At 38.0% G+C, this 97,731-nt stretch carries 91 protein-coding genes, 2 pseudogenes, 2 riboswitches and 1 other annotated feature (1 of these 96 running past the window's edge); of the genes and pseudogenes, 75 read left to right on the top strand and 18 right to left on the bottom strand.

The window, feature by feature from the left end; genetic code table 11:
• Nucleotides 1-158: 158 nt before the first annotated feature.
• Both G4Z05_RS04690 and G4Z05_RS04685 read right to left on the bottom strand, forming a co-directional pair.
• Nucleotides 159-671, bottom strand: coding sequence for a DUF3231 family protein (locus tag G4Z05_RS04690; protein ID WP_163250691.1), 513 nt, complete (start codon nt 669-671; stop codon nt 159-161).
• Between the two features lie 180 nt (nt 672-851).
• The gene (locus G4Z05_RS04685; RefSeq protein WP_163250690.1) at nt 852-1,124 is read right to left on the bottom strand and encodes a YqhV family protein; all 273 of its coding nucleotides are present in this window, start codon (nt 1,122-1,124) and stop codon (nt 852-854) included.
• A gap of 166 nt (nt 1,125-1,290) precedes the next feature.
• Here G4Z05_RS04685 and G4Z05_RS04680 point away from each other — a divergent pair, with 166 nt between their 5' ends.
• The 4 genes from G4Z05_RS04680 to G4Z05_RS04665 are packed head-to-tail and all read left to right on the top strand — an operon-like array spanning nt 1,291 to nt 5,324.
• Nucleotides 1,291-2,850 carry a spore germination protein gene (locus G4Z05_RS04680; protein ID WP_163250689.1) on the top strand — a complete coding sequence of 520 codons (1,560 nt, stop codon included), beginning with the start codon at nt 1,291-1,293 and terminating at the stop codon, nt 2,848-2,850.
• 11 nt (nt 2,851-2,861) lie between these two features.
• On the top strand, nt 2,862-3,998 hold the full coding sequence (locus G4Z05_RS04675) for a Ger(x)C family spore germination protein (RefSeq protein ID WP_163250688.1): 1,137 nt from the start codon (nt 2,862-2,864) through the stop codon (nt 3,996-3,998).
• A gap of 4 nt (nt 3,999-4,002) precedes the next feature.
• Nucleotides 4,003-4,227 carry a hypothetical protein gene (locus G4Z05_RS04670; protein WP_163250687.1) on the top strand — a complete coding sequence of 75 codons (225 nt, stop codon included), beginning with the start codon at nt 4,003-4,005 and terminating at the stop codon, nt 4,225-4,227.
• A complete protein-coding gene (locus G4Z05_RS04665) occupies nt 4,224-5,324 on the top strand; it encodes a GerAB/ArcD/ProY family transporter (protein WP_163250686.1) in 1,101 nt (366 codons plus the stop codon). Before G4Z05_RS04670 ends, G4Z05_RS04665 begins: the two co-directional genes overlap by 4 nt.
• Nucleotides 5,325-5,420: 96 nt before the next feature.
• On the opposite strand, the gene G4Z05_RS04660 is transcribed toward G4Z05_RS04665, so the two are convergent.
• The 3 genes from G4Z05_RS04660 to G4Z05_RS04650 all read right to left on the bottom strand — a co-directional run bounded on the left by G4Z05_RS04660 (nt 5,421) and on the right by G4Z05_RS04650 (nt 7,889).
• Entirely contained in the window at nt 5,421-6,185 is a 765-nt protein-coding gene (locus tag G4Z05_RS04660) for a sulfite exporter TauE/SafE family protein (RefSeq protein ID WP_163250685.1), read from the bottom strand.
• Nucleotides 6,186-6,323: 138 nt separating this feature from the next.
• Nucleotides 6,324-6,611 carry a hypothetical protein gene (locus G4Z05_RS04655; RefSeq protein WP_163250684.1) on the bottom strand — a complete coding sequence of 96 codons (288 nt, stop codon included), beginning with the start codon at nt 6,609-6,611 and terminating at the stop codon, nt 6,324-6,326.
• 51 nt (nt 6,612-6,662) lie between these two features.
• Complete coding sequence (locus tag G4Z05_RS04650; protein WP_205597440.1) at nt 6,663-7,889, bottom strand: MFS transporter; 1,227 nt, start codon at nt 7,887-7,889, stop codon at nt 6,663-6,665.
• A gap of 185 nt (nt 7,890-8,074) precedes the next feature.
• Here G4Z05_RS04650 and G4Z05_RS04645 point away from each other — a divergent pair, with 185 nt between their 5' ends.
• The 5 genes from G4Z05_RS04645 to cysC (G4Z05_RS04625) are packed head-to-tail and all read left to right on the top strand — an operon-like array spanning nt 8,075 to nt 11,883.
• Nucleotides 8,075-8,842: a phosphosulfolactate synthase gene (locus tag G4Z05_RS04645; protein ID WP_163250682.1), complete on the top strand. Its 768-nt coding sequence runs from the start codon at nt 8,075-8,077 to the stop codon at nt 8,840-8,842.
• Nucleotides 8,827-9,363 (top strand): histidine phosphatase family protein, encoded by a 537-nt coding sequence (locus G4Z05_RS04640; protein WP_163250681.1) that lies wholly within the window; start codon nt 8,827-8,829, stop codon nt 9,361-9,363. The genes G4Z05_RS04645 and G4Z05_RS04640 overlap by 16 nt, the downstream gene beginning before the upstream one ends.
• Before the next feature lie 15 nt (nt 9,364-9,378).
• Entirely contained in the window at nt 9,379-10,089 is a 711-nt protein-coding gene (locus G4Z05_RS04635) for a phosphoadenylyl-sulfate reductase (RefSeq protein ID WP_163250680.1), read from the top strand.
• Nucleotides 10,090-10,121: 32 nt separating this feature from the next.
• Nucleotides 10,122-11,270, top strand: coding sequence for a sulfate adenylyltransferase (gene sat / locus G4Z05_RS04630; protein ID WP_163250679.1), 1,149 nt, complete (start codon nt 10,122-10,124; stop codon nt 11,268-11,270).
• A 10-nt stretch (nt 11,271-11,280) separates the two neighbouring features.
• On the top strand, nt 11,281-11,883 hold the full coding sequence (gene cysC / locus G4Z05_RS04625; protein WP_163250678.1) for an adenylyl-sulfate kinase: 603 nt from the start codon (nt 11,281-11,283) through the stop codon (nt 11,881-11,883).
• A 9-nt stretch (nt 11,884-11,892) separates the two neighbouring features.
• On the opposite strand, the gene G4Z05_RS04620 is transcribed toward cysC (G4Z05_RS04625), so the two are convergent.
• Nucleotides 11,893-12,510, bottom strand: a complete 618-nt coding sequence (locus tag G4Z05_RS04620) for a YitT family protein (protein ID WP_163250677.1) — start codon at nt 12,508-12,510, stop codon at nt 11,893-11,895.
• Nucleotides 12,511-12,813: 303 nt separating this feature from the next.
• On the opposite strand from G4Z05_RS04620, the gene G4Z05_RS04615 reads away from it, so the two are divergent.
• From G4Z05_RS04615 to G4Z05_RS04575, 9 genes are all read left to right on the top strand, one after another.
• Nucleotides 12,814-13,851, top strand: coding sequence for a PAS domain S-box protein (locus tag G4Z05_RS04615; protein WP_163250676.1), 1,038 nt, complete (start codon nt 12,814-12,816; stop codon nt 13,849-13,851).
• A gap of 217 nt (nt 13,852-14,068) precedes the next feature.
• Nucleotides 14,069-15,949, top strand: a complete 1,881-nt coding sequence (gene htpG, locus G4Z05_RS04610) for a molecular chaperone HtpG (RefSeq protein WP_163250675.1) — start codon at nt 14,069-14,071, stop codon at nt 15,947-15,949.
• 739 nt (nt 15,950-16,688) lie between these two features.
• Nucleotides 16,689-16,820 carry a YezD family protein gene (locus G4Z05_RS04605; RefSeq protein ID WP_374717610.1) on the top strand — a complete coding sequence of 44 codons (132 nt, stop codon included), beginning with the start codon at nt 16,689-16,691 and terminating at the stop codon, nt 16,818-16,820.
• A 73-nt stretch (nt 16,821-16,893) separates the two neighbouring features.
• Nucleotides 16,894-17,607: a phosphoadenylyl-sulfate reductase gene (locus tag G4Z05_RS04600; protein WP_163250674.1), complete on the top strand. Its 714-nt coding sequence runs from the start codon at nt 16,894-16,896 to the stop codon at nt 17,605-17,607.
• A gap of 69 nt (nt 17,608-17,676) precedes the next feature.
• On the top strand, nt 17,677-18,738 hold the full coding sequence (locus G4Z05_RS04595; RefSeq protein ID WP_205597438.1) for an inorganic phosphate transporter: 1,062 nt from the start codon (nt 17,677-17,679) through the stop codon (nt 18,736-18,738).
• 25 nt (nt 18,739-18,763) lie between these two features.
• A complete protein-coding gene (gene sat, locus G4Z05_RS04590; protein ID WP_163250672.1) occupies nt 18,764-19,912 on the top strand; it encodes a sulfate adenylyltransferase in 1,149 nt (382 codons plus the stop codon).
• 12 nt (nt 19,913-19,924) lie between these two features.
• On the top strand, nt 19,925-20,524 hold the full coding sequence (cysC, locus tag G4Z05_RS04585) for an adenylyl-sulfate kinase (protein ID WP_163250671.1): 600 nt from the start codon (nt 19,925-19,927) through the stop codon (nt 20,522-20,524).
• Nucleotides 20,525-20,550: 26 nt separating this feature from the next.
• Nucleotides 20,551-21,273 (top strand): sirohydrochlorin chelatase, encoded by a 723-nt coding sequence (locus G4Z05_RS04580; RefSeq protein WP_163250670.1) that lies wholly within the window; start codon nt 20,551-20,553, stop codon nt 21,271-21,273.
• Between the two features lie 137 nt (nt 21,274-21,410).
• Entirely contained in the window at nt 21,411-22,253 is an 843-nt protein-coding gene (locus G4Z05_RS04575) for an aldo/keto reductase (protein ID WP_163250669.1), read from the top strand.
• A 117-nt stretch (nt 22,254-22,370) separates the two neighbouring features.
• On the opposite strand, the gene G4Z05_RS04570 is transcribed toward G4Z05_RS04575, so the two are convergent.
• Entirely contained in the window at nt 22,371-22,712 is a 342-nt protein-coding gene (locus tag G4Z05_RS04570; protein ID WP_163250668.1) for a hypothetical protein, read from the bottom strand.
• A 640-nt stretch (nt 22,713-23,352) separates the two neighbouring features.
• Here G4Z05_RS04570 and G4Z05_RS04560 point away from each other — a divergent pair.
• Nucleotides 23,353-24,795 (top strand): amino acid permease, encoded by a 1,443-nt coding sequence (locus tag G4Z05_RS04560; RefSeq protein WP_163250666.1) that lies wholly within the window; start codon nt 23,353-23,355, stop codon nt 24,793-24,795.
• A gap of 331 nt (nt 24,796-25,126) precedes the next feature.
• On the opposite strand, the gene G4Z05_RS04555 is transcribed toward G4Z05_RS04560, so the two are convergent.
• Nucleotides 25,127-25,915: a TIGR00266 family protein gene (locus tag G4Z05_RS04555; RefSeq protein WP_163250665.1), complete on the bottom strand. Its 789-nt coding sequence runs from the start codon at nt 25,913-25,915 to the stop codon at nt 25,127-25,129.
• Nucleotides 25,916-26,352: 437 nt separating this feature from the next.
• Here G4Z05_RS04555 and G4Z05_RS04550 point away from each other — a divergent pair, with 437 nt between their 5' ends.
• The 14 genes from G4Z05_RS04550 to G4Z05_RS04485 all read left to right on the top strand — a co-directional run bounded on the left by G4Z05_RS04550 (nt 26,353) and on the right by G4Z05_RS04485 (nt 43,804).
• Nucleotides 26,353-26,553 (top strand): cold-shock protein, encoded by a 201-nt coding sequence (locus G4Z05_RS04550; protein ID WP_163250664.1) that lies wholly within the window; start codon nt 26,353-26,355, stop codon nt 26,551-26,553.
• Nucleotides 26,554-26,837: 284 nt separating this feature from the next.
• Nucleotides 26,838-27,983, top strand: a complete 1,146-nt coding sequence (locus G4Z05_RS04545; protein ID WP_163250663.1) for an exonuclease SbcCD subunit D — start codon at nt 26,838-26,840, stop codon at nt 27,981-27,983.
• The gene (locus G4Z05_RS04540) at nt 27,980-31,117 is read left to right on the top strand and encodes an AAA family ATPase (RefSeq protein WP_163250662.1); all 3,138 of its coding nucleotides are present in this window, start codon (nt 27,980-27,982) and stop codon (nt 31,115-31,117) included. Before G4Z05_RS04545 ends, G4Z05_RS04540 begins: the two co-directional genes overlap by 4 nt.
• A 134-nt stretch (nt 31,118-31,251) precedes the next feature.
• Nucleotides 31,252-33,156 (top strand): selenocysteine-specific translation elongation factor, encoded by a 1,905-nt coding sequence (gene selB / locus G4Z05_RS04535; protein WP_163250661.1) that lies wholly within the window; start codon nt 31,252-31,254, stop codon nt 33,154-33,156.
• Nucleotides 33,157-33,470: 314 nt separating this feature from the next.
• Nucleotides 33,471-34,295, top strand: coding sequence for a M55 family metallopeptidase (locus G4Z05_RS04530; RefSeq protein WP_163250660.1), 825 nt, complete (start codon nt 33,471-33,473; stop codon nt 34,293-34,295).
• Nucleotides 34,296-34,307: 12 nt separating this feature from the next.
• Entirely contained in the window at nt 34,308-35,240 is a 933-nt protein-coding gene (locus tag G4Z05_RS04525) for an ABC transporter permease (protein WP_163250659.1), read from the top strand.
• Nucleotides 35,240-36,193 carry an ABC transporter permease gene (locus tag G4Z05_RS04520; RefSeq protein ID WP_163250658.1) on the top strand — a complete coding sequence of 318 codons (954 nt, stop codon included), beginning with the start codon at nt 35,240-35,242 and terminating at the stop codon, nt 36,191-36,193. Before G4Z05_RS04525 ends, G4Z05_RS04520 begins: the two co-directional genes overlap by 1 nt.
• Before the next feature lie 4 nt (nt 36,194-36,197).
• Nucleotides 36,198-37,196 carry an ABC transporter ATP-binding protein gene (locus G4Z05_RS04515; RefSeq protein ID WP_163250657.1) on the top strand — a complete coding sequence of 333 codons (999 nt, stop codon included), beginning with the start codon at nt 36,198-36,200 and terminating at the stop codon, nt 37,194-37,196.
• Between the two features lie 27 nt (nt 37,197-37,223).
• Entirely contained in the window at nt 37,224-38,852 is a 1,629-nt protein-coding gene (locus G4Z05_RS04510) for a peptide ABC transporter substrate-binding protein (RefSeq protein ID WP_163250656.1), read from the top strand.
• A gap of 213 nt (nt 38,853-39,065) precedes the next feature.
• Nucleotides 39,066-39,989 (top strand): S66 peptidase family protein, encoded by a 924-nt coding sequence (locus G4Z05_RS04505; RefSeq protein ID WP_163250655.1) that lies wholly within the window; start codon nt 39,066-39,068, stop codon nt 39,987-39,989.
• A gap of 13 nt (nt 39,990-40,002) precedes the next feature.
• Nucleotides 40,003-41,103, top strand: a complete 1,101-nt coding sequence (locus G4Z05_RS04500; protein WP_163250654.1) for a dipeptide epimerase — start codon at nt 40,003-40,005, stop codon at nt 41,101-41,103.
• Nucleotides 41,096-42,004 (top strand): C40 family peptidase, encoded by a 909-nt coding sequence (locus G4Z05_RS04495; protein ID WP_163250653.1) that lies wholly within the window; start codon nt 41,096-41,098, stop codon nt 42,002-42,004. Before G4Z05_RS04500 ends, G4Z05_RS04495 begins: the two co-directional genes overlap by 8 nt.
• Before the next feature lies 1 nt (nt 42,005).
• Nucleotides 42,006-43,019, top strand: a complete 1,014-nt coding sequence (locus tag G4Z05_RS04490) for an ABC transporter ATP-binding protein (protein WP_163250652.1) — start codon at nt 42,006-42,008, stop codon at nt 43,017-43,019.
• 2 nt (nt 43,020-43,021) lie between these two features.
• Nucleotides 43,022-43,804 (top strand): serine hydrolase, encoded by a 783-nt coding sequence (locus G4Z05_RS04485; protein ID WP_163250651.1) that lies wholly within the window; start codon nt 43,022-43,024, stop codon nt 43,802-43,804.
• A gap of 258 nt (nt 43,805-44,062) precedes the next feature.
• Here G4Z05_RS04485 and G4Z05_RS04480 read toward each other — a convergent pair whose 3' ends face one another.
• From G4Z05_RS04480 to G4Z05_RS16600, 3 genes are all read right to left on the bottom strand, one after another.
• On the bottom strand, nt 44,063-47,212 hold the full coding sequence (locus G4Z05_RS04480; protein WP_163250650.1) for an MMPL family transporter: 3,150 nt from the start codon (nt 47,210-47,212) through the stop codon (nt 44,063-44,065).
• A gap of 4 nt (nt 47,213-47,216) precedes the next feature.
• Nucleotides 47,217-47,678 (bottom strand): MarR family winged helix-turn-helix transcriptional regulator, encoded by a 462-nt coding sequence (locus tag G4Z05_RS04475; RefSeq protein WP_163250649.1) that lies wholly within the window; start codon nt 47,676-47,678, stop codon nt 47,217-47,219.
• A 162-nt stretch (nt 47,679-47,840) separates the two neighbouring features.
• The gene (locus G4Z05_RS16600) at nt 47,841-47,969 is read right to left on the bottom strand and encodes a hypothetical protein (protein ID WP_276207625.1); all 129 of its coding nucleotides are present in this window, start codon (nt 47,967-47,969) and stop codon (nt 47,841-47,843) included.
• A 171-nt stretch (nt 47,970-48,140) separates the two neighbouring features.
• Nucleotides 48,141-48,359 (top strand) — a binding site (T-box leader).
• A gap of 85 nt (nt 48,360-48,444) precedes the next feature.
• Between G4Z05_RS16600 and proS the strand changes: the two genes are divergently transcribed.
• The 6 genes from proS (at nt 48,445) to ehuA (ending at nt 54,582) form a co-directional block, all read left to right on the top strand.
• Nucleotides 48,445-49,875, top strand: coding sequence for a proline--tRNA ligase (gene proS / locus G4Z05_RS04470; RefSeq protein WP_163250648.1), 1,431 nt, complete (start codon nt 48,445-48,447; stop codon nt 49,873-49,875).
• 355 nt (nt 49,876-50,230) lie between these two features.
• Nucleotides 50,231-50,752 carry a GNAT family N-acetyltransferase gene (locus tag G4Z05_RS04465; protein WP_163250647.1) on the top strand — a complete coding sequence of 174 codons (522 nt, stop codon included), beginning with the start codon at nt 50,231-50,233 and terminating at the stop codon, nt 50,750-50,752.
• Nucleotides 50,753-51,013: 261 nt separating this feature from the next.
• Complete coding sequence (gene hmpA, locus G4Z05_RS04460) at nt 51,014-52,225, top strand: NO-inducible flavohemoprotein (RefSeq protein WP_163250646.1); 1,212 nt, start codon at nt 51,014-51,016, stop codon at nt 52,223-52,225.
• A 176-nt stretch (nt 52,226-52,401) separates the two neighbouring features.
• Entirely contained in the window at nt 52,402-53,061 is a 660-nt protein-coding gene (ehuC, locus tag G4Z05_RS04455) for an ectoine/hydroxyectoine ABC transporter permease subunit EhuC (RefSeq protein WP_338036743.1), read from the top strand.
• A 7-nt stretch (nt 53,062-53,068) separates the two neighbouring features.
• Nucleotides 53,069-53,773, top strand: coding sequence for an ectoine/hydroxyectoine ABC transporter permease subunit EhuD (gene ehuD, locus G4Z05_RS04450; protein ID WP_163250702.1), 705 nt, complete (start codon nt 53,069-53,071; stop codon nt 53,771-53,773).
• Complete coding sequence (ehuA, locus tag G4Z05_RS04445) at nt 53,767-54,582, top strand: ectoine/hydroxyectoine ABC transporter ATP-binding protein EhuA (RefSeq protein WP_163250645.1); 816 nt, start codon at nt 53,767-53,769, stop codon at nt 54,580-54,582. The genes ehuD and ehuA overlap by 7 nt, the downstream gene beginning before the upstream one ends.
• A 77-nt stretch (nt 54,583-54,659) precedes the next feature.
• Here the strand turns inward: ehuA and ehuB are convergent, their stop codons facing one another.
• Nucleotides 54,660-55,544 carry an ectoine/hydroxyectoine ABC transporter substrate-binding protein EhuB gene (ehuB, locus tag G4Z05_RS04440; RefSeq protein WP_163250644.1) on the bottom strand — a complete coding sequence of 295 codons (885 nt, stop codon included), beginning with the start codon at nt 55,542-55,544 and terminating at the stop codon, nt 54,660-54,662.
• A gap of 345 nt (nt 55,545-55,889) precedes the next feature.
• Here ehuB and G4Z05_RS04435 point away from each other — a divergent pair, with 345 nt between their 5' ends.
• The 6 genes from G4Z05_RS04435 (at nt 55,890) to eutB (ending at nt 63,320) form a co-directional block, all read left to right on the top strand.
• A complete protein-coding gene (locus G4Z05_RS04435; RefSeq protein ID WP_163250643.1) occupies nt 55,890-57,572 on the top strand; it encodes a PucR family transcriptional regulator ligand-binding domain-containing protein in 1,683 nt (560 codons plus the stop codon).
• A gap of 306 nt (nt 57,573-57,878) precedes the next feature.
• Complete coding sequence (locus G4Z05_RS04430; RefSeq protein ID WP_163250642.1) at nt 57,879-59,105, top strand: NAD(P)/FAD-dependent oxidoreductase; 1,227 nt, start codon at nt 57,879-57,881, stop codon at nt 59,103-59,105.
• 34 nt (nt 59,106-59,139) lie between these two features.
• Complete coding sequence (locus tag G4Z05_RS04425) at nt 59,140-59,913, top strand: electron transfer flavoprotein subunit beta/FixA family protein (RefSeq protein ID WP_163250641.1); 774 nt, start codon at nt 59,140-59,142, stop codon at nt 59,911-59,913.
• A 15-nt stretch (nt 59,914-59,928) separates the two neighbouring features.
• Nucleotides 59,929-60,909 (top strand): electron transfer flavoprotein subunit alpha/FixB family protein, encoded by a 981-nt coding sequence (locus G4Z05_RS04420; protein WP_163250640.1) that lies wholly within the window; start codon nt 59,929-59,931, stop codon nt 60,907-60,909.
• Between the two features lie 92 nt (nt 60,910-61,001).
• Nucleotides 61,002-62,183, top strand: coding sequence for a M20 metallopeptidase family protein (locus tag G4Z05_RS04415; protein WP_240465308.1), 1,182 nt, complete (start codon nt 61,002-61,004; stop codon nt 62,181-62,183).
• 135 nt (nt 62,184-62,318) lie between these two features.
• The gene (gene eutB, locus G4Z05_RS04410) at nt 62,319-63,320 is read left to right on the top strand and encodes a hydroxyectoine utilization dehydratase EutB (protein WP_163250639.1); all 1,002 of its coding nucleotides are present in this window, start codon (nt 62,319-62,321) and stop codon (nt 63,318-63,320) included.
• Between the two features lie 56 nt (nt 63,321-63,376).
• On the opposite strand, the gene G4Z05_RS04405 is transcribed toward eutB, so the two are convergent.
• On the bottom strand, nt 63,377-64,552 hold the full coding sequence (locus G4Z05_RS04405; RefSeq protein WP_163250638.1) for a M24 family metallopeptidase: 1,176 nt from the start codon (nt 64,550-64,552) through the stop codon (nt 63,377-63,379).
• 214 nt (nt 64,553-64,766) lie between these two features.
• Between G4Z05_RS04405 and G4Z05_RS04400 the strand changes: the two genes are divergently transcribed.
• The 11 genes from G4Z05_RS04400 to G4Z05_RS16595 all read left to right on the top strand — a co-directional run bounded on the left by G4Z05_RS04400 (nt 64,767) and on the right by G4Z05_RS16595 (nt 77,294).
• Complete coding sequence (locus G4Z05_RS04400; protein WP_163250637.1) at nt 64,767-66,455, top strand: PucR family transcriptional regulator; 1,689 nt, start codon at nt 64,767-64,769, stop codon at nt 66,453-66,455.
• A 263-nt stretch (nt 66,456-66,718) separates the two neighbouring features.
• Nucleotides 66,719-67,723 (top strand): cyclodeaminase, encoded by a 1,005-nt coding sequence (locus G4Z05_RS04395; protein WP_163250636.1) that lies wholly within the window; start codon nt 66,719-66,721, stop codon nt 67,721-67,723.
• 17 nt (nt 67,724-67,740) lie between these two features.
• A complete protein-coding gene (locus tag G4Z05_RS04390; protein WP_163250635.1) occupies nt 67,741-68,937 on the top strand; it encodes a cystathionine gamma-synthase family protein in 1,197 nt (398 codons plus the stop codon).
• A gap of 34 nt (nt 68,938-68,971) precedes the next feature.
• Nucleotides 68,972-70,225 (top strand): M20 metallopeptidase family protein, encoded by a 1,254-nt coding sequence (locus G4Z05_RS04385; RefSeq protein ID WP_163250634.1) that lies wholly within the window; start codon nt 68,972-68,974, stop codon nt 70,223-70,225.
• Complete coding sequence (locus tag G4Z05_RS04380) at nt 70,215-71,270, top strand: homoserine dehydrogenase (RefSeq protein ID WP_163250633.1); 1,056 nt, start codon at nt 70,215-70,217, stop codon at nt 71,268-71,270. Before G4Z05_RS04385 ends, G4Z05_RS04380 begins: the two co-directional genes overlap by 11 nt.
• Before the next feature lie 21 nt (nt 71,271-71,291).
• Nucleotides 71,292-72,740 (top strand): aldehyde dehydrogenase family protein, encoded by a 1,449-nt coding sequence (locus G4Z05_RS04375; protein ID WP_163250632.1) that lies wholly within the window; start codon nt 71,292-71,294, stop codon nt 72,738-72,740.
• A 71-nt stretch (nt 72,741-72,811) separates the two neighbouring features.
• Nucleotides 72,812-73,987, top strand: a complete 1,176-nt coding sequence (locus tag G4Z05_RS04370) for a M24 family metallopeptidase (protein ID WP_163250631.1) — start codon at nt 72,812-72,814, stop codon at nt 73,985-73,987.
• Nucleotides 73,988-74,014: 27 nt separating this feature from the next.
• Nucleotides 74,015-75,313 (top strand): MFS transporter, encoded by a 1,299-nt coding sequence (locus G4Z05_RS04365; protein ID WP_163250630.1) that lies wholly within the window; start codon nt 74,015-74,017, stop codon nt 75,311-75,313.
• 366 nt (nt 75,314-75,679) lie between these two features.
• Nucleotides 75,680-75,892, top strand: coding sequence for a hypothetical protein (locus G4Z05_RS04360; protein ID WP_163250629.1), 213 nt, complete (start codon nt 75,680-75,682; stop codon nt 75,890-75,892).
• 400 nt (nt 75,893-76,292) lie between these two features.
• Nucleotides 76,293-76,874 (top strand): hypothetical protein, encoded by a 582-nt coding sequence (locus tag G4Z05_RS04355; protein WP_163250628.1) that lies wholly within the window; start codon nt 76,293-76,295, stop codon nt 76,872-76,874.
• Nucleotides 76,875-77,168: 294 nt separating this feature from the next.
• Nucleotides 77,169-77,294 (top strand): hypothetical protein, encoded by a 126-nt coding sequence (locus tag G4Z05_RS16595; protein ID WP_276207624.1) that lies wholly within the window; start codon nt 77,169-77,171, stop codon nt 77,292-77,294.
• Between the two features lie 64 nt (nt 77,295-77,358).
• Here the strand turns inward: G4Z05_RS16595 and tatA are convergent, their stop codons facing one another.
• From tatA to G4Z05_RS04340, 3 genes are all read right to left on the bottom strand, one after another.
• Nucleotides 77,359-77,562 carry a twin-arginine translocase TatA/TatE family subunit gene (gene tatA / locus G4Z05_RS04350; RefSeq protein ID WP_163250627.1) on the bottom strand — a complete coding sequence of 68 codons (204 nt, stop codon included), beginning with the start codon at nt 77,560-77,562 and terminating at the stop codon, nt 77,359-77,361.
• Nucleotides 77,563-77,697: 135 nt separating this feature from the next.
• Entirely contained in the window at nt 77,698-78,654 is a 957-nt protein-coding gene (corA, locus tag G4Z05_RS04345; protein ID WP_163250626.1) for a magnesium/cobalt transporter CorA, read from the bottom strand.
• A gap of 202 nt (nt 78,655-78,856) precedes the next feature.
• The gene (locus tag G4Z05_RS04340; protein WP_163250625.1) at nt 78,857-79,207 is read right to left on the bottom strand and encodes a hypothetical protein; all 351 of its coding nucleotides are present in this window, start codon (nt 79,205-79,207) and stop codon (nt 78,857-78,859) included.
• 600 nt (nt 79,208-79,807) lie between these two features.
• On the opposite strand from G4Z05_RS04340, the gene G4Z05_RS04335 reads away from it, so the two are divergent.
• From G4Z05_RS04335 to G4Z05_RS04325, 3 genes are all read left to right on the top strand, one after another.
• Nucleotides 79,808-80,590, top strand: a complete 783-nt coding sequence (locus G4Z05_RS04335) for a TerC family protein (RefSeq protein ID WP_163250624.1) — start codon at nt 79,808-79,810, stop codon at nt 80,588-80,590.
• A 221-nt stretch (nt 80,591-80,811) separates the two neighbouring features.
• Nucleotides 80,812-81,501, top strand: coding sequence for a CDP-diacylglycerol--serine O-phosphatidyltransferase (pssA, locus tag G4Z05_RS04330; protein WP_420872901.1), 690 nt, complete (start codon nt 80,812-80,814; stop codon nt 81,499-81,501).
• 253 nt (nt 81,502-81,754) lie between these two features.
• Entirely contained in the window at nt 81,755-82,045 is a 291-nt protein-coding gene (locus tag G4Z05_RS04325; RefSeq protein ID WP_163250623.1) for a hypothetical protein, read from the top strand.
• Nucleotides 82,046-82,056: 11 nt separating this feature from the next.
• Here the strand turns inward: G4Z05_RS04325 and G4Z05_RS04320 are convergent.
• Nucleotides 82,057-83,003, bottom strand: a pseudogene (locus tag G4Z05_RS04320) (IS1595 family transposase).
• Nucleotides 83,004-83,269: 266 nt separating this feature from the next.
• Here G4Z05_RS04320 and G4Z05_RS04315 point away from each other — a divergent pair.
• Nucleotides 83,270-84,988 carry an ABC transporter ATP-binding protein gene (locus G4Z05_RS04315; protein ID WP_163250622.1) on the top strand — a complete coding sequence of 573 codons (1,719 nt, stop codon included), beginning with the start codon at nt 83,270-83,272 and terminating at the stop codon, nt 84,986-84,988.
• A 352-nt stretch (nt 84,989-85,340) separates the two neighbouring features.
• Nucleotides 85,341-85,541 carry a cold-shock protein gene (locus G4Z05_RS04310; RefSeq protein ID WP_163250621.1) on the top strand — a complete coding sequence of 67 codons (201 nt, stop codon included), beginning with the start codon at nt 85,341-85,343 and terminating at the stop codon, nt 85,539-85,541.
• A gap of 56 nt (nt 85,542-85,597) precedes the next feature.
• Here G4Z05_RS04310 and G4Z05_RS04305 read toward each other — a convergent pair whose 3' ends face one another.
• On the bottom strand, nt 85,598-85,840 hold the full coding sequence (locus G4Z05_RS04305; RefSeq protein ID WP_163250620.1) for a hypothetical protein: 243 nt from the start codon (nt 85,838-85,840) through the stop codon (nt 85,598-85,600).
• A 318-nt stretch (nt 85,841-86,158) separates the two neighbouring features.
• On the opposite strand from G4Z05_RS04305, the gene G4Z05_RS04300 reads away from it, so the two are divergent.
• The 14 genes and pseudogenes from G4Z05_RS04300 to G4Z05_RS04235 form a co-directional block, all read left to right on the top strand.
• Nucleotides 86,159-86,626 (top strand): GyrI-like domain-containing protein, encoded by a 468-nt coding sequence (locus G4Z05_RS04300; protein WP_163250619.1) that lies wholly within the window; start codon nt 86,159-86,161, stop codon nt 86,624-86,626.
• 56 nt (nt 86,627-86,682) lie between these two features.
• A riboswitch (FMN riboswitch) is annotated at nt 86,683-86,830 on the top strand.
• A gap of 142 nt (nt 86,831-86,972) precedes the next feature.
• On the top strand, nt 86,973-87,632 hold the full coding sequence (gene ribE / locus G4Z05_RS04295; protein ID WP_163250618.1) for a riboflavin synthase: 660 nt from the start codon (nt 86,973-86,975) through the stop codon (nt 87,630-87,632).
• Between the two features lie 41 nt (nt 87,633-87,673).
• A pseudogene (gene ribB, locus G4Z05_RS04290) lies at nt 87,674-88,276 on the top strand (3,4-dihydroxy-2-butanone-4-phosphate synthase); the annotation flags it as partial.
• A 65-nt stretch (nt 88,277-88,341) separates the two neighbouring features.
• A complete protein-coding gene (gene ribH / locus G4Z05_RS04285) occupies nt 88,342-88,812 on the top strand; it encodes a 6,7-dimethyl-8-ribityllumazine synthase (RefSeq protein ID WP_163250616.1) in 471 nt (156 codons plus the stop codon).
• Between the two features lie 64 nt (nt 88,813-88,876).
• Nucleotides 88,877-89,075: riboswitch (cobalamin riboswitch) on the top strand.
• Between the two features lie 152 nt (nt 89,076-89,227).
• The gene (locus G4Z05_RS04280) at nt 89,228-90,187 is read left to right on the top strand and encodes an ABC transporter substrate-binding protein (RefSeq protein ID WP_163250615.1); all 960 of its coding nucleotides are present in this window, start codon (nt 89,228-89,230) and stop codon (nt 90,185-90,187) included.
• On the top strand, nt 90,153-91,211 hold the full coding sequence (locus G4Z05_RS04275; RefSeq protein WP_163250614.1) for a FecCD family ABC transporter permease: 1,059 nt from the start codon (nt 90,153-90,155) through the stop codon (nt 91,209-91,211). Before G4Z05_RS04280 ends, G4Z05_RS04275 begins: the two co-directional genes overlap by 35 nt.
• A 4-nt stretch (nt 91,212-91,215) precedes the next feature.
• The gene (locus tag G4Z05_RS04270) at nt 91,216-92,682 is read left to right on the top strand and encodes an adenosylcobinamide amidohydrolase (RefSeq protein WP_163250699.1); all 1,467 of its coding nucleotides are present in this window, start codon (nt 91,216-91,218) and stop codon (nt 92,680-92,682) included.
• Nucleotides 92,679-93,662: an adenosylcobinamide-phosphate synthase CbiB gene (cbiB, locus tag G4Z05_RS04265; RefSeq protein WP_163250613.1), complete on the top strand. Its 984-nt coding sequence runs from the start codon at nt 92,679-92,681 to the stop codon at nt 93,660-93,662. Before G4Z05_RS04270 ends, cbiB begins: the two co-directional genes overlap by 4 nt.
• The gene (gene cobD / locus G4Z05_RS04260) at nt 93,619-94,698 is read left to right on the top strand and encodes a threonine-phosphate decarboxylase CobD (protein ID WP_163250612.1); all 1,080 of its coding nucleotides are present in this window, start codon (nt 93,619-93,621) and stop codon (nt 94,696-94,698) included. Before cbiB ends, cobD begins: the two co-directional genes overlap by 44 nt.
• A complete protein-coding gene (locus tag G4Z05_RS04255) occupies nt 94,677-95,252 on the top strand; it encodes a bifunctional adenosylcobinamide kinase/adenosylcobinamide-phosphate guanylyltransferase (protein ID WP_163250611.1) in 576 nt (191 codons plus the stop codon). Before cobD ends, G4Z05_RS04255 begins: the two co-directional genes overlap by 22 nt.
• The gene (locus G4Z05_RS04250; protein ID WP_081905005.1) at nt 95,249-96,121 is read left to right on the top strand and encodes a cobyric acid synthase; all 873 of its coding nucleotides are present in this window, start codon (nt 95,249-95,251) and stop codon (nt 96,119-96,121) included. The genes G4Z05_RS04255 and G4Z05_RS04250 overlap by 4 nt, the downstream gene beginning before the upstream one ends.
• Nucleotides 96,118-96,906: an adenosylcobinamide-GDP ribazoletransferase gene (gene cobS / locus G4Z05_RS04245; protein ID WP_163250610.1), complete on the top strand. Its 789-nt coding sequence runs from the start codon at nt 96,118-96,120 to the stop codon at nt 96,904-96,906. The genes G4Z05_RS04250 and cobS overlap by 4 nt, the downstream gene beginning before the upstream one ends.
• Nucleotides 96,864-97,475 (top strand): histidine phosphatase family protein, encoded by a 612-nt coding sequence (locus tag G4Z05_RS04240; protein WP_038534908.1) that lies wholly within the window; start codon nt 96,864-96,866, stop codon nt 97,473-97,475. Before cobS ends, G4Z05_RS04240 begins: the two co-directional genes overlap by 43 nt.
• Nucleotides 97,427-97,731 carry the 5' portion of a bifunctional adenosylcobinamide kinase/adenosylcobinamide-phosphate guanylyltransferase gene (locus G4Z05_RS04235; protein WP_163250609.1) on the top strand. 130 nt of this gene lie beyond the right edge of the window, so only the first 305 of its 435 coding nucleotides appear in the window; it begins with the start codon at nt 97,427-97,429; its stop codon lies off the right edge, out of view. The genes G4Z05_RS04240 and G4Z05_RS04235 overlap by 49 nt, the downstream gene beginning before the upstream one ends.

The raw sequence follows: 97,731 nt of genomic DNA, 5'->3' as shown, positions 1-97,731 counted from the left end.
AAAAATGGTATAATAATTGACCCCGTAGGGGTCAAATTAAAGTTAATATAGACCAAAAATTGCTTAAAATTTGAAAAGGCATTTCGAATTAAGTTTATTCGGAATGCCTTTTGTCTACAATCTGAAACACGGTCCATAGACCGTGTTTTTGTTTATTGTTAACACTCATGATTTTTATGAAGATGGAGTGGCGGTGGAATGAGCCAACCTTTTTCTTTATTTAAGCGCAGCACTTTAGCGCCTAACTGTGCTTTTTGGATATGGAATTGTCCAAACATCATCGCAACGTCTTCTCGAATCGACGTTCCGATGATTTGGCTGCAAGTTACTAATCCTGCAGCAATATCCGCTGAGAGGGCAGCTGCAATCGCCGGGTCAGGGAATCTAGCTCCGACTGGAATTTCTTCCAAACATGCTTCTGGTGGTTCTGGGGATGCAGGGGGCAGTCCCACTCCATTTTCTTTTAATAATGTTTCGATTTCTTTCTTTTCTTGCTGTGCTAATTCAATGGCTTCTTTTAACAATTTTTTTAAATCCTCGTCCCCCGCATGGTTCAACATGGTTTGATAAGCGGCGATTTTACCGTTTCCAATTAAATCGGATGACCATATGTGAAAGACTTCTCCATAATGTAAAGGTTCTTCTTTAGGATTTCCACTTAAAATTCCCATCGTTAACCTCCTGACAGTGTTTGCAATTTTGTTCATCATTCGTGCCACCTTTCTTTTAAGCACAACGTTAGTTTTACCAAGACGATAAAAATTAACTATCCCTTTTAAAGGGAATACAACAAAACGCTCATCGCTTGAAAAAGCAATGAGCGTTTTGTGCTTTCCATTAGCAAATCAAAATCACCATTTGACCCCAATTAAAATGCAGCTAACTCCTAGAAAGATCCAAAAAATTTTCATTAAAGAAAGATCGCCAGACAAACCGAGAACACCAATGGTAGTTGTTATAACCAATACGGTGGGACCTACGAAGGCGAGGGAACTATTAATGATTAATGCTTTTTCCACTGTATGGAATTTAATCATTAAAAAGGCTGCAATAATTTCAATACACCCCGATAAAATTCGTAAAAAAGCCATACCTAATACCGCTTTTTCAATAAAAATAAACATTTGTACCTCCAAAAAAATCATTATTACACATTGTATGAGATGAAACATCATAGAAGGACAAGTTTTTTAAAGTTCCAACTTTCGTTTTGCTTCTACTTTCTTAAAAAGGAATAAATTTCAAATTGAGGGTTAAATTATAAAAAATATTCTTTCCGAGGTTGTTTCTATGAAAAAATTGTTGAGGAAGAAATCGGCTAAAAATCAGGCATTGGTCAGTGATGAAACAAATAAAAATGTTGATACCAATATTATGGAAAATATTGAAATTCTAAAAGCGTTATTTAAAGACTGTTCAGATATCGTCTTTCGACCTTTTCTTGCGGGGAGAAAGAAGGCCTATTTGCTGTTTGTGGATGGTTTTATCAATACATTAGCGGTTGAGTTAAATGGTCTTCGTCAATTATTAGATGAATTACAGGGCGAGCGGATCACAGCGGAAATACTTAAAGAAAAAATGATTTCCATTAGTTCAGTGAATGAAACAACCGAACTCGATGAAGTTGTCAGTAATGTGTTAAAAGGAAATACCGTTTTGTTAGTGGATGGGGTATCAAAGGCCATTATTTTTGATTCAAAGGGAGGAGACAGGAGAACGGTCTCTGAGCCGACAACGGAATCGGTCGTAAGAGGGCCGAGAGAAGGATTTACGGAAGTGATTAGAACCAATACGGCTTTAGTTCGTCACAAAATCCGTTCGAATCGCTTGAAAATTTTAGCAAGAGAGATTGGGGAAGAAACGAAAACACAAATCGCCATATTATATGTGGAAGGCCTTGCAGCTCCCGAATTAGTGAAAGAAGTATTATCAAGGCTAGATCGGATTAAAACGGACAGTATATTGGAAAGTGGATATATTGAGGAATTTATTGAGGATAGTCCTTGGAGTATGTTTCCGCAAATCCAAAATACCGAGCGCCCTGATACGGTTGCAGCCAACCTCCTTGAAGGAAGGGTAGCCATAATGGTTGATGGAACTCCCTTTGTCTTAATCATGCCGGCGACCTTTTGGCAGTTTTTTCAATCAAGTGAGGATTATTATGGGCGTTACCATATTTATGTTTTTTTAAGATTGCTTCGCGTATTTTTCTTATTTATTGCCCTTACCTTACCAGGTATTTACGTCGCAGTCACGACGTATCATCAGGAAATGATTCCTACTTCCTTGCTATTTAGCATAGCGGCAAGTAGGGAGGCCATTCCGTTTCCTATGTTTGTAGAGGCATTGATCATGGAAGTTTCGTTTGAAGCTTTACGCGAAGCGGGGGTTCGGCTTCCACAGGTAGTTGGACAGGCAGTGGGAATTCTTGGAGCTCTAGTCATTGGGACAGCAGCGGTGGAGGCCGGTATCGTTTCGGCACCAACCGTTATTATTGTATCTATCACGGGAATCGCCTCTTTTACGATCCCAAGATTTAATATGTCAATTTCCATTCGTATGTTACGTTTTCCCTTAATGATTTTAGGGGCAATGTTTGGATTTTATGGTGTTATATTGGGATTTCTTCTTATCTTAACACATTTATGTAAATTACGGTCATTTGGCATTCCGTATTTTTGGCCATTGGCACCTATATCATTTAAATCTTTAAAAGATGTCCTTATACGTGTACCTTGGTGGGCGATGAACCGAAGACCGGATCAATTTGTGAAAGAGGATCAAAAAAGACAAGTGGATCATTTAATGCCATCACCTCCAAAAATGGGGGAAGGAGGGGATCCATCATAAAGATCATACAAATGATTGCCGTATTTAGCCTAATTATATGTCTTACTGGGTGTTGGGATCGCACAGAAATTAATGATAATGCTTTTGTTGTAACTTCAGGTATGGATAAAGCGGGAAACGAAAAATATCGTTATACGGTACAAGTTCCTCTGCCAAGTTCCATGGGAGGAGCAGGATCTAGTGGCGGGGGCGGTGGAACCAGTGGAGAAGGCCCGGTGCTTATTGCACAAGGAACAGGAAAAAACATAAGAGAGAGTATGGAAGATGTCCAACTTCGATTATCAAGAAAATTATACTTTGCCCATCGAAGAGTTTTAGTCATTGGGGAGGATTTGGCCAAGGAAGGGATTTCAAAGTCATTGAGGGCTGTCGTTATTCAGCCGGAGTCTAGATTATCTACTTTGCTCCTTATTTCCAAAGGGGATTCCATTCAAGTATTAAAAGCACAACCAAGAATGGAACAGTACTCAGGGGAAGCTCTTCGTGAAATGGCAAAGGCAATGGCCAACAAAACAGTGAAGGATACTCTATTAGATTTGGACCGGCCTGGAAAGGATCCGGTCATCCCATTCGTGAATGTGACAGGATTAATAAAAGAGGATAAGAAAGGAAAAGAATTAGAAATAGAGAAATTTGCTGTTTTCAAGGGAGATAAATTGTCTTTCATCACGAATATCAAGGAAACCCAAGGAATTTTGTGGTTATTAGAAAAAATGAAAAAGAAATCTTTTACCTTTTCCGTGTCGAAAAATAATGAAATGACGATTAAAATTTTGGAAAATCAAGTGAAACCTCAGTACACGGGGAATGGTGCCAATCCTTCGTTCAAATTGAAAGTAAGAGTAACAGGGATCCTTATTGAAAATGAGGCCAATCTTCGAATTGAAGATCCGAAAACTTATCAATTAGTGAAAAGGAAAATGGAACAAGAAATCAAACAGAATATTCAGTCCGTAATTAAACACGCCCATTCAAAGGGAGCTGACATTGTTGGTTTGGGTTGGGAACTCTACAAGAAGCGCCACCAAAAATGGCAGAAACAATGGAAGAATGATTGGGAACAGACACTACCCCATGTCAATGTATTCATCGATGTCGATGCCGATATTCAAAGAATTACAAATTCGGGGGAATGGAAGAAGGAATGATGAAATGTCCATAGGTGTAATTTTCGTTTGGTTAGCACTAGCCATATATGCCATCATTATTTGGAAGGCCAAAATTATTGATAAAAAGGAACGAAAATGGGTCATTCTTGTTCTTGCTTTGGCCATTGCTGTATCTGTTCTAGCCATGCAAAATATGTTTTTAAATGGGATTACCTCTTTTTTGGGTAATACGTTTGGAAGAATAACGAGATTGGTTGTGAAAATATGACACAAAAAATTTCAAATTACCAATTGATTGTTTTAGTCGCTAATTTTATCCTAAGTAGCTCTGTTATCAGTTTGCCTCAGATCATTGTCCAAGTAGGAGAACAAAATGCATGGCTTGTTCCCATCATCCTATATCCTATTTTTTTACTAATGATTTTTTTGATTTTTGGTAAAACCTCAAAAGATGAATATAAGAATTTATTTGCTATTGGAAAACGAGGGAGCCTTTTGGAAAAAGGGTTTGTTTTCCTTTTTTTCCTATTTGTATTTCTTGTTCTTATTCGTGATTTACGAGCGATGATCGATTTTATCTCTTCCGTTTTATTACCCAACACCCCGCTTGATATATTGATGATTCTCTCCATTTTAGTGATTGTCTATATTGCGATGTCGGGGCTTGAAGTGATTGCAAGGATAAATGGGATCCACTTTTTTCTTTTAACGTTAGTGACCATAATCATCCCTTTTCTGTTAATAAATGAATCTGAATTGGATAATCTTTTACCACTTCCCAATGTCAGTATGATCAAGGCACTTTTTCAGTCTTCTTACGTCGGTTTTTCATGGTTGGGAGAATTTCTCTTATTTCTTCTTATTATTGGGAACGTCAATCCGATCAAAGCAGCACGAAAGGCCGTCATTCAAGGAACCACTCTTGGATTTTTCCTTTTTTTGATTGTTTTATTTTTTCAAATCATCGTACTAGGAACAAAAATTGTGACGGAAGCAACGTATCCTGCTTATATCCTTGTTCAACAAATCCATTTAACGGATTTTCTTGATCGTCTTGATTTATTTATAGTCGCTATTTGGCTTCCCACCATTATCACAAAAATTGCGTTTTTGTTTTATGCTTTCAATCATTGTTTAAGCATGTATTACAAATCGAACACGAATAAATTTATGTTCCCCATTTCCTTTATTCTTGGTTATCTTTCCATTCTTTTATTTAAAAATAGTATGGAACATCTCCATTTTTCATTTGAAGTTTGGTGTTCCCTTGGATTGATATTGGAATTAATGATTCTCATCCTGTTTATTATTGTAAAGAAGTCAGCAAAAAAGAAAGGATTATCCAATGAAAATGAATCAAATTAAAAAGAGGGTGTCCCTAAAAGTGATTCTTTAGGGACACCTTATCATGGATGAAGGGACCTTTATCATGGGGGGAGTTAAATGAAAAACACCTAGCGGTTAAATGAGTTTAATGCCACTAAATAAGATCATTAAGGCCATGACGGTTCTTAATGGTTTTGCTGGGAGTTTAGAAGATAGTGTACTTCCAAAAAGAACACCGGGAATAGATCCCAATAATAGGTTGATTGTTAATAAGTAATCCACATTTCCAATACCGGCATGCATCAAACCAGCAGCAGTTACAAGTAGAAAGGCATGAGCGATATCTGTTCCTACCAGCTGTGAAGGACTCATTCGGTAAAGATAAAGCATGACGAGGGCAAATAAGGAACCAGATCCAATGGAAGTTATTCCAACAATAAAGCCTAAGACAGCACCGATCGTAATCGTTAACATTCTTTTTTCTTTTAGAGGGATTAATTGCCATCTATTCCATTCCATTTTTTTCTTCATAAATGTTTTTATTAAGGTAGCAATAGCCACTAATATGAGCACGTAGCCGAGTGCATGTTTAATGATTTGCTCTTGGTTATGAAAATAGGTGTCAAAAAGATGGAGCATGCCAACAGCGAAAATGGCGCTTGGAATACTCCCAATCGCTAAATATTGGACTAACTTTAAATCAATGGTTTTTTGCCGGTAATGTTGGATGGAACCAAAAAGCTTTGTAATCGAGTTGTAAAAAAGATCTGTTCCTACTGCAATGGAAGGATTGATCCCCAATAAAATTAAAATAGGTGTAAGCATGGCTGCACCGCCAACACCTGTCAATCCAACCATAAACCCGATTAAGAGCCCCATAATGATGATGCCGATACTCATTAGGCACACACACCTCAGTTATTTTGATCTTTATATACATCACTACAATATGAAGTAGGTAAGTGCCTTGTTAGCCCATTTTCAAAAAGAATAAAAAAAGAGAGGGCCCTTCCATTTCATGAGCCGCTCTCGATTCCGTTATTTTTCTTCTTCTTCCTCATCATTTAGTTTGATTTTTTTACAGCCGATATATAAACACGAGAAAATTTCTACGTCCGGTTTGGCTTTTGCTAATCCTTTCACATATGGAGTGACTAAATCTTTAAAATCTGCCCCAACCCCTTCTTCTTCTAAAATCCCAAAAACAAATAACTTTTTTTCATCAAATAAAAAGGCCACATTTCCTACTGCTTTATTCTTGGAATCCACCACATTTAACACTTGAAATTGGGGGGTAATCACTTCTGGTGAGAAAAATATTTGCACTTTTGAACGCCTCCTTTCCGTTCAGATCCAGTTCATCCATAAGCCATTTTTTTAAGTAAATTGAAGCTTCTCAAATAAGGTATCCTTTTCTTTTTCCTTTGAAGATTCTTTTTTAGCCACTCGAATAAGAAACATGCAAAGGAGGGCGCAAATGAGTGTTAATCCTGCTGTTGTTAAAAACATCCCCGTGCGAGACCATTCCATTAATTTACTGAAAATGGGAGGCCCTATGGCAACTCCGAGAAATCGTACCGACCCATATAAGGATGTCACAAAGCCTCTTCTGTCCGTAGGTACTGAACCGGTAATAAAGCTATTGATACATGGCAACACAAGGCCGGTACCAATACTGCTTACTGCTAATACGGTAAAAAAGGGAACAAGCTTTTGAAAGAAAATCAAAGAGGCAAACGAAACCGTCATTAACAGTAGTCCCATAATGATAAGTGCTTTCATTCGCTTCATTTTTTTACCAATCTTCGCTCCTGTCATATAAGAAGTTGTGGTCATGAATAATAAAGGAATAGCTAAGATTCCACCTTTTAATACTCCATCGATCTGATATCGTTTTTCAAGGATATCAGAGATGTAAAACAAGATTCCAAATAAAGTAAAAAGACAAATTGCTCCTGTTAAATAAGCGACAAATAGCCACCGCCCCTCTGTTTTAAAAACAGAAGCCAATCCTTTTACATAGGTACCAAAGGAAGGGGGTTCTTTTTTTGTTTTCTTTTCTTTAATAAAAAAAATAGTCAATAAGACCGATAAGAAACAAAAGATCGGAAAGGCAAAAAAGGCGGCATACCAGAACAATAAGGCAAATAACGACCCAATAAGGGGGCTAATTACTTTTCCGATTCCATTGGATGCCTCGACCAAGCCTAACACTTTACTTTGCTCTCCGCCTTTAAATAAATCACCAGTTAATGCCATGGCAATGGGCGCAGTACCAGCAGCCCCAATTCCTTGCATCATTCTCCCCACCATTATCCATACATAAGCATTGGAAAACCAAGCCGCTGCTACACCTGCTAATAGTCCACCACTGCCATATAAAATCAGAGCAGGTATAATCACTGCTTTTCGAGAAAATCGGTCTGATAAATAACCAAGAATCGGTATTGAAATTGCCGCTGCAATGGAAAAAGCGGAAATCACCAAGCTGACTTTCAATTGGCTTATGTGAAGGACTGATTTCATTTTTGGCAAAATCGGTATGAGCATGGAATTGCCTAATACTAAAATGAGCGGAATCGAACTGATAGCAAAGATAGTCATGCCTATGTGTTTTTGCTTTGGCACTGATGACACCCCTAACTGAAAATATAAGCTATTTTATTGTTTGAATTGAATGATAGCTTTATACAAGGCAAACGCCTAATTTCGATGAAGAAGGCCTTTTTATCTACACATTCACCCATTCGTTGAATAATCTATCCTAGAAAAAAGGAGGTATTTTGCCTATGGATTTTTTAAGCTTGCCCAAAAGGACGACCGGAAATCGAGTATATGGCTTAACATGTATCGCTGATTTCGGAACTTCCATGGGAGAATTAAGGAATATATTAGCCGACTTTCATACCATGATAGATATCGCAAAAATCGGTATTGGTTCTGCTTATGTGACACCAAACCTCAGAACAAAAATAAACCTCTATAAAGAGCATGAGATAAAACCTTATTGCGGTGGAACGTTATTTGAAAAATGCTATTACCAAAATAAATTGAACGAATATATCCATTATTTGCATGATCTCGGGATTGAGTGGATTGAGGTTTCAAACGGTACATTAGATATTCCCTTACAAACAAGGATTGAATTGATTTCACAATTAAAAGAGTCATTTCATGTGATTGCTGAAGTAGGTTCAAAAGATTGTAGGAAAGAAATGAGGATTTCCGAATGGTTAGAAGAAATCCAGCTCTTGCTGGAAGCTGGCTCTGAGTATGTGATTACAGAAGGAAGAGATTCGGGAACATCCGGAATTTATGAAGAGTGCGGTACTGTTCGATGTGAGTTAATACATGAATTAATTAAAAATATTGATCCGAAGAAAATCATATTTGAAGCTCCAACACCTAAGCATCAAATGTACTTTATCAAGGAAATTGGTCCAAATGTCAATTTAGGAAATGTAAAAATAAACGATGTGTTAATGCTAGAGGCACAACGTTGTGGATTAAGAAGTGAGACCTTTTATTTGGAGGAGCATGAATGCAACTTACTATGATTCGGCACCTGCCCACAGTATGGAATAAAAATCAAATCCTTCAAGGGAGAAGGGATATCCCGATTGCTCCAATAACCGAGGAATGGAGAAAAGGAATGAATCGTAATTTGTCTATATTAAGACAGCAAATGCCATTTGATCTTGTATTAGCAAGCAGCTTGAAACGAACCCAACAGACGGCAAGACTGTACGGATTTGAACCAGAAATGGATCCCTTGTTAGATGAATTAGATTTTGGCCCCTTCGAAGGGAAACCTAAGGAGAAATTAATGGAAACTTATGGAGAAACATGGATTGAAAATCCAAAAGCACTCTTGCTTGGAGAGAGTATTTTACAACTGGAAGAAAGAATAGTTGCTTTTTTACAAAAGTATCGGAGTTATAAAAAGGTATTAATTTTTGGTCATGGTTCCTGGATTCGTGCCATGCTCTCTTATGCAGAACATGGTCATGTCAATTCTATGAACAAAGTGTTCGTCCAAAATAATACATGTATAATTTTGCCGGAAATAGACATTTGATCGGAGGGGTGAAACGTGAGTGACAAACTGACGTATGAGAATTGGAATGAAGAAAAGGCCGCTGAAATTTTAAAGGAACATCGGGATTATCTTGATATTTTAAAATGGGCCTATAAGGAATACAAGGATGATATTGTATATGCATGTAGTTTTGGAGCAGAAGGGATCGTGTTAATCGATCTCATTTATAAGATTAACAAAAAAGCCAAGATTATTTTCCTCGATACAGGTCTCCATTTTCCTGAAACATACGAATTAATTGAAAAAGTGAAAAAACGCTACCCTACTTTAGAGATTTCCCTCGTTAAACCAACCATGTCATTGGAGGAGCAAGCGAAAACATATGGGGAAAAGTTATGGCTTCGTGATCCGAATGTATGCTGTTATTTAAGAAAGGTCGTACCATTACAGCAAGCATTAAGGAATTCACTTGCCTGGATCTCCGGATTACGAAGGGAACAATCGCCTACCCGAAGGAATACCCAATATATCAATAAAGATGAGAAATTTCATAAGATCAAAATTTGTCCGCTGATCCATTGGACATGGGAGGATGTTTTAACCTATATAGAAATGAATCAACTTCCATACAATCCTTTGCATGATAACGGATATCCAAGTATTGGCTGTGCCCCTTGCACCTTACCTGTATCAGAGCCTGGAAACCAACGGGCCGGCAGATGGGCGGGCCATCAAAAGACCGAATGCGGGATCCATCTAACCTAGAGAATCGTTTTATTTTAGAGGAGGAGAAGCAAATGACAAGAAGTATCCCACACGGAGGAACATTGATTCATCGTATCAATGAAAATCTAAAGGTAGATCCCTCTTTGAATCATGTGGAATTAAGTCGATTAGAATGGAGTGATTTAGAATTAATCGCAAATGGAGCATACAGTCCTCTAGAAGGTTTTATGGGAGAAGCAGATTATGAATCCGTGTTATATCATATGAGGCTTACATCAGGTCTTCCATGGTCATTGCCGATAACTTTGGCCGTCCCCCATAGTAAAGCGAAAGAGCTAAAAATAGGGGAGACTATTCATCTTACTTATAAGCAAAAAGTCTATGGAGTTATGGAGGTAAAAGAAAAATTTTATCCAGATAAAAGGCTGGAAGCTGAAAAAGTTTATCAAACCACTGAACTCGAACATCCAGGGGTGAAAAAACTGTTTGAGCGGCCTGAAGTTTACATCGGGGGACCGATTACGCTGATCAACAGACCGGATAAAGGTATGTTAAATCCATATTTTCTAGACCCGAAAGAGACAAGAGAGACGTTTCAAAATTTAGGATGGAAAACGGTCGTTGGTTTTCAAACTCGAAATCCAGTCCATCGGGCACATGAATACATTCAAAAAACGGCATTAGAGACAGTTGATGGATTATTTTTACATCCATTAGTGGGGGAGACGAAATCTGATGATATTCCAAGTGAAATACGAATGAAAAGTTATCAAGTATTATTAGAACATTATTATCCGAAAAATAGAGTGTTCTTGTCCGTTTTCCCTGCAGCAATGCGTTACGCCGGCCCGAGGGAAGCCATTTTTCATGCACTCGTTAGGAAAAATTTTGGTTGCACTCATTTTATTGTAGGAAGGGATCACGCGGGAGTAGGGAATTATTATGGTACGTACGACGCTCAGAAAATTTTCTCCCACTTTAGTGAGGAGGAGTTAGGAATCAAACCGCTATTTTTTGAACATAGTTTTTACTGCAAAAAATGTGAAAATATGGCCTCTGAAAAAACGTGCCCCCATGATCCTCAATACCATGTTATTCTCTCTGGTACAAAGGTGAGAAGAATGTTATCGAACGGAGAGCAGCCACCGAAAGAATTTAGTCGTCCGGAGGTCGTGGAGATATTAATCCAAGGCATGAAGGAGATTTATTCCAAAAATTAGGGGGAGGAAAATGGTCAAAAAAAGCAACCATATTACTTGGCATCACTCTTCAGTGACGAAAGCAGATCGACATGTTTTAAACGGTCATAAAAGTTGTGTCCTATGGTTTACTGGTTTATCAGGATCAGGAAAGTCCACTTTGGCCAATGCTGTTGATCAAGCTTTATTTCAAAGAGGTATTCATAGTTATGTACTGGATGGAGATAATGTCCGTCATGGATTAAATCGAGATTTACAATTTAATAAAGAAGATCGAAGTGAAAATATCCGACGAATTGGGGAAGTAGCAAAACTCTTTGTTGACAGTGGCCAAATTGTTTCTGCTGCTTTTATTTCTCCCTATCTTGCCGATCGACAGTTAGTCCGAAACATGTTTGAACCTGGAGAGTTTATTGAAATTTACTTAAACTGTCCGATACAAGTATGTGAGGATCGTGATCCAAAAGGATTATATGAAAAGGCAAGAAAAGGAGAAATTCCGGAATTTACGGGAATTTCTTCTCCTTATGAAATCCCAAAACATCCAGAGATCATCATTGAATCCCATCGTGAGAGTATTGAGGAAGCGGTCCATAAAATCATCACCTATTTAGAAGATAGAAAGATCCTCTGACTGGATCTTCTATCTCCTTCGCCAATTCGCGGTCAGGAACATTAATTTTTCAAATCGTAAATGATAGATAAAATCAATAATATTCGTGGAGAAAAATTGGCAGATCACCGCAAAAAGGACAATTTTATAATCAATGACCATAGCGGTTAATAAAAAGATGAACAAATTAATCCCCATCATTACTTTACCAGGGCTCCAATTCTTATAGTTTGCAATCATCAAGGCAGGAATCACCATCCCCCCGCTAGAGGCACCTGCTCTGATTAATATCCCTACCCCGATTCCAAAAAACAGACTTCCAGCCATCAAGTCCAATATGATATGAGTATGTATATGTGGAATATGGGTAGAGAAAAAACTAACCGTCATAGAAGTGGTTGCCACGGAAAGGATTGTCCGAATTGTCCATGTAAACCCAAAATATTTTAAAGCAAATAGGAGAAAGACAATATTGGCCAACCATAAGGAAAAACCGAGTGAGAGATGAAACCAATGGTTCATTAATATGGCTAGTCCAGCCGCACCCCCAGAAGGAATGGAATGTGGGAATAAAAACAAGGACATGGCCATACCTTGTAGAGTAGCTCCAAATAACAAACAGCTATAAGTAATAATGAATCGTTTCATCCTATTGATATGGAACTTTAAGAATTTTTTGGATCATTGCCACGTTCATTCCCCCTGGACTAGCTTTGCTTGTCTATTTTATGTGAAAGCATGTTAAAATATGATTGTTGATAAAATATCCATTTCCTATTACTATAAGATAGTAGGATTAATAATGAGAATCATTGTTGATTGGAAATTGTAAGTATGTTGGACAGGAATACTTGATCTAAGACAAGAGCCAAATTAGAAGTCGTAAATTTGACTTTTTCTAATTTGGCTTTTTGCTAATTTTAATCATAAAGAAAGGAACTTTTAAGAGAAATGTCAAGTTCTATATCAAATATAAAGCGAAAAAAGAAAATCTTGCTGGAAAAGCATTTGTCAAAAGGGCTAAGCAGTTATGAATCCTTATTTGCTTGTGATTCTGATGCGATTTATGCAATGGATTTGGATGGATATTTCATTCCATTAAATCCAGCTTGTGAACAAATTTTTGGTTATGAAGCTTCTGAGCTATCCAAAATGTCGTATGTGAAAGTAGTCAAATTGGAGCATTTGGATCGAGCGATTTCCTTTTTTTATAAATCACTGGAAGGAAAACTTCAGAATTTCGATTGCCAAATCATCCATAAAAGTGGAAAACTCGTTGATATCAATATTACCATCTATCCGATTGTCATTTCAGAAGAAATTGTTGGGGTATATGCGATTGCGAAAGATATTACCGAAATAAAGGAAAGAAGAAGAAAACAGAATGAAGAACTTCGGCAAAGGGAAGAAGTTTATATGGCCATCGTGGAACATTCACCTGATGCAGTCGTCATTGCAAAGAAAGAGGAGATACTGTATGTAAACGACACGGCGGTCGCTTTAATTGGTGCTAAAGATAAAAGTGAATTGATCGGGAAAAGTGTATATGATTACTTGGATGATGCTTATTGCGACATTGTTAGGAAACGAGTGGAAGAAGTCGAGTCTGGAAAAACGGTTGAAATAATGGAAGAAAAACTGATTAGGAAAGACGGGGAATTTGTTTACGCAGAGATAAAATCGATTCCAGCGATCTACCAGAATCAACCTGTACGCCATATTATGATACGCGATATAACTGAAAAGAAAAAAAGGCAAGAAATGCTACTACAATCGGAAAAACTTTCAGCCGCTAGGCAGTTGGCAGCCGGTATTGTCCATGAAATGAATCACCCATTATCCTCAATAAAAGAGGTACTTATGCAAATGGAAGCAGAACAAAAAATGAATTCAACGTATATTGAAAGGATTCAAACAGAAGTGAATCGGATGGAATGGATCCTAAACGAATTACTACAAATGTCTAAACCTGAGGAACGTGACGAATAAGCCGTACGGAAGTTTTACTTAAAGGATAGATCTCCTTACATTGTCGATAGGGGGCGGAGGCAAGACATTTTGGTGCTTGGTGGAGTTCTATTGACGGAACCGGTATTTTATGTTATTTAATTATTGGATTAGCACTCTGATTGATAGAGTGCTAATTGTTTTTAAATATATAATCGATCGAATGTAAACATTACAAAATAAAGGAGAGAGGTCTTAAATGGAAACGAAGCAGTTTAAAGCGGAATCCAAACGGTTATTAGACATGATGATTAATTCCATTTACACCCATCGCGAGATCTTTTTAAGAGAGTTAATCTCCAATGCAAGCGATGCCATTGACAAAATATATTATAAAGCACTTACAGATGAATCATTAACTTTTGACAAAGACAATTACTATATAAAAATAGAAGCAGATAAAGAAAGCCGTACATTAAAAATCATTGATACAGGAATCGGAATGACGAAAGAAGAGCTTGAAAATAACCTTGGAACCATTGCAAAGAGCGGCTCTTTGGCATTTAAAACCGAAAATGAACTAAAAGATGGTTATGATATCATTGGCCAGTTCGGTGTTGGTTTCTATTCCGCCTTTATGGTCGCAGATGTGGTTACCGTTATTAGTAAAGCTTTAGGTAGTGATGAAGCTTATAAATGGGAATCAAGAGGGGCAGAAGGCTACACCATTGAACCTTGTGAAAAAGAATCCGTTGGAACAGAGATTATTTTAAAAGTGAAAGAAAACACAGAAGAAGAAAATTATGATGAGTATTTGGAAGAATACCGCTTAAAATCCATCATTAAAAAATACTCGGACTTCATCCGTTATCCAATTAAGATGGATGTGACAAAAAGCAGACTCAAAGAAGGTAGCGAGTCAGAATATGAGCAATACAAAGAAGAGGAAACCATTAACAGCATGGTTCCAATTTGGCGAAAAAATAAAAAAGAATTGACTGAGGAAGATTACAATAATTTCTATACAGAGAAACATTACGGATTTGATAAACCGCTTAAACACATCCATATTAATGTAGATGGTGCGGTACGTTATCAAGCCATTTTATACATTCCAGAAAAGATTCCATTCGATTATTATACAGCCGAATATGAAAAAGGCTTGGAGCTGTATTCAAGTGGCGTCTTGATTATGAATAAATGTGCGGATCTATTACCTGATTATTTCTCTTTTGTTAAGGGTATGGTAGATTCAGAAGATTTATCACTGAACATTTCAAGAGAAATGTTACAACATGATCGCCAATTAAAGCTAATTGCTAAAAATATTAACAAGAAAATTAAAAGTGAGTTATTAAACCTATTGAAAAATGACAGAGAGAAATATGAGAAATTTTATCAGTCATTTGGTAGACAACTGAAATTTGGCGTTTATAGTGACTTTGGGGCACATAAAGAGGAATTAAAAGATCTATTAATGTTCTATTCTTCTAAAGAAAAGAAACTTGTTACTTTAGATGAATATGTTTCTAGAATGCCTGAAGATCAAAAATATATTTACTATGCAACAGGCGAAACCAATGAACGTATTGAAAAACTACCTCAAACCGAGCTTGTCGCAGATAAAGGCTATGAGATTTTATACTTCACGGATGATATCGATGAATTCGCCATTCGTATGTTGATGTCTTATAAAGATAAGGAATTTAAATCCGTTTCAAGCGGGGATTTAGGTCTGGACGCAGATGACAAGAAAGAGGACAATGCAGCTGAGGAGAAAGAATATAAAGAACTATTTGACTTTATGAAAAAAGTCCTTGATGGAAAAGTCAAAGATGTTCGTATCTCCAAACGTCTGAAATCACATCCTGTCTGCTTGACCACCGGTGGCGCTGTTTCCATTGAAATGGAAAAGATTTTAAATGCGATGCCAAACAGTCAAAATGTTAAAGCAGATAAGGTATTAGAAATTAACGTTAACCATGAGGTATTCCAATCATTGAAAGATGCCTTTGAAAAAGATAAAGATCGATTAACACTATATACTGGATTATTATACAACCAAGCGCTTCTCATTGAAGGGCTTCCAATCGAAGATCCAGTAGAGTTTACGAATAATATCTGTAAAATTATGGTGTAATTTAGAACAACCCTAGCATTTTTGAAAAGGATTGCACGTTTAAAACGGCAATCCTTTTTTTGTTTACCAAAGTCTTGGGGGTAGTATTTAGGATGAAAGACCTAATCTTTGGAAGGAGGAGATACCGTTGCTTTATATGAATAGGTCCTTTGTAACTATGAATGAGAGTGAGGAAATGATTGGGATTTGGTGTGCCGCTTGTAAGAAGTGCTTGCAGCCCAATTCTACACAAATCCTTGATAACACCTACTAGAGTTGACGTGGCATAAAAATATATATGGTTCGTGATGAATTTTCTTCAACATGAGTAAATCATTCCCCTTCCATTCAAATAGATTGTATAAGCAAAGTTGAGTGGAAACTCTATGCCTTTTTCACTCTCCGTCTTACGACCGATTACCTTCCGATTAATTCTGACTTTTCATATTTTCTTTATTCCGATGAATCGGTAAAATAAATCGTATATTATTCAAATAATTTAAACAAAGGCAATTGACAAATACCTATAGGTATAGTAGGATTTATTTCATCAATTACCAATTTTTTAACCAGAGTGTCTTTAGGGTATGGCCCATTGATGCCCGGCAGCCTGTCAAAAAATGGTGCCCACTTCAGATAAAAAGTGCGACTTCAACGAGAGAGTTGGTGTGAAACAAACTAGACAGGCTTTAACCTAAAATGGAAAGGTGTTTTTTTAAAAAGGGGGGCGGATCATTTGGGGACATCAGAATGGCAAGTCGTGGCTGAACATCTTAAGAGAATGCTAGAATCGATAAAATTCGGTTCCATCACACTCGTGGTTCAGGATGGCAAAGTGATACAAATTGAGAAAAGCGAAAAGGTTCGTCTTCAATCGAATAAAACTCGCTGACTAGACAAACTAGAGGCGGTCTTAACCTATATGGGTGGAGACTGCCTTTTTTACAATGAACAGGAGGAAATATATGGGAAGTGCAGTAACGTATCAAAATTGGAGTCAAATTTCCGATTCATTTTCCATTGAAGATCAAACAAAAGGGGCTCGTGGAGTTTTAGAGTGGGCTTATTCCCATTATGATGAGGATCAAATTGTTTATGCTTCGAGCTTTGGGGCAGAAGCGATTGTACTCATTGATTTGATTTACCAAGTGAAACCAGATGCTCATATTGTCTTTTTAGACACTGGGTTACATTTTCTTGAAACCTATGAGGTGATTGAGAAAATGAAAAGTCGTTTCCCTTCATTAAAGATTGAATTAAAACAGCCTGCATTAAGTGTAGACGAACAGGCACAACAATATGGTTCAGCATTATGGAAACGAGACCCAAATCAATGTTGCCAGATTAGAAAAGTCATCCCACTAAGAGAGACTTTGACCACAAAGCTAGCTTGGATTTCAGGTCTCAGACGAGATCAGTCGCCGACAAGGAAGGATACACAATTCATTAACAAAGATGAAAAGTTTAAGAATATCAAAATTTGTCCATTAATTCATTGGACATGGGAAGAAGTTTGGTCTTACATCCGGGAGAAAGACTTGCCATATAACGAGCTACACGACCGGGGATATCCAAGTATCGGCTGTTTTCCTTGTACAACAGCAGTTGAATCAGGTGGAGATTCCCGTGCTGGACGCTGGGCAGGCAGTAGTAAGACAGAATGCGGTTTACACGCATAATGATCGTTTTTTAGATAAGTGAAGTGTTGATTGGATTTTTCGCATAAAGGAGGGATTTCCTTGGTTACAATGATCGCCATTACAATTGGGATATTTTTTGCAATCAATATTGGTGCCAGCGGGGCGGCTGCTTCCATGGGTATATCTTACGGATCGGGTGTAGTAAAAAAACAGCTAGCACTCGTCCTATGCGGCATTGCTGTATTCCTAGGTGCATGGCTTGGGGGAGGTGAAGTCGTAAAGACGATGGGGAGCGGGATCGTTCCGGAAAAAACCTTTACGAATGCGATTGCACTAATTGTTTTGGCTTCAGCTGCTTTATCCTTGTTCTTGGCCAATATCTTTGGAATCCCTCTTTCGACTAGTGAGGTGGCTGTCGGCGCCGTTGTTGGTGCCGGAATGGTGTTTCAATCTGTCTATGTTGGCAAACTTTTATGGATTATGATGTTTTGGCTGATAACACCTTTAGCGGCTTTTGTCATTGCTGTGTTAGCTACTAATCTATTAAAAATAAAGGCGTTTCAATCATTGCTTGGCAAGTCCAAGGCTACCTCCGTATTAGCCATTCTCGTGGTTTGTATGGGGCTGTTTGAGGCCTTTTCTGCAGGAATGAACAATGTGGCGAATGCCGTTGGTCCCCTTGTCGCAGCACAGCTGATGTCTAAGGGGGATGGAGTTCTTTGGGGAGGCCTGGCTGTAGCTTTTGGCGCCATTGTTTTAGGTCATCGAGTGATTGAAACCAATGGAAAAAAAATCACCACTCTTAAACTGGAAGAAGGTTGTATCATATCCGGAACGGGGGCAGGGATTGTGACTGTAGCTTCGATTTTTGGTATACCTGTCCCATTAACACAGATTACGACTTCTTCCATTATTGGGATTGGCTTTGTGAAAAACGGCAGAGCCGTACTAAAAAAGGAGATTGTCGTCCAGCTTTTGACCGTTTGGCTCGTTTCTCCTGTATTATCCATGGTTCTCTCTTATACCATAATACAACTGCTTATTGTAAAAAATGTATATCCTGTTGTTGTCATGGCTGGGGTACTCATTTCTGTTTTTGGCGTATTGTCTTTGATGAAAAAAACGTCATCCATGGGAACAACGGTTCATTCTCATATTGTAAAAGATTAATAAAGTGGAAGGTAGGTTGATTAAAATGTCCTTTTTACCAAAACCGCATGGAGGAAAACTTGTTCAAGCATATGATCCCAATTATGATATCTCTCATATTGAAAAAGAAATAAAAATGGATGCGATTGCTTTAAGTGATTTAGAACTAATTGGTGTAGGTTTATTTAGTCCTTTAACCGGATTTTTAGGAAAAGCGGACTATGAATCTGTTGTAACGCGCATGCGACTGGCAGATGATACCATATGGTCCATCCCTATTACACTCCCAGTTTCCTATGAAGTAGCGGATACACTCGTCGCGGGAGAAGAAGTGAAACTTTCGTATGAAAATGAAGTCTATGGTGTAATTAAAGTTTCAGAATGGTATGAGCCAGATTTGTCTTTAGAAGCTAGAGAAGTATATAAAACCGAAGAACTAGCCCATCCCGGTGTAAAACGACTTTTTGAAAGAGGACCGGTCTATGTGGCTGGTGAAATCGTTCTTGTGAAAAAGCCAGAAAAAGGAGTATTTGCAGATGTTTGGCTAGAGCCAAAAGAAACAAGAGCCTTATTTGAAGAAAAAGGTTGGAAAACAGTCGTTGGCTTCCAAACTAGAAACCCAATTCATCGTGCACATGAATATATTCAAAAAGCGGCATTAGAAACGGTTGATGGCCTATTTGTGAATCCGCTAGTCGGGGAAACCAAATCCGATGATGTTCCTGCAGAGGTTCGCTTAAAGAGTTATCGAGTTTTACTAGACAACTATTATCCAAAAGAACGAGTTCAATTGGGCGTTTATCCCGCAGCCATGCGCTATGCCGGCCCAAGGGAAGCGATTTTCCATGCGATTGCCCGCAAAAATTTCGGATGCACGCACTTCATTGTAGGTCGTGACCATGCAGGTGTAGGAAATTATTATGGAACGTATGATGCTCAACATATTTTCCGAAATTTCACAGAAGAAGAGCTTGGAATTAAGCCATTGTTCTTTGAACATAGCTTCTATTGCAAAAAATGTGATGGAATGGCTTCAGATAAAACTTGCCCGCATGGTAAAGAAGATCGCGTGATTCTATCTGGAACCAAAGTGAGAGAAATGCTTCGCGCAGGAATTCAACCTCCTTCCACTTTTAGTCGTAAAGAAGTTGTTGAAGTGCTGATTGAAGGTATGAGAGAAAAAACAACGGTATAAGGAGAAAAAAGGATGGGAAAATCAACGAATATTACATGGCATGAGACAACCATTACAAAAGCAGACCGACGAATTCAAAATGGTCATGGAAGCTGTGTTCTTTGGTTTACCGGGCTTTCAGGGTCAGGGAAATCAACGATCGCAAACGCGGTTTCCTATGAGCTATACCGTTTAGGTATTAATGAATATGTGCTAGATGGGGATAACATCCGACATGGTTTAAATAAGGATTTAGGGTTTTCGGAACAAGACCGTGCAGAAAATATCCGCCGCATTGGGGAAGTAGCCAAACTATTCGTAGATAGCGGTAAGGTCATTACAACTGCATTTATATCACCATTCCGTTCTGACCGCGATCAAGTACGCGCGATATTTGAAGAGGGAGAGTTTATAGAGGTTTATATCGATTGTCCTCTTGAAGAATGTGAACGCCGTGATCCAAAACAGCTATATGCAAAAGCCCGTCGCGGTGAAATCAAAGATTTTACGGGTATTGATTCCCCTTATGAAGCACCCGAAAATCCTGAGATTGTCATTCATTCGGACAAAGTAACAGTTGAAGAAGCAGTGGAACAAGTATTACATTATTTACGAGAGAAAAATATCATTTAATGTGGGTGAAAGGGGCAGCTACTAGCATGAAAGCGATTCTATACGTCGGCCATGGAACCAGATCAAAAAATGGAGCGGAGGAAGTACGGGAATTTATGGGAAGGATCATGGAACGAAGTGAGGTTCCCATTCAAGAACTCTGCTTCCTAGAGTTGACCGATCCCCCGATTGAAGAGGGATTTCGCCGATGTGTCGAAAGAGGTGCAACAGAAATCATCGTTGTACCACTCTTTCTGCTGGCTGCTGGTCACATAAAGGAAGACATTCCTAAAGAGCTGGCTTTATTAAAAGAGAAATATCCGGGAATAACAATAAAAATGAAGGATGCTTTTGGCGTCCAACACAAAATACTGGATGGGATGGCCGAACTGATTCGAAATACAGTCCCGGAATTATCAGCTGCTGATTCTGTATTAATTGTTGGAAGGGGAAGTAGTGACCCAGGGATTCATGTGGCGTTTTCTGAAATTGTATGTGGAATCCGTGACCGATTACCTGTGAATCATGTCTCTGTTTGTTATTTAGCTACTGCAAAACCGAGTTTTGATGAAGGTTTGGAGCAAATTTTACAAATGACGCAAGGTCAAGTGGTCGTACTACCTTATTTATTATTTTCCGGGCTATTGTTAAGTGAAGTTAACCATAAAGTTTTGAAACGACAAAAGCATGGCCAGCGTATCGTACATACGGGACCATTAAGCAAACATCGTGTCATAGAAGATCTTATCATTGATAAGGCATCAGAATGACATAAAAAAGCCTTCTAATAAGGAAGGCTTTTAGTTTTCCATTGCATGAAATTGGAAATATTCAACCTCATCAGGTAAAATGCAATTGTAGCTTTTTAAGGATAAAGCGAAATGTATGAATGAAGGGAGAAGTTAGCATGCCAACAAGTTTAAAATCAACAACACGATTACATAATGGAGTGGAAATGCCTTGGTTCGGCCTTGGGGTTTATAAGGTAAAAGAAGGTTCAGAAGTCATTGAATCTGTGAAAGCAGCTATAAAAAATGGCTACCGGAGCATTGATACGGCTGCGATTTACGAAAATGAAGAGGGAGTCGGGCAAGCGATCAGAGAATCAGGTGTTCCTCGAGAAGAATTGTTTATCACTTCCAAAGTATGGAACTCTGATCAAGGCTATGAATCCACACTTCAGGCATACGAAACTAGCCTTAAGAAGCTAGGTCTTGAATACTTGGATTTATACTTAATCCACTGGCCTGGAAAAGATAAATACAAAGAAACTTGGAAAGCACTTGAAAAACTATACAAAGAAGGTCGTGTCCGTGCTATTGGAGTGAGTAATTTCCATATCCACCATCTAGAAGAATTGTTAAAAGAGGCAGAAATCAAACCGATGGTTAACCAAGTGGAATACCACCCACATCTTCAACAAAAAGAACTTCTTGCTTTTTGCCAAAAAGAAGGAATCCAGCTTGAAGCATGGTCACCACTTAAACAAGGACAATTACTTCAAGATCCTACATTAACTGAAATCGCTGAAAAATATGGGAAAACAACAGCACAAGTCATTTTACGCTGGGATCTTCAAACAAAAGTAGTGACCATTCCAAAATCGATTAAAGAACAACGAATTATGGAAAATGCCGATATTTTCGATTTTGAATTATCCCAAGAAGATATGGAGAAAATTGCTGGATTAAATAAGGATGAACGTGTCGGTCCTAATCCGGATGAATTCATGGTAGGTTTTGAAGAATAAAAATAGGGAATCAAAAAAAGAGGGGATTCATGACTCCTTCAAGAGGGTCATTTCGAATCTGCCTCTTTTTTTATTAAACAGACCTTGTTTCATTGGTCGATTGATAAGTATCAGTTTTTATTTATCATTTTTTTTCTCACCGCTCGGTTGATCGTTAAGGGTACGATAAATTTGTGTATACATACTTCCTTCAACAATATGTTCAAGGAAAAATGGACCGATGAGTTCCAGATATTCCTCATTGTCAAACATCTTTTTGTTTTGCAGTTCCATTTCTGCCAATCCTTCATAAGTAGAAAGAAGGGCATACGTATGATCGTGACCTGAGACGGGTGTTAGGATTTCAACCTTATGATTGTAATTTTCCATTCTAAATTTTTTTATCGCTCTTAAATTTTCTATGGCTTCTTTAAAGTGTTCTTGTCGTATGACAAATGTCTGGTATACGATAACGGCCATTTGGCACACCCCCTAATAAACACAGGTAAACATGATTGGCTATTGTAATTGTTCCCAATCTGTATAATTGCCGCTTCCTTGACAACTTGGACATTCAAAAGAGTTATAATAGGAAAATTCGTTGTATGGATAGACGGTGAATCCTCGTCCGTAACAATCAGGGCATTTCCCCTGATTTCTCATTCTGGAGAGATGATGTTGGTATCGTGCTTCCCTCCATTGATGAAAAGCATTAAGCAATCCCATTATTTTCACCTCATTGTTTTTTTATAGTATGTATGTCAAATGGAAAAATTATGCTTTCAACTGCAAAGACCAACCTCTTAACTAAATATGGATTTATACAAATGTTATGAAATTTTGCGTTTTGCGTGCAAAATCTCTTAAAAAAGGCAAAAAAATTTTGCTTTCTAAATGGAATAATGGCCAAAAAAAAGAACTTGGGTACTTTGGCACAAAACTTGCATTATTTGAAAATGTGCAAATAGTTTAAACTGAGGAAAGATTATTTATTGCGTTTTTTTAGTAATTCATTTACTATTTCCTTAGACAAGGAATGAGAAAAATCAACAAATTTCTCATTCGTTAACTGATTGCATAAGAATGAAAGCGCATACGAAATGATGTTAGGGGGAAATTTATGCAATTACACGATAACCACAAATCTAATGAACTACGTAGGTCCATGAAGACCCGACATCTATTTATGATTTCACTTGGCGGTGTCATTGGTTCGGGACTGTTCTTAGGATCGGGTTATACAATTAGTGAGGCTGGCCCAACGGGAGCGATTATTTCCTATTTGGTTGGTGGAATGATCATGTTTTTCACGATGCTATGCCTCGGTGAATTGGCGGTAGCCATGCCTGTTTCTGGATCATTCCAAACGTACACAACCAAATTTATCGGTCCTGGTACTGGATTTGCATTAGGCTGGCTTTATTGGTTTGGCTGGTCTGTGACAGTCGCCTTAGAATTTTTAGCAGCGGGACAGCTGATGGGTAGATGGTTTCCAGATGTACCAACATGGATATGGAGTGCAATTTTTGCCGTTGTGCTATTTTCACTAAATGCACTTTCAGCCAAAGCTTTTGGGGAAGCAGAGTTTTGGTTTTCAAGTATTAAGGTAATGGCCATTCTTTTATTTATCGTGCTGGGCGGGGCAGCCATGTTTGGTCTCATTGATATGAAAGGCACCGAGGAAGCCCCAATGTTGTCAAACTTTTTTGAACATGGTTTATTGCCAAATGGACTTACTGCCTTAATTATCACGATGATAGCTGTTAACTTTTCATTCCAAGGAACGGAATTAATTGGTATCGCTGCAGGAGAGAGTGAAGAACCCGAAAAAACCATTCCAAGATCCATTAAACAAACGGTATGGCGTACACTAGTCTTTTTCGTGTTGGCGATTTTCGTGGTAGCCGGCTTAATTCCGATGGACAAGGCTGGTGTCATCGAGAGCCCATTTGTCGTAGTATTTGATAGTATTGGTATTCCATACGCAGCAGATATTATGAACTTTGTTATTTTAACGGCTTTATTATCTGTCGGAAACTCAGGACTTTATGCAGCAACACGTATGTTGTATGCCATGTCAAAAGAAAAAATGGCAAGTCAGGTTTTAACAAAAGTCAATAAACGTGGGGTTCCTATTAATGCCTTATTGATTACTCTGGGAATCTCGTTATTATCCTTATTATCTGGATTTTTTGCAGAGGAAACTGTATTTGTATGGCTTCTTTCAGTAGCGGGATTAGGTGCCCAAGTAGGGTGGATTGCGATCACTGCTTCACAAATTGCATTCCGAAGAAAGTTTATTCGAGAAGGCGGAAAAGTGGAGGACCTCAAGTTCAGAACGCCATTTTTCCCGGTATTGCCAATTATCGCCTTAACTTTAAACATTACGGTTTTAGTAAGTTTGGCATTTGATTCAGAACAGCGCCTAGCTTTATATTTGGGTGTACCATTTGTTCTTGTTTGCTATTTAATTTATCATTTAAGAATTAAAAAGACTCGTGAAAAAGAGGGAGTAGAACCACAAGAACTACAGCTTCAAGATAATAAGAGAATGATCATTTAATAGAATTCACACGTTTGGTGTATGTTCACCAAACGTTTTTTTATGAAACATATCTCATTTGGGAGAGAGTTAGGAATGGTTTCGGTTTGGTACAAAAGGAAGAACCGATAGTAAAGAAAAAGACAAGGAGAATAATTGTGTGAATGAAAAAAAGAGGATTATAAAGATCTTCCTATTTATTTACACGGAATGTTTTATCTGTTGATCTATGTTCCAGGCCCTTTACTTTCTATATGAATAGATAAAATTTCTAATCAAACTTTAGAGAAAAAGGCTGAGCCCAAAAAAGTCGTAAGGACCTTATGGACCAGCCTTCATTTCATTAGGAAGATTAATCCCCATTGAACATATCAAAAATTCCTCGTGCGATACTACCTTCATCTTTCGCCCCACCGCGATGTGGTGCAGCAGCAAATACGCGGCTAGCCAATCGACTGAATGGAAGCGACTGAATCCAAACGGAACCAGGACCTCTTAATGTTGCGAAAAATAAACCTTCCCCACCGAATAATGCGGTTTTAATTCCTTTCACAAACTCAATGCTATAATCGACATCTCGAGTCATAGCAACTAAACACCCAGTATCAACACGTAAAGTTTGCCCAGGAAGAAGATCTTTCTTCATAATGGTTCCTCCTGCATGGATGAAGGCCATTCCATCTCCTTCAAGTTTCTGCATGATAAAACCTTCGCCACCAAAGAAGCCTACACCAATTTTTCTTTGGAATTCAATACCAACCTGTACCCCTTTTGCTGCAGCCAGAAAAGCATCTTTCTGACAGATTATTTTTCCTCCAAGTTCACTTAAATCCATCGGAATGATTTTTCCAGGGTAGGGAGAGGCAAAGGACACATGTCTCTTGCTTGAACCTACATTCGTGAAGGTGGTCATAAATAAGCTTTCACCTGTAAGAACACGCTTTCCAGCTGAGAAAAGCTTTCCCATTAGACCTCCGCCACTATTCGAACCATCCCCAAAAATCGTTTCCATTTTAATATCATCTTCCATCATCATGAAACTTCCTGCTTCAGCAATAACGGTTTCGTTCGGGTCAAGCTCTACTTCAACGAATTGCATGTCATCGCCATAGATCTTATAATCAATTTCATGGTTATTCATAACAAACCCTCCACTATTTACAAAATAAACAATCAAATTCATTGTAAAGGATTTAAAGAAAAAGTGCTATTCTTTATGGTGTGTGAACTTATCCGTATATATCGAAAGAAATAAAAAAATTCGATAAAATTATACATGATTCATGAATAGGGAAAGGGACAATCGTGCATAGTCACAGGAAGGGAGTTAGTTTAAAAAAATTCCTGTATCGATGATGTAGAATGATGTCACATGATATTGTCTTAGCATTCCTTGACATTCTATTGTATTCATGTTACATTGGAATCAGCCGTTGCACGAGAATAGATTTATGAAAGAAGCTTGTCTAAAGTTTTAAACAAGGTTTGGATAAGGAAATGAAAGTAAAGCTATCTTCGATGTAATTTGGTGAATTTTACACATGGCTTGTATGCAAGCCAATAGGAGGATTTTTTTTTATGAAAAACGGTAAGGTAAAATGGTTTAACTCAGAAAAAGGTTTTGGATTCATCGAAGGAGAAGACGGAAACGACGTATTCGTTCATTACTCTGCAATCCAAGCTGAAGGTTTTAAAACTTTAGAAGAAGGTCAAGAAGTTTCTTTCGATGTTGTAGAAGGAGCTCGTGGACCTCAAGCTGCTAACGTAGTGAAGAAGTAATTCCTAATATGATGATAACAGTCCGGTATTTTTGCCGGACTGTTTTTAATTTGTTTGAAAAATGGATACTGTAAACAGACTGTAAATAGAGAAAATCTGGTGAGTCCAAGAGCCACTTTAGGATCCGAATAGGTACACGACGATTCCAAGAGAAACCCCAACTATTCAAAAACTATCCCCCTATCAAAGAGCAAAAACTGTCAACCAATCCAAGTCCAGAGCCAATAGTATTTTGCTATAATAGTAGTAATAAAAAACGCAGTACTTGAGAAGGAGTGCAGTAGATGAAATTTATCCATACGGCCGACTGGCACCTCGGAAAGTTAGTTCACGGTGTTTACATGACGGACAGCCAGCAGGAAGTACTTCATCAATTTGTTGATATCGTTGCAGAAGAGAAACCGGATGCTGTTATTATCGCAGGGGACCTTTATGATCGTTCTGTCCCGCCAACTGATGCGGTGGAATTACTAGATGAAATCCTTTTCAAAATCAATGTGGAATTAAAAACACCAGTCATGGCGATTGCTGGGAATCATGACAGTGCCGAGCGTTTATCATTTGGAAGCTCCTGGTACAAACACAGTCAATTGTATTTAGCTGGAAAATTAACGAACAGTTTTACTCCCATTCAAATTCAGGGAGTTAATTTTTACATGGTTCCTTATGCAGAGCCGGGTGTTGTCCGCCAGCTATTAGAGGATGAATCCATACACTCCCATCAAGATGCGATGAAGGCGTTGATTGGAAAAATCGAAGAAACATTCAATCCCAATGAACCGAATGTCTTCATTGGGCATGCCTTCGTTTTGGGAGGAAAAACGTCAGATTCTGAAAGGGTATTATCCGTTGGAGGGTCAGGTTGTGTCGGTGTCGAATTGTTCGAGCCGTTTTCTTATACAGCCCTTGGTCATCTCCATAGCCCTGATGCGATCCATCATTCTAAAGTGAAATATTCCGGATCTCTACTAAAATATTCTTTTTCTGAAGCGAAACAAAAAAAGTCGATATCCATTATTGAAATGGATGAAAAAGGAAATTTTTCTCATCGATATCGCTCGCTCCATCCTACTTACGATATGAGGGAAATAGAAGGATATTTAGAAGAGTTGCTGGATCCCCAATTTTACGAAAAGGAACGAACCCATGATTATTTAAAAATCACGTTGCTCGATGAAGGGGCATTAATCGACCCAATGAATAAACTGCGCCAAGTTTATCCGAACGTTTTGCATCTAGAAAAGAAAATCGATTTAACGGATGTAAGAAAAAAAGACTCCTACCATGTTATTCGTAGTAAGAAAAAATCGGAAATCGAATTATTTGAACAATTTTATTCGGAAATGACGACCGCCGAATTTACGCTTGAAAAAAGAGAAGCGATGGCCGAAATCATTGAAAAGGTTCTGAAAGGGGTGGAAGAAAGGTGAGACCATTGAAATTAACAATGAAAGCGTTTGGCCCCTATGCTAAAACAGAGACGATTGATTTCACCAGGCTTGGAAACAGAACCATGTTCGTTATCTCAGGAAAAACTGGCTCCGGTAAAACAACTATTTTCGATGCGATTAGCTATGCCATTTATGGTAAAGCAAGTGGTGAAGACCGAAATGGCCCTGAACTTCGAAGCCAGTTTGCTAGTGACGATCTGTTGACAGAAGTTTCCCTAGAATTTTCCTTAAAAAATAAGGTGTACTTCATTACTCGGTCACCTCAACAATTAAAAAAGAAGGAAAAAGGGGAAGGTTATACACAAATTGGAGCAAAAGCGGAATTATATGTTTTAGGACCGAATGGGGAAAAACAGCTCCTTGCTTCAAAGATTCATGATGTAGAGGAAAAAATTAAAGAAATCATGTTAATTGATGCCAACCAATTTAGGCAAATTCTCATGATTCCTCAAGGGGAATTTCGAAAACTATTAATTGCTGATAGTAAGGATAAAGAAGCCATACTCCAACGACTTTTCCATACCCAGTTATATAAAAGGATAGAGGAAAGACTGAAGGATGAAGCAACGGAATTGAAGAAATCCGTTGAGGACCAGGTGAAGGCAAGAAATGAAGCCCTTCGCCGAATTCAGGCGGTGACAAATGAAGAACTGAAAAGATACTTGGAGGAAGAAAGTGACAATGATGCGTTGATTTTACCGCTTCTGAAAGAAGAAATTACCGCCATGGGAGAACAATTGGAACAGCTAAATGCCCAATTGAAAGAGAAGGAGAAGGAACAAGACCGTTTAAAGGCACAACTTTTTGAGGCGGAAGAAATTCTCAAACAGCTACAAAAGAAAGAGGAATTAAAGAAACGAAAAACTTGGCTTGAATCCCAGAAAGATATTTTTTCCGTTAAAGAAAAGCAAGTTCAATTGGCACAAAAAGCGGCCCTATTAGCAAAGCAAGAAGAACTTTGCCATCGATTGAAAGGAGAATCGGATCGTCTAGGCAGTTTGGTTTCATCTATACAAAAGGAAATTGAGCTAGCTAAAGGTCAGAAAAATCATTATGAACTTCTTCTGAAACAGGAACAAGAGCGGGAAGAGGAACGACAAGCAGCTCTTGCAGAGGTAAACAGGCTCATACATATGAAAGAGGATGTGTACTCTTTTTCCGCTTTGGTAAAAGAAACGGCAAATGTAGAGGCCGACTTACATGAAGCAAAAGCGAAACTGTTGCAGTCAGAATCAAACCTTGAACAATTGGAACAGCGATTCAAACATCTCCAGAATCAAAAAGAGGAAATTGAAAAAGGACAGCTTATCTATGTTCGAAATGAACAACAACTTGAAAAATGGCAATCAGAGTTGGACCGTCTTGAAAAATATGAAATATTACTTAGTCGATACAAAAATTCGAAGCAAAATCTAGAGGAGATTACAGGTCGTTATGAAAATACTGTGAGAAATTTAAATGATGCAAAGGCCTTAGTGAACGATCTCGAGCAAAAATGGCTTCATGGCCAGGCCTCCATTTTAGCATCCAAACTTCAGGAGGGTGCCCCATGTCCTGTTTGTGGGTCTGAAAACCATCCACTACCAGCCATAGAGCAGTCAGGAAAGGTTCCATCCGAGGAAGACATGAAAGCTGCCAAGGCTCAGGTTTTAAAATGGGAACAAGAAAAATCGACAGATGAAGCAAAGCTTTATCAATGTCAGTCAGCCGAGAAAACGGACTGGGAAGCATTAGAAGAGAAATTACAGGAAATTCGTGCCTTTAAAGCAGATTTTACAGAAAGTGAATTACCGGACTTGAAGATGCAAATTGCTTCTGAGAGAAATACCCTCCTTGTTGGGCAGAAAAAATTAGAAGTACAAATCAAGCAATTAGATGGAATTAAAACGGAAATCGAGAAATGTGAAAGGGAAATTCAAGTTGGTCAAAGTAAAAAGCAACAATTGGCGGATCAAGTGACTGATTTGACGGTACAATTTACGGAAAAAAGAACAAACCTTTCAAGGATGATGAACGTCATACCAGAAAATCTTCGTTCTGAAGCTGAATATGAAAAAGCTCTCGCACAATCCAAACGAAAATATGAAACATTAATCAAACAATTCGAGGATGTACAAAAGGGACTTCAGAACGCGAATGAGAAATTAGCGGCAGAACTAGCGAGATTTACTGACGCTGAAAAGAACTATCATGAAAAACAGCAAGAATTGAAAGCAGAGCGAGAAATTTTTAAGAATATGCTTTCAGAGCAAGGATTTGAGAATTATAGTAATTATGCTTCTTCTAAACTCTCAGAGAGTGAAATCCAAACCCTTGAAAATGAAATTCGCACATATCGGGAAGAATTACGTTCTGTTTCTGACCGATTGAGTGAGATGACAGAACAGCTTGCCAATGTGAAAACACCAAATATCGAAGAGGGAAAACGTAAATTGGCTCAACTTCAAGAGGAAATGGAAGCATTAAATCAACAATGGACAACCCTATTTGTGAAGAAAAGGGATAATGAAGAAATTTATGCGCGGATCGAGAACTTGAATGCAAGCATGAAAGCTTTAGAAGAACGATATAGCTTAATAGGCCATCTTTACGAGATTACTAGAGGACAAAATCATTTCCGCATTACCTTTGAACGATATGTACTAGCGGCATTTTTAGATGATATTTTACATGAAGCCAATCATCGCTTGCGGAAAATGACCTCAGGAAGGTACCAACTTATCAGGAAAAAAGACCGTGCGAAAGGGAATGCACAAAGTGGATTGGAATTATTAGTGTTTGATCAATATACCGGTCAAAAACGCCATGTGAAAACATTATCAGGCGGAGAAAGCTTTAAGGCATCATTATCCCTTGCATTGGGGCTAGCGGATGTCGTCCAAAATTATGCCGGTGGTGTCTCGTTAGAAACGATGTTTATCGATGAAGGTTTTGGCACCCTTGATCCAGAGTCATTGGAACAGGCCATTGAAGCGTTAATGGATATTCAAAGTAGCGGACGTTTGGTCGGAATTATCTCCCACGTTCCGGAATTAAAAGAACGAATGGATGCTAGACTTGAGGTGATCGCTGGGCAAACTGGTAGTAGAACGGAATTTGTGTTTACAAATTGATCGCAGTGGACAAAATGCTCCACTGCTTTTTTTGATAAATTGCTAGTAGAGGACATCTTTGTACATCCCCTGTTTCTTTTTGATATTTTTTCGGCTTGAACAGACATTCTATTCAAGCTACATTAAAGGAGAAGATGTTGAAGAAGGTGGCAAGTTTGGAAAAAAGATATTTTACTATTGGTATGGCGGGGCATATCGATCATGGAAAAACCACCCTCACCAAAGCCTTAACTAATGTGGATACAGATCGTCTAAAGGAAGAAAAAGAACGGCAAATCTCTATTGAACTTGGATTTGCACCATTATATGAAGATGATGAAATTCAAATATCTGTGATCGATGTTCCTGGACATGAACGTTTTATTCGGCAAATGATTGCCGGAGTGGCTGGAATCGATTTAGTGGTGCTTGTCGTGGCAGCAGATGAAGGAGTCATGCCGCAAACGAAAGAGCATCTTGATATTTTAAAATTCCTCGGTGTGAAAAATGGGATCGTTGCGATAACGAAAATCGACCGGGTGGATGAGGACTGGATGGAGCTAGTAAAAGAAGATATTGCCAAAGAGTTAACGGGTACCGTATTTGAGGATGCACCATTTGTTCTTGTTGATAGCCTTTCTAAAAAAGGAATAGAGAAACTGAAACAACTCATTATCCGCACTTTAAAGGACCAAGACATGCGTGATGTAAAAGGGGCTTTTCGACTCCCGATTGACCAAGTGTTTACAGTAAAAGGCCAAGGCACGGTTGTTCGAGGTACTGTTTATGAAGGAACGGTAGAAGAAGGGCAGACACTAACAATCCTACCAAAGGGATTGGACGTCAAAGCTCGTCAAATCCAAGTCCATCATCAACCAGCGCAAATGGCCTTTGCTGGACAGAGGGCAGCCATTAATCTTTCAGGTGTTTCTAAAGAAGAACTCGAGCGTGGTGATGTCCTTGTTTCTTCAGAACACTTTATTGTTACGAAAATGATAGATGTTGTGATTAGGGTAGTAGATAAGTTGCAACACCCGATAAAACAGAGAATGCCAGTCAAACTTCATATTGGCACTGCAGAAGTAATGGGGCGGATTGTTTTTTTTGACCGAAATGAAGTAATCGATGAGAAGGGGGAAATTCTTTGCCAACTACGTCTAGACGAAGAAATTGTAACCAAACGAGGGGACCGCTTTATATTAAGGAGACCCACTCCAGTAGAGACGCTAGGAGGGGGATGGGTCATTGATCCAAGAGGGAAAAAATATCGTTTCGGAAATCAAACCATTGAAGAATTGGAGAAGAAAAAAGTTGGAGCTCCGAAGGAACGAATAACTAGTGCCCTTTTAGAGGCAAAAAGTCTGTCGGTATCAGATTTAATCAAACGGACAGCACTAGATGAAGAAACATTAGTCGCACATTTAAAAATGGATAAAGATTTCCTTTTATATAATGAAAGAGAATATACCCTTTGGGAGGTTGTATATTCAATCAAAGAAGATCTTTTTGATCGATTACAGGATTACCATCAAAAATATCCTATGAAAACAGGAATGAATAAGGCAGAGTTACTACAATCCATGCAGAAACATTACCCCATTTCATTACTTGAATTTGTGATAAATAATGGAATTTCAAACCAAGAATTAAACCGGAAAGAACAATATGTATCCATTGCGAGCTTTACTCCTCATATACCTCAAAATTGGTCAAAACGGACAAATCAATTGCTCGAGGAACTAAAAAACGATGGGTTAAAAGTCCGGCCCTTTAAGGACTATTTAACTGCAGCAGGGATTCCAGAACGGATGGAACATGATTTGCGACACTTCTTGGAAGAACAAAAACTTATCATTATGCAGGAAGACCCATTTGCCTATCATGAAGAGATATTCAGTCAAGCCATCGCAATACTAAAAAGTCGAACAGGTCCAGAGTTTGAAGTAGGTGATGCAAAGGAAATACTTCAACTCTCAAGGAAATACATGATTCCGTTTTTAGAAAAATTAGATGCCATCGGCTTGACAAAACGCATGGAAAACAAACGTATATGGAGATAATTTGAAATGCCTCTATCCAACGAATGGACGGAGGCTTTTTTCTTTTGATTCCAAAATTTTAGGATAACTTAATCGGCTTGGATGAGTTCTGTAAAACGTGTGCAATGTTTTTCGATCCCCGTTCCTAAAAGCATGGAATGATACGATAGTTGGGCTATTTAATATTCCTCACTTTATAAAACGAATGGGTAAAAAAACTAGAAAAATATAATTCAAAATATTCATTTAAAATTAAATTTTAGGAAAAATTTGAATAATATAGTAAAATAGTCTATAATATTTAGAAAATAGAAATAAATGAGAGGAGGAAAGGAATGAAAATTTATATTTCGGTAGATATGGAAGGGATTACCGGGCTAGTGGACCATACTCATGTGGACTCAAGTAAGCATAATTATGAACGCAGCAGAATGATTATGACTGATGAGGCCAATGAGGTTATAACCACTGCTTTTGAAATGGGTGCGAAGGAAGTGATCGTAAATGACAGCCACTCTAAGATGAACAATTTATTAATTGAACGTCTTCATCCAGAAACACAGCTAATTAGTGGGGATGTAAAGCCATTTTCAATGGTCCAAGGATTAGATGGAACATTTGATGGTGCGATTTTTACAGGTTATCATGCCCGGGCCGGACAAAAAGGTGTAATGACACATTCGATGATTTTTGGGGTTCGCAACATGTACATAAATGATGTTCCGATTGGGGAGCTTGGGTTGAATGCATATGTAGCGGGATATTTTGGAGTACCAGTCATCATGGTGGCCGGTGATGATTGCGTGGCGAAAGAGGCCGAGCAACTCATTCCCAATGTGACGACAGCTGTAGTGAAAGAAGCGATTTCCCGGTCTGCTGCTAAGTCCTTAACCCCAGCGAAGGCTGGACAACTCCTTAGAGAGAAAACTGCTCAGGCAATAAAAAACCGTCATTTAGTAAAACCGCTTACTCCTCCTGAACGACCACTCTTAAGTATTGAATTTACGAATTATGGTGAAGCCGAATGGGCGGCATTAATGCCAGGGGCAGAAATCATCCCAAACACCACGATGGTCCGCTTTCAGGCAAAAGATATATTGGAAGCCTATCAGGCGATGTTGGTGATGGTCGAATTAGCGATGAGAACAACTTTCTGTTAGGAAGTGGACGACATGAAAAGCTATTTGATTAAACGATTGATTGCCATGATTATTACATTATGGCTGATCATTACTGGAACCTTTTTTTTAATGCATTCGGTGCCAGGTTCTCCATTTAATGAAGAAAGGACGACAAATGAAGCGATTCAAAAAAACCTAGAAGCCTATTATCAATTGGACAAACCATTATTCGTCCAATATGTGAATTATTTAAAATCGCTTGTGCAATTCGATCTCGGTCCTTCCATCAAGAAATCGTCACAGACGGTCAATGACTTACTAGGACGAGGATTTCCGGTTTCTTTTGAACTTGGTCTTTATACACTTATTTTGGCCATTATATCTGGTATTACCCTTGGCGTATTAGCAGCCCTTCGACATAACGGCATTATTGACTATCTAGCTATGACCATTGCCGTCCTTGGAATTTCCATTCCAAACTTTGTTATGGCTACCTTATTAATTCAACAGTTGGCGGTAAACATCCCAATATTTCCAGTGGCTACCTGGGCAAGTCCGAAACATATGGTTTTGCCAATCTTGGCATTGGCAACCGGTCCAATGGCGATCATCGCACGACTTACGAGAACAAGTATGCTAGAAGTGCTCACCCAGGACTATATTAAAACCGCGAAAGCGAAAGGGCTCTCACCTGTAAAAATTGTTTTTAAGCACGCTTTACGAAACGCCCTGTTACCTGTCGTTACCGTTTTAGGATCTTTAGCAGCAAGCATCCTCACTGGAACGTTTGTCATTGAGAAAATATTTGCGATCCCTGGGATGGGTAAGTATTTTGTTGACAGTATCAATAATCGTGATTATCCGGTTATCATGGGAACAACGGTTTTCTACAGCGCCATTTTAATTGTTATGTTGTTCTTAGTTGACTTAGCCTATGGATTATTAGATCCACGTATCAAGCTTCATAAAAAGGAGGCGAAATAATGGAATTACGGAAACAAGAAACACGAAATATTTCGCCTGAGATTCCAGATGAATGGTTTGTTCCCATCAACAAAAACAAACTCGAGTCAGAATCTGTCGTTCGACCTAGTTTATCCTATTGGAAAGACTCATGGCATCGATTGTTAAAAAATAAGCTGGCCATGGCAGGATTGTTTTTTTTAATTGCATTGACCCTCATGGCTATTTTCGGACCTATGTTATCTCCCCATTCCGTGGAAACACAAAGATTAACAGAACAAAATTTGCCTCCTTCAAGTAAATATTGGTTTGGGACCGATGATCTAGGTCGCGATGTTTTTACACGAACATGCTATGGCGCTCGGATCTCTTTATTTGTCGGTATCATGGCGGCATTGATTGATTTTGTTATTGGGGTGGTTTATGGCGGTATTGCCGGTTACAAAGGAGGCCGGATTGATAACTTCATGATGAGATTTGTGGAAATCCTTTATGGACTTCCTTATTTACTAGTTGTCATTCTTGTCATGGTTGTCATCGGTCCAGGTTTAACCACAATTATTCTCGCCCTTTCGATCACAGGATGGGTGGGGATGGCAAGGATTGTTCGAGGACAAGTGCTGCAAATTAAAAATTATGAATTTGTTCTTGCTTCGAAAACATTCGGAACGAAAACATCAAGGATCATTCGAAAAAATTTGCTACCTAATACAATGGGACCTATTATTGTCCAAATGACGTTAACTATTCCGTCCGCCATTTTTGCTGAAGCTTTTTTAAGTTTTATTGGACTTGGAATCCAAGCGCCGCATGCAAGCTGGGGTGTAATGGCTAATGACGGATTATCTACGATTCTATCAGGATATTGGTGGAGATTGTTCTTCCCAACCTTGTTCATTTCATTAACCATGTTTGCATTTAACGTATTAGGTGATGGGCTGCAGGACGCCTTGGATCCGAAATTAAGGAGGTAGCAGCATGGAAAAAATCCTTCAAGTAAAAGACCTTCATGTTAGCTTTACAACCTATGGAGGTGTTGTACAGGCTGTCCGGGGAGTCAGCTTTGATTTACATAGGGGAGAAACGTTAGCTATCGTTGGTGAATCCGGCTGTGGAAAAAGCGTGACCTCGCAAAGTATCATGAGGCTGATTCCAGAACCACCAGGAAAAATCAAAAGCGGACAAATCTTTTTGAAAGGGATGGATTTAATTCAATTAAAAGAACCAGAACTAAGGAAAATCCGAGGAGCCAATATATCGATGATTTTCCAAGACCCAATGACGGCATTAAACCCAACGATTACGATCGGTGAGCAAATCATGGAAGGGATCCTGCAACATAAGAATATTTCCAGGGAACAGGCAAAGAAAGCAGCGCTTGAAATGCTCCATCTCGTTGGAATATCAAATCCGGAAATTAGACTGAAACAATATCCACACCAATTTAGTGGTGGAATGCGGCAGCGAATTGTCATTGCAATGGCACTCGTATGTCAGCCAGATGTCTTAATTGCTGATGAACCGACAACGGCTCTTGATGTGACCATTCAAGCACAAATATTGGAATTGTTCCGTGATATTCAGAAGAAAACCGGAGTATCTATCATTTTGATTACCCATGATTTGGGAGTAGTAGCCCAAGTGGCCGATCGAATTGCCGTTATGTATGCAGGCAGGATTGTTGAAATAGGAACAAGAAGGGAGATCTTTTACCAACCGCAACATCCATACACAAAAGGATTGCTTCAATCGGTTCCGCGCTTGGATGTGGAAGGAGCTGAGCTTGTTCCAATACCGGGAACACCTCCAGATTTATTTTCACCTCCAAAAGGCTGTGCTTTTGCAGCTCGTTGCCCATATGCGATGGAGGTGTGTGAAAAAGTGTACCCGTTTGAAACGAGTTTAAGTCATCACCATTACGTGAATTGCTGGCTTCAAGACGTACGGGCAAAAGCATTGGTATCATCCAATCATTAACATTACGATTAAAAAAGGGGGAAAATGATGAAAAAGTTAATTTCACTTGTAGCCGTTGTCATGATGGTGTTTGCTCTTGTTGCATGTACAGCAAACAAAGATGCCGGAAGCGAGCCGCAGAAGGAAGGGAAGGATGGAAAGAAAAAGAGCGAAAAAGTTTTGTATTTAAATAATGGCCAAGAGCCAACCTCTTTTGACCCACCAATCGGTTTCGATGCGGTTTCTTGGAATGCGTTAAACAATCTAATGGAAGGGTTAACCCGATTGGATGAAAATCATGAGCCACAGCCTGCCATAGCTGAAAAATGGGATGTTTCTGAAGATGGTAAAACCTATACTTTTCATATTCGAAAAGAGGCGAAATGGTCCAATGGTGATGAGGTAACGGCCAATGATTTCGTCTACGCATGGAAGAGGTTATTAGATCCTAATACTGGTTCTCCAGCAGCCTTCTTAGCGTATTTCATTGAAGGTGGAGAAGCTTATAATATGGGTACTGGTTCTGCAGAAGATGTAAAGGTGAAGGCAGTAGATGAAAAGACATTTGAAGTTACTTTAATAAGCCCACAAGCCTATTTCTTAAGTGTCATTTCAAACCCATGTTTCTTCCCCATCAATGAAAAAGTAGCGAAAGAAAATCCAGAATGGTTTGCCGAAGCCGATACTTTTGTTTCAAATGGTCCATTCAAATTGGCTGAGTGGAATCATGACAGTGATTTTACAATGGTGAAAAACGATCAGTATTGGGATGCGAAAAATGTCAAGCTGGATAAAGTCCATTGGGCAATGGTGAGCGATCCAAATACAGAATATCAAATGTATACAACAGGGGAGTTAGATACATCTGACGTACCGGCAGAACTTGCAGACAAGTTATTTGCTGAAGGTAATGTCAAAATAGAAGACCAAGCTGGTCAATACTTCTATCGTTTTAATGTAACAATGGAGCCATTCCAAAACAAAAACATTCGTAAAGCATTTGCCTTAGCCGTTGACCAAAAACAAATGGTTGAACTTGTTACAAAAAATAAAGAAAAGCCTGCTTATGGATTTGTTTCCTATGGATTCAAAGATCCTTCTGGTAAGGACTTCCGTGAAACGAATGGAGATTTAATAAAAACAGATGTGGAAAAAGCAAAAGAACTTCTGAAAAAAGGGATGGAAGAAGAAGGATATACGAAACTCCCTGAAGTTACTTTAACTTATAACACATTGGAATCCCATAAGAAAATTGCTGAAGCACTACAACAAATGTTTAAAGAAAATTTAGGGGTGGATGTCAAACTTGCCAATATGGAAAGCAGTGTATTTGCCTCTGAACAAAAAGCATTAAAATTCCAACTATCACGCAGTTCTTTCCTAGCTGATTATGCTGACCCAATTAACTTCTTAGAGAACTTTGTTACAGGATCACCGATGAACCGTACCGGCTGGAGCAATGCTGAATTTGATCAATTGATTAAAGAGGCGAAGATGGAAAAAGATGAAAAGAAACGTTATGAAATGATGTATAAAGCAGAAAAGATTTTAATGGATGAAGCGCCAATTATCCCAATCCATTTCTACAATCAAGTTTATTTACAAAATAAAGATGTAACAGGTATCGTTCGTCATCCGGTTGGATATTTAGAATTAAAATGGGCGGATAAAAAATAAACTAGTAAAAGGGATGTTCATCAGGAACATTCCTTTTCTCCTAAGTTAAGAAAATATCTTTTCAACATGGAGATAGGTAAAGCGTAAGTTCCCTAGTGACAAGACATTGTCACATTTCAATTCAGAATCAAGAATTCGTTGGAGAGGTGATGGTCCTATCCGCTGATTAGGGGCTTACGCTTATCTGATAAAAACATGAAATGGGGTTTTTTCATGAGTATAGTAAAGCCAAGTCGGTTGAAAAAAGGAGATTTCGTTGGAATTATTGCCCCGGCAAGTCCGCCCAATTTAGAAAATCTTGAGCGGGGAATTCTTTTTTTAAAAGGTTTAGGTTTAAAAGTAAAATTAGGAAAAAACGTTAAGAACATTAATGGGTATTTAGCCGGTACTGACGAAGAAAGAGTAGAAGATTTACATGAAATGTTTTTAGATCAGGAGGTAAAAGCCATTATTTGTGCCTGTGGGGGATACGGTACAGGTAGATTGGCTAAAAAGTTAGAATTCGAAATCATTAAGAAAAATCCAAAAATATTTTGGGGATACAGTGATATAACGTTCTTACATACGGCCATCTATCAAAAAACAAGACTCGTAACCTTTCACGGACCTATGCTTGGGTCCGATATTGGCAAAGAAGATACACACCCACTTTCCAAAGAAGGATTTCTACAATTATTTGAGCAACGAAAGCTAGACTATACGGAACAATTATCTCTATTAAAAGTGGTGGTTGAAGGGAAAGCCAGTGGCCCCATCATTGGCGGCAATCTTTCCCTCTTAGTAAGTACATTGGGTACACCATTTGAGGTTGATACAAAAGGAAAGTTGCTATTAATTGAGGATATTAATGAGGAGCCACGTGCGGTGGACCGGATGTTGAACCAACTTTATTTGGCTGGAAAACTACAGGAGGCAAACGGAATAATCATTGGTGATTTTTGTGATTGTACTCCAAAAAGAGAACTATCTTTATCGCTTGAAGAAGTGATCAATCATTATATGAAATTAGCTAATAAGCCTGCAATCGGAGGATTCCAGATTGGGCATTGTAACCCACATATTTCCATTCCTTTAGGCGTTCATGCAGAAATGAATACATTCGAAAAAAGACTGGTTGTCGAAAGCGGCATCCTGTGAAGGACGGATACAAATGAAAGTGGAACGAATCGAAACTTATAGAGTAGCTGTACCTCTTGCTAAACCATTCAAAACGGCTCTAAGAACAGTGACGACAGCAGAATCTATCATTGTAAAAATTATCTGTGATAATGGGATAATCGGCTGGGGAGAAGCCCCTCCGACCATTGTCATTACAGGTGATAGTCTACAATCGATTGAATCAGCGATCCAACACGTTATCAAACCATTTTTAGAAAAGAAAAATCTATTAAACTATGAGTCAATTTTTCAGGAACTTAAAACCATTCTCATTGGCAATTCAAGTGCAAAGGCTGCCATCGATATGGCTGTATATGATTGTATTTCCCAATATTGCCGCCTGCCTCTTTATCAATTTCTTGGTGGACATAAGAGTAAAATGGAGACGGATTTCACCGTAAGTGTCAATGATCCGAAAGAAATGTCAGAGGACGCAGTATCTTATATTCAACAAGGCTTTAATGTACTAAAGGTGAAAGTGGGAAAAGATGATATTTCAAGGGATCTTGATCGGATTCGAGAAATTAGAAACCGGGTTGGTAACCAAATAAAAATCCGTCTCGATGCGAATCAAGGGTGGACGGCTAAGGATGCCATCCGTGCGATTCGGAAAATGGAAGATAGCGGACTTGAAATCGAGTTGGTGGAGCAGCCTGTTAAAGCAGATGATTTAGAGGGATTAAAACAGGTGACTGACCATGTGGATACCTTAATCATGGCAGATGAAAGTGTTTTTTCACCAAAACAGGCATTTCAAGTATTGAAAACAAGAAGTGCTGACTTGATTAATATTAAGCTGATGAAGGCCGGAGGTATTTATCAAGCACAGATCATTAATCAAATGGCAGAAATATGTGGAGTGGAATGCATGGTAGGAAGCATGATTGAAACTCGTCTCGGAATCACAGCTGCTGCCTATTTTGCTGCTAGTAAGAAAAATATTACACGATTTGATTTTGATGCTCCTCTCATGTTGGCGAAAGATATAGTAGAAGGTGGCATTCATTATCAAGGAAGGTTGATCACTTTTTCAGATGAAGCTGGTCTTGGGATTAAAAATGTAGAGTTAGAAGGAGGGGGGTCAAATGGATAAACGGCTCGTCAATGTATCGGTAGCAACGGTCTGGACCCATTACGATTCAGCGAGAGAAATCGATGTGGATGCCATTACAAATCCAGTACAAATCGATCGTTGGTTATCGAAATTATCCTATGAAAGTAGATTAGGATTATGTGAAGACAATCTAGTGCAAACCCAAGTTTTATTCGGCCAGGAGGTATTGGTCATTGAAGAGAAGAATGGTTGGGCTCATATTATTGTACCTGAGCAGCCTTCCTCGAAAAATGAATTAGGATACCCAGGCTGGATGCCGACATGTCAGTTGAAAAAACGACCAGAAAATTGGAATTTGAATACTGGACCGGTTGCGGTGGTCAATAAACCGAAAGCCCGATTATCGCAAAAGATGGAACTCTCATACCAGACGGTTCTCCCATTATTAAAGGAAAACGATCAACAAGTCGTCGTTCAAACACCTGAGGGTACGGGGATATTGGATAGGAAACAAGTGGCCGTATATGAATCTTTAACAGCTAGATTTCAAGGAACAGGCAGCGACATTGTTGCTTCCGGCAAACAATTTCTCGGTCTTCCATACCTATGGGGAGGTATGAGTAGTTATGGGTATGATTGCTCTGGTTTCAGTTATTCCATGTGTAAAGCCAATGGTTATACCATTCCCCGAGATGCTTCTGATCAAGCAATGGCTGGTAAAGCGATTCCTTTATCCAATATTGAACCTGGTGATTTACTGTTTTTTGCCTATGAGGAAGGGAAAGGGAGAATCCACCATGTCGGAATTTACTATGGAGAAGGAAAGCTTCTTCATTCCCCTAACACAGGAAAATCCATTGAAATCATACCATTAGCTGGAACCATCTATGAAAAAGAATTATGTGCTGCACGACGCTATTGGCGAGAGACGGGGGAGTAATATGGAAAAGGAAGTATTATTGAAAGTAACGAATTTGAAGAAGCATTTTCATTTGGGGAAAAATGAAATATTAAAGGCAGTAGATGGGATATCTTTTCATATCTATAAAGGAGAAACATTTGGGATTGTCGGCGAGTCTGGTTGTGGAAAATCTACAGCAGGTAGAACAATCATCGGTCTTTATGATCGGACAGATGGTGAAGTCATTTTTAACGGAAAAAATGTTCATACTCTTACGAAAAAAGAACGATTTTCTTTTCATCGGCAAATGCAAATGATTTTTCAAGACCCTTACGCATCATTAAACCCAAGGTCGACAGTCAGTGAGATTATTTCCGAGCCAATGGAAGTTCACGGATTATTTCCGAATAAACAAGAACGATTGCAACGAGTGTACCAGTTATTAGAGGATGTTGGTCTACATAAGGATCATGCCAATCGCTATCCACATGAATTCAGCGGCGGCCAACGACAAAGAATTGGTATCGCCCGTGCGCTCGCTTTAGACCCCGAATTTATTATTGCAGATGAACCCATTTCTGCGTTAGATGTGTCTGTCCAAGCTCAGGTAGTCAATTTGTTGAAGCGGCTTCAAAGAGAAAAAGGATTGACGTATTTGTTTATTGCTCATGATTTATCAATGGTGAAACAAATAAGCGATAGAATAGGGGTTATGTATTTAGGACAGATGGTTGAGCTTACTTCAAGCAGTGAACTGTATCGAAATCCAATGCACCCTTATACTCAAGCACTCTTATCGGCCATCCCCATTCCTGATCCAGATGTGGAAGACCAGCGTGAACGGATTATTTTAAAGGGAGAGCTACCAAGTCCGATTAACCCGCCAAGCGGCTGTGTGTTTCGAACACGCTGTCCAGTGGCAATGGATATTTGTGCAACCAAAAAACCTGATTGGAAAGAAATGGGGAATAACCACTATGTGGCTTGCCATCTTTATGAAAAAAATAAGACTTGGGGTTCAGATTATTCTCAAGTGGCAGTAACGAGGAAGTAAAGATGAATTGGAAAGAAAAAATAACCAAAGAACTAGTGGACTTTAAGGGAAGAGTGGGAGTGGCTATTGAAATCGAAAACGAACGATACGAGTTTCATAGTGAGGAAGTGTTTCCTTCCGCAAGTGTCATTAAAGTCCCTATTTTAATGGAGTGCCTGAAACAGAGCGAACATGGAAACATAGATGTAGATGAATTCATAAAGATTACGGAAAGGACAGGCGGCTCTGGCGTGATACAAGCCCTTTCTACAAATCTCTCTTTGACCATTAAAGATCTTATGACCTTAATGATCACCGTTTCTGATAATACTGCTACGAATATGCTCATTGATTTCGTTGGAATGGATCCTATTAATCGGACAATGGAAGAACTTGAACTTCATACAACAAGACTTCAACGGAAAATGATGGACTTTGCCGCCAAGGAAAAAGGTTTGGATAATGTGACAAGTCCAAGTGATATGGTGAAATGTTTAAAGATCATTCATGAAGGGGATTTTCTATCTGCAAACAGCCGAAGAATGGCACTAGATATCCTGCATTTTCAACAGTTCCATGACAAACTTCTAGCCATGATAGACACGGATAAGGTGTTTACAGCTAACAAAACGGGCAGTTTGCCAAATGTCGAAAATGATTGTGCCATTTTAAAAGTGGGAAGTAAAACTGCCTATGTGGCAATATTAACCGATAAGCTTTCAGATCCGTATGAAGCCAGACAAGTCATAAGTAGAATAGGTAAACATATTTATCATGAAATAACAAGAAAAGCGGAAGCAACCTGATTAGCGACGCATAACAGCTATCGCTTTCGATCGGGCGAGATTTTGCTGCCGAAACCTTCCTTGTGGGGGCACTCCGACTGAGGTAAAGGAAATACGATGAACTGAATGGTGTATCGATGGTGACTGGTAGGGAAGAGAGTAAAAGCGTCTCGTCATCGGGTGATAGAGTAAATTTTTCTCCAATTCGAACTAAAAAAAGGACCGGCTGAATGTGCCGGTCTTTTACTTTTATAATCCGTTTCTAGTATTTATATAAATTTAAGAATTTTGCTTTACAAATGGCCACCAGTTGGCTTTACCAAAAGTTTTTACCATGACTGGAACAAATAAAGGAAGAACGATTAAAGCATATAAAGCTAAACCAATTAAGAGAATAGTAGCAATTTGAAGCAATGACAACACACCAGATGGCATCATGGCCGCAAAAGTTCCGCCTAAAATGACGGCCGCTGAAATAATGACAGAGCCCATCTTTTTCATGGATTCTAAAATGGCTTGTTCTACAGGTAGCTCCCGATATTCATTGAAACGGTCCATTAAGAAGATACTATAGTCAATACCAAGTGCTACTAAAATGACAAATGCAAAAAATGGTACGGCCCAGCTAATACCGGTATATCCTAACCAATTGACAAATATGACTTCTGAAATCGACATGGACGTATAGTAGGTTAGAATTAATGATCCAATTAAATAAATCGGCATGATGAGGGAACGAAGTAAAACGATTAAAATAAGGAAAATCCCTGCAAGCATTAACACAACAGTTCTTGAATAATCTTCTTTGGAGATGATATCCAGATCATTATGCATACTGGATATACCGCCGACAGCCACTTTGGCATTTTCTAACTTCGTATCCTTTACAGCCCTGTTCACTGCTTCTTTAATATCGGAGATGCGTTTGATGGCATCATTCGAATAAGGGTTTTTATTAAATATAACATCCACCGTCATCACTTTTCGGTCTTTAGATAAATAGGCATCGAACACTTGCTGAAAATCCTTGTTATTTAGCATTTCCTCAGGAAGATAAAAACCATTTCGCTCTTGCTTAGAAACGTTTGTCAAATAATCTTGAGCAGAGTTTAATCCATCAGAAACTTGATTTAATCCATTAACACTTTGGGATAAACCATCAGATAACTGAGTGATTTGGCTGCCCATAGATTCAAAACCTTTAAGAAGTTCTTGTTGGCCCATCTTCATGTCGTCTAATCCTTCGGTGAATTGAGGCATATTGGAGACAATTTCCCCTTGGCCATTGCCCATTGTTTCTAAGCCTTTCTCTAGTTCTTCTAGTCCATGAACAAATTTCTCCATTTCCGTAATTAATTGTTGATGACCGGAAGTGAGTTTTGAAAATTCACGATTGGCCGTAGCAATACCATTTTGTACAGCTTCCAACTGTGTATTTAACATTCTTAGGCCTTCTGCAAGTTGTTTTACTCCTAATTGGGCTCCAGGTAAATTAGAATTACCTGGTACTCCAATAATCGTCATTTTGATGGTTTGATAGTTTTGGTTTGTCACAATGTCTGGATACTCTGATTCCAGATTGGCAAAACGAGAGTCTAAAGAAGCTAGGCTCTGATGTAATTGTTCTACTTTTTCTGCAACACCTTCATATTGAGTTTTCAGTAATTGAATGCCTTTTTCTGTCTGTTGATATCCTTCTTGTAATTGTTTGCTTCCATCTAGAATTTGTTGAGAAGCAGCCTTGATTTCTCCAAATCCAGCTTTTAATTGGCTCGTTCCACTGGAACTTTGAATCAACCCATTTTGAATGTCCGCTAGATATCCTTGTACCTCAGTTAAACCATCTTTGAGTTGGGCAGTGCCTGATATTAATTGGTTTATCCCGTTTGTGGCTTCTTTCATTTTTGGCTGATTGGCTATCATTTGATTGCTTGCTTCAGCCAAGCCATCACGTATTTGTTTGATTCCATCATTCCCTTGGTCTAAACCATCATTTAAGGTTTCAACCTGTTTGGAAATATACATTTCATCAATCGGATCGCCAGTAGGACGGGTAAGGGAACGAACAGTTTTTACGCTATCCACTTTTTCTAATTCTTGACTAATATTTTCAGTGATGGCCAAATATTCAGAAGAATCCATTTCATCATCATTTTTAATGACAATTTGTGTTGGCATGGAATCGCCAGGTCCAAATGAATCTGAAATGATGTTAAATCCTTTGATGGAAGGATAGTCATCCCCAATTTCTTCAAGTGAGTTAAATGATAATTGGCCTTTATAAGTTACTAAGAAGGGGACTGAAACAGCCGCAACGATTAGAAACGCAATCAAAGGTCGTTTGAGCGAGAAGTTGCCTATATATCCCCAAGGTTTATTGTCTGCATGTTCTAATTTTCCTTTAGATGGAAAGAACAATTTCTGACCGAGAACGGCCATGAAAAAAGGAACGATGGTAACGAGTGCGAGTAATAAAAGTGCCACTCCAACTGCAACCGCGGCTGCAGATTTGTATAACTGGAAGGTTGAAAAACCAATAGAAGCAAATCCAATTAAAACAGCAATCCCACTAAAAAATACCGTTTTTCCAGCCGTTCGGTAGGTTGTGACGATCGCTTCCGTAATACTTTCATTTTTCGAGAGCTCTTCTTTAAAACGGCTTAACAGCAAAATACAATAATCGGTTCCGATCCCGAAGAGGACGGCGACTAAAAAAATTTGAGTAAAAGTCGAAAGAGGGAAATCGACTTTATCCACTAATATCGCAACGATGGATTGGGCTGCTAAATAACTAAAACCGACGGTAATTAATGGAATAATGGGAGCAATAATGGAGCGGAAGACAAGCAATAAAACGACCAGAATGAAAATGATCGTAATCCCTTCCGTCTTTTTTACTCCTTCTTGTGAGTTCGTAACGAGATCTTCGCTAATAATCCAGCTTCCAGTATAATAATGATCAATGTCGTAATCTTTAATGGCCTCATTTAGGTCTTTAAGTATTTCTTTTGCTTCTCGCCCATTGGATGTCACCTGTAGTGAGACAAGAATCGTTTTGCCATCCTTTGATACAAGTTGATCCTTTAATTCTTCCTGTTGGAAATGGGTGAGTATTTCTGTAATTCCTAGTTTATCCTTTTGTTTTTGCAGTTCATTTACCGCTTTTTCTGCCTTTTTAAAATCATTCTCTGTCAGCTTTTTGTCATTATGGAATACGAGCGCGGTCTGAAGGTTACTTCCTTTATTTTCAGATGATTGGACATCTTTCAGGATTTTTTCAGCCAATGTGGAAGAGTATCCATCTGGTACCGAAATCTGTCCCTTTTCCCGGACAAGCGTTTCCATATTAGGAGCTGCCATGAATAACCCCACAATCACAACAATCCATGCGATCAGAACGAACCATTTTCCTCTAATTATCGCTCTCATGAGTTTATTCCTCCAGTTCCTCATTTTTCTTGTTTTCTAACACTTGAGCTAATTTTTCATAAGTATGGATAAATTGAGTGATTTCGGCTTCGTCAAATTGGGTGATAATAGATTCAACTAGTTGATGGATGTTTTCCTGTGCTTTTTGATAAAGCCCTTTTCCTTCCTCAGTTAATGTTAAGTAAACGACTCTCCGATCATTTTCATCTCGTGTTCTTTTGATCAGGCCTCTGTCCGTCATTCGGTTAATGATGGCCGTAATCGCACTTTTATTCACTTCAAATACTTCGGCTAATTCGGTGGAAGTACATTCTCCGGCCTGGTAAATGTATCTTAATACATAATGTTGGTCATTGGTTAATTCATTCCCCAGTTGACTTTTGATTAAATTCTCTGCTTTTTTATGAACTTGAAAGGAGAGACTAATATAGCGATCGATTAATTTTTGAATAGTTTGAACATCCAATGGAACACCCCTTTTCATCAATTTAGTTAAACTGTTGAACTATTCACCTATTAAACTATAAATCAAAGTGAAAATAGAGTCAATTATCAAACTACTAATTATATCCAATAAAAAACAAGCCAGTCGTGAAGGCTTGTTTATTGGTTTTGAATATAACATTTATTAATTTTCCTCTTTTTCCAGTACCCTTTTGTAGATGCGTTTTAAGGCTTCATTTTGCATGCGCAAATAATCCAGTAGTATTTGTTTCTCTTCTTCCTTATCGATATCGTTTTTTTCTTTTTCGCTCATGCAAGCCCTCCTATGAAATAGTATAAAAAGCATTTTATCGGATAGATTGGATAGAGGAAAGAGGTATGAATGATTTCTTATTTGGATAATATGATGGTAGGTAAAGAAAAATATTCCTCTATAGCAATTGACTTTTCGTAACGGGAAATATATAATTTTTTCAAAAATAATGTTGAAACAATGACGAGGATTAGTAAAATGAAGGCATCTTACCTAGAGAGGAAACCATTTGGTGGGAGGTTTCCTAAGATACTCATTTGAACCTGCCTCTGAGTTCTGTATCGGATAGTCATTTGAAGATACAAGCGGATCCAATCCGTTATCATGCCAAGTGTGTAAAGTGTAAGCTTTATGAATTTAGGGTGGTACCGCCAGACCTTGGTCCCTTTATAGGATCAAGGTCTTTTTATATGTTGTAGCGAAAACGCTACGTTGCTTGATTACAATCTAAAAGAAACAAAAATGAGGTGTCAAAATGGCTAAGGAATTTGTAAAAGATATAACAGCAATGGATGAAGACTTCGCGCAATGGTATACAGATGTTGTTACTAAAGCAGATTTAATTGATTATTCTAGTGTGCGCGGTTCCATGATTATCCGTCCATATGGCTATGCTTTATGGGAAAATATTAAGAATGAATTAGACCGCCGCATTAAAGAAACAGGTCATGAAAATGTCTACATGCCATTATTTATTCCAGAAAGCTTACTTCAAAAGGAAAAAGACCATGTAGAAGGATTTGCTCCTGAAGTGGCATGGGTAACCCAAGGTGGTTCCGAACCATTAGCTGAACGACTCGTTGTCCGTCCAACTTCGGAAGTTTTATTCTGTGAACATTATAAAAATATTATCCATTCGTATAGAGACCTGCCTAAATTGTATAATCAATGGGCCAATGTTGTTCGTTGGGAGAAAACAACTCGTCCATTCTTACGTACATTGGAGTTTTTATGGCAGGAAGGACATACGGCACATGCGACTGACGAAGAGGCGATGGAAGAAACGATTCGCATGCTCAATGTTTATGCCGATGTACTGGAAAACGTTCTAGCGATTCCGGTAGTAAAAGGACAAAAAACTGAAAAGGAAAAATTTGCTGGAGCCAAAGCGACATTTACAGTTGAGAGCTTAATGCATGATGGGAAAGCATTGCAGTCTGGTACTTCTCACCATTTTGGTACAGGTTTTGCTGAAGCATTTGGTATCCAGTACACAGACAAAGATGGGAAGCTTCAATATGTACACCAAACTTCATGGGGCTTCACAACTCGCGTAATCGGTGCTTTAATCATGGTTCACGGTGACGACCGAGGCTTAGTCATTCCGCCAAAAGCAGCACCAATTCAAGTAATGATTGTTCCAATTGCCCAACATAAAGAAGGAGTACTTGATTTTGCTTATGATTTGAAAAATTCATTGGCAAAAGTGGCACGTGTGGATATTGATGCTAGTGACAAAAAGCCAGGCTGGAAATTTAATGAGTATGAAATGAAGGGAATTCCAGTTCGCTTAGAGGTAGGACCAAAAGATATTGAAAACAAACAAGTGGTATTGGTCCGCAGGGATACGTTAGAAAAAGTAGTTGTTCCAATCGATCAATTAGAAGAAAAACTTGTTTCTCTACTAGATGAAATTCAATCCAATTTGTATAATAAAGCTCTGAAACATCGTGAAGAAAGAACTTCGGTTGCTTACACTCTAGATGAATTAAAAGAAACACTGGAATCAAAACCAGGCTTCATTAAGGCTATGTGGTGCGGCGAGTTAGCTTGTGAAGAGAAAATTAAGGAAGAAACAGGAGCTACTTCTCGTTGTATTCCTTTCGAACAAGAAAAATTAGCTGACCAATGTGTCTGCTGTGGAAAAGACGCTGACAAAATGGTTTATTGGGCAAAAGCGTATTAAACATATATAGATGAAGGTAACTAAATGAATGAAACATGCTGAGCCAAAAGGTACTAAAATATGACCTTTTAAGGCTCAGCATTTTTTTTTACATTTCATTGGGTATCAAAGATGGATTTTACGAGCTGACATTGGGAAGGGAAGGGTTTTTAAAAATGTCAAATACATAAAGATTAGAGTAAATATAGCAGATACCCTCATGATTTAGAATCGGCCTCTATTTTCTTATCCAATAATTATTGACCATCCTTCTGTCATTTTTCGTTGCTCTTTTCATTTTGGTAATATTTACAGGATTTTTATTTCATCATAGCGAATAACAATAAATATATAAAATTTGAGAAGGTGATTTTTAATGGAACAATTATCTCTCATTCGACCATCGATGGATTATGAATCTGAATATCTAGCATTTTATAATGAGTGGAAAGAAAGTGGGGAGGTGATGATCCCTACGGTAATCAATAAAGACCCTACCAATTTTCAAAATATGATTCAGTTTTTACTTGATTCCGAACAGGGTAAAAATCTTCCTGCCAATCGGGTTCCAGCTTCTACTTTCTGGTTAGTAAATGAAAAGAAAAAAGTGATTGGTGTTGTTAATATTCGCCATCAACTAACAGAAAGTTTATTCCATTCTGGGGGACATATTGGATATGGAATCCGTCCATCTGAGAGACGAAAAGGATATGCGACAAAGCTTTTATCTTTATCTTTGGAAAAAGCAAAAGAATTAGCTTTAGAAAAAGTACTTTTAGTCTGTGATGCCAAAAATATAGGTTCAGAAAAAACGATATTGAAAAATGGGGGGATTCCAGATAAAGATTTCATGAAAGAAGATGGAACAATCTTAAAAAGGTATTGGATTCATCTATAAACGGTAGATTTTTCAATTTTTTGACACTAAAAATAGTGGTGGAATTGCGAAACGAACAAAAAAAGCAATGGAAAATCCATTCCATTGCTTTTTCTTTTGCTACTTTAAACATTTTAGAGAGGAAATGAAAGAAGTAGATAACACGAAATAAATAGTGAGAATTTTATAAAAATAGTAAAGTGTGATTTAAATCACTTATGATAGGTGGTTCTTATCTTATAATCACTATGAAAATAGTGGAAAGCACAAGGAGTGTCTATCATGTTAGATCCAAAAACGATTGAAATTATTAAATCTACCGTTCCTGTATTAGAAAAACATGGGGAAGCGATTACAACAAGATTCTATCAGCTTATGTTTGGAAACCATCCTGAATTATTAAATGTTTTTAACCATGCGAACCAAAAACAAGGCAGACAGCAAAAAGCATTAGCTAGTACGGTATATGCCGCTGCAATGTATATTGATAATCTTGAGGCCATTCTTCCAGTTGTCAAACAAATTGGTCATAAACACCGCAGTCTTAATATTAAGCCGGAACATTATCCGATTGTAGGTAAGCATTTGCTTTTAGCGATTAAAGATGTTTTAGGTGATGCGGCAACAGATGAAATCATGGATGCTTGGGAAAAAGCATATCAAGTAATTGCTGATGTATTTATCCGTGTAGAAGCTGAAATGTATGATCAAGCAGCCAACCAAAAAGGTGGTTGGGATGGATTCCGTAATTTTGTCGTTGACCGAAAAGTAGTGGAAAGTGATGTTATTACTTCCTTCTATTTAAAACCAGAGGATCAAAAGGAACTAGCTACTTTCCAACCAGGGCAGTATATTAGTATTTTGTTAGACATCGAAGGGGAAGAGTATACTCATATTCGTCAGTATAGTTTATCAGATGCCCCAGGAAAAGATTACTATCGAATCAGTGTAAAACGAGAAACAGGCTCTGATATTCCAGACGGTATTGTATCGAATTACTTACATGACCAAGTAAAAGAGGGGGACATCCTCAAAGTAAGTGCACCTGCAGGGGATTTTGTCCTAGATACGACGAAAGATACACCGGTTGTATTACTAAGTGGTGGTGTTGGATTAACACCGATGATGAGTATGTTAAAAACGATCGTAGAAATCCAACCTGAGAGAAAGGTGACTTTCATCCATGCTGCTCAAAATGGAAATGTCCATGCACTTAGGGATGAAGTAGAAGAATTGGCGAAACTAGATAATGTCACTGCGTATTTCTTCTATGATTCTCCAACAGAAGAGGATCGAAAAAATAATCGATTTGATGTAGAAGGTTATGTAACTCGTGAATGGTTGAAGGAGAAAGTTGAAATCGAAGATGCTGATTTTTATTTCTGCGGCCCAGTTCCATTCATGAAGTCTATTAATAGCTTTTTAATCGATCTTGGTGTATCGGAAGAAAAAATACATTATGAATTCTTTGGTCCAATGGCAAGCTTAGTATAATTTAATAGGTAGAAACCCGATTTCCTATTTGGAAATCGGGTTTTTTTATCGTTTTTGTTCAAAATGGATAAAATATTTTGAGATTTTTATACAAAATAATCATTGTTCATCTAGGCATGTTTTACTAAAATATTCACATTAGAATATTTGAAAAATTCAAATTATTATAAAAGGATGTGATTTCTATTAATACCTATTTAGAACTTATTCCATCTTTATTAGATGGAGCAAAGGTAACCATCCAAGTTCTCTTATGGTCCCTTATATTCACGTTTATCATTGCATTTATCGCAGGACTTGGAAAACTATCAAAATGGATGGTGATACGAGGAATTAGTACCGTTTATATCGAAATTTTTCGCGGTACTTCTTTACTTGTTCAACTTTTCTGGATCTACTTTGTTCTCCCTTTGTTTGGCATGGAGTTATCTGCCATGACAGCAGGTGTAATAGCCATGTCATTATGCTATGGGGCCTATGCTTCAGAAATTGTCCGGGGAGCCATTCTCTCTATACCAAAAGGGCAATATGAGGCTGCGATTGCATTAAACATGACTCCATTTCAAAGAATGAAAAATATTATTCTACCGCAGGCTTTTAAGATTATGCTCCCCGGATTTGGAAATATCTCCATTGAATTAATTAAAGGAACTGCACTTGTTTCATTAATCACATTGAGTGATTTAACTTATCAGGCATTAACATTGCGGAATACCCATGTAGGGCTTACGACGGAAATTTTCTTATCATTACTTATTCTATACTTTTTTATCGCATTGCCGCTAATTCTATTCGTTCGTTGGATGGAGCGGAGAGTTCAAGTAGGGAGGGCTTAATTTGACTATTTGGAGTTGGGATTATACGTTTGAAGTGTTTCCAGTCATTTTTAAAGCTATGTGGATTACTTTGTCAGCGACTATTGTCGCTTTTGCCCTGGCTATGGTTCTAGGCATTATTTTGGCTGTTCTCCGCCGATCATCATTTAAGCCTTTAGTTTGGACCATCATTGGTCTAAGCGAATTTATTCGGGCAACGCCGCCTCTAGTACAGCTATTTTTCGTGTTTTATGACCTACCTTTTTTTGGTATCTCTTTATCACCATTTGTTGCCGGTGTCATTGGCCTAGGGGTTCATTATAGCACATATTGTGCTGAGATTTACCGTTCAGGAATCGAGTCTGTCCCTCGAGGACAATGGGAAGCGGCAACGGCACTCAACTTCTCACGTACGCAAAGATGGACGAAGGTCATCCTTCCACAAGCCATACCTCCGATTATTCCCATGTTAGGAAATTATTTAATTTCCATGTTTAAGGATACTCCACTACTTTCAGCAATTACCGTAGTTGAAATGTTACAAACAGCAAAAATTGCCGGATCAGCTTCTTTTCGCTATTTGGAACCGTTTACAATTGTAGGTTTTCTATTCTTGGTATTAAGTTATCCTTCTGCATTATTGATCAAACAATTAGAAGTTCATTTGAATCGTAGAAAAAAAGAAAATAAAGCAAAAAAATCGAAAGTGAAGGATGTGGCACCGTCATGTTAACAACCATGTCAAAAGAAATAACCGAGAAAAGGATCCAAACAGAAAAGCCCTTCGTTGTGTATAAGAAAGTAAGTAAATCTTTTGGTGATCTCAAGGTTTTACGTGAAATAGATTTTTCAGTTTATCCAGGAGAAAAAGTGGCTATTATTGGACCAAGTGGTTCCGGTAAAACGACATTAATAAGACTGTTAATGACATTAGAGGAACCGACATCAGGAGTCATCGAGATCGATGGGGTACCACTATGGCACAAAGAGGTAAAAGGAAAATTAATAAAAGCGGATGAGAAACACTTACATAAAATGAGGGGACAAATTGGGATGGTGTTTCAGCAATTTAATCTTTTCCCTCATATGACTGTTTTACGCAATTGCACCGAAGCTCAAGTGAAAGTATTGGGTGTCAATCGCAAAGATGCAGAGGACAGAGCGAAGGAAATGCTTGAGAAGGTAGGGCTAGGAACTAAACTAGATAATTATCCTTCTCAATTGTCTGGAGGACAACAACAACGTGTGGCTATTGCCCGTGCCCTCGTTATGCGCCCAAAAGTGATGCTTTTTGATGAGCCTACTTCTGCCCTTGATCCAGAGTTAGTGGGTGAAGTACTTGATGTTATTAGGGAAATCGCCGCTGAAGGAGATATGGCTATGATTCTAGTTACACATGAAATGGAATTTGCCAAAGATGTAGCTGATCGAATCGTCTTTACTGATGGAGGAAAAATCATCGAAGAGGGGTCGCCTAAAGAAGTATTTGAAAACCCAAAAAGTGAACGGCTACAAAGCTTTTTACGGAGAATGAGAAAATAGAATTTTGATACGGGTGAATGAATACAAATCCCCTATGCACTGATTGCATAGGGGATTTGGTGTTAAAACTTTTATCATCATTTACAAAGCTCGTCCGCAGTCGTTTCACCTGGAAGCTCGTTTTCCGTAAATCCGAATGGTTCAATGATCTTTAGCAATTCTCCGGATTCTTTTAATTTTTGAAGTTCTGCATTAAACGCATCACGAAATTCAGTATCTTCTTTGCGGAAAGCAGATGCTCCATATCCTTGAATAGGATTGCCATTAATAATCGGCTGCTCAAAATCTTTGACTCTTACAATCTCTTTACTGTTTGCACTTTCTAACATGGCCTCTAATGATGGACCGGTCATTGTAACGGCATCTACTCGACCGGAAAGGAGCGCTGAGATGGCGGAAGGAATATCAGGAACGATCGAAATTTGTTTTTCAGGAATTCCTGAATCTTTTAAGTAATTATGCTCGATGGCTCCAGCCATTACACCAACTTTCGCGTTTGGATTGGACTTGATATCTTCATAGCTTTTTAGATTCAATGGGTTATTTGCCTTTACACCTAAGGCGGCACCAAGTGTATATTCAGGATTCGCAAAAATCACTTCTTCACAACGTTCTGGAGTTATATACATTCCAGCAGTGATCATATCAAACCGTTTTGCATTAAGGCCAGGGATTAATGAACCAAACTCGGTCAGTACCCCTTTCATTTCATTGATTCCTAAATTCTTCAAGACTGCTCTTGCAACTTCTACAGCTTCTCCTGTTAATTTCCCATTTTCATCTTGATAGGCAAACGGTTTTTCATTGGCAAATCCTATCGTTATGGAACCTTCCTTCTTCGCTTTTTCTAATGTAGACAAGGAAGTATTCCCTTTGGATTCCTCACTCGAAGAAGGACTTGTCCCACATGCGGACAATAATAATAGTAGAAAAATGGTTAACAAATAAAATCGTTTCTTCATCTCAAGCCCCCTAATAATTAGTAATGAATTTCTCACAACTTGAGGACGACTCTTTGAAGTGCTTCCTTTTTATTAATTAGTAAAAAAGATCTAATTAGAACAGAATACCCCTCCTTATTTTCTGATTTTTTAGAATATAAATAAGTTTAACCTTTAATTATTTTTATTGGCTATGTCCATAATGTCGAAATTATCAAGCTATTTTTTATACAATTTGAAATCGGACAACCAATGGATATTATTGATGTTAAATTTTTAATAGTGTAAAATTTTAAAAAATATTGAACTTTTATTAGAAGTATTATTGTACTAGTCTATTCCAATGAATAACGGGGGTAAGGAATCGTGTTGACGGTACAAAAGGTGTTAGAATTGGATATCATAAAAGGGGCGAAAGTAAGAACTGCCAAACATAAAGTCGACAAACAGCCAGTAGAATGGGTTTCTGTCATGGATATTCCGGTAGAAAATTATATTCGTAAAAATGAGTTGGTCCTTAACACGGGTGCAGGTGCGGGAAATAATATGAAAGTCTTTCACCAATTTGTAGAAAGTGTATTTGACTCTGGTGCTTCCGCCCTAGCCATTGCAACAGGAAAATATATAGTAAAAATTCCTGAGAGTGTTCTGGAATTTGCCGAAGAAAAAGAATTTCCAATTATAGAATTACCGTGGGAATTACGTTTTGCAGAAATTGTCCACTCTATCATGAATGAAATCCACAAAACCGAAGACCAAGAATTAAAAGTCGCTGAAAATATTCAACATACTTTGTTAAATATGATTCTCGGAAATCATAGTCTATCTAAGATGGCAAATTTATTAGGCGAAAAGCTTGGGTTTCCACTCATCATTGCAGATAAAAACGGGAATATAAAAGGAAAAAGTTCGAATGCCCGAGGTATGGTGGAACAATGGAATCATTATTTAGCATCAAATCCTATTGGTACGTTCACATTATTTCGGGATCGTTCTAATCCAATACAAAATAGTTATGAAAATATGCAAGTTTTGAATGACCATTTCTTACTCTTTCCCATCCAAACGGCAAATCGTGTTCAAGGATATTTAATCATTGGATGGAAAGATGAATTACCAATAGAATCTCCACTCTCTCAGCAGTCTCTGAGAATTCTTGAACATGCCTCTACTGTATTAGCTATGTGGTTTAACCGCGAACATGCGATTGAAGAAACAAAATTGAAGCTCAGAGGAGATTTTGTATGGAATCTTGCGAATGAGAATGATATAAACTGGGATCAAAAAATTTCCCTTGCTCGATCACATGGATATACATTAGAGTTGCCGTATGTTTGTTTAATTGGAACACCAGAAAACCTTTGGGAACAATACCAAAAGGGGAGAACAGCTCTATCATTTGTAGAATGGAAGGATAGTATCTTTCATTATATTCAGGATGAGATTACCCAAGTTGCTGCGAGTATTAAGCGAAAGACCATGATCACTAGCCATAGCAATAACATTATAGTGTTCCTTGAATCTTCCGCCGCTCTTATAAATGAAATGGTTTACAATTTTCATGCTCTATTAACAAAACGTTTAAATAAAACCGTACCTGGTCTTCTCTTATCTTGGGGGATTGGTCGTTGTCATGAAGGTGAAACGAGATTTGCAGATAGTTACAAAGATGCTCAAACGGCGTTAGAAATAGGAAGAATAAAAGAAGGAGCCGGTTGTTGTGTAAGCTTTGATGAGACAAGGATGGAACGGGCATTATCAAGGTTTGCCAAAGATAAAGAAATGAGAGAAATTGTAAACCAAACGATCAAAGCACTGGTCGAATACGATAAACAAAAAAATGCGAACCTAATAGAGACAATCATGGTCTATAATAAAAATCAAGGGAAAACGAGCCAAACAGCAAGGGATTTACATTTGCACCGCCACACTCTTCTTTATCGATTGCGGAAAATTGAAGCCCTTACCAAACTATCACTCTTTAATCCCGAAGATCGCTTTCTTTTGGAATTAAGCATTAAATTATGGCAGTACGGAGAGACAGAATAGTTAACCTAAAAGGTCCAAAAAATGAAGGACTCTGAGAAGATGTATTGGAAATATTCTAGTAGAGTTCGAGGAAAAAGTAGTCCAATGACAGAAATCAACAGACAATAGATAGAATAAACAAACAGAGGGTCTGGCACCCTCTGTTTTTATTTTTAAGTGCCATATCAGGTTTAAAACTGTCGTAATTTTTTAAAATAGTTCCAACAAATTGTATGATGACGCGCTTTTAAGCTTAAGTATATCATTTATTTAGAAAATTTAAAATTATTAGTTAATATTAATCGTTTGGAAAGGTGGGAACAAAAAATGACCAGTCTGCCGCAAACTGCTGATGTTGTCATTATTGGTGCAGGACTAATGGGGTGTAGTACAGCCTATGAACTTGCTAAAAGAGGAATAAAAAACATTGTAGTTTTAGAGAAAAATGCAATAGGTTCAGGGGCAACGGGACAATCTAGTGGTGTTCTTCGCGGTCATTATAGTTATCCAATTTTAACAAGGATGGCTGTGCAAAGTTTAGAAACGTTTAAACATGCAAAAGAGATTTTGGGAAATGATGTTGGCTATCAGCCAGTAGGGTACATGTTTGGTGTTGATGAAGAAAATATTGAAACATTAAAAAAGAATGTCAAAATGCAGCAAAGCAACGGGGTAAATACAAGAATTGTCTCAAAAGAAGAAGTAAAAAAAGAAATTTGGCCGCAACTGGATACTGATCAATTTGGAGCATTTGCCTTTGAACCCGAAGGTGGATATGGCGATCCGGTTCTTACGAATCAAGCGTATGCAGATGCGGCAAGGGCATTAGGGGTTAAAATTAAGCAGTATTGCGGTGTTCATCGAGTGATTACAAGTGAAGATGGTAGTAAAGTGGTAGGGGTTGAAACGGTTGATGGCCATACGGTTTTCTCTTCCTGTCTTATTGTAGCCGCTGGAATCGGAGCCCATCATTTGATGAAGAATGTAGGGGTCAATGTACCTGTCAAAGGACAACGGGCACAACTTGTTTATATATCCCCAGGTACATATATGGGCAGGGTTCCTTCCTTTGGAGATTTTAAACATGACCAATATATTAAGCCTGAGGTGAGTAGTGGCCATCTTTTATTAGGAAATGCCGATCATGCTAATCCACAATATATTGATCCGGCGGATTATGATGCTGGAAATTATCCTAGACACGCAACAGAAGAGGCGATTGAAAAGGCGATCGTAAAATTTCTCAGTTGTTTTCCAACTCTTGTGCAATCCAAATTAATATCCAGTTATTCTGCCGCTTATGAAATAACGCCAGATGGAATTCCTTTTATTAGTTCAACACCAATAGAAGGGATCTTCCTATGTACGGGGTTTAGCGGTCATGGCTTCAAAATAACCCCTAGTGTTGGAAAATTGACTGCCGATTTAGTATTAGAAGGAAAAAGCCGACAAAAAGGCATTGATCTAGCACCTTTCCGATTAACCCGATTTGAAGAAAATGATTTGCTTGAACCGGAACATCCATATACCACGACTGTTAATCGACATGTGTAAAAGAAGTTTATCCTATGAAAGGGGTTTATGCTGAATGAAAATCATTGTGATCATGAAACAAACGTTTGATACCGAAGAAAAAATTGTTATTGAAAATGGGGTAATTGATAAAGAAAATGTGGAATTAATTATTAATCCTTATGACGAATATGCGATTGAGGAAGCCGTAAAATTGAAAGAAAAGCATGGAGGAGACGTGACTGTTATTACGGTTGGAACGGATGAGGCAGAAAGTGCACTTAGGACGGCATTGGCGATAGGCGTGGATCATGCCATCCTCGTAGAAATGGAGGAGGATGCTGTACAACTAGATGAAAATGGAATTGCCAATGTGTTGGCAACAGTCATTAAAGAGAAAGAATTCGATCTCATATTAGGCGGAAATATGTCGGTTGATAATGGAGCTAGCCAAGTGGGACCACGGTTAGCGGAAGTTTTAAATATCCCCCATATAGCTACTATTACAAAGATTGAAGTGGATGGCAAAAACGTTAAGGCAGAACGGGATGCAGAAGGGGATGTGGAAATCATCGAGTCATCTTTGCCCATTTTAGTTACTGCCCAACAGGGGTTAAATGAACCTCGTTATCCTTCACTACCGGGAATTATGAAAGCAAAGAAAAAACCGATCCAAAAACTAAGTATGGAGGATTTAGATATAGAAGAGGAACTTCTTCAACCATTATCCAAAATTGTAGAGTGTTATTTACCAAAGAAAAAACCATCAGGTCGGATCCTTAAAGGGGATCTTTCGAATCAGGTAGAGGAATTAGTTCAACTGCTCTGTCATGAAGCGAAAGTGATATAAAGGGAGGAGAAGCGAATGAAAAAAGTACTCGTTTTGGCTGAAACAAAAAATGGAAAACTCAGAAATGTTTCATTGGAAGTATTAACTGTTGCAGGAAAAATCGCCAATGGTGGAGAAATTAATGCTTGTATATTTGGGAGTGATGGAGAAAAATTCAGGGAAGAACTGGCCAAATTTGGTGCACAAAAAATTTATTTAGTCGAAAATGCAGAATTAAACCGGTATACCCCTGATGGATTTAAGCAAGCATTGTTAAAAGTTATCGAAGAAGTACAGCCAGAAGTGGTGTTAACCGGTCATACATCGGTCGGTAAAGATCTTTTACCACGAGTGGCTGTACGCTTGAACGCTGCTCTCATTTCAGATTGTATTGATGTAGAAGTGGGAGAAAAAATCATTTTTACAAGACCAATTTATTCAGGAAAAGCATTCCAAAAGAAGGAAGTGACGAATGGAATTGTAATGGCAACCATTCGCCCTAATAATATTGAGGCGAAAGAAAATCAGGCAGCTGGTGAAACATTTAAGATTTTAGCGGAGCTCAAAGATTTACGAACGATGGTAAAAGATATTGTGAAAAAAACTTCCGGTAAAGTCGATTTGTCAGAGGCAAAAATTATTGTAGCAGGAGGTCGGGGCGTCAAAAGTGCTGAAGGATTTAAGCCATTGCAAGAATTGGCAGATGTACTTGGAGGGGCAGTTGGGGCTTCACGTGCAGCGTGTGACGCAGGATATTGTGACTATTCATTACAAATTGGTCAAACCGGTAAAGTAGTCACACCTGATTTATATATTGCATGTGGTATTTCCGGAGCGATCCAGCATCTAGCTGGAATGTCTAGTTCAAAGGTTATCGTGGCCATTAATAAAGATCCGGAAGCGAATATTTTCCACATTGCGGATTATGGTATTGTCGGTGATTTATTTGAAGTGGTTCCACTTTTAACCGAAGAATTTAAGAAAGTATTTGCTGAGAATCAAGTGGTGACTGGATAAATACATTTAGTAGGGGCTGGTGCGTGTAGTACCAGCCCCTAAAAGGATTCAGTAGCGAATTTCAATTATGGATGGTGATTAGAGTGAATTCAATGATGATGGATGGTGTTTACAAAAAGGTAACAGAAGAAATGATTGAGCTTAGACGGGATTTTCACCAATATCCTGAACTTTCTTTTGAGGAAGAGCGAACATCAAAAAAGGTGGCAGAATATTTACGGGCTTGTGGATTAAAGGTGAGAGAACATGTAAATGGTTATGGAGTTACAGCCGATTTAATAGTGGATGAAGCAGAACCAATGATTGCCTTTCGGGCAGATATGGATGCCTTGCCCATTCAAGAGGAAACGGATTTACCTTTTGCATCCCAAATTCCTGGTGTTATGCATGCATGTGGTCATGATGGACATACAGCCATTTTATTAGGAGTAGCAAAATTATTATCTTTTCAAAAGGAACGATTAAAAGGTAATGTCCGATTCATTTTTCAGCCTGCAGAAGAAATAAATCCAGGCGGTGCCAAAGGGATGATTCAAGAAGGTGTCTTAGAAGGAGTGGAGGCTATATTTGGATTACATTTATGGTCCGAGCTGCCTTCTGGGACTTTTCGAACATGCTACGGTCCTATGATGGCTGCAGCCGATCGGTTTATCATTGAAATTGAAGGGAAAGGTGGACATGGCGGGATGCCGCATAAAACGATTGATTCCATTGTCTTAGCCTCTCATCTCGTGATGGCATCCCAGCAAATCATCAGCCGCCAAATCGATCCATTGGAAGCAGGGGTCATTACTTTTGGAAAATTTTCATCTGGTACAGCATTTAATATTATTGCGAACAAAGCTGTTTTAGAAGGAACTGTCCGCAGTTTTTTACCTGAGATAAGAGAAACACTGTATAAAAAGCTGGAAGAATTAACAACAGGTTTTGCTAACATGTATGGAGCGAAAATACATCTCGATTATCAATATGGCTATCCGCCAGTCGAAAATCACAAGAATGAAGTCGATTTCATCTTAGAAACGGCTGCAAAGGTGTTTGGACGTAACAATACAGGGATCATGAAACCGAACATGGCTGGTGAGGATTTTTCCTATTATCTTAAGGAAATTCCTGGAGCTTTTTGTTTTGTAGGTGCTCAAGTTCCAAACAAACCTGTCTATCCTCATCACCACCCTCGATTCCAAATTGACGAAAGCGTGTTACCTAAGGCAGCCCAATGGTTTTGCCAACTTGCGTTTGATTATTTTGATAGGAAGAAAGAATTGAAATAGCTAGTACGGACTTCCTTGCAAAAATTGTATGAAAAGCGGCCCATTATTATAGACAGTTTTGGCAATTGATCTTACGAGAGTAAGAATTTAGTATGGAATGTAAAGAGCTAATGTTAAAAGGGAGGAGGGAGTTTCTTGTATCAAACGAAACTGCAAAAGAAAAAGGTAACGATACGAGATGTTTGGGATGCAAGAAAAAGAATCCATTCTATAGTAAATCGGACACCCGTCTTGTATTCTTCTATTTTGTCTGAAAAATTGGGGCGTAATGTATATTTGAAACTAGAAAACATTCATGAAATAGGTGCTTTTAAAGTAAGAGGGGCTGCCAATAAGATCCTTAGTTTAAGTGAGGAAGAAAAAAGATTAGGTGTGGCTACTTTTTCAACAGGAAACCATGGCATGGCTGTAGCTTATGTGGCCCAAAAGTTGGGGATTGAGGCAGTAGTTTGTATCTCCAATCGTGTACCTAAAGCCAAAGTGGATTCATTAAAAAGGTTAGGTGCGAAAATTGAAATCGTTGGAGAAAGTCAAGATGAAGCTGGAATACGCTGTTATGAGCTTGAGAAGGAGAGAGGATTGACTGTCATTCAGCCATTTGATGATCCTTATGTCATTGCGGGGCAAGGGACGATTGGATTGGAATTATTGGAAGATCTCCCTCATCTGACAGATGTCATTGTTCCACTTTCAGGTGGTGGACTACTGTCTGGTATTGGATTGGCATTAAAATCCAATGATCAAGCGATTCGCGTGACAGGGGTCTCAATGGAATATTCAGCGGTCATGTACGAAAGTTTAAAATCTGGGAAACCAATAGAGATGGAAGAAAGTGAGACACTAGCGGATAGTTTATTAGGTGGAATTGGACTTGATAATCAATACACATTTGAGATGGTCCAAAAATATATGGACGAATGTTTGCTCATCCCGGAAGAAGAGATTGGATATAGTATGGCATTTATGATGGACAAACATCGAATGATCATGGAAGGGGCAGCAGCAACAGGAATTGCTGCCGTGTTAGGTAAAAAAATTCCTCATCAAGACGGTGATGTTGCCGTAATTATTAGTGGTCAAAATGTAGACCTGTCTGTTCTCTCAAATTTAATCCAAAAATACTTAATCAATCGATAAAACGAAAAACCAGAAACCCAAATAGAAATGGGGATCTGGTTTTCTATTAAACTTCTTTATTTTATAAATAGCTCTCGAGGGAATCGAGTAATGGTTTCACAACCAGTTTCTGTTACTCTAATGGTTTCAGTGATGGCCACACCATATCCATCTAACCACATACCAGGCATCATATGGAAGGTCATATTTGGTTTTAAGACAGTCTTTTCTCCAGGTTTGAAATAGGCTGTGTCTTCAGACCATACAGGTGGATAACTTAAACCGACAGTGTACCCCATCCTTGATTCTTTTTCTAATCCATATTTATTGATGGTTGTTTGCCATGCTCGTTCCACCTCTTCACATGTTACCCCGGGTTTTACGGCTGCTAGTGCGGTATTAAGTCCCTCCACAACGATTTTTGTTGTTTCTAACACTCTTTCCGGAGGTTGACCAATATAAATGGTTCTTGTTAAAGGTGCGTGATATCGTTTATAACATCCGGACAGTTCCATATAAACTAGCTGATTATTTTGATATTTTCCTTCCGTTGTCCACGAAAAATGGGCACCTGCTGTCCGTTCCCCTGCAGGCATGATTGGTGATAGGGACGGATATTCCCCTCCATACACACCTGTCCCTTCGACTAAATCATGATATACTCCAGCAGCGACATCTCGTTCACGTACTCCTGGCATGATTTTTTCAATGGCATTATACATTGTCTTTTCTACGATTCTAGCTGCAATCTGCATGTATTCCAATTCACGGACGGATTTTTGCCCCCTTACCCAATTGACAAGTGAGGTTGCGTCAATAAAAGTAGCGTCCGGTAGGCATTTTTCTAATCGATGATACCAATGGGCTGTAAAATAATAAGCATCCATTTCTAGGCCAATCTTTTTATTATGTAGCCCTTTCCCTTTCAAAAAATCGCTTATAAAATCCATTACATGAAGGTTCTTTGGTTCCCATAAATATTTATCCGGATAAGGGATAACATTTTCTTGTGACATCCATGTTGTTTCGGTGGCACAATATAAATCTTGTAATCGAACAATACATACAGGTTCTTCCAGATTGGTTGAAATAATGACTCCTTGAGGCACATAATAGGACAATGCATCATAACCTGAAACATAATTCATATTAGCAGGATCCGTAATTAATAATACTTCCAATCCTTGTTCTTCCATACTTGCTTTAACTTTTTTCACACGTTCTTTGTATTCTATGACATCAAACGGTAGCATCGCTATCCCTCCAACCTCATTTATTTCATAATCATACTGAACAAAACTGAGACATTCATCCTACAAATTGTAGGAATTTTGTGTCATTACATTTGTACAATTTGAAGATTGAAAAAATGGAAATAAAAAGTGGGTCACTAAAAATGGGTTATTTTACAGAATAATTTAATTTTGGTAGAATAATAGAAAAATTTTTTCCGGCGTGGGAGGCATTATGAGTTTACTAATACAGGACATTTTACAATTCGATCTCATGAAGGAAGCAAAAGTACTTGCTGGGGCAGAATTAGTCACGAAGAAACAGGTGGAATGGGTTTCGGTCATTGAAATACCGGTCGAAAATTTTGTTCGAAAAAATGAGTTTGTCTTAACGACTGCCATCGGTTGTGGTCAAAATCTAGAGGAATTTGAAAAATTTGTACAAGAAATTATTGATTCAGAAGCCTCAGCCCTTGCTGTCGCCACGGGGCGCCATATATTTGATATCCCGCGAGAAGTGATTGAAAGAGCAGAAAAGAATGATTTCATATTAATAGAAATACCATGGGAAGTTCGATTTTCAACGGTAATCGAAGAGGTCATGTTAAAGTTAAATGATCTCTATCATAAAGTCAGTAGAAAATCGGAAAAAGTACAACAAGAGCTCATCAATTTAATTTTAAAAGAAACAGAGCTTACTTGTATTGCCAACTATTTAACAGAAAAAATAGGCTATCCCGTTATCATCACAGACCAAATTGGTACGATCCAAGCGCAAAGTATAAAGGATCCTAACCTTCTTGAAAATTGGAAGAAATATGTCGTTCAAGGGATGATACCATCTAGGAAAAAAGTTCCAATATCTTCCCATGACCCAATGATCCAAAAAATCCAAACGATTAAAATGGATGAATATAGTATATTGCAGCTGCCCGTTATTCAAGTTTCTGCAGATACACAAGACTATTTATTTGTTATTTTGCCCTCCAATATTTCAACGAAATCTTTTTTAACTCCTTATATCGTGAATGTTTTGGAGCATGCCGCCACAACCATCGCCCTTTGGTTTTCTAGGAAAAATGCCGTGGAAGAAACAAGAGAAATTGTCCATGATTCGTTTATTAACGAATTAATCAATGGGGAATTTACATCTTGGGAGCAGGCTAATTCGAGGGCTGAAATTGTTGGTTATGATCTATCACTCCCCTATATTTGTATTATCGGGGCACCGGAAAATTTACGAGAGCTTTTTCGAAAAAGAAGGTTGGAAGAGAAAACTTATAAACAATGGCATGAAAGTATGATTCATTACATAAAAGAGGAAATTTTCTATGCGGCACAGTCTTTAAATAAACAAATAATGATTACCTCCCAAGGGGACCAACTACTTATTTATCTCGAAATTATGCTAGATAGTAAAAATGAAAGCGTTACAAATTTCTTGGATCTCGTGGATCGCCGATTGCGAAACTTGCTCCCAAAAGTAGTCATTTCATGGGGAATTGGGAATTATAATGAGGATATTACAGGATTTAAAGAAAGCTATCAAAATGCAAAAATCGCCTTAAATATTAGCAGAAATAAAAAAGGAATCGGAAATCGAGTCATGTATGAAAATACTCGGATTGACCGAGTTTTATTAAGTCTCTATCAAAATCCGGAGATGCAAGACATCATTAAGTCAGTCATTGAGCCGCTTGTAGAATATAATGAACAACGGAATTTGGATTTAATTAATACAATAAGTACATATACGAGGTATCAAGGAAACGTAAGCCAAACAGCAAGGGCCTTGTTTTTACATAGACAGTCCTTGCTTTACCGATTAAGAAAAATTGAAGAATTAACAGGACTTTCCCTAGTTGATCCTGACGATCTATTTTTACTCGATTTATGTATCAAAACTTGGAAAATGGGAAATTAACTCCGTCTGAGAGCATGAAAAATATTTTTTAAAACCTGCTAAAGCCTTTTCTTTAGCAGGTTTTTTCATTGTGTACATAAAGGCTTTTGATGAAATTGACTAGAGATATTTTGTTTCTTTCATACAGTATGTCAGATGAAATGGTGAAGATTCATTATTTATAATGTAAACAAATTAAAAAATTCTAAAAATTGAATAAAAAACTTGGTAAACAAAAACAAATTTGTTTTAACAAAAAATTTTTTCCTTGCGAGGTGAATAAATTGCTCCTCTTTACTGAACAAGAATTAAGGCAATATGTGCATCTCAATGAAGAAGCTGTCAATGTGGTTGAAAATGCTTTCAGCCAATTAGCCAAAAACGAAGTCATCATGCCTCCGATCATGAGAGTAGATATTGAGGACCAAAATGGCGAAGTCGATGTAAAAACAGCCTACATACAAAAGAAAGAGATGTTTGCTATTAAAATTTCATCCGGATTTTTCAATAATTATAAGCTAGGTTTGCCAAGTGGAAACGGGATGATGATTTTAATCAGCACTCAAACGGGGATTCCAGAAGCGATTCTTTTGGATAATGGGTATTTAACCGATGTCCGTACTGCCGCAGCAGGTGCAGTAGCTGCCAAATATCTATCCAAAGAAAATATTGATACAGTTGGTGTAATTGGTGCTGGGAGCCAGGCAAAATATCAACTTCGTGCTCTTCGTCTTGTGAGGGAGTTTAAAAAGGTACTCGTTTACAGCAGAACCGCCAAAAATGCCCAAACATTTGCCATGGAAATGGCAAACGAACTGGAAGTCGAAGTCCAACCAGTGGAAACCGCGGAAGCAGTTGTTAGAAATAGCGATACCGTCATTACCACTACTCCTGCTAAAGAACCTATTATTAAAGCTGAATGGCTACATCCTGGCCTTCATATTACGGCCATGGGGTCGGATGCCGAACATAAGCAGGAATTGGAAGCGGAAGTATTGGCTAAAGCAGACCTTTTAGTTTGTGACAAAATTTCTCAATGTGCCCGCTTAGGTGAACTTCAACATGCATTTTCATTAGGGTTGTTATCAGAACAATCTCCCATCATTGAATTAGGAGAGCTGACCTCAAAGAAAGTGGTAGGTCGAAAACATGATGAGCAAATAACAGTTTGTGATTTGACTGGGACCGGCGTCCAAGATACAGCGATTGCACTGTTTGCTTATCAAGAAATGAAAAAAAGAAATAAAGGGTTGATCATTGAAAATCACCCTATATTACTAAATAACTAAACAAGGAGTGTAGTAAAATGACGCAAGTAAAAATGGGAACAAAAGCCGTTTGGGCAGGAGAAAAAGATTATTTGGTACATGGGGCAACCCAAGTTCCAGTCGTACTGAGTGTAGCTTATGGCTATGAAGACATGGATGAATGGTATGAAGTGGCGATTGGAAATAAGAAAGGCCATATCTACGGAAGAAATACGAATCCAACCGTTCAGGCATTTGAAGATAAAATCAAAACTCTTGAGGGTGCTGAAGCCGCAACAAGTTTTTCTACAGGAATGGCAGCAATCAGTAATACTCTAGCTACATTTTTAGTGCCTGGTGACCGCATTGTTTCGATTAAAGATACGTATGGCGGAACAAATAAAATTTTCACAGAATTTTTACCACGTCAAGAAATTGAAGTAGTGTTATGTGAAACAGGCAACCATGAGGAAATCGAAAGAGAAGTGGCAAAAGGCTGCAAAATTTTATATTTGGAAACACCTACAAACCCAACTGTAAAAATTACAGACATTGAACGAATGGCAAAAGCCGGCCATGCTGTGGGAGCTCTTGTAGTAGTTGATAACACATTTGCTACACCGATGAATCAAAATCCGTTAGCTTTAGGAGCAGATTTGGTTATTCACAGTGCCACTAAATTTTTAGGAGGCCATGCGGACGCTTTAGGCGGTGTCGTATGTGGTTCCGAAGAATTGGTAGAAAAAATTTATCATTATCGTGAAATTAATGGAGCTACGATGGATCCAATGGCCGCTTATTTAATCTTACGTGGAATGAAAACGCTTCATCTCCGTATCCGCCAGCAATGTAAGAATGCACTTGCTTTAGCTAAGTATTTGCAAACGAAAGATATTGTAGAAGGGGTTTATTATCCAGGACTTGACACTCATCCGAACCACGATATTGCGAAAAAACAAATGAAAGATTTTGGTGGAATGTTAAGTTTCTCTGTTAAGGGTGGAATGGATACCGTTCGTCATCTCCTTCCAAAACTGCAGTTTGTTAATCGCGCAGCGAATTTAGGTGCCGTCGAAACAACGGTAGGTCCAGCTCGTACTACAAGTCATGTAGAGTGTACTCCTGAAGAACGTGCCGCAATGGGAATTCCTGAAGGTTTAATCCGTGTTTCTTGCGGTATTGAGGAAATCGAAGACATCATCGCAGATTTTGAGCAAGCATTTAAACATGCTGAGGATGCCATAAAAGTAAAATAAACTCCAGTTTTTGTATGAAGGAGGTTTTGGTCGGATGCCGGAACACAACGAACATCCCACAGTCGTTCAGACCAATAAAATCGCCGGAAAATTAGTTGAATGGAGGCGCAGGTTCCACCAGCATCCCGAACTCAGTTTTCATGAGTTCGGGACCTCCCAATTTGTTGCCGAAACATTAAAAAATATTGATGGGTTAAAGGTGGAAACAGGCATCGGGGTTGAAACAAGTGTCGTTGCTACTTTAACCTCCGGAGAAGGTCCAGTCATTGCCTTACGTGCCGATATGGATGCACTTCCGATCAAAGAAGAAAACGATGTGGAATATAAATCGAAAAATGAAGGAATCATGCATGCGTGCGGCCATGATGCTCATACAGCCATTTTATTGGGAGCCGCTCATGTTCTGGCAGAAAAGTTTCAATCAGGAGAATTAAAAGGCACGGTTAAATTCATTTTTCAACCTGCGGAGGAAAGTACAGATGAACATGGTCTTTCCGGTTCCCCTTACATGGTAAAAGCTGGTGCCTATGACCATGTAGATGCTGCTATTGCCCTCCATGTTTGTCCTTGGCTACCCGTTGGTATGGCACAAGTGAACGATGGCTATAGCATGGCAAATGTTGATGTTTTTACTGCCAAGATTTTTGGGACAGGAGGACATGGAGCTTATCCTGAGCTTGGTACCGATCCGATATGGATGTTAGGTTTGGTTATGCAGGCTCTAAATGGAATTGTTTCCCGGAAAATTCCAGCTCTAGAGGCAGGAGTCATCAGTATTGGGCAAATACACGCTGGAACGGCGAGCAATATTATTCCGAATGAAGTGTTTATTTCAGGCACGATTAGGAGCTACACCCCTGAGATACGTGATTTATTAAGCCAAGAATTAAAAAATGCACTATCTGTTGTTGAGCCATTGGGAGGAAAGTATTCGCTCGAGGTGGAAAGAGGCGAACCTGCATTAAAGAATGATCCAAGGATAAATAACTATTTCATTCAATCGATGGAAGAAATGTTTTCTGGGTTTCAAATAGTTAGGCGTCCATTTGGTATGGGTGGAGAAGATTTTGGATATGTAACACAAGAAATACCAGGTGCAATGTTCTTTCTTGGATGCGCTCCTAAAGATGGTATACAACGGGATCTTCATACACCAATATTTGATATGGATGAAGACTGTCTGGCCATGGGAACGGCGATTTTGGTACAAACGGCAGTGAATTTCATTAAGAATGAATCTCACTCAACAAATATGAACAAGATGGGGGAACATGCAAATGTCTCATAAATTAGCATTTATCGGATTCGGTGTCGTCGGTCAGGGATTGGCTGAGATCTTGTTAGAGAAAAAAAAGGAATTGAAACAAAAAGAAGGTTTTGAAGCCACTGTGGTAGCCATTTCTGATTTAATGAAAGGATCGATCTATCACCCGAATGGGCTTGACATAGATCTTGTATTAAAAACATTAAAAGAAACCGGAAATGTAGAAAACTATCCTAAAGTCCCTGGTTTAGTGACTGGTTGGGACAGTTTTAAAACGATCAAAGAGACGAATGCTGATACCATCATTGAGGTTTCTTATACGGATGTAAAAACAGGTCAACCAGCGATTGACCATTGTAAAGCCGCATTTGAAAGCGGAAAAAATGTGGTGATGACAAATAAAGGCCCAGTGGCACTTGCTTATAAGGAACTATCAGAACTTGCGAAAAAACATGGAGTTTATTGGGGATTTGAAGGTACGGTCATGAGTGGAACTCCTTCATTAAGAATGCCGGTAGAAGCATTGGCAGGAAATGAAATTAATGAAATTCGTGGGATTTTCAATGGAACTACCAATTACATATTAACGAAAATGGAGAAGGAAGGCATTTCTTATGAAGAGGCATTAAAAGAGGCACAACAGCTTGGATATGCCGAAGCCGATCCGACGAGTGATGTGGAAGGATATGATGCTAGATATAAAGTGGTCATTCTAGCAAACTATATCATGGGTGTTCCTCTAAAAGTGGAAGATGTACCGTGTAAAGGAATTACTGACATTACACTAAAAGAGATTAAAGAAGCAAAAGACGAAGGGAAACGTTGGAAGTTACTGGCGAAAATAAAAAAAGAAAATAACCGTATCGTTGCTTCCGTAGCGCCTGAAAAAGTAGATTTAGTCGATCCGCTGGCATCGATAGACGGGGCGGTCAATGCCATTACTTATGAATGTGATTTGCTTGGTCCAGTTACATTAAGTGGAGCAGGAGCCGGAAAAAAAGAAACAGGTTTTTCTTTATTAATAGACTTGATTCATATTAACCGTAAACAAAAACTAATTACCGTTTAATGATGAAGGGTGGGAGTTTGCATGACAGTTCAAATGAAAGGACAAAAAATGCTGCTCGGTGGTCAGTGGGTAGGTCGTGACGAGGTAATAGAAGTACGCGATCCACAAGATAATAGCCTAATAGATACTGTTCCAGTTGCTTCAAAGGATGACGCCATTTTATGTATTGAAGAAGCAAAAGAAGGAGCAAAGATTGCTGCTTCTATACCAGTGCATGAAAGAATTCGAATTATCCAATCAGCAGCAAATTATATTGAAGAAAATAAAGATAAATTTGCTTACATGATTGCAAGGGAAGGCAGTAAAACCATCCGGGAGGCAGAAAAGGAAACAGCAAGATGTATTCAAACTTTACGAATTAGTGCTGAAGAGGCAAGAAGAATCCAAGGCGAAACGATTCCATTTGATCAAATGCCTGGAAGCGAGAACCGAGTTGGTTATTATTATCGTTTTCCAATTGGCATTATTGCAGCCATTACTCCTTTCAACGATCCATTAAATCTTGTTGCTCATAAAGTAGGACCTGCGATTGCTTCTGGAAACGCCATTATCGTAAAACCGGCTAGTGTGACACCTTTAAGTGCCTTGATGTTAGCAGAAGCATTTGAACAAGCAGGACTCCCTCCAAAAGTATTATCGGTTATTACAGGACATGGAAGTGAAATTGGTGATATTCTTGTTACCCATCCGGATATTCGGATGATTTCCTTTACCGGTGGTGTGGAAGCAGGAGAAAAGATTATTCGTAAAGCTGGTTTGAAGAAAATAAGTATGGAACTTGGTTCTAATTCTCCGGTTATTGTTTTAGATGATGCAAACTTAGAGGATGCAGTGGAATCTAGCATTTCTGGAGCTTTTTGGGCAGCAGGACAAAATTGTTTAGGGGTACAGCGCATTTATGTGCAAGAAAACATTTGGGACGATTTTCGGGATTCTTTTGTTACTCGAACGCAAGAATACCGTGTTGGGGACAAACAAATGAGAGAAACAGATATGGGGCCATTAATAAATGAAAAAGAAGCGATACGAGTTGAAAAAATGGTAAATGAAGCCATTGAAAAAGGTGCCGTGTTGTTAACAGGTGGGAAACGAAACGGGGCATTTTATTCACCAACTGTTCTCACTAATGTCCCTGACGAATGCAAATTAGCGAAAGAAGAAATTTTTGGACCAGTTGTCCTACTTTATCCCATTTCCGATCTTGACGAAGCCATTCAAAAAGCAAACAGTGTAGAGTATGGTTTGCAAGCAGGCATTTTTACGAAAGATATCGATAAAGCACAAAAAGCCATAGCACAGCTGGATGTTGGTGGCATTATGATTAATGACAGTAGTGACTACCGCATTGATGCAATGCCATTTGGCGGGGTGAAAAAATCAGGACTAGGAAGAGAAGGAATTAAATTTGCGATTCAGGAAATGACAGAACCGAAAGTGGTCTGCTTCAAGCTAACTAATCAACAACTATAAAATTATTTTTCAGAATATTGAGTTTATATTGTAAATTTGTGATGGGTGGAAGGTAAGGAGGATTTTTGCATATGACATTTTCCACATTAGAATACAAAGAAAGAATACGGAAAACGAAAGAACGGATGATGGAGAAAGGAATCGAAGTCCTACTCATCACAGATCCCGGCAATATTTACTACTTGTCGGGATATAATGGTTGGTCGTTTTATGTTCATCAAATGTTAATTCTAATTATTGATGAGGATCAACCAATGTGGATCGGACGAGAGATGGATGCCAATGCTGCAAAGGTTACCACTTGGCTTTACCGAGATAATATTATTCCATATCCAGATGATTATGTCCATTCGGAAACAAAGCATCCAATGGATTTTGTTGCCGGTTTTCTAAAGGAGATTGGACAAGAAAACCGTTCCATTGGAGTGGAAATGGAAAACTATTATTTTACAGCCAAATGTTTGGAGCGACTAAAAAAAGCAATGCCGAATTCGGTATTTAAGGATGCCACATTACTAGTTAACTGGGTTCGACTTATTAAATCAGATACGGAAATTGAATATATGAAACGTGCCGCAGTCATTGCTGAGAAAGCAATGAAGGCGGGGATTGAGATGATTAATGAGGGAGTCCGTGAATGTGATGTGGCAGCAAAAATTTTTCACACACAAATTAGCGGGACGGAAGAATTTGGAGGAGACTATCCTTCCATCGTTCCATTACTTCCGTCTGGAGAAAAGACATCGACCCCTCATTTAACATGGACTGATGAGCGATATAAAGATGGAGACGCGGTCATTTTAGAACTTGCAGGCTGTTATAAAAGGTATCATGCACCACTAGCAAGAACCGTTCAAATTGGAAAGCCTTCAGAGAAATTGAAAACCCTTGCAAGTGTGGCTGTGGAAGGAATCAATGCTTGCTTGGATATGATAGCACCTGGTATTGCATGTGAGGAAATTGAAGAGACTTGGAGGAAAACGATTGCAAAAAGCGGTTTTGTAAAAGAATCCCGTCTTGGCTATTCCATGGGATTAAATTATCCACCTGATTGGGGTGAACACACTGTCAGCATACGAAAAGGAGATAAAACCATCTTAAAGCCAAATATGACCTTTCATCTAATTCCAGGACTGTGGCTCGATAATTACGGCTTTGAGGTCAGCGAATCTATCAGAATTACGGAAAATGGATGTGAAACACTAGCTAGCATGCCAAGAGACTTGATTTTGAAGGAATATGTTTAGGGAAATCTATTAAGGGATGGTGCATATATGAAGAAGGCTACATCAGCAACGGCAATTGGCAATCTAGTCGAATGGTATGAGTACGGAATTTATAGTTACACTGCTGGAATTATCGGTGCACAGTTTTTTGAACATGGGAGCAGTACAGCAGCATTACTCTATGCTTTTGCGGTTTTCGCCATTTCCTTCTTTTTCAGACCGTTGGGAGGCATGATTTTCGGTTCAATCGGTGATCGTTTTGGACGAAAAAAGATCTTGGTTTTTACCATTCTATTAATGTCCTGTTCAACCGCCATTATTGGGTTCATTCCGAATTATGAATCTATTGGTATAACGGCTCCTATTCTATTGATTATTATGCGTATGGCTCAAGGACTGGCGGCTGGAGGAGAATATGTGGGAGCATCCGTATTTATGAACGAGGCTGCACCCGATTCCCGTCGTGGGTTATTAACGAGTTTACTAGAAGCAGGATCCCTTCTTGGGTATATTATCGGTTCTGTCTTTGTCGTAATTCTAACCGTTACATTAAGCCCAGATGCGATGCACGAATGGGGGTGGAGGATTCCATTTATTTGTTCATTACCATTGGCATTAGTAGGAATGTATGTGAGATCTAAAGTGGATGATACACCAACCTTTATTAAGATGAAAAAAGAAAATGACTTGCCAGAAAAGCCGTTGCTTGAAATGCTCACTACGGCAAGAAAACCGTTAGTGCTCTCATTTTTGTGTATTGCCTTTGCTAATGGTGCTTATTACACATTGTTGACCTATTTACCTTCCTATTTTGAAACACAAGTGGGATTATCCAATCTTCACTCATTAATTGTTACCACATTGGGAATGGTTTTCATGCTGATTCTTATTCCTACTTTTGGGAAACTGAGTGACCGATATGGGAAAAAGCCATTTTTGTTAATGTCAGCACTATTAGCGCTCGTAACGGCCATTCCAATTATAGGATTCGTTTCAAGTGGAATGAAAGAAGGTCCACTAGTTGGATATTTTGCCTTAGGAATTATTGTCTCCATATTCATTGGCGTATTCCCTTCTACACTTCCACTGCTATTTCCGGATCGAGTAAGAAATAGTGCTTATGGTATTTCTTATAATATTTCAACTGCGATTTTTGGTGGTGGGGCACCATTTATTATTACTTCACTACAGACCGCAACGGGCAATAAATTAATGCCAGCTTTCTTCTTAATGGGAACAGCGTTAATGGCTATTACGGCTATTATTTTCCTACCTAAGACGGTGAATAGGGAAAGTATCGCAGAATTTCATTCAAATACAATGATAGAAAAAGAAAATATGATCTAGAAAAAAAGATGAAACGTCCAAGAGCATCGCTTTTGGACGTTCTTTTTTGCCACTTCATTCGTTTCATCGCCGTTTAAATAAATGACGTTGATCATTATTTTTCAAGCTTGAAGAGGAATATTTGGCTTTACCAAAATTATGCCGTGAATGGACGTCTAAAAGGATGGATACAACGTTTCATTGGTTTTGTAAATATGATAAATCTCCAAACACCAAGAAAGTATAGAAATTATTTTATTATTAGTGGAAATTTATTACAGGAATCAGAAACTTATGATACATTTAGGTAAACTCAATTTACAGAATTCACACGAATCCTAATTCAACTTATTAGGGAAAAGAAATATCTTTTAGGAGGGGAATTTATTGGAGTGGTCTATACTTTTAGCAATTTTAGCGATTGTTTTGGTCATATCTTCTCTAATCATATTTTATCAGTTATGGAATGATTTTAAGAAACTAAAAATTGGTGATACCCTTTCCAACGAATTCGTAGATGAAAGTAGGAAAAAAATGAAGGTTGCAATCACTTTTTTAGGAATGAGTTGTATTTTTAGCATAATAGGTGTTCTGATATAAAAAAGTGGTATTAAGTTTACGACTGGAACAAGAGTTTTAAAAATTGGAATTTGTATACAATGGTCATTTGATAATAGGTATAATACAGTAACGGGCGGTTAATGGTATAAAGCAATAAGATAATTAGAACTTCAGAAAAAATGAAAGTTCTAATGATTTTAACTTTTATTTAACCAAAAATAAACAAGTGAATTTTTTTCCATCATAACTACAATGGGATATAGGCAGAAAGCTGTTTTTTTATTTTCACCAAAAAGTTAACTTTTATCCGTAATATGACCACCTTTATCGATTTTTTGAAAATAATAACAAAATGGATTAATGATTTTTTAAAAAACTGGGTAATCTAACTTCATCAAGCAATTGGATTTATTTAACAACAAAAAGAAGGGAGATTACCATGAAACTAAAAATATTTCTACTATCCATTGGATTCCTTTTAACAACACCTATTTTCGCTGCTGCCAACCAGGGAGTGCCTGAAAATCAAAAGGAAAAGCTGGAAAATCATTTTGATTGTGAGGGAAAACCTTGTAAACATCATGGTGAAAGACAAAAAGATTGGAAAATAAAGATGGAGGAAAGGGAACAAAAGCTTCTATCTTTAGTTGATCAATATACGCCTGAGAAGAAAGCAGAGTGGCAGCAAGTATTAAAAGAGAGCAAGGACCTTCGTGAACAATGGATGAGTCCGGAAAACGCAGAGAAACGTGAAAAATGGAGAAAAGAGAAGTTTGAAAAAATAAAACAATTAAAGAAACAATTAGAAGAAGGAAAAATCACCAAAGAGGAGTTCTTTAATAAGCTTCATGAAGGGAAGAAGACAGGTCATTGGAAAACGTATCATGATTTAAAAAATGCCGTAGAGAATAAAGAGGAGAAACAAGTTCCGGTTCTTTTAAATCAGTTACTAGGTCAGATGAAAGAACATAATCAACAATTGAAAAAAATGTTAGAAAGCAATCAAGAGGTTCAACAATAAGAGGTTGTCTAAAAGTTTTTTTGGGGAAAACTTTTCAGTTGTTTTCTGAAAAAGGAGCTGAGCTTTTTAAGTGCTTGCACTCCTTCATTGACTACGATTCTGCAGGTTATCTAGACTTTTCACTCATCAATAGCCATTACAACTATATAAATGAATTAAAGAATATGGTTTTGAATTAAATGAACTTTGCCAAGAATACCCTTTTCAAACTGGGGACTTGGCTTTTTTTTTATGGAGTGAAACAGATGAAAGAAGGGTAAGATAGAGATGAAAATGTTAAGGGGGGATTAGTTCATGGCTAGAAAAAATTTAATGATGGCCACTTTGGCACTTGGAGCCGCTTATTTGCTACGCAATGAGAATGCACGTAAAAAATTAAAGAATCAATTTCAAGCTTTAGCGGATAAGTCAAGACGATGAAAAACTACGGAGCTGTTCAACAACCTTTTTATTGGACAGCTCCGTTCATTCCTCATTTTTTTAACTACACTTTTTCCTTATTACTTTCTTTGATCTCTTCTTTTATTTCATTTTTAATATCATTGGTAATTCCATCCGCTGCATTTTTAAATTCACGAATGGATCGACCAAAAGCACGCCCGATTTCTGGAAGTTTATTTGGTCCAAAAATAATAAGAGCAAGTACAAGAATTAATATTAATCCGGGTACACCAATATTTGATAACATCTACACATCTCCTTTCAACGACTGAACGGACATGTCTATTATAGCCTTTTGCCATGAGGAGCGCTAGACATAACTGGTAAAGAAAAAACGGTTTCCATTTCCAGTTCCAAGAATTGAACCAAAAAAGAGATAGGTCTAAAACCACTTCTTCTTTTTAAACCAAATGAGCAACCCTAAACCAATTAACCCCATCAAGATAAGGGAAAATGGATATCCGTACTCCCATTCCAATTCTGGCATATGGTGAAAATTCATACCAAAGATTCCTGCCACAAAAGTCAAGGGGGCAAAAATGGAAGTCATGATCGTAAGAACTTTCATGACATTATTTGTTTGGTGTGAATTAAGTGAGAGATAATTATCTCTAATGTCTGCGGTAATTTCCCTATTAGACATCACCATGTCTGATAATTTTAATAAGTGATCATAAATGTCAGAGAAGTACTCTTTCTTTTTAAGAATATTTTTCAAATGTTGGGAGTTGAGCATTCGATATAATAGGTCACGCATTGGATGAACAGAGTGCATTAATGTTAATAATAAATATCTTGTTTCAAATAGATCATTTAATAAATTATCCATTCGTCTATTAAGGGTATTGTTTTCAATTTCATCGAGTTTATCCTCAATTTTATAGATGACGGGAAAATAATTGTCTACGATCTTATCTAGTAGTTCATAAAAAACATGTTGTGTTGTCATATTTTGAATGTCTTTTTGCATTGCTAGTCTCGAAAATACTTCTGTCACTTCAATGGATGGATGAAGATGAAACGTAACCATAAAATTTTCACTAATAAAAAAATCTAATTCTTCTTTAATAACCTCTGATTCTCCACCACGAACCGTATGAGTAATAAAAAATGTGTAATTATCGTAATAATCTAGTTTTGGTCTTTGCAGTGTTTGATTTAAACAATCCTCAATGGCAAGGACGTGAAATCGAAATGTATTGCTTAAATGGGTTGTCTCTTCCATCGTCGGTTCATTAAAATCAACCCAAAACCATTGATAGTTTTCGATATTTATTCGGTCAATGGAATCATGTTTTTCAATTGTATTTGCTTTTGTAATCCCAATAAAGTTTATCATGGTTCAACACCTTCATCATTTGCTTTCATGTGGAAAAAATCTATGAATGCTTTAGTTTCAACAGTTACTAAGCACTCAACGGATTTTTCAAACCACATGCCGAAACCAATAGGTATGGTTTGGACAGTCATATCGATCAAGTAGTCCCTTAAATACAGAAAATCCGCCTCCTATAAGCGGATTTTCATTTCCAACTTCTTCATTAAATGACCTTTTGAATATTCAAATCATTTTGTTTTTCAATGGAGATCATCTCTTTGAAAAAGCTTTTTAAAATAAGCCATTTTGCGGGATATGTATAAATAAATTTTTCCATTACTTGTTCTGAATAATAGATGAAACAATCGAAAATCATTTTTTCCTTTTTTAAATCATATAATAGTGCATGAGGAATCGTATAATAATCGTTTAACTGATATGGGTTTAATTTTACGCTCTGGATTTTTCGGCTAGTCATGTATTGTTTGATGGAGTTTTCTTGTAATGCAATGCTTTCTTCTATTGATAGTCCATTCAACTGAATTCGATCATTGATAAAATAAATTCCCTTCATGTATCTACCACCCTTTATCCCTTATTAGTACTGTTATTGACATGGATGAAAGGAAGTATACTCATTTTTTCCATAAAAAATTGACCCGGCATAAATGCCGGGCAATTAAACGAATATCTATATAAAAGGGGGTGGAGGTCGAAGGGTTCTTTTATGAACCTATTGATAGAATAACGGGAAAATATGACCATTTTATGAATGAAAGATGAATAGTTTAAGAATATTGGCCTTTAATGTGACAAAGATATGGCTTTGATGATGTTGATAGGCTAAATACTGTCTGAAACTGAAATGTTTTATATGTGAAAAAAGGATAAAAGAGTATTGCCATTTTGGAACGACTTACATATAATAGTATTAATAAAATATTTCCTTTATAAAGGGGAGTAGCTGCTACAATAAAGTCGTCATTTCGAGAAGTTCATTCTCCGGCTTTATTGGCAACATCTATCGTTGTTAGCAAGACCTTTACTTTTACGGTAAAGGTCTTTATTGTTTATTATGGCCTTTACCATCATGGGTAAAGGCCTTTTTGATTTCGGAAATGGTCGAGCCCAAGGAAATAGTTTTAAAAACTATTTATAATAGGGGGAATTGGCTATGGAATTATCGATTTTTATGGAGTATGCTTGGGTTTTAGTTGTATTAGTCGTTTTAGAGGGATTACTTGCAGCAGACAATGCCTTAGTTCTAGCTATCATTGTGAAGCATCTTCCAGTAGAGAAAAGAAAGAAGGCATTGTTTTATGGATTAGCTGGTGCCTTTGCTTTCCGTTTTGCCTCATTATTTGCCATTTCATATCTTGTCGATGTGTGGCAAGTTCAAGCCATTGGGGCCATCTATTTGTTATGGATGTCAGGAAACCATATTTTCCGGAAGATCGTGAAAGCAAAAGACGAGAAAGAAAAAGTAATAATTCAAAATGGTGGTGGGTTTTGGCTTACTGTTTTTAAGGTGGAATTAGCAGACATTGCTTTTGCGGTCGATTCGATTTTAGCAGCGGTAGCCATGGCAGTGGTCCTTCCTGATACTCCACTTCCAAACATTGGTGGGCTTGATGGAGGGAAATTTTTAGTCATCTTCGCAGGGGGGATGATCGGTTTAATCATTATGCGTTTTGCCGCTAACCTTTTTGTTACTCTATTAGAGAAGAAACCAGGAATGGAAATTGCCGCCTTTGCGATAGTCGGCTGGGTTGGTGTCAAGCTCGCGGTTTATACTCTTTCCCATCCTTCTTTAAGAATCTTAAGTGAAGAATTTGCTCATTCTACCGCTTGGAAAGTAATTTTTTATGTGGTTTTAGCAGGGATTGCAGCAGCGGGTTGGATGTTCTCAAAGGATAAAAAATCGAAAGGATCAAGTAAAAATACAATGGTTTCCTAAACAATAGAAAGAAATTTGGCACAGACTGCGTTTGATAAGCAGTCTGTTTTTAATTACATTCATCTTTGAAGAATGGCCCAATATCATTAGGCCATATGATAATTTGTTACTACTTTTTGTAAGGAAATACGGTAAAATAAAAGACAAACTTCCTTATTCGTATTAAAATAAAGAGTGCTGGAATTCGATTCCTAAAATTTGTTATTTTTGGAGTGATACATATTTTTATTCAAGCGATACCAAATTTACTTACACTTTTAAATTTATTTTTTGGCTTTTTGTCAGTGATGTATTCTGCCCAGGGGGATTATCGAAATGCGGCTATTCTGATTCTAATCGGTATGATGCTGGATAGTATGGATGGTCGAATCGCAAGAATGCTTCAAGTAGAAAGTGAACTGGGAAAAGAACTAGATTCACTTGCTGATATAGTTACCTTTGGAGTGGCACCTGCGATGATGGCTTATTACTCCTACTTCTCACAATTTGGACTTATTGGAATGGGAATGGCTGGATTGTTTCCATTGTTTGGGGCATATCGATTAGCCAGATTTAATATTAATGCCATTCAATCATCCCTCAAATATTTTACAGGAGTACCGATTACGGCGGGTGGAGGGTTATTGACCTTATTAACGTTATTTCAAGGAAAAATGCCTGAAATTATTTTGCCAATTGCCTTTTTTGTCATTTGTTTTTTAATGGTCAGTACGTTAAAAATACCAAGTTTAAAGGAAATTCCTCTACCGAAATATGGAATCATTGTTACCATATTTTTAGCAACAGCTATTTACTTCGTGATTAAAAAAGAACCGCAAAGATTCCCTTATTTTATTTACGTTGCCATCCCGCTTTATATCGCCTTTATTAGTTATCAACTCGTGAAAACAAAGCGGAAACGAAATCAATAGAGAAGTATCTAAGGATTAAAAAGCATTAATAAGAAAGTGAATGGATACAATGGGGTTTTTTCAATATGTTTAAATTTGAGGGAAGATAAATCGAATAAGGGTCATCATTTCCATCATAAAAAGAAGAAACACTTGGATGTGACCAAGTGTTTTTTTACTAGGCTCTTTTCTAAAAAATTGTTGCTAATAACTCAATAAATGTTTACCAAATTTTTCCGAATATAATGGTATAATAAATCTGGAAGTGATGATTATGTTAAGGTTAATATTGGTAATCATAACGATCCCCTTAGTAGCCATTCATTTCGCCATTCTATACTTTTGGGTTTTCGATTGGCGAAAATTGGTTACACAAGTGGGCTTAATAAGTTGGATCTTCTCAATTATATTGGGTATTCTCGTCTATTTTGCTTATCGAAAGTTCAATAAAAACCAAAAATTTACTGTTGTCAGTAGAAAAGTATTATTCAGTTCAACTTTTATGACCATCGTTTTAGGTGTTCTTACGTTAGTCATTGAAGTAATTACAAGGTCAATGCATTAGAAGGGATTGATTTATGCACTCCTTCTAATTGTTTCAACAGTTGAAAAATTTACTTGTTGGCAAGAGGCAAGGAACATTTCTTTCGCTTGTTCTTTTTTCGGTATCTTCTTATTCAATTCAAGAAAACGATGCCAGAATATGTAGTTATCAAGGTATTTCGTTGCTACACCTTGAAACCTATCCAACCACTTTTTCAAACGAGTATGATACCCGTTGACGTGTTGAATATGGTAAATTCCTTTCTTCGTATAGACACCTTTGCGAACATTATGGCTTCGTGTTGTAATCCCTTCATCGTAGCGAAATTTTTTATAGTTGGTTGCTGTATCTGTGCATAGCAAAACAGAGGTGTCAACATGTTTCCTAACACCTCATCAATTTCCATAGCCGTAACACGACCTCTTCCTACCATTTGGGAAAGGATTTGTCCGTTTCTATCGTATGCAACTACCACACAAATTTGTTCTTTAGAAATGCCACGTTTTTTGGCTACACCGCCACGTTTACGAGCCTTTCTGTGAGCGATGAACTTTTTGCCTTTTTCACTTTCTAAAAAGTAAGTTTCCTCGCTTTGCACGATTCCCTTTAGTGTTGGATGACCAAGAGAACGAATCGCATATAGAATTTTGTGTCGCCAATAAAAGGCAGTTGAAATGTGAATCTGAAGTTCTTCCGCTCTCTTTGGCAATGTGTAGCCTTTCACCATCATCTCAAAGTATTTCAGCCATTTATGAGGGTATCTTGTTCCTGACAATGGGCTACCTGTCATATCGTTGAATGACTTCCCACAATCTTTACATAGATACCGTTGGCGAGAACGATATTTCCCACTACGTTTAACGGACATACTTCCACAGTGAACACACGCTAATCCTTTAGAAAAGCGAGTTTCACGAACCTCTCTGACCATTTTTTGAAATGTCGGATTTTGGCTCTGGAAACAAGTAAATAATTCCAACTGTTCTTTCTTTGGAAGTGTATAGAAGTCTTAGTAAACATCGTGCCAAGCCATTGCCATACGGAATACCTTTTCTACCTTTTATGACTCTATTGTACAAAATATATAGCAACAATCTATACGAAAATAGCCTTTTACTAAGAATAGATAGTATGATTACGGTTATTACTACTTTTTTGAATAAATAAAAATTTCGATTGTAGAAATGATTATTGTTTTTCACATATAATCATATTGTTGTAACTTTTGTAAAAAGGAGATCGGACATGATTTGGCGATTCTTTTCATACTACAAACCGCATAAAAAACTGTTTATTTTCGATTTTACCAGTGCCGTCATTGTGGCGATTTTAGAATTAGCATTTCCACTCGCAATGCAATGGTTTATTGATGATTTGCTTCCAAAAAGTGATTGGCCCGCCATTGTTTCTGTAAGTATTGGACTTTTTCTACTTTATTTATTAAGTACTTTGTTACAGTTTATTGTGAATTATTGGGGACATAAGCTAGGAATAAATATTGAAACGGATATGAGACAAGAGCTATTTGAGCATGTTCAAAAACAATCGTTTCGGTTTTTTGATAATACAAAAACAGGACATATCATGAGTCGGATTACAAACGATTTATTTGATATCGGTGAGCTTGCCCATCATGGTCCGGAAGATATATTTATTGCAGGAATGACCTTTATTTCTGCATTTTGGATTATGTTCACGATAAACGTAAAGTTGGCATTGGTTGTCATGCTTATACTTCCTCTTTTAATCCTATTGGTTGTTGTATGTAATGTAAAAATGAACAAAGCATGGGGGAAAATGTATTCAAGTATTGCGGATGTCAATGCTCGTGTCGAGGATAGTGTAGCTGGTAGTCGTGTAGTACAATCTTTTACGAATGAAGAATATGAAATTTCTAGATTTAAGAAAAATAACCAAAAATACAGAGCAGCGAAACTGGGTGGCTACCGGGTCATGTCATTTAGTCTTTCTGGTATTTATATGATGACAAGGCTAATTACCATTGTAGTATTGGTTTATGGTGCTTGGTTGTGCTTTACTAATCAACTTTCCTATGGTGCATTAGTTGGATTTGTATTGTATGTGAATGTTCTATTTAAACCAATTGATAAAATCAGTGCCATTATGGAACTTTATCCTAAAGGAATGGCTGGTTTTAAACGATTTATAGAGCTGATCGATAAAGAACCAGAAGTGAAAGATCAACCAAATGCTGTGGAAGTGGCAGGATTAAATGGAAATATTCAATTTAAAAATGTAACTTTTGGGTATGATCCACATCAATTAGTATTAGAAAACATTAATTTAAAGATTCATGCAGGTGAAACGGTCGCATTTGTAGGACCGTCCGGTGCTGGAAAAACAACCATTTGTTCACTTATTCCAAGATTTTATGATGTTCAGAGTGGTTCCATCCATATCGATGGCATGGATATTCGAAATATGACCAAAAAATCGTTGCGTTCCCAAATTGGGATTGTCCAGCAAGATGTGTTCTTATTTACTGGTACTATAAGAGAAAATATTGCCTATGGGAAACGAGATGCAACAGATGAGGAAATAGCGGAAGCGGCCCGGCGTGCACACCTCGAATCATTTATTACTTCTTTACCTGACGGCTATGAAACCCAAATTGGAGAAAGAGGCTTAAAACTGTCAGGAGGACAAAAACAACGGATTGCGATTGCCCGGATGTTTTTGAAAAATCCACCGATATTAATATTGGATGAAGCGACATCAGCTCTCGATACGGAAACTGAAAAGGTGATCCAGGAAGCATTGAATGAACTAGCTCAAAATCGTACGACATTGATTATTGCCCATCGACTCGCAACGATCCGAAATGCAGATCGTATATTTGTTGTCACTGAAGAGGGGATTGCAGAAGAAGGGCGCCATGACGAATTAATTGAACAAGGTGGAATTTTTGCCAATCTTCATCGGGTACAATTTCAACAAACATAAGAAAACAATAATCCCTGTGAATCATCACAGGGATATATTTTTTTAGGTGAATATAATTATATTATGTAAACTAATTTATCCTTAATGGTGATTCGATATTCAAGGAATAATGGATATATGAGTATTTAAAATGAATCAGTAAGAGCCAAGATAATCGTGTAAATTTATAAACATAATTATATTATGTAAACTTATAAAATCAAAATTGGATACTGATGTTTAAGGGGAAATGTGCAGGAAACAAAGGTCAGACAGATGAGAATTTGGAATAGAAATCAATCAACAAGCCAATGATAATAATGCAAATGGATTTTGCAAATTTTTTTATGATACACCAGGAGGCTATATTTGAATGGAACACGGCAAGGTAAAATGGTTTAATAATGAAAAAGGTTATGGATTTATTCAGCGTGATGGCGGAGAGGATGTTTTTGTTCATTTCTCGGCTATTCAAGGAGAAGGTTATAAATCATTAGAGGAAGGCCAAGAAGTTGAATTTGATTTAGAACATGGTGAACGTGGAATGCAGGCAGTGAATGTCCGCAAAATATAATCTTCAACAATAAAGACCCTATTTTGGGTCTTTTTTTGTTATTTTATATAAATTTTTTAATCGAGCCATTTTTTTCGTTCTTTGTATATAAACATTTTTTCTGCCATATAACTGACTACCAATCCGATTATGATGGGAACTAGCGACGACCCGATAGAAATAAAGAATTCCCCGGCATCATGAGTGTATTCGTAATGGAACATGAACCATGGAATCGTAAAGATATAACCAAGAAAATAAAGAAGGAAAGTTGTGAATGCAAACGACCCAAATGTTATGATGAAACCTTTTAGTTTCATTGGAAGAACACCTCCTATTACTATATTAACAAATTTTTCCTAATACTTGTATGATATGCTTTTTCATTCATTCTGAACATTTTTTTGTAAAGAGCTATTTTAACATAAGAATCTATTTTTTGTTTTTTTGAAAGGACTGCTTAAATTCCCTTAACGAACTAGGCATTTCCACTTTTCACATTACATTTAGACAGCTTTCAATTACTTTTGTTATTTTTTTAAAATATTAATAATTTCATTATGTTAAATTTTTTTGCAGGAATTTTAGGATAATTTGAGAATAATAGAATAAGCTAGATATAGAAAAGGGGGATTATTTTGGATATCAAAGTGGTTGAGAAAGAAGAGATGAAAGTTGTCGGAATTTCTTGGAGTGGCGATCATTCTCAAAGGACTATCATTCCTCAACTTTTTGATGAAATGGAAAAACGGCTTCACGATATAGCCTATAAAACGGATGAACCGGTATTCATTGCTCCATTTCATAGTAGAGAAACAGATTTAACTTATTATGTGATGGCACCTGTAGAAAAATTAGATGATATTCCTGAAGGGATGTCCGGTTTTACGATTCCAAAGAAGTATTATGTTCATACCACCCATGTTGGAAGATTTGAAGAAATTAAAAATACATATCATCATATTTATGCTTGGATGAAAGAATACGGTTATGATCAGGACTATCAGGCACTCAGTTTAGAAGTCTACAAACATGAACATGTCCTTCAAAATAAAGCTGGAGATCTTCATTTTGACATATATTTGCCAGTGAAAATTTATAAATAAGAACGAATCATTTCCCTTTCCAAAAAAAATTCAGTATAATAGTAAAAACTACATATTCATTCCTTCGGGGTCAGGTGAAATTCCTAACCGGCGGTGATGAAGCTTGAGCTTCTTAGTCCGTGACCCGTTTAACGATTTTGTTAAACGGTGGATCCGGTGAAATTCCGGAGCCGACAGTTAAAGTCTGGATGGGAGAAGGAAAGAAATCAGGTTTAATCAAAGGAAAAAATTTTCCTAATATTAAGCCTTAGTTTCTTATTGTCTCAAAATGACCCTAGAGGAAGAATCCTTTAGGGTTTTTTCTATATTTACTTATTGTTACCTAACCAAATGAAGGAGAAATCATATGTTTACTGGAATAGTGGAAGAAATTGGGTTGGTATCAAATATTCAACGGTCAGGTAATTCGTTCGTTCTTACCATCGAAGCGAAGAAAATCCTTGAAGATATCCATTTAGGAGACAGTATTGCCGTTAATGGCGTGTGTTTAACCGTAACCTCATTTACTGGAAATAGCTTTACAGTAGATGTCATGCCAGAAACTGTAAAGGCCACAAGTCTAAACGAGGTTACCCGAGGTTCAAAGGTTAATCTGGAACGGGCGATGGCCGCTAACGGGAGATTTGGTGGTCATTTTGTTTCCGGTCATGTAGATGGAATCGGGATGATCAAGAAGAAAAGAGCGTACGAAAACGCCGTCTACTATGAAATTACGGCTGGACCGGAAATTATGAAATATGTGATTTATAAAGGTTCTATTGCGGTCGATGGGACAAGTTTGACGGTATTTGGTGTATCTGATGAAGGCTTTATATTATCTATTATTCCCCATACTTTGTCTGAGTCTGTTTTAGGGCTAAAAGGTCCTGGAGATATCGTGAATTTGGAGTGTGACATGATAGGAAAATATGTCGCGCACTTTTTGACCCATGTTTCAAGCGAACCAGCACAAAATAAAAAGAAGGGAATAACGGAAAAATTTTTAGAAGAAAATGGATTTTACTAACATTTTAGGTCAGTCAGGAAATCATGAAAGGAGTGATCAGCATGTTCGATACTATTGAAGAAGCGATTGAAGATTTGAAAAATGGGAAAGTCATCATTGTTTGTGATGATGAGGACAGGGAAAATGAAGGTGATTTCATCGCTTTAGCAGAAAAAGCCACACCTGATATTATCAATTTTATGGCCACCCATGGGAGAGGACTGATATGTGTACCAATTGAAGAAGAACTAGCACGAAAACTTGATCTGTCACCTATGGTAACAGTCAATACGGATTCTCATGGAACGGCCTTTACCGTAAGTATTGACCATAAATATACGACAACAGGAATATCAGCATTTGAACGATCAGCTACGATATTAAGTATGATGGATCCGAATTCAAAACCAGAGGATTTCAAAAGGCCGGGACATATCTTTCCATTAATCGCTAAGGAGGGCGGTGTCCTTCGCCGAAACGGTCATACAGAAGCAGCAGTAGACCTCGCAAAGTTGGCGGGTGCCAAGCCTGCTGGTGTCATTTGTGAAATCATGAATGAAGATGGGACAATGGCCCGTGTTCCTGAGCTTCGTAAAATAGCGGATCGCTTTCATTTAAAATTCATTACCATTAAAGATTTGATTGAATACCGGACGAAGAAAGAACATCATGAACAACATCTTCGTCATTAAAAAAGAGAATAAACAATCATTTACTTGGAGGGTTTAAGATGGGACGTATTTTTGAAGGCAATTTAGTAGGTACTGGATTAAGAATTGGAATTGTTGTAGGGCGTTTTAATGAGTTTATTACGAGCAAGTTATTAAGTGGAGCTCAAGATGCGTTAAAAAGACATGGAGTAGAGGAGAAAGACGTAGATATTGCATGGGTGCCAGGGGCATTCGAAATTCCACTAATTGCACAAAAAATGGCTAATAGCAAAAAATATGATGCGGTCATAACATTAGGGGCTGTTATCCGTGGATCCACACCACATTTTGACTATGTATGCAATGAAGTGGCCAAAGGAGTAAATACCGTAGCATTAAACTCCGGTTTACCAGTCGTTTTTGGTGTGTTAACGACGGATTCTATTGAGCAGGCAATCGAACGCGCTGGTACGAAAGCCGGTAATAAAGGATGGGAAGCGGCTGCCGTAGCGATTGAAATGGCCAATTTAAGTAGAAGTTTCGAAAAATAAAAAGAATTGTCGAAAAAATGATATACAAATCATTTTGTATTCTTTATAATTGAATTAGATAAAAACTGAATACATAGAAATAGGTGTTTAAAAACTTTATGGACATAAGTTTTTAACTTAAAAGGGAAGTTTGGTGAAAATCCAACGCGGTCCCGCCACTGTAAATGAGGAGCGACCTATACATTGTCACTGTCTGAACGATGGGAAGACATAGGAAGCGATGATTCATGAGCCAGGAGACCTGCCTATTTCAAGTACGCCAAAAACCTACGAGGATAGGGGGGTGGAAACGAAACAACAATAATGGATATTATTGTATGTTCATGCCAACATCCTTCATAAGCAGGGATGTTTTTTTGTTTTTATAACACATGTACAGAAAATGGACTCACACAAGTAAGCAGGGGGATTTTACATGAAAAGGTTTTTTGGATTTTTACTCGTATTAATATTAACCATCGGTGGATTGGCCGGATGTGGTGAATCAAAAGAGCAAGTTCAAAAGGAAAAGAACGTTGAAGAAAAAGCGGAAGTGAAAGATTTTCCAGTTTCTATGAAAGATGCTTCCGATCAAGTAGTGAAAATTGAGAAGAAGCCTGAAAAAATTGTTTCATTAATTCCAAGTAATACCGAAATTGCTTTCGCATTAGGTCTTGGAGATGAAGTAGTTGGTGTGTCCGATTTTGATAATTATCCGGAGGAAGCAGCAAAAAAAGAGAAAATCGGTGGTACGGAAATTAATCTAGAAAAAATCATTTCATTAAAACCAGATTTAGTCCTAGCTCACGCATCCACAGCTCTGAATTCGGAAGCTGCGTTACAACAGCTGAAAGATGTAGGTATTCCTGTATTAGTCGTAAATGATGCACAAAATTTTGAACATGTTTATGACTCTATTAAGATGATTGGAAAAGCAACTGGCGAATCAGAGAATGCAGAAAAATTGATTGCCGATATGAAGAAGAGATTAGCAGATTTAAAAACAAAGGTTGCTGAAATTAAAGAAAAGAAAAAGGTGTTAATTGAGGTCTCACCTGCACCAGAAATTTATACTACAGGTAATAATACTTTTATGAATGAAATGCTTAGTTGGATAAATGCTGAAAATATTGCGGCAGATCAAGAAGGCTGGATCAAAATGGATCAAGAAGCGATGATTCAAAAAAATCCTGATGTCATTATTACGACCTATGGATATTATGTTGAGAATTCAGCTGAACAAGTATTAAGTAGAAAAGGCTGGGAAAATGTGACGGCGATTAAGAATAAGCAAGTCATTGATATTCATTCTGATCGAGTCACCCGCTCAGGTCCAAGGATTGTTGAAGGAGTAGAGGATCTTGCAAAGGCTATCTATCCGGAAGTTTTTAACTAATACTTATTTAGCTTACACCATTGCATTCCTATTTCTTATTATTTCTATGATATTTGCTATTTCAATCGGAACGGTTTCTGTTCCGATTTTAACTATTATTCAAATCATCGGGTCAAAACTTTTTGCGGGACTGACCTATGATATCGAACCGATGTTCACGAGTATTGTGATGAATATTCGTTTGCCGAGAGTCATTTTGTCAGGACTTGTTGGGGCTGCTCTTGCGATTGCCGGTGCAGCCTTTCAAGGGCTACTTAGAAACCCATTGGCAGATCCTTACACATTAGGAGTTTCATCTGGAGCTTCTGTGGGAGCCGTTTTAACATTATTTTTTCACCTTTCTATTCCATTCATTGGTTCCTATACATTGCCTGTTCTTAGTATTTTGTTTTCTTTTCTATCTATTTTTTTAGTTCTTATTTTTGCTCGTCAAATTGATCGAGCGATGAAAGTAGAAACCATTATATTAACTGGTATCATATTAAGTTCTTTCTTAGGGGCATTCATTTCTCTCATGATCGCTCTAACCGGTGATGAGCTCCGACAAATTATCGGTTGGCTTCTTGGAAGTGTATCCATGCGAGGCTGGGAATACATCAAAATCATTCTTCCATTTTTTATCATTGGCTCTTTCCTATTAATCTTTCAAGCTAAGGAATTAAATGCCATGTCTTTCGGAGAAGAAAGAGCCCAGCATTTAGGGGTGGATGTGAGAAAAAGAAAGTTCCTTATCTTATTGGCTGCATCCATCTTAACAGGGGCAGCCGTGGCGGTATCAGGAACCATTGGATTTGTCGGTCTTGTGATCCCACATCTTTGCAGAATTTTGTGGGGGCCAGATCATAAGCATCTTTTACCATTATCGATTTTGACTGGTAGCGGGTTTTTAATCTTAGCGGACTTGCTTTCTAGAACCATTATTTCTCCAACAGAATTACCAATCGGGGTGATCACGGCACTTATTGGTGCACCAGTATTTGCTGCGATCCTGTTGCAAAGAAGGGGGAGGAATAAACGTGGGTAAAGAAATAATTTCTGTACATCAATTATCCGGTGGCTACTCTGGTGAGATGATACTTAAAGATATTTCCTTTGAAGTAAGGAAAGGAGAATTATTTGGGATTCTTGGCCCGAACGGAAGTGGAAAAACAACACTTTTAAAAATGCTCAGTGGGATTTTGCCGCTGCATACAGGTAGAATCTTAATTGATGGAAAGAATTTGAAAGAGTATAGTGCCAAACAGCTCGCTCGAAAAGTGGCGGTCGTATCCCAGCATACTTCACAATTCTTTTCCTATACGGTTAAAGAAACCGTCTCATTAGGACGGTATGCCCATCAAAAGGGGTTGCTTCAGTCATGGAGTCAAGAAGATGAAAAAGTCGTTAAAACGGTTATGCGACAAATTGGGGTGGAAGCTTTTCAAAACAAAAAACTACAAGAGCTATCAGGTGGGGAAAGGCAACGAGTGTTCTTGGCGCAAGCCTTAGCTCAGGAGCCAGAAATCCTTTTCTTAGATGAACCGACCAATCACTTGGATTTATCTTATCAAAAAGAGTTGCTTGATTCTTTAAAACGCTGGACATTTGAAAATGATTTAACGGTCGTTTCTATTTTTCATGATTTGAATTTAGCTGGACTTTATTGTGATCGCTTGCTTCTGCTTGAAAATGGGAAAATAAAAATTAACGATGTTCCCAATGAAGTTCTAAAGGAAGAAAGAATTAAAGAAGTGTACCATACCAACATTCAAAAGCATCCTCATCCGACAGTACCTGCTCCGCAAATGGTGCTACTACCGGATGGAGCAAAACAATCTTTTCCTTTTGAAATCAATGAAACGATGTTAGAAATTCATGACGAATTTATTACTTTAAAATCTCCGATCCCATTAAGAACGATGTCGTCTGGAGTGATTGGGTCGGGGACGGGTTGGCACCGGACATTTGTTAACCGGCATGTCAGCAAAGACTATAACTGTCGTAATCATCGTGAGGAAATGGCCACATATTTAAAAGGAAATGGATTTGATCCAACTGAGACCATTGGGATGATGACAGCGGTCAATCTAGAGGATGTTGTATATAGCTATGTTGATTCAGATGATTTTTCCATCTTAGTGGTGATCACGGCTGGAGTTGGCAATGCCATTGATTGCTCCAAAGCGGAACTGCATTCTTATGAAGTGGTTCCTGGAACAATTAATACGTGGATATTCGTGAATGGCGAACTGACAGAAGAAGCATTTATCCAAAGTATTATGATTGCTACAGAGGCTAAAACAAAGGCCATGAATGATTTAAAAATACGTGACAAAATAACCGAAACGATTGCGACTGGTACTTCAACAGATAGTATCTTAATCGCAGCCAGTCAAAAAGGGAAGCAGCTCGAGTATGCCGGCTCTATTACACCTCTAGGAAAACTTATAAGCAAGGCTGTATACGACTGTACAACAAAAGCCATTCAAAAATCTCAAATGAGGAAACGAGGATGATGGTAAACCACTTAATAGCGATCACAATGGCCTATGTAATCGATTTGCTCATTGGAGATCCTCCAAATTGGCCACATCCAGTAAGATGGATTGGTTCTTTAATTTCTTTATTAGATAAGCGATGGAATAAAGGAAAATCAAAAAGATGGAAGGGAGCGGCGCTACTTCTTATTGTCTTATTGACCGTTTTTTCTATATCTTTTGTTATCGTTTTCATCGCATATAAGATTCATCCTATATTAGGTATTGGTGTCGAAAGTATCATCATAGCTTCAACCATTGCTCAAAAAAGTTTAAAGGAAGCGGCTCTCGAAGTTTATCATCCATTAATAGAAGGAAATTTGGTGGAAGCGAGAAAAAAATTATCCTATATCGTCGGAAGAGATACGGAAACCTTAAGCGAAGGAGAAGTTGCACGCGGGGCCATTGAAACGGTTGCAGAAAATACGAGTGATGGTGTAACGGCACCATTATTTTGGGCGCTTCTTGGTGGGGCTCCACTTGCAATGGTTTATCGGGCGACGAATACGTGTGACTCCATGGTTGGTCATATCAATGATCGATATAAAGATTTCGGATGGGCATCAGCCAAATGGGATGACGTGATGAACTGGATTCCAAGTCGATTGACTGGAATGCTGATGTTGCTTGGTAACCGTTCAGAAAAAATGAGCAAAAAAGAGGCGTGGATCATTTTATTCCGTGATGCTAAAAAACATCCTAGCCCGAACAGTGGATGGGGAGAGGCGGCAGTAGCTTCCCTATTAGGTATTCAACTTGGCGGAGTCAACTATTATAAAGGCATTATATCTAACCGTGCCAAAATAGGTGAACCTATTGTTCCGATTGAAGCCATGCATATCCCGAAAGCTAATGTGATTTTAACGAGAACGGTCTTACTATTTCTACTTTTTTTATGGATGGGAGGAATGGGTTTTGAGCTGGCCATCACATGGCTCAAATCCGCAATATCTTTATAATGAATTGGGGATGGCGCTGCCTAAGGTGTATCTAGATTTTAGTGCAAATATCAATCCTTTGGGGCCACCGGAGGTTCTGAAAAGAAACTGGAACCATTTTTATGAAGAAATGATGGTTTATCCAGATCCAAATGCGGCCAATTTGAAAATGATCATCGCAGATAAAGAGCAAATATCCGTTGATTCTATTTTAGTAGGGAATGGAGGGGCAGAGCTGATCTTTCTCATTGCCCGAATGCTTGCGGGAAAAAAAGTGTTATTGGTTCAACCTACTTTTTCAGAATATGAAACAGCCTGCCGTGCTAACGGTTGTGAAATTTTATACCACCAATTAAAAGAACCGGATTTCGAACTGGATCTGAATGAATGGCATTCGAAAATAAAGGAAGCGGATGCGGTATTTGTATGTAATCCCAACAATCCAACAGGAGTTCAATATCCTCATTCCACGATGATGGCATTGATCGAGGAATGCGAGAAACACAATTGCCAAGTCATTCTTGATGAAGCATTTTATGATTTTTTAAGTGAATATGATTCCGTTATTCCTACCATTCATCAATATTCAAATGTAATCATTATTCGATCCATGACGAAAATGTTCGCTATTCCTGGTCTACGACTTGGATATTTAATTGCTCAGCCAGAAACTATCAAAAAGCTCCGTCCATTTCAACCTCATTGGAGTGTCAATACGATTGCCCTCTTATCTGGGGAACTGTTATTCCAAGAACAATCGTTTATAAAGAAAACACAAGAATTTATTTCAAAGGAACGAAAGCGTTTAGTTGATTTGTTGAAGGAACTAGATTTTATCGTTTCGCCATCCAAAATTAATTTTTATTTACTTCAGGATCCTTATATCAATGATCAATTTCTATTGTTTGAATATTTGTTAAAAAAAGGGGTTATTCCACGTCATACCTATAATTTCCCTGGATTAGAGGGCAGATGGCTCCGTTTTGCGATAAAAAGTGTTGATGATAATAATCAACTTCTGGAGGTGTTAGCGCATTGGCGGCATCTTCATCATTAATTTTTATCACCGGAGGAGTACGAAGCGGGAAAAGCAGTTTTGCAGAACGACTAGCTACTGAGTTTGCAGATAAAACCGGTGGAAAGCTTACATATATTGCGACCGGGGTACCTTCGGATCGGGAAATGAAATTACGGATTGAAAAGCATCAGCGTGATCGACTAGCAAAAGGGTCCATTTGGAGAACGTTAGAGCAACCAGTAAATATTGGCGATTTGGCTAGCAAGATTTCCGAGAATGATATTATTTTACTTGACTGTGTGACTACTTTATTAAATAACCAGTTATTTGTTGCTAATAGAAATTTGGATGAAAGTGATTTAGCTGCAGTGAAAGAGAGGATTCAAACAGGGATTATGGAGCTGAGAAATCGGGCAAAGACGGTCATTGTGGTAAGTAATGAAGTATTACATGAACCGATTTTTCATGATCATTTCATATTGATGTATGGAAAGTTATTAGGGCAAATCCATCAGTTTTTAGTGAATTTGGCGGATCAGGCTTATTTAGTGGAAGCAGGAATTCCCATTATGATGAAAGGAATGAGGCAATGAAAGGTGTAATGATTCAAGGCACATCATCCAATGTAGGGAAAAGTTTAATCGCAACTGCCCTTTGCCGGCTTTTTGCCAATGAAGGAGTTAAAGTGGCTCCATTTAAATCCCAAAACATGTCCAATTTTTCTTGTATTCTTCCAGATGGAAGTGAAATTAGTAGAGCTCAGGCGATTCAGGCGGAAGCAGCTAAAATTGAGGCAACCGTATGGATGAACCCAATTGTGTTAAAACCACGTCCAAATCACAGTTCGGAGACTGTTTTATTAGGAAAATCAATAGGGAACATATCGGGGCAAAAGTATCGTGATCAATTTTATGAAAAAGGGTTAAAGGCCGTTAAACAATCCCTTGAACAGTTGGAGAAGCACTTTGAGTTGGTTGTGATTGAAGGTGCCGGTAGCCCGGTAGAAATTAACTTAAAGGATAGGGACCTTGTAAATATGAAGGTGGCTCAACTAGCGGATGTGCCGGTCGTTCTTGTAGCTGATATTGAACGGGGCGGAGTTTTTGCCAGTATTGTTGGAACACTGGAGCTACTTGAACCTGCAGATCGAAATAGAGTGGTAGGGGTAATCATTAATAAATTTTCCGGAGATCCAGCTTTATTTGTTGATGGTGTTCAATGGCTAGAAGAGAAAACAGGAATTCCTGTGTTGGGGGTCATTCCCTATATGGAAAATCACATGATTGATGAAGAGGATTCCTTATCGGTTAAGGACAATCCGGTCAGTGATATGACGGTTCAAAATGCGGCTGATCATGTGGAGATGGATCAACGTTATGAACGGCTTGCTTCTTTTATGAAGCCTCACCTGAAATGGGAGCTGCTAAAAGATATGATCTCCCAATGGGGACATAAAACATGAGCTTTATTAGAGGTTTTCTCATAACCGTTCAATTTTTTACAGCCATACCAATTAATAAGGAATTTCCGATGGATCCGGAACATTTAAAAAAAGCTGTCCAGGCTTTTCCACTGTTGGGCCTACTACAGGGAATCATTTATTCTCTCTTATTATATTGTTTCGTTGAGTTTTCACCATTTACCCATTTGGCTTCCGCATTTATTCTTTGGCTTATGACTATATTCCTGACAGGTGGAATTCATCTAGATGGCTGGATGGATACGAGTGACGCTTATTTTTCTTATAGGGATCAAGAAAAAAGACTTTCGATTATGAAGGATCCACGAACAGGAGCTTTTGGTGTCCTATCTGTCATTGTTTTATTGAGCATGCGGCTTTTCTTTATTTATGAGATGACGAGAAACCCTATGACGTCCACCTATCTTTTGATTGCTGCTATTCCATTCTTTAGCAAAATGGTCATGGGATGTCTCCTTCTATCAGTAAAATCAGCTAAACAGGAAGGTTTAGGGTATTTGTTTCAAAAAGCTGCAGATGTGAAATCACTATTCATCTATCTATTTTATTTAGTTGGATTCATTTTATTAGTCATACTATTGATTCATGAATTCGTACAGACAGGAATTATGTTATTGGCTGCCGTTATTTCCTTATATTTTTGGCGCAGGAAGTCTATGAAATGGTTCGGCGGAATGACAGGTGATGTACTGGGAGCTGCTGTGGAAGGGACTGAAGTGGGATTATGGATGACCTTGTGGTTATTGCATTATTTCGTCACGGCTTAACAGAAGAAAATAAACGAAAGGCTTATTTGGGATGGAGCGATTCACCATTATGTCCGACTTCTATAGATAACTCACAAATGAGAATGTATGATTGTTATTTTTCTAGTGACCTTACGCGATGTATATTAACAGGAAAAATGCTTTTCCCACAGGCCGTTCCTATTCGATTAAAAGAGTTCAGGGAATTGAATTTTGGACAATGGGAAGGGAAAACATATGAAGATTTAAAACATGACTCTCTTTATCAGTATTGGCTCACTGCTCCTGAACGGTTCAGCCCACCAAATGGGGAATCCTATTTGGAATTTATTCATAGAGTCGAAGCAGGATGGAATACGGTCATTGAAAAAATTTTGTCAGGTCCATTTAAGAGCGCTGCCATCATTACTCACGGAGGCCCCATTAAATTTCTGTTATCAAAGTTTGCTCCCGTGAAAAAGGAGTTTTGGAGTTGGCAGGTACCCCATGATCAAGGATTTGAATTGATCTTTAAACGGGAACAGCTTAGGAGGGGAGAACGGTGCATTTCATTACAGGAGGTGCCTTTAACGGTAAAAAGGCATGGGTAAAGAAAACCTATCGTGTAACAAAAGATGACCCATGGATATCCGCGTATAAAAATGATCTTATCCCAATAAATCTCAATGGAATCGATCGAAATTTGATCATTCTCGAGGGTGCTGAACAATGGATCAAAAAATTAACGGAGATTCACAATTCTACTAAGTCTCGTGAATTATGGAATCACTATTTGAACCAATGGTCCTCATGGGAAAAAGAAAAACCGGAACGACAAATCGTTGTGATCGGGACAGATATCACAAA

The sequence above is a fragment of the Neobacillus thermocopriae genome, assembly GCF_010975035.1.
GTDB lineage: Bacteria > Bacillota > Bacilli > Bacillales > Cytobacillaceae > Neobacillus > Neobacillus thermocopriae.
This window is presented reverse-complemented; position numbering and strand designations above follow the sequence as displayed.

What these genes read in the sequence shown, in the direction of transcription:
- G4Z05_RS04315 (WP_163250622.1), top strand. Translation starts at nt 83,270, where the DNA reads ATGATTTGGCGATTCTTTTCATACTACAAACCGCATAAAAAACTGTTT.
- G4Z05_RS04480 (WP_163250650.1), bottom strand. Translation starts at nt 47,212, where the DNA reads ATGAGAGCGATAATTAGAGGAAAATGGTTCGTTCTGATCGCATGGATT.
- G4Z05_RS04600 (WP_163250674.1), top strand. Translation starts at nt 16,894, where the DNA reads ATGGGAAGTGCAGTAACGTATCAAAATTGGAGTCAAATTTCCGATTCA.
- G4Z05_RS04510 (WP_163250656.1), top strand. Translation starts at nt 37,224, where the DNA reads ATGAAAAAGTTAATTTCACTTGTAGCCGTTGTCATGATGGTGTTTGCT.
- G4Z05_RS04550 (WP_163250664.1), top strand. Translation starts at nt 26,353, where the DNA reads ATGAAAAACGGTAAGGTAAAATGGTTTAACTCAGAAAAAGGTTTTGGA.
- G4Z05_RS04490 (WP_163250652.1), top strand. Translation starts at nt 42,006, where the DNA reads ATGGAAAAGGAAGTATTATTGAAAGTAACGAATTTGAAGAAGCATTTT.
- G4Z05_RS04690 (WP_163250691.1), bottom strand. Translation starts at nt 671, where the DNA reads ATGGGAATTTTAAGTGGAAATCCTAAAGAAGAACCTTTACATTATGGA.
- G4Z05_RS04500 (WP_163250654.1), top strand. Translation starts at nt 40,003, where the DNA reads ATGAAAGTGGAACGAATCGAAACTTATAGAGTAGCTGTACCTCTTGCT.
- G4Z05_RS04305 (WP_163250620.1), bottom strand. Translation starts at nt 85,840, where the DNA reads ATGAAACTAAAAGGTTTCATCATAACATTTGGGTCGTTTGCATTCACA.
- G4Z05_RS04660 (WP_163250685.1), bottom strand. Translation starts at nt 6,185, where the DNA reads ATGAGTATCGGCATCATCATTATGGGGCTCTTAATCGGGTTTATGGTT.
- G4Z05_RS04415 (WP_240465308.1), top strand. Translation starts at nt 61,002, where the DNA reads ATGATGATGGATGGTGTTTACAAAAAGGTAACAGAAGAAATGATTGAG.
- ehuB (WP_163250644.1), bottom strand. Translation starts at nt 55,544, where the DNA reads ATGAAGAAACGATTTTATTTGTTAACCATTTTTCTACTATTATTATTG.
- G4Z05_RS04520 (WP_163250658.1), top strand. Translation starts at nt 35,240, where the DNA reads ATGGAATTACGGAAACAAGAAACACGAAATATTTCGCCTGAGATTCCA.
- G4Z05_RS04355 (WP_163250628.1), top strand. Translation starts at nt 76,293, where the DNA reads ATGAAACTAAAAATATTTCTACTATCCATTGGATTCCTTTTAACAACA.
- G4Z05_RS04545 (WP_163250663.1), top strand. Translation starts at nt 26,838, where the DNA reads ATGAAATTTATCCATACGGCCGACTGGCACCTCGGAAAGTTAGTTCAC.
- G4Z05_RS04615 (WP_163250676.1), top strand. Translation starts at nt 12,814, where the DNA reads ATGTCAAGTTCTATATCAAATATAAAGCGAAAAAAGAAAATCTTGCTG.
- G4Z05_RS04645 (WP_163250682.1), top strand. Translation starts at nt 8,075, where the DNA reads ATGGATTTTTTAAGCTTGCCCAAAAGGACGACCGGAAATCGAGTATAT.
- G4Z05_RS04620 (WP_163250677.1), bottom strand. Translation starts at nt 12,510, where the DNA reads ATGAAACGATTCATTATTACTTATAGCTGTTTGTTATTTGGAGCTACT.
- G4Z05_RS04505 (WP_163250655.1), top strand. Translation starts at nt 39,066, where the DNA reads ATGAGTATAGTAAAGCCAAGTCGGTTGAAAAAAGGAGATTTCGTTGGA.
- G4Z05_RS04465 (WP_163250647.1), top strand. Translation starts at nt 50,231, where the DNA reads ATGGAACAATTATCTCTCATTCGACCATCGATGGATTATGAATCTGAA.
- G4Z05_RS04310 (WP_163250621.1), top strand. Translation starts at nt 85,341, where the DNA reads ATGGAACACGGCAAGGTAAAATGGTTTAATAATGAAAAAGGTTATGGA.
- G4Z05_RS04380 (WP_163250633.1), top strand. Translation starts at nt 70,215, where the DNA reads ATGTCTCATAAATTAGCATTTATCGGATTCGGTGTCGTCGGTCAGGGA.
- cysC (WP_163250678.1), top strand. Translation starts at nt 11,281, where the DNA reads ATGGTCAAAAAAAGCAACCATATTACTTGGCATCACTCTTCAGTGACG.
- G4Z05_RS04685 (WP_163250690.1), bottom strand. Translation starts at nt 1,124, where the DNA reads ATGTTTATTTTTATTGAAAAAGCGGTATTAGGTATGGCTTTTTTACGA.
- hmpA (WP_163250646.1), top strand. Translation starts at nt 51,014, where the DNA reads ATGTTAGATCCAAAAACGATTGAAATTATTAAATCTACCGTTCCTGTA.
- G4Z05_RS04420 (WP_163250640.1), top strand. Translation starts at nt 59,929, where the DNA reads ATGAAAAAAGTACTCGTTTTGGCTGAAACAAAAAATGGAAAACTCAGA.
- cbiB (WP_163250613.1), top strand. Translation starts at nt 92,679, where the DNA reads ATGATGGTAAACCACTTAATAGCGATCACAATGGCCTATGTAATCGAT.
- proS (WP_163250648.1), top strand. Translation starts at nt 48,445, where the DNA reads ATGGCTAAGGAATTTGTAAAAGATATAACAGCAATGGATGAAGACTTC.
- G4Z05_RS04365 (WP_163250630.1), top strand. Translation starts at nt 74,015, where the DNA reads ATGAAGAAGGCTACATCAGCAACGGCAATTGGCAATCTAGTCGAATGG.
- G4Z05_RS04650 (WP_205597440.1), bottom strand. Translation starts at nt 7,889, where the DNA reads ATGACTATCTTTGCTATCAGTTCGATTCCGCTCATTTTAGTATTAGGC.
- G4Z05_RS04570 (WP_163250668.1), bottom strand. Translation starts at nt 22,712, where the DNA reads ATGGCCGTTATCGTATACCAGACATTTGTCATACGACAAGAACACTTT.
- sat (WP_163250672.1), top strand. Translation starts at nt 18,764, where the DNA reads ATGTCCTTTTTACCAAAACCGCATGGAGGAAAACTTGTTCAAGCATAT.
- G4Z05_RS04340 (WP_163250625.1), bottom strand. Translation starts at nt 79,207, where the DNA reads ATGAAGGGAATTTATTTTATCAATGATCGAATTCAGTTGAATGGACTA.
- G4Z05_RS04670 (WP_163250687.1), top strand. Translation starts at nt 4,003, where the DNA reads ATGTCCATAGGTGTAATTTTCGTTTGGTTAGCACTAGCCATATATGCC.
- tatA (WP_163250627.1), bottom strand. Translation starts at nt 77,562, where the DNA reads ATGTTATCAAATATTGGTGTACCCGGATTAATATTAATTCTTGTACTT.
- G4Z05_RS04640 (WP_163250681.1), top strand. Translation starts at nt 8,827, where the DNA reads ATGCAACTTACTATGATTCGGCACCTGCCCACAGTATGGAATAAAAAT.
- G4Z05_RS04515 (WP_163250657.1), top strand. Translation starts at nt 36,198, where the DNA reads ATGGAAAAAATCCTTCAAGTAAAAGACCTTCATGTTAGCTTTACAACC.
- corA (WP_163250626.1), bottom strand. Translation starts at nt 78,654, where the DNA reads ATGATAAACTTTATTGGGATTACAAAAGCAAATACAATTGAAAAACAT.
- selB (WP_163250661.1), top strand. Translation starts at nt 31,252, where the DNA reads ATGTTGAAGAAGGTGGCAAGTTTGGAAAAAAGATATTTTACTATTGGT.
- G4Z05_RS04485 (WP_163250651.1), top strand. Translation starts at nt 43,022, where the DNA reads ATGAATTGGAAAGAAAAAATAACCAAAGAACTAGTGGACTTTAAGGGA.
- G4Z05_RS04495 (WP_163250653.1), top strand. Translation starts at nt 41,096, where the DNA reads ATGGATAAACGGCTCGTCAATGTATCGGTAGCAACGGTCTGGACCCAT.
- sat (WP_163250679.1), top strand. Translation starts at nt 10,122, where the DNA reads ATGACAAGAAGTATCCCACACGGAGGAACATTGATTCATCGTATCAAT.
- G4Z05_RS04400 (WP_163250637.1), top strand. Translation starts at nt 64,767, where the DNA reads ATGAGTTTACTAATACAGGACATTTTACAATTCGATCTCATGAAGGAA.
- G4Z05_RS04280 (WP_163250615.1), top strand. Translation starts at nt 89,228, where the DNA reads ATGAAAAGGTTTTTTGGATTTTTACTCGTATTAATATTAACCATCGGT.
- G4Z05_RS04560 (WP_163250666.1), top strand. Translation starts at nt 23,353, where the DNA reads ATGCAATTACACGATAACCACAAATCTAATGAACTACGTAGGTCCATG.
- G4Z05_RS16600 (WP_276207625.1), bottom strand. Translation starts at nt 47,969, where the DNA reads ATGAGCGAAAAAGAAAAAAACGATATCGATAAGGAAGAAGAGAAACAA.
- G4Z05_RS04335 (WP_163250624.1), top strand. Translation starts at nt 79,808, where the DNA reads ATGGAATTATCGATTTTTATGGAGTATGCTTGGGTTTTAGTTGTATTA.
- G4Z05_RS04430 (WP_163250642.1), top strand. Translation starts at nt 57,879, where the DNA reads ATGACCAGTCTGCCGCAAACTGCTGATGTTGTCATTATTGGTGCAGGA.
- cobS (WP_163250610.1), top strand. Translation starts at nt 96,118, where the DNA reads ATGAGCTTTATTAGAGGTTTTCTCATAACCGTTCAATTTTTTACAGCC.
- G4Z05_RS04595 (WP_205597438.1), top strand. Translation starts at nt 17,677, where the DNA reads ATGATCGCCATTACAATTGGGATATTTTTTGCAATCAATATTGGTGCC.
- G4Z05_RS04665 (WP_163250686.1), top strand. Translation starts at nt 4,224, where the DNA reads ATGACACAAAAAATTTCAAATTACCAATTGATTGTTTTAGTCGCTAAT.
- G4Z05_RS04675 (WP_163250688.1), top strand. Translation starts at nt 2,862, where the DNA reads ATGATTGCCGTATTTAGCCTAATTATATGTCTTACTGGGTGTTGGGAT.
- G4Z05_RS04370 (WP_163250631.1), top strand. Translation starts at nt 72,812, where the DNA reads ATGACATTTTCCACATTAGAATACAAAGAAAGAATACGGAAAACGAAA.
- ehuA (WP_163250645.1), top strand. Translation starts at nt 53,767, where the DNA reads ATGTTAACAACCATGTCAAAAGAAATAACCGAGAAAAGGATCCAAACA.
- G4Z05_RS04680 (WP_163250689.1), top strand. Translation starts at nt 1,291, where the DNA reads ATGAAAAAATTGTTGAGGAAGAAATCGGCTAAAAATCAGGCATTGGTC.
- G4Z05_RS04385 (WP_163250634.1), top strand. Translation starts at nt 68,972, where the DNA reads ATGCCGGAACACAACGAACATCCCACAGTCGTTCAGACCAATAAAATC.
- G4Z05_RS04555 (WP_163250665.1), bottom strand. Translation starts at nt 25,915, where the DNA reads ATGAATAACCATGAAATTGATTATAAGATCTATGGCGATGACATGCAA.
- G4Z05_RS04580 (WP_163250670.1), top strand. Translation starts at nt 20,551, where the DNA reads ATGAAAGCGATTCTATACGTCGGCCATGGAACCAGATCAAAAAATGGA.
- G4Z05_RS04530 (WP_163250660.1), top strand. Translation starts at nt 33,471, where the DNA reads ATGAAAATTTATATTTCGGTAGATATGGAAGGGATTACCGGGCTAGTG.
- G4Z05_RS04405 (WP_163250638.1), bottom strand. Translation starts at nt 64,552, where the DNA reads ATGCTACCGTTTGATGTCATAGAATACAAAGAACGTGTGAAAAAAGTT.
- ribH (WP_163250616.1), top strand. Translation starts at nt 88,342, where the DNA reads ATGGGACGTATTTTTGAAGGCAATTTAGTAGGTACTGGATTAAGAATT.
- cysC (WP_163250671.1), top strand. Translation starts at nt 19,925, where the DNA reads ATGGGAAAATCAACGAATATTACATGGCATGAGACAACCATTACAAAA.
- G4Z05_RS04575 (WP_163250669.1), top strand. Translation starts at nt 21,411, where the DNA reads ATGCCAACAAGTTTAAAATCAACAACACGATTACATAATGGAGTGGAA.
- G4Z05_RS04250 (WP_081905005.1), top strand. Translation starts at nt 95,249, where the DNA reads ATGAAAGGTGTAATGATTCAAGGCACATCATCCAATGTAGGGAAAAGT.
- htpG (WP_163250675.1), top strand. Translation starts at nt 14,069, where the DNA reads ATGGAAACGAAGCAGTTTAAAGCGGAATCCAAACGGTTATTAGACATG.
- G4Z05_RS04375 (WP_163250632.1), top strand. Translation starts at nt 71,292, where the DNA reads ATGACAGTTCAAATGAAAGGACAAAAAATGCTGCTCGGTGGTCAGTGG.
- G4Z05_RS04325 (WP_163250623.1), top strand. Translation starts at nt 81,755, where the DNA reads ATGTTAAGGTTAATATTGGTAATCATAACGATCCCCTTAGTAGCCATT.
- G4Z05_RS04240 (WP_038534908.1), top strand. Translation starts at nt 96,864, where the DNA reads ATGGATGACCTTGTGGTTATTGCATTATTTCGTCACGGCTTAACAGAA.
- G4Z05_RS16595 (WP_276207624.1), top strand. Translation starts at nt 77,169, where the DNA reads ATGGCTAGAAAAAATTTAATGATGGCCACTTTGGCACTTGGAGCCGCT.
- G4Z05_RS04425 (WP_163250641.1), top strand. Translation starts at nt 59,140, where the DNA reads ATGAAAATCATTGTGATCATGAAACAAACGTTTGATACCGAAGAAAAA.
- ribE (WP_163250618.1), top strand. Translation starts at nt 86,973, where the DNA reads ATGTTTACTGGAATAGTGGAAGAAATTGGGTTGGTATCAAATATTCAA.
- G4Z05_RS04525 (WP_163250659.1), top strand. Translation starts at nt 34,308, where the DNA reads ATGAAAAGCTATTTGATTAAACGATTGATTGCCATGATTATTACATTA.
- G4Z05_RS04390 (WP_163250635.1), top strand. Translation starts at nt 67,741, where the DNA reads ATGACGCAAGTAAAAATGGGAACAAAAGCCGTTTGGGCAGGAGAAAAA.